101 protein-coding genes and 2 tRNA genes (1 of these 103 running past the window's edge) are annotated in these 115,343 nt (G+C 33.7%); 56 read left to right on the top strand and 47 right to left on the bottom strand.

The features are described from left to right. Nucleotides 1-634, bottom strand: partial view of an aminotransferase-like domain-containing protein gene (locus PW52_RS04780; protein ID WP_044631789.1) — the beginning only. 863 nt of this gene lie to the left of the window's left edge; only the first 634 of its 1,497 coding nucleotides appear in the window; it begins with the start codon at nt 632-634; the stop codon falls past the left edge of the window. A 71-nt stretch (nt 635-705) separates the two neighbouring features. On the opposite strand from PW52_RS04780, the gene PW52_RS04775 reads away from it, so the two are divergent. The 3 genes from PW52_RS04775 to PW52_RS04765 all read left to right on the top strand — a co-directional run bounded on the left by PW52_RS04775 (nt 706) and on the right by PW52_RS04765 (nt 4,186). Then, nucleotides 706-2,535 carry a TonB-dependent receptor plug domain-containing protein gene (locus tag PW52_RS04775; RefSeq protein WP_044631788.1) on the top strand — a complete coding sequence of 610 codons (1,830 nt, stop codon included), beginning with the start codon at nt 706-708 and terminating at the stop codon, nt 2,533-2,535. Nucleotides 2,536-2,763: 228 nt separating this feature from the next. Then, nucleotides 2,764-3,630: a cupin-like domain-containing protein gene (locus PW52_RS04770; RefSeq protein ID WP_044631787.1), complete on the top strand. Its 867-nt coding sequence runs from the start codon at nt 2,764-2,766 to the stop codon at nt 3,628-3,630. Nucleotides 3,631-3,685: 55 nt separating this feature from the next. Beyond that, nucleotides 3,686-4,186: a DUF6646 family protein gene (locus PW52_RS04765; RefSeq protein WP_044631786.1), complete on the top strand. Its 501-nt coding sequence runs from the start codon at nt 3,686-3,688 to the stop codon at nt 4,184-4,186. A gap of 81 nt (nt 4,187-4,267) precedes the next feature. On the opposite strand, the gene PW52_RS04760 is transcribed toward PW52_RS04765, so the two are convergent. Both PW52_RS04760 and PW52_RS04755 read right to left on the bottom strand, forming a co-directional pair. Beyond that, the gene (locus tag PW52_RS04760; RefSeq protein WP_044631785.1) at nt 4,268-4,927 is read right to left on the bottom strand and encodes a response regulator transcription factor; all 660 of its coding nucleotides are present in this window, start codon (nt 4,925-4,927) and stop codon (nt 4,268-4,270) included. Nucleotide 4,928: 1 nt separating this feature from the next. Further along, on the bottom strand, nt 4,929-6,944 hold the full coding sequence (locus PW52_RS04755; protein WP_044631784.1) for an ATP-binding protein: 2,016 nt from the start codon (nt 6,942-6,944) through the stop codon (nt 4,929-4,931). 221 nt (nt 6,945-7,165) lie between these two features. Here PW52_RS04755 and PW52_RS04750 point away from each other — a divergent pair, with 221 nt between their 5' ends. The 4 genes from PW52_RS04750 (at nt 7,166) to PW52_RS04735 (ending at nt 10,529) form a co-directional block, all read left to right on the top strand. Further along, on the top strand, nt 7,166-7,669 hold the full coding sequence (locus PW52_RS04750; RefSeq protein ID WP_044631783.1) for a hypothetical protein: 504 nt from the start codon (nt 7,166-7,168) through the stop codon (nt 7,667-7,669). Between the two features lie 150 nt (nt 7,670-7,819). Further along, nucleotides 7,820-8,260, top strand: coding sequence for a hypothetical protein (locus tag PW52_RS04745; protein ID WP_044631782.1), 441 nt, complete (start codon nt 7,820-7,822; stop codon nt 8,258-8,260). Between the two features lie 30 nt (nt 8,261-8,290). Then, nucleotides 8,291-9,319 carry a right-handed parallel beta-helix repeat-containing protein gene (locus PW52_RS04740; RefSeq protein ID WP_044631781.1) on the top strand — a complete coding sequence of 343 codons (1,029 nt, stop codon included), beginning with the start codon at nt 8,291-8,293 and terminating at the stop codon, nt 9,317-9,319. 1 nt (nt 9,320) lies between these two features. After that, nucleotides 9,321-10,529, top strand: coding sequence for a T9SS type A sorting domain-containing protein (locus tag PW52_RS04735; protein ID WP_044631780.1), 1,209 nt, complete (start codon nt 9,321-9,323; stop codon nt 10,527-10,529). 93 nt (nt 10,530-10,622) lie between these two features. Here the strand turns inward: PW52_RS04735 and fbp are convergent, their stop codons facing one another. Next, on the bottom strand, nt 10,623-11,627 hold the full coding sequence (gene fbp / locus PW52_RS04730; protein WP_044631830.1) for a class 1 fructose-bisphosphatase: 1,005 nt from the start codon (nt 11,625-11,627) through the stop codon (nt 10,623-10,625). Nucleotides 11,628-11,744: 117 nt separating this feature from the next. Between fbp and PW52_RS04725 the strand changes: the two genes are divergently transcribed. Further along, complete coding sequence (locus PW52_RS04725; RefSeq protein ID WP_044631779.1) at nt 11,745-12,224, top strand: GNAT family N-acetyltransferase; 480 nt, start codon at nt 11,745-11,747, stop codon at nt 12,222-12,224. A gap of 159 nt (nt 12,225-12,383) precedes the next feature. Next, nucleotides 12,384-14,213: a GNAT family N-acyltransferase gene (locus PW52_RS04720; RefSeq protein WP_044631778.1), complete on the top strand. Its 1,830-nt coding sequence runs from the start codon at nt 12,384-12,386 to the stop codon at nt 14,211-14,213. 202 nt (nt 14,214-14,415) lie between these two features. Here PW52_RS04720 and bglX read toward each other — a convergent pair whose 3' ends face one another. From bglX to PW52_RS04660, 12 genes are all read right to left on the bottom strand, one after another. Beyond that, on the bottom strand, nt 14,416-16,731 hold the full coding sequence (bglX, locus tag PW52_RS04715) for a beta-glucosidase BglX (RefSeq protein WP_044631777.1): 2,316 nt from the start codon (nt 16,729-16,731) through the stop codon (nt 14,416-14,418). Between the two features lie 55 nt (nt 16,732-16,786). Next, nucleotides 16,787-17,635 (bottom strand): endonuclease/exonuclease/phosphatase family protein, encoded by an 849-nt coding sequence (locus PW52_RS04710; protein WP_044631776.1) that lies wholly within the window; start codon nt 17,633-17,635, stop codon nt 16,787-16,789. Nucleotides 17,636-17,641: 6 nt separating this feature from the next. Continuing rightward, entirely contained in the window at nt 17,642-19,171 is a 1,530-nt protein-coding gene (locus tag PW52_RS04705; protein ID WP_240475148.1) for a glycerophosphodiester phosphodiesterase family protein, read from the bottom strand. A gap of 161 nt (nt 19,172-19,332) precedes the next feature. Continuing rightward, complete coding sequence (locus tag PW52_RS04700; RefSeq protein WP_044631774.1) at nt 19,333-20,940, bottom strand: RagB/SusD family nutrient uptake outer membrane protein; 1,608 nt, start codon at nt 20,938-20,940, stop codon at nt 19,333-19,335. A gap of 11 nt (nt 20,941-20,951) precedes the next feature. Further along, on the bottom strand, nt 20,952-24,029 hold the full coding sequence (locus PW52_RS04695) for a SusC/RagA family TonB-linked outer membrane protein (protein ID WP_052823382.1): 3,078 nt from the start codon (nt 24,027-24,029) through the stop codon (nt 20,952-20,954). A 297-nt stretch (nt 24,030-24,326) separates the two neighbouring features. Continuing rightward, a complete protein-coding gene (locus PW52_RS04690; RefSeq protein WP_165586755.1) occupies nt 24,327-27,071 on the bottom strand; it encodes a helix-turn-helix and ligand-binding sensor domain-containing protein in 2,745 nt (914 codons plus the stop codon). A gap of 417 nt (nt 27,072-27,488) precedes the next feature. Further along, nucleotides 27,489-28,373, bottom strand: a complete 885-nt coding sequence (locus PW52_RS04685) for a carbohydrate kinase family protein (protein WP_044631772.1) — start codon at nt 28,371-28,373, stop codon at nt 27,489-27,491. Nucleotides 28,374-28,473: 100 nt separating this feature from the next. Continuing rightward, complete coding sequence (locus PW52_RS04680; protein WP_044631828.1) at nt 28,474-30,225, bottom strand: RagB/SusD family nutrient uptake outer membrane protein; 1,752 nt, start codon at nt 30,223-30,225, stop codon at nt 28,474-28,476. Between the two features lie 11 nt (nt 30,226-30,236). Beyond that, entirely contained in the window at nt 30,237-33,398 is a 3,162-nt protein-coding gene (locus PW52_RS04675; RefSeq protein ID WP_044631771.1) for a SusC/RagA family TonB-linked outer membrane protein, read from the bottom strand. Nucleotides 33,399-33,410: 12 nt separating this feature from the next. Further along, nucleotides 33,411-35,018 carry a glycoside hydrolase family 32 protein gene (locus PW52_RS04670; protein WP_044631770.1) on the bottom strand — a complete coding sequence of 536 codons (1,608 nt, stop codon included), beginning with the start codon at nt 35,016-35,018 and terminating at the stop codon, nt 33,411-33,413. A 10-nt stretch (nt 35,019-35,028) separates the two neighbouring features. Continuing rightward, nucleotides 35,029-36,345 carry a sugar porter family MFS transporter gene (locus tag PW52_RS04665; protein ID WP_044631769.1) on the bottom strand — a complete coding sequence of 439 codons (1,317 nt, stop codon included), beginning with the start codon at nt 36,343-36,345 and terminating at the stop codon, nt 35,029-35,031. A 363-nt stretch (nt 36,346-36,708) separates the two neighbouring features. After that, nucleotides 36,709-39,444 (bottom strand): substrate-binding domain-containing protein, encoded by a 2,736-nt coding sequence (locus tag PW52_RS04660; RefSeq protein ID WP_044631768.1) that lies wholly within the window; start codon nt 39,442-39,444, stop codon nt 36,709-36,711. 652 nt (nt 39,445-40,096) lie between these two features. Between PW52_RS04660 and PW52_RS04655 the strand changes: the two genes are divergently transcribed. From PW52_RS04655 to PW52_RS04590, 13 genes are all read left to right on the top strand, one after another. Continuing rightward, a complete protein-coding gene (locus PW52_RS04655; RefSeq protein ID WP_044631767.1) occupies nt 40,097-41,308 on the top strand; it encodes a site-specific integrase in 1,212 nt (403 codons plus the stop codon). 23 nt (nt 41,309-41,331) lie between these two features. Continuing rightward, nucleotides 41,332-42,192, top strand: coding sequence for an AraC family transcriptional regulator (locus PW52_RS17050; protein ID WP_052823381.1), 861 nt, complete (start codon nt 41,332-41,334; stop codon nt 42,190-42,192). A 110-nt stretch (nt 42,193-42,302) separates the two neighbouring features. Then, nucleotides 42,303-42,896, top strand: a complete 594-nt coding sequence (locus PW52_RS04645) for an NADPH-dependent FMN reductase (RefSeq protein ID WP_205618118.1) — start codon at nt 42,303-42,305, stop codon at nt 42,894-42,896. 61 nt (nt 42,897-42,957) lie between these two features. Beyond that, nucleotides 42,958-43,380, top strand: coding sequence for a hypothetical protein (locus PW52_RS04640; RefSeq protein ID WP_044631766.1), 423 nt, complete (start codon nt 42,958-42,960; stop codon nt 43,378-43,380). A gap of 287 nt (nt 43,381-43,667) precedes the next feature. Then, on the top strand, nt 43,668-44,711 hold the full coding sequence (locus PW52_RS04635; RefSeq protein ID WP_165586754.1) for an aspartyl protease family protein: 1,044 nt from the start codon (nt 43,668-43,670) through the stop codon (nt 44,709-44,711). 34 nt (nt 44,712-44,745) lie between these two features. Next, nucleotides 44,746-45,732, top strand: coding sequence for a BtrH N-terminal domain-containing protein (locus tag PW52_RS04630; RefSeq protein ID WP_044631824.1), 987 nt, complete (start codon nt 44,746-44,748; stop codon nt 45,730-45,732). Between the two features lie 116 nt (nt 45,733-45,848). Then, complete coding sequence (locus PW52_RS04625) at nt 45,849-46,904, top strand: winged helix DNA-binding domain-containing protein (RefSeq protein WP_044631765.1); 1,056 nt, start codon at nt 45,849-45,851, stop codon at nt 46,902-46,904. A gap of 136 nt (nt 46,905-47,040) precedes the next feature. Continuing rightward, entirely contained in the window at nt 47,041-48,204 is a 1,164-nt protein-coding gene (locus tag PW52_RS04620; RefSeq protein WP_044631764.1) for an epoxide hydrolase family protein, read from the top strand. A 400-nt stretch (nt 48,205-48,604) separates the two neighbouring features. Continuing rightward, nucleotides 48,605-49,315, top strand: a complete 711-nt coding sequence (locus tag PW52_RS04610; protein WP_131453972.1) for a hypothetical protein — start codon at nt 48,605-48,607, stop codon at nt 49,313-49,315. Nucleotides 49,316-49,438: 123 nt separating this feature from the next. Next, nucleotides 49,439-50,290: an RteC domain-containing protein gene (locus PW52_RS04605; protein WP_044631761.1), complete on the top strand. Its 852-nt coding sequence runs from the start codon at nt 49,439-49,441 to the stop codon at nt 50,288-50,290. 288 nt (nt 50,291-50,578) lie between these two features. Further along, nucleotides 50,579-50,863, top strand: a complete 285-nt coding sequence (locus tag PW52_RS04600; protein ID WP_044631760.1) for a helix-turn-helix domain-containing protein — start codon at nt 50,579-50,581, stop codon at nt 50,861-50,863. Between the two features lie 3 nt (nt 50,864-50,866). Further along, complete coding sequence (locus tag PW52_RS04595) at nt 50,867-51,619, top strand: hypothetical protein (protein WP_044631759.1); 753 nt, start codon at nt 50,867-50,869, stop codon at nt 51,617-51,619. Next, the gene (locus PW52_RS04590) at nt 51,603-52,265 is read left to right on the top strand and encodes an ATPase (RefSeq protein WP_044631758.1); all 663 of its coding nucleotides are present in this window, start codon (nt 51,603-51,605) and stop codon (nt 52,263-52,265) included. Before PW52_RS04595 ends, PW52_RS04590 begins: the two co-directional genes overlap by 17 nt. A gap of 8 nt (nt 52,266-52,273) precedes the next feature. On the opposite strand, the gene PW52_RS04585 is transcribed toward PW52_RS04590, so the two are convergent. From PW52_RS04585 to PW52_RS04570, 4 genes are all read right to left on the bottom strand, one after another. Next, nucleotides 52,274-52,519, bottom strand: coding sequence for a DUF2188 domain-containing protein (locus tag PW52_RS04585; RefSeq protein ID WP_044631757.1), 246 nt, complete (start codon nt 52,517-52,519; stop codon nt 52,274-52,276). 18 nt (nt 52,520-52,537) lie between these two features. Further along, nucleotides 52,538-55,021, bottom strand: coding sequence for a S8 family peptidase (locus PW52_RS04580; RefSeq protein ID WP_044631756.1), 2,484 nt, complete (start codon nt 55,019-55,021; stop codon nt 52,538-52,540). A 3-nt stretch (nt 55,022-55,024) separates the two neighbouring features. Further along, nucleotides 55,025-56,212, bottom strand: coding sequence for an AAA family ATPase (locus tag PW52_RS04575; protein WP_044631755.1), 1,188 nt, complete (start codon nt 56,210-56,212; stop codon nt 55,025-55,027). Nucleotides 56,213-56,367: 155 nt separating this feature from the next. Beyond that, entirely contained in the window at nt 56,368-57,027 is a 660-nt protein-coding gene (locus PW52_RS04570) for an N-acetylmuramoyl-L-alanine amidase family protein (RefSeq protein WP_044631754.1), read from the bottom strand. 188 nt (nt 57,028-57,215) lie between these two features. Here PW52_RS04570 and PW52_RS04565 point away from each other — a divergent pair, with 188 nt between their 5' ends. The 9 genes from PW52_RS04565 (at nt 57,216) to PW52_RS04530 (ending at nt 64,447) form a co-directional block, all read left to right on the top strand. Further along, on the top strand, nt 57,216-57,503 hold the full coding sequence (locus tag PW52_RS04565) for a hypothetical protein (RefSeq protein ID WP_044631753.1): 288 nt from the start codon (nt 57,216-57,218) through the stop codon (nt 57,501-57,503). 36 nt (nt 57,504-57,539) lie between these two features. After that, nucleotides 57,540-57,818 carry a hypothetical protein gene (locus PW52_RS17685; protein WP_082050832.1) on the top strand — a complete coding sequence of 93 codons (279 nt, stop codon included), beginning with the start codon at nt 57,540-57,542 and terminating at the stop codon, nt 57,816-57,818. Next, on the top strand, nt 57,811-60,213 hold the full coding sequence (locus tag PW52_RS04560; protein ID WP_044631752.1) for a TraG family conjugative transposon ATPase: 2,403 nt from the start codon (nt 57,811-57,813) through the stop codon (nt 60,211-60,213). The genes PW52_RS17685 and PW52_RS04560 overlap by 8 nt, the downstream gene beginning before the upstream one ends. Nucleotides 60,214-60,284: 71 nt before the next feature. After that, the gene (locus PW52_RS04555) at nt 60,285-60,851 is read left to right on the top strand and encodes a conjugal transfer protein (protein WP_117584361.1); all 567 of its coding nucleotides are present in this window, start codon (nt 60,285-60,287) and stop codon (nt 60,849-60,851) included. Between the two features lie 2 nt (nt 60,852-60,853). Continuing rightward, entirely contained in the window at nt 60,854-61,696 is an 843-nt protein-coding gene (locus tag PW52_RS04550; RefSeq protein ID WP_044631751.1) for a hypothetical protein, read from the top strand. A gap of 11 nt (nt 61,697-61,707) precedes the next feature. Then, entirely contained in the window at nt 61,708-62,331 is a 624-nt protein-coding gene (locus PW52_RS04545; RefSeq protein ID WP_044631822.1) for a conjugal transfer protein TraK, read from the top strand. Next, nucleotides 62,312-63,241 carry a conjugative transposon protein TraM gene (gene traM, locus PW52_RS04540; RefSeq protein ID WP_044631750.1) on the top strand — a complete coding sequence of 310 codons (930 nt, stop codon included), beginning with the start codon at nt 62,312-62,314 and terminating at the stop codon, nt 63,239-63,241. Before PW52_RS04545 ends, traM begins: the two co-directional genes overlap by 20 nt. Beyond that, the gene (locus PW52_RS04535) at nt 63,238-64,077 is read left to right on the top strand and encodes a DUF4138 domain-containing protein (RefSeq protein ID WP_044631749.1); all 840 of its coding nucleotides are present in this window, start codon (nt 63,238-63,240) and stop codon (nt 64,075-64,077) included. The genes traM and PW52_RS04535 overlap by 4 nt, the downstream gene beginning before the upstream one ends. Before the next feature lie 7 nt (nt 64,078-64,084). Beyond that, nucleotides 64,085-64,447: a hypothetical protein gene (locus PW52_RS04530; protein ID WP_044631821.1), complete on the top strand. Its 363-nt coding sequence runs from the start codon at nt 64,085-64,087 to the stop codon at nt 64,445-64,447. 13 nt (nt 64,448-64,460) lie between these two features. Here PW52_RS04530 and PW52_RS04525 read toward each other — a convergent pair whose 3' ends face one another. The 4 genes from PW52_RS04525 to PW52_RS04510 are packed head-to-tail and all read right to left on the bottom strand — an operon-like array spanning nt 64,461 to nt 69,289. Beyond that, nucleotides 64,461-66,119, bottom strand: coding sequence for a hypothetical protein (locus tag PW52_RS04525; RefSeq protein WP_044631748.1), 1,659 nt, complete (start codon nt 66,117-66,119; stop codon nt 64,461-64,463). Beyond that, nucleotides 66,100-67,698 (bottom strand): hypothetical protein, encoded by a 1,599-nt coding sequence (locus PW52_RS04520; RefSeq protein ID WP_044631747.1) that lies wholly within the window; start codon nt 67,696-67,698, stop codon nt 66,100-66,102. Before PW52_RS04520 ends, PW52_RS04525 begins: the two co-directional genes overlap by 20 nt. Nucleotides 67,699-67,745: 47 nt before the next feature. Further along, entirely contained in the window at nt 67,746-68,996 is a 1,251-nt protein-coding gene (locus PW52_RS04515) for a type II toxin-antitoxin system HipA family toxin (protein WP_044631746.1), read from the bottom strand. Nucleotides 68,997-69,001: 5 nt separating this feature from the next. Continuing rightward, the gene (locus PW52_RS04510) at nt 69,002-69,289 is read right to left on the bottom strand and encodes a helix-turn-helix domain-containing protein (RefSeq protein WP_044631745.1); all 288 of its coding nucleotides are present in this window, start codon (nt 69,287-69,289) and stop codon (nt 69,002-69,004) included. 55 nt (nt 69,290-69,344) lie between these two features. Here PW52_RS04510 and PW52_RS04505 point away from each other — a divergent pair, with 55 nt between their 5' ends. Then, the gene (locus tag PW52_RS04505) at nt 69,345-70,745 is read left to right on the top strand and encodes a hypothetical protein (protein ID WP_044631744.1); all 1,401 of its coding nucleotides are present in this window, start codon (nt 69,345-69,347) and stop codon (nt 70,743-70,745) included. A 33-nt stretch (nt 70,746-70,778) separates the two neighbouring features. Beyond that, on the top strand, nt 70,779-71,309 hold the full coding sequence (locus tag PW52_RS04500) for a hypothetical protein (protein ID WP_131453971.1): 531 nt from the start codon (nt 70,779-70,781) through the stop codon (nt 71,307-71,309). On the opposite strand, the gene PW52_RS04495 is transcribed toward PW52_RS04500, so the two are convergent. From PW52_RS04495 to PW52_RS04460, 8 genes are all read right to left on the bottom strand, one after another. After that, nucleotides 71,306-72,886 (bottom strand): type IV secretory system conjugative DNA transfer family protein, encoded by a 1,581-nt coding sequence (locus PW52_RS04495; protein WP_044631742.1) that lies wholly within the window; start codon nt 72,884-72,886, stop codon nt 71,306-71,308. The genes PW52_RS04500 and PW52_RS04495 overlap by 4 nt on opposite strands. Nucleotides 72,887-72,891: 5 nt before the next feature. After that, nucleotides 72,892-73,923, bottom strand: coding sequence for a MobB family relaxase (gene mobB / locus PW52_RS04490; RefSeq protein WP_044631741.1), 1,032 nt, complete (start codon nt 73,921-73,923; stop codon nt 72,892-72,894). Nucleotides 73,924-73,934: 11 nt separating this feature from the next. After that, nucleotides 73,935-74,315 carry a BfmA/BtgA family mobilization protein gene (locus tag PW52_RS04485; RefSeq protein ID WP_044631740.1) on the bottom strand — a complete coding sequence of 127 codons (381 nt, stop codon included), beginning with the start codon at nt 74,313-74,315 and terminating at the stop codon, nt 73,935-73,937. 434 nt (nt 74,316-74,749) lie between these two features. Continuing rightward, nucleotides 74,750-74,947, bottom strand: a complete 198-nt coding sequence (locus PW52_RS17680) for a hypothetical protein (RefSeq protein WP_044631739.1) — start codon at nt 74,945-74,947, stop codon at nt 74,750-74,752. An 11-nt stretch (nt 74,948-74,958) separates the two neighbouring features. Further along, nucleotides 74,959-75,408 (bottom strand): JAB domain-containing protein, encoded by a 450-nt coding sequence (locus PW52_RS04475; protein ID WP_044631820.1) that lies wholly within the window; start codon nt 75,406-75,408, stop codon nt 74,959-74,961. Between the two features lie 76 nt (nt 75,409-75,484). Further along, the gene (locus PW52_RS04470; protein ID WP_044631738.1) at nt 75,485-75,829 is read right to left on the bottom strand and encodes a single-stranded DNA-binding protein; all 345 of its coding nucleotides are present in this window, start codon (nt 75,827-75,829) and stop codon (nt 75,485-75,487) included. Between the two features lie 864 nt (nt 75,830-76,693). Continuing rightward, a tRNA-Leu gene (locus PW52_RS04465) sits at nt 76,694-76,775 on the bottom strand. A gap of 68 nt (nt 76,776-76,843) precedes the next feature. Next, on the bottom strand, nt 76,844-77,089 hold the full coding sequence (locus PW52_RS04460) for a GIY-YIG nuclease family protein (protein ID WP_044631737.1): 246 nt from the start codon (nt 77,087-77,089) through the stop codon (nt 76,844-76,846). A 230-nt stretch (nt 77,090-77,319) separates the two neighbouring features. Between PW52_RS04460 and PW52_RS04455 the strand changes: the two genes are divergently transcribed. The 3 genes from PW52_RS04455 (at nt 77,320) to pth (ending at nt 79,617) form a co-directional block, all read left to right on the top strand. Next, the gene (locus PW52_RS04455) at nt 77,320-78,261 is read left to right on the top strand and encodes a ribose-phosphate pyrophosphokinase (RefSeq protein WP_044631736.1); all 942 of its coding nucleotides are present in this window, start codon (nt 77,320-77,322) and stop codon (nt 78,259-78,261) included. Between the two features lie 24 nt (nt 78,262-78,285). Further along, entirely contained in the window at nt 78,286-78,903 is a 618-nt protein-coding gene (locus PW52_RS04450) for a 50S ribosomal protein L25/general stress protein Ctc (protein ID WP_044631735.1), read from the top strand. Between the two features lie 87 nt (nt 78,904-78,990). Further along, nucleotides 78,991-79,617 (top strand): aminoacyl-tRNA hydrolase, encoded by a 627-nt coding sequence (gene pth, locus PW52_RS04445; RefSeq protein WP_044631734.1) that lies wholly within the window; start codon nt 78,991-78,993, stop codon nt 79,615-79,617. An 8-nt stretch (nt 79,618-79,625) separates the two neighbouring features. On the opposite strand, the gene PW52_RS04440 is transcribed toward pth, so the two are convergent. Beyond that, nucleotides 79,626-82,289 (bottom strand): zinc-dependent metalloprotease, encoded by a 2,664-nt coding sequence (locus PW52_RS04440; protein ID WP_052823379.1) that lies wholly within the window; start codon nt 82,287-82,289, stop codon nt 79,626-79,628. 61 nt (nt 82,290-82,350) lie between these two features. Here PW52_RS04440 and PW52_RS04435 point away from each other — a divergent pair, with 61 nt between their 5' ends. The 13 genes from PW52_RS04435 to PW52_RS04380 all read left to right on the top strand — a co-directional run bounded on the left by PW52_RS04435 (nt 82,351) and on the right by PW52_RS04380 (nt 92,675). Next, nucleotides 82,351-83,286: a bifunctional riboflavin kinase/FAD synthetase gene (locus PW52_RS04435; protein WP_044631733.1), complete on the top strand. Its 936-nt coding sequence runs from the start codon at nt 82,351-82,353 to the stop codon at nt 83,284-83,286. Next, a complete protein-coding gene (locus PW52_RS04430) occupies nt 83,279-84,595 on the top strand; it encodes an HTTM domain-containing protein (protein WP_044631732.1) in 1,317 nt (438 codons plus the stop codon). Before PW52_RS04435 ends, PW52_RS04430 begins: the two co-directional genes overlap by 8 nt. A 77-nt stretch (nt 84,596-84,672) precedes the next feature. Beyond that, nucleotides 84,673-85,944, top strand: a complete 1,272-nt coding sequence (gene serS, locus PW52_RS04425; protein WP_044631731.1) for a serine--tRNA ligase — start codon at nt 84,673-84,675, stop codon at nt 85,942-85,944. Between the two features lie 145 nt (nt 85,945-86,089). Beyond that, on the top strand, nt 86,090-86,212 hold the full coding sequence (locus PW52_RS17770; RefSeq protein ID WP_262509259.1) for a hypothetical protein: 123 nt from the start codon (nt 86,090-86,092) through the stop codon (nt 86,210-86,212). Between the two features lie 326 nt (nt 86,213-86,538). Further along, nucleotides 86,539-88,347 carry a tetratricopeptide repeat protein gene (locus PW52_RS04420; protein ID WP_044631730.1) on the top strand — a complete coding sequence of 603 codons (1,809 nt, stop codon included), beginning with the start codon at nt 86,539-86,541 and terminating at the stop codon, nt 88,345-88,347. Between the two features lie 2 nt (nt 88,348-88,349). Next, nucleotides 88,350-88,862 (top strand): GNAT family N-acetyltransferase, encoded by a 513-nt coding sequence (locus PW52_RS04415; protein ID WP_044631729.1) that lies wholly within the window; start codon nt 88,350-88,352, stop codon nt 88,860-88,862. Nucleotides 88,863-88,864: 2 nt separating this feature from the next. Continuing rightward, nucleotides 88,865-89,209: a DUF4286 family protein gene (locus PW52_RS04410; RefSeq protein WP_044631728.1), complete on the top strand. Its 345-nt coding sequence runs from the start codon at nt 88,865-88,867 to the stop codon at nt 89,207-89,209. A 24-nt stretch (nt 89,210-89,233) separates the two neighbouring features. Next, nucleotides 89,234-89,686: a GNAT family N-acetyltransferase gene (locus PW52_RS04405; protein ID WP_044631727.1), complete on the top strand. Its 453-nt coding sequence runs from the start codon at nt 89,234-89,236 to the stop codon at nt 89,684-89,686. Nucleotides 89,687-89,718: 32 nt separating this feature from the next. Beyond that, nucleotides 89,719-90,483, top strand: coding sequence for a sulfite exporter TauE/SafE family protein (locus tag PW52_RS04400; protein ID WP_082050831.1), 765 nt, complete (start codon nt 89,719-89,721; stop codon nt 90,481-90,483). 93 nt (nt 90,484-90,576) lie between these two features. After that, nucleotides 90,577-91,017, top strand: a complete 441-nt coding sequence (locus PW52_RS04395; RefSeq protein ID WP_044631726.1) for a TM2 domain-containing protein — start codon at nt 90,577-90,579, stop codon at nt 91,015-91,017. 97 nt (nt 91,018-91,114) lie between these two features. Beyond that, nucleotides 91,115-91,438 (top strand): ArsR/SmtB family transcription factor, encoded by a 324-nt coding sequence (locus PW52_RS04390; protein WP_044631725.1) that lies wholly within the window; start codon nt 91,115-91,117, stop codon nt 91,436-91,438. 72 nt (nt 91,439-91,510) lie between these two features. Then, nucleotides 91,511-92,011: a DUF6428 family protein gene (locus PW52_RS04385; protein ID WP_044631724.1), complete on the top strand. Its 501-nt coding sequence runs from the start codon at nt 91,511-91,513 to the stop codon at nt 92,009-92,011. Nucleotides 92,012-92,057: 46 nt separating this feature from the next. Continuing rightward, complete coding sequence (locus tag PW52_RS04380) at nt 92,058-92,675, top strand: arsenate-mycothiol transferase ArsC (protein WP_044631817.1); 618 nt, start codon at nt 92,058-92,060, stop codon at nt 92,673-92,675. Nucleotides 92,676-92,835: 160 nt separating this feature from the next. Here PW52_RS04380 and PW52_RS04375 read toward each other — a convergent pair whose 3' ends face one another. The 10 genes from PW52_RS04375 to gndA form a co-directional block, all read right to left on the bottom strand. Further along, nucleotides 92,836-93,195: a YraN family protein gene (locus PW52_RS04375; RefSeq protein ID WP_044631723.1), complete on the bottom strand. Its 360-nt coding sequence runs from the start codon at nt 93,193-93,195 to the stop codon at nt 92,836-92,838. Between the two features lie 120 nt (nt 93,196-93,315). Beyond that, the gene (locus PW52_RS04370; RefSeq protein ID WP_044631722.1) at nt 93,316-94,476 is read right to left on the bottom strand and encodes a metal ABC transporter permease; all 1,161 of its coding nucleotides are present in this window, start codon (nt 94,474-94,476) and stop codon (nt 93,316-93,318) included. Further along, nucleotides 94,469-95,596 carry a metal ABC transporter permease gene (locus tag PW52_RS04365; protein ID WP_044631721.1) on the bottom strand — a complete coding sequence of 376 codons (1,128 nt, stop codon included), beginning with the start codon at nt 95,594-95,596 and terminating at the stop codon, nt 94,469-94,471. The genes PW52_RS04370 and PW52_RS04365 overlap by 8 nt, the downstream gene beginning before the upstream one ends. 26 nt (nt 95,597-95,622) lie before the next feature. Beyond that, nucleotides 95,623-96,087, bottom strand: coding sequence for a GNAT family N-acetyltransferase (locus tag PW52_RS04360; protein WP_044631720.1), 465 nt, complete (start codon nt 96,085-96,087; stop codon nt 95,623-95,625). Between the two features lie 4 nt (nt 96,088-96,091). Next, nucleotides 96,092-96,847 (bottom strand): metal ABC transporter ATP-binding protein, encoded by a 756-nt coding sequence (locus tag PW52_RS04355; protein WP_044631816.1) that lies wholly within the window; start codon nt 96,845-96,847, stop codon nt 96,092-96,094. 126 nt (nt 96,848-96,973) lie between these two features. Beyond that, nucleotides 96,974-97,891: a metal ABC transporter solute-binding protein, Zn/Mn family gene (locus PW52_RS04350; RefSeq protein WP_044631719.1), complete on the bottom strand. Its 918-nt coding sequence runs from the start codon at nt 97,889-97,891 to the stop codon at nt 96,974-96,976. 22 nt (nt 97,892-97,913) lie between these two features. Then, nucleotides 97,914-100,169 carry a TonB-dependent receptor gene (locus tag PW52_RS04345; protein ID WP_044631718.1) on the bottom strand — a complete coding sequence of 752 codons (2,256 nt, stop codon included), beginning with the start codon at nt 100,167-100,169 and terminating at the stop codon, nt 97,914-97,916. Further along, the gene (locus tag PW52_RS04340; RefSeq protein ID WP_044631717.1) at nt 100,156-100,815 is read right to left on the bottom strand and encodes a metal-dependent transcriptional regulator; all 660 of its coding nucleotides are present in this window, start codon (nt 100,813-100,815) and stop codon (nt 100,156-100,158) included. The genes PW52_RS04345 and PW52_RS04340 overlap by 14 nt, the downstream gene beginning before the upstream one ends. Before the next feature lie 273 nt (nt 100,816-101,088). Next, nucleotides 101,089-101,967 carry a 3-keto-disaccharide hydrolase gene (locus tag PW52_RS04335; RefSeq protein WP_052823378.1) on the bottom strand — a complete coding sequence of 293 codons (879 nt, stop codon included), beginning with the start codon at nt 101,965-101,967 and terminating at the stop codon, nt 101,089-101,091. 102 nt (nt 101,968-102,069) lie between these two features. After that, entirely contained in the window at nt 102,070-103,485 is a 1,416-nt protein-coding gene (gene gndA / locus PW52_RS04330) for an NADP-dependent phosphogluconate dehydrogenase (RefSeq protein ID WP_044631716.1), read from the bottom strand. 170 nt (nt 103,486-103,655) lie between these two features. Here gndA and zwf point away from each other — a divergent pair, with 170 nt between their 5' ends. Further along, a complete protein-coding gene (gene zwf, locus PW52_RS04325) occupies nt 103,656-105,212 on the top strand; it encodes a glucose-6-phosphate dehydrogenase (protein ID WP_044631715.1) in 1,557 nt (518 codons plus the stop codon). Further along, nucleotides 105,193-105,903, top strand: coding sequence for a 6-phosphogluconolactonase (pgl, locus tag PW52_RS04320; RefSeq protein WP_044631714.1), 711 nt, complete (start codon nt 105,193-105,195; stop codon nt 105,901-105,903). Before zwf ends, pgl begins: the two co-directional genes overlap by 20 nt. A gap of 162 nt (nt 105,904-106,065) precedes the next feature. Here the strand turns inward: pgl and feoB are convergent, their stop codons facing one another. The 3 genes from feoB to PW52_RS04305 all read right to left on the bottom strand — a co-directional run bounded on the left by feoB (nt 106,066) and on the right by PW52_RS04305 (nt 109,269). Further along, on the bottom strand, nt 106,066-108,168 hold the full coding sequence (feoB, locus tag PW52_RS04315; protein WP_044631713.1) for a ferrous iron transport protein B: 2,103 nt from the start codon (nt 108,166-108,168) through the stop codon (nt 106,066-106,068). Then, nucleotides 108,165-108,398: a FeoA family protein gene (locus PW52_RS04310; RefSeq protein ID WP_044631712.1), complete on the bottom strand. Its 234-nt coding sequence runs from the start codon at nt 108,396-108,398 to the stop codon at nt 108,165-108,167. Before PW52_RS04310 ends, feoB begins: the two co-directional genes overlap by 4 nt. Nucleotides 108,399-108,594: 196 nt before the next feature. Next, nucleotides 108,595-109,269, bottom strand: a complete 675-nt coding sequence (locus PW52_RS04305; protein ID WP_044631711.1) for an SCO family protein — start codon at nt 109,267-109,269, stop codon at nt 108,595-108,597. A gap of 163 nt (nt 109,270-109,432) precedes the next feature. On the opposite strand from PW52_RS04305, the gene rseP reads away from it, so the two are divergent. From rseP to PW52_RS04280, 5 genes are all read left to right on the top strand, one after another. Further along, nucleotides 109,433-110,779 (top strand): RIP metalloprotease RseP, encoded by a 1,347-nt coding sequence (rseP, locus tag PW52_RS04300; RefSeq protein WP_044631710.1) that lies wholly within the window; start codon nt 109,433-109,435, stop codon nt 110,777-110,779. Between the two features lie 98 nt (nt 110,780-110,877). Next, nucleotides 110,878-110,951 (top strand) — tRNA-Asn (locus tag PW52_RS04295). 310 nt (nt 110,952-111,261) lie between these two features. Continuing rightward, the gene (locus tag PW52_RS04290; protein ID WP_044631709.1) at nt 111,262-111,996 is read left to right on the top strand and encodes a lysophospholipid acyltransferase family protein; all 735 of its coding nucleotides are present in this window, start codon (nt 111,262-111,264) and stop codon (nt 111,994-111,996) included. Between the two features lie 13 nt (nt 111,997-112,009). Next, complete coding sequence (locus PW52_RS04285) at nt 112,010-113,002, top strand: acyl-ACP desaturase (RefSeq protein WP_044631708.1); 993 nt, start codon at nt 112,010-112,012, stop codon at nt 113,000-113,002. 6 nt (nt 113,003-113,008) lie between these two features. Beyond that, nucleotides 113,009-113,665, top strand: a complete 657-nt coding sequence (locus PW52_RS04280; RefSeq protein WP_044631707.1) for an HD domain-containing protein — start codon at nt 113,009-113,011, stop codon at nt 113,663-113,665. On the opposite strand, the gene PW52_RS04275 is transcribed toward PW52_RS04280, so the two are convergent. Further along, the gene (locus PW52_RS04275; protein ID WP_044631706.1) at nt 113,662-114,555 is read right to left on the bottom strand and encodes an AraC family transcriptional regulator; all 894 of its coding nucleotides are present in this window, start codon (nt 114,553-114,555) and stop codon (nt 113,662-113,664) included. The genes PW52_RS04280 and PW52_RS04275 overlap by 4 nt on opposite strands. Between the last annotated feature and the right edge of the window lie 788 nt (nt 114,556-115,343).

Below are 115,343 nucleotides of genomic sequence, written 5' to 3'. Positions count from 1 at the left end.
TGTACAAACTCATTTCGGTGCTTCGTGTACTTACAATATTGCTAGGCTTAATATGAAACCCTCGCGTAGTATTTAAAAAATTACACAATTGGGTTTTAAACAATGTACTTTGCGATTCGTTGGATTTATTCCATTTTCCAACCAAAGTATTGCGCTTCATTGCGGCGCTATACCAGCGCGAAAATTGATGCACTGGGTGTAAACGTAAATCGGGTTTACCATCGTTAATGCTATATTTAGCTTCGGAAGATTGCGTAGTTGGCGATAAATGAAACGATTTCTGAAAAGAAAATCCCGTTGATTCAGAATATTGATAAGCTTTATTAATTGATGCTGCTGAAGCTTTTATTTTTGTAGCATTCTCTTCCGGAAACAATACAAAAGTGCCTTTATTAGCTATAATTTCTACCCAACCTTGCGATGCTAACTCGTCGTAAATAGCAACAGCCGTATTTCTGTGTACAAATAACAATTCGCTTAAAACACGTGTACCAGGTAGTTTATTACCTTTCGATAAATACCCACGCTGTATAGCATTTATAATTTGCTGAGACACTTGTATATATACAGGTTGCGATAAACTTTTATCGAAACTTATAAGTTGTTTTAACAAATCGCTAACCGGACTATTCATGGTTTTAAAACTGGACTAGTTTAATCGTCCGGAAAGTTACGATTTTTGCAGCATCAAATTAAAACAAACTAATGAAAACTAAATTTTCACTCTTTACATTTATATTATTTACTATTATCAACCTCGCTGCTCAAGAAGAAACCGTTAAAACCGATTCGTTGCAAGAAGTTGTTATTACTTCTACAAGAATTGATTTACCGTTTAAGGAAAACTCTCGAACCATAACGGTGGTTTCTTCTGAGGACATTAAAAAAAGTGCCGCGACCAACATGGCAGATTTATTACAGCAAGTGGCAGGTGTAGATATTAGAAGACGTGGTACAGGTGGTAGTCAAGCCGATTTATACATTCGTGGTGGCGGATTCGACCAAACACTTTTATTAATTGATGGCATAAAAATGGACGATGCGCAAACGGGCCATCACACCATGAATGCCGCTTTACCATTAGAAGTTATAGAGCGTATAGAAATAATTAAAGGTCCTGCAGCCCGTGTTTTTGGGCAAAATGCTTTTACTGGAGCTATTAATATTGTAACAAAATCTAACCTAAAAAACGCTATTTCTACAAATATTGAAACGGGTTCCTTCGGACAACTTAACGGCGCTGTAACCATTGGTTCGGATTTAGAAAACTCAACACATATTTTTCATGCCGGAAAAATGACCTCTGAAGGCTACCGAAATAACACTGATTATGAAAATTCTAATTATTTTTTAAAGAGTGTATTCAACAAAAAAGCACAACCTATTGAAATGATAGCAACATTTTTCGAAAAGCATTTTGGTGCCGAAAATTTCTACACACCAACCAGTTGGGGATTTAATGAATATGAAGAAACGCAAAATAGTTTAATTGCTTTTACTTCTAAATTTAAAACTAATAACTTTAAAATTCAACCTCGTGTGTATTGGAAACGAAACCAAGATATGTTTCTATTACAACGCGACGACCCTAATTTTTTTAGAAACTTTCATATTTCGAATAAAATTGGAACAGAAGCTAATGCATCTTACACCTCTAATTTAGGCGAAACTGGTTTTGGTATAGACCTTTCTAAAACCTATTTAAAAAGTAACAATTTAGGGCAACGTGAGCGTTTTATGGCTACCGCTTTTTTAGAACATAGATTTGAATTTGCAAATAACCGATTAGACTTTACTCCTGGTGTTGCCATAACATATTTTTCGGATTTTAAATTTAATGCTTTTCCAGGATTAGATGTTGGATTTGATATTTCAAACAACTTAAAAGCCTACGGAAACATTGGCTATACTTATAGAATTCCTACCTATACGGATTTATACTATAATGGTGGCGGAAGTATTGGAAACCCAGACTTAGAACCCGAAGAAGCCTTTGCTCAAGAGGTTGGACTAAAATATTTCACGCAAAAATTCTCTGTAACCTTGGCGGCTTTTAATAGAGATGCCAAGAACCTTATTGATTATGTGAGGCAAAATACAACTGAAGAATCTTTTACAGCAACCAATATTGCAGAAGTAAATACTAAAGGGTTTGAATTTGATGCCTCGTACAATTTTAAATTAAATAATTTTAACCAAACCTTAGCCATTGGTTATAGTTTTTTAGAAGATGATATAATAGACCAAAACGAAGCACTATCGCGTTACTCGCTAAATACATTGAAACACCATTTTACAACACGATTAAGCACAAAGTTGTTTAAAAATTTAAGTCAGAATATTATTTACAAACATGCCGAACGTACCACAGGCGACAGCTACAATGTTTGGGATGCATCGGTTGTTTTAAACCTTAAACGTTTAGTCTTTACTTTTACAGCAAGCAATATTTTTGATGCCGATTATATTGAATCTGGTTTTACACCAATGCCACCAAGCAACGTACTTTTTGGCTTACAATATAATTTTAAATAAACACTACATACTTTAACCATAAAAAGCCAGATAAACCTCTGGCTTTTATACTTTTATAAGCCATAGCAAATAAAAATCGCGTTAGGGATTGCAGCGGTTAGCTTTTGGCGAGGCGCGCATCGAGCCAAAACTATGAGCGTAAAGCCCGCCCCAAAGCTTTGGGAACGCCCAAATACTATTTTTACTTTAATAACGTTTTCTTAACTTTGCTCACTTAATTTTATAAAATTGTCGCTAAACTTACAAGGTATTCCTCGTGTAAAAACCATTACTAAACAGGAATTTTTAAAACGCTATTTTAAACCGCAAAAACCTGTGGTTGTTGAGCGATTTATTGAAGATTGGCCAGCATATAAAAAGTGGAATTTAAGTTATATAAAGTCGGTTGGAGGCGATTTAACCGTGCCATTATACGACGATAGGCCAGTAAACCATGAGGATGGATTTAACCAACCACATGCTAAAATGAAGCTTGCCGAATACATTGATTTACTTAAGCGCGAGCCTACAAAATTTCGTATTTTCCTTTGGAATGCTTTAAAAGAAATACCTCAATTACAAAAGGATTTTACCTTTCCCGATTTTGGATTGCGCCTTATGAAAGGCATCCCCATGCTATTTTTTGGCGGTACAAACTCGCATACTTTTATGCATTTTGATATTGATTTGGCAAATATTTTTCATTTTCATTTCGATGGGCAAAAAAAGTGTATCCTATTCGACCAAAACCAAAACGATGTTTTATACAAAATTCCGCATTCGTTGATTACGCGAGAAGACATTGATTTTAATAATCCCGATTTCGAAAAATGGCCGGCATTAAAAAAAGCTCAAGGTTGGGTTTGCGAGCTAAAACACGGTGAAATGTTATATATTCCGGAAGGATACTGGCACTATATGCGTTACCAAACACCTGGTTTCTCTATGAGTTTACGTGCTATTGCCCGAAACCCCAAAAACCTTGGTAAAGCAGTTTACAATGTATTTATAATGCGAAATCTTGATAATATTATGCGCCGTTTAAAAGGACAAAAATGGATAGATTGGAAAAATGAGCAAGCTATTATAAGAACCCATAAAAATACTCGTAGGTAAATTTTTATAGTATAAAATTTGGCTATATTTGCACCTCAAATCTATAAAAGATATTATGAAGAATTTATTTTTATTATTAGCACTAACAAGCACTCTATTTATTAATGCTCAAGCTTTTGAGGGTAAAGGCGACACTAAATTTCAAGTTGGCTTAAATGCTCAAGATAACGGTAGTGGTTTAAATTTAAGCTATGATTATGGTATTGGAGAAAATATCTCTATTGGTTTATCTACAACTTACCTTTTAGGTGTAAATGAAGATTTAGATAACTTATATGATGTAGATTTTGGAGATCGTTTTGACCTAAAGGCACGTTTCAATGCTAATTTAGGTAATGTTATTAATGTTAGTGATAATTTTGATTTATATCCTGGATTAAGCTTTAGTTTTAAAAACTTTGGTGGTCATGTTGGAGCGCGCTACTTTTTTACAGACGGGTTTGGTGTATATTCTGAACTTAATTTTCCTTTAGCTACTTATGATGAAAATCTTAATCCAGCTGAAAAATTAAACAACCAAGTGACTCTAAACATCGGGGCTTCGTTTAACTTATAAAAAACGGTTTCGTAATTATTTACAATAACATTTTTAGCCAATTATAAAAAGTTAACCGCTTTTTATAGTTGGTTTTTTAATTTAAAAAGTATAGCCATTTTCTCGATTTCCGTTTTTATATTGGCTGTAAATGGAAACTAAATGAGGTGTATTTCTTGCTTCCATTTTCTTAGTCAAGTTTTTTATATGGGTTTCCACAGTGCGATTGCTAATGTTTAAATTATATGCTATTTCTTTTTGAGTAAGCCCTTGTGAGAGCAAGTTTATAACATCTTTTTCTCGTCGTGAAATATTAAGCCATTTACCTATCTCTAGCATAGCTTTTATATTTTTATCAATATATTTTTTGTTATTCATTATGGCTGTTAAAGCGCCAAGGGTTTCTTCTATTCCTAATTGTTTGTCTAAATATCCATCAACATCTATTTCTTTAAATAAAACTTCGTAGTTATCTATTTTTGCCTCTTGCGTAAGAATTATTATTTTAATTTTCGGATATAGGCTTTTTACCTTTTTAGCAATTATAAATCCGTTGTAATCGTCCGATTCAAAATTTAAATCTAAAATTAATGTATTAATCATTGCTGTTGCCAAAATTTTAAGCGCTTGCTCGTAGTTATGTGCCACCTGAATACTGCTGACATAATCGGGGTATTGTTCGAGAAGCGACACCAAACCTTGTGAAAATATTACAGAATCGTCTACAATTAAAATATCTGCTTTATTAATTTTTAAATTCATTTTAACCGTTTTTACTTATTGGAAAATAAATATGAACACGCGTACCTATTTGAATATTTGTTATGCTGCAGGTGCCTTCTAGTATTTCGGCACGTTGTCTAATATTTAATAACCCTATACCTTCTTTATGATCTTTGGTAATACCTATACCATTATCTTCAAAAATAAAATGTAAATTATTGATATTATCTACACTATTCTTAATAGTTAGTTTTGTTGCAACGGCATGTTTTTCAATATTATTAAGTACTTCTAAAAAAATACCGTAAAAGTTATTTTGTACAGTTAAACTTTGCTTGTTTAACAGTTCTGGCAACTCATTTTCTAGTTCAACAAACACTTTGCCATAAAGTTGAAATTCGGTTAATCTAGACATTATAACGTCGTTAAATTTTTGTTTTCCCATGTACATTTCTAATGGATACAAACGATGCGAAACGGTACGAATTTGATTATTCATTTTTTTTAAATCAGTTGCAATCTCATCAACTTTTTCACTGATTTTATCTGACCGTTTTAACGCTAAAACTCGCAAACGTAAACCATCAAAATTTGTTGTAATTATGTCATGTAAATCTCTCGATATTCGTTTTTTAATGCTTTCTTGTCCTTTATAAATAGCTTCCAACTTTTCAATTTTAATTTTTTGCGTTATTGTTTTTTGCCTTTGTAAAAACAAATAATACACTACTACTAATAGTAATAGAATAACGGCTAAGACTATAAGAGTTAAGTTTTTTTCTCTAATATTTTTGGTCTTTTCCTTTAATAAATATTGATTTTCGTTATCTTTTAGTTTAAGTCTTAATATTTCATTTTCTTTTTTATTATAATCAAATTGCGCTTGTAATTTTTGAGTTATTTTGGCAGTTTCTAAATTATAAATTTTCTCATATAACACATTGTAATGTTTTTGGCTTTGTATTGCTTTTTGGTAATTTTTAGTTTTTTCGTAATAATTTGCTTTATTTCTGTAGTAACCAAGCTCCAAATTTTTATCGATAATAGTTGATAAAATTTTACTTGATTTGTTTAAATATTCGTTTGCCTTTTTTAAATTATTATGCTCTAAATACAAACTTGTAATACCATTAAAACTATACATTAAAGAAATAGTATCTTTTAAATTTTCATTTAATTTAATAGCCTCTAAATAATAATTTTTCGATGCATTAAAATCATTCAAACTAAAATATGCACTGCCTAAGTTATTTAAAAGCACGGCATATTGTGGCGCTGTTGGTTTAAATAATGCTAGAGCTTTTTCATAATTTAAAACCGTTGAATCCGTCTCTTTTAAATTACTATAAACATTACCAATATTTGTATAACAAACAGCCTTTCCATAATTATTATTTGCTATTGAATTAAGCTCTAAGGCTTCAAAATGATATTGTAACGACTGGTTATAATTTTTTAGATGGTTTTGAACACTCCCAATTACCGTACATGCATCGGCCAATTTTTGCTTATTATTAATACTATCGAAACCTTTATATGCTTTAATCGAATAGTTTAACGCTTGTTCATATATTTGCCTGTCTTTATATAAAATGCCTGCACGTAAAAAAGCTTTAAATGCTGCCTCGTTTAGTTTAAATTTTTCATATTTAGAAATACTATTTTCTAAATAAAAAAGCGCACTATCCTGTTGGTTTTTTATACTTTTTATTAAAGATATATTATAAAGCAAATCAGCCGATGTAATAGATAAGCTATCCAAAGCAATTCCTTTTTTATACAAATATTCGGCCATGATATATTCATGTTTTGTATGATAAATCACACCCGATTTTTTAAAAAGAATACTTGCTTGTTCAAGCAAATTATTATCTAAAGAAATAGCTAAAGCTTTGTTAAAAATTTTTAAAGCATCGTCTTTATTTATTTTTTTTAAGCTATCACCTTGTTTAATTAACCCTTCGACCGTAAGTAAATTTTGTTTGGTCTTTTGGTTTTGACCAAATGAAATTACAACATTTAATAAAATGAATAAAAGGTAAAGATGTGGATTCATTAAAAAATACAATTGCTCTACCAAATTACAGAATATTCGATTAAAAACACCTGATAATCTGAAAAATACGGGAATTTACGTATTGCCAAACATAGCCTCTTATTTTTATATTCGATGTATAAAAAGTACCTTTTTATTTTCACGTTCTTTTCCCCAGAACATCTAACTATTTACTTAATTAATTATGGTATAGCTATTAACCAATAATTAAATAAACAATCATGAAAAAATTAATTTTGTTAACCTGTGCATTATTTGCTTTTACTTTTTCAACCAAAACAAACGCCCAAATGCTAGACGGAGGCTCTATTGGTATTGGAGCACAATTTAACACGCTGTTTTACGGTATTAGTGCCAAATACAACATTACCGATGTACACAATGCGCAATTTATTGTAGGTGGCGCCAATTATGGTTATTCTAGCGACTATAGTTCGTTTACTGCAACTGGTCGTTACTTGTATAACTTTCTATTTTTAGATGGTATAAACCTAAAAACATATGGTTTCGGACAATTAGGTTACTGGTCGGTTAAATTCGATTATAGTGGTAACAAATACTCTTCGGTAGCTTTTGGTGTAGGCGGCGGAGGTGAATATTCGTTTGATGGCCTAGAGCAATTAGGATTAAATGCCGAAGTTGGTTATGGAACTGGTGGTTCTTTTGGCTATTACAGCAGTTATCGTAAAGCCTTCGTTGGTATAGGCGTACACTACTACTTTTAATTTTAAAAAATAAGTGTAGAAGGCGATTGCGTTTCTAAAATTATTGTAAAAGAAACCAACCCAAAAGGATCAACCGATAATTTATATTCGTTTAATTTTAGCGATGTTAATACCGAAAATATTGAAGACACTTTAACAGAAAAAGAAGCCTTGCAAACCATAACTAAAAATTGCGAAGATTACCAAGGCACACCCAACGTTACATCGGTTTCATCTGGATTAGAGGCATTAAATAAGGAAATTACTATTGTTAAAATTGGTGACGACAACTTCGATCAAACTTTCGAAATTGTTAGTACAAATCCTTATACCGTAAAACTAACCGAAGTGTTTTCTAACCTTAAAAAAAGTGTAGAAGGTATTTTTGAGTTTGGTTTAGCCGATATAAACCCAAAAAACATAAGTATTGCCACAGCAGGTAAATCGGCTTTGGTGGAACTAAACACCAATCATTTAGAAAAAATTATAAAAACCTACGAAGATGGCAACATAAAAAGCTATTCCTATAAACTTGCTATACAAGCAACCGATATTGAAAATGCTCGAAATATTGCGGCATTATTAAAACAGACTATTGAACAATTAAAATAACAGCTATTAATAAATAAAAACAAAAAAATTATGAAAACAAAATTCACTTTTTTAGTCACAGCCTTATTTGCAATTATTATTGTAAACGCTCAAAACGTTTTAACCGTCGACAACTCGGTTGGAGCCAATGCCCAATATAGCGATATTGCTAGCGCTCTATCATCCGCTACAGCAGGAGACACAATATATGTTCACCCTTCCATTACATCTTATGGAACTGTTTCTATTAACAAAAAAATCACATTAGTTGGGTTTGGCCACTTACATCCTGAGAAAAAAACTCAGGTTGAAGACATTATTTTAGCCGATGGTGCTTCTAATTCTAAAATCACTGGATTTTATGTATATGATGACATATACACAGCAAATAATTCTGAAACATTAACTAATATTACAATTGAAAACAACTACATTAGAGATCATCTTGTCTTCAATAGTGGTGCCGTTGATAATGTTATTGTTAGAGGTAATTTAATTTATAATATAGGGCAAGGTAGTAGCTCAACAAGCTACGATAATTTTACTAATACAATCATTACAAATAATATAATTACTGATGTTATTGGTTTTAAAAACTACGACTCAATAACTATAAAAAATAATATTTTTCTAGGAATAAATAGTGCAGACCCAATTGATAATGCTGGATCTGGAAATATTACTATTCAAAACTGTATTTTTTACTACAGTACAACCTCAACATACAATCCTAACAGCACTAATGTTGTTTTTGAAAATTGCTTGACTTATAATAGAGGATCGGGCAATGTCTCAACCTTGTTAGGCTCAAACAACTTAGATAATCAAAACCCGTTATTTATAGAAGATACCGATAATGCAGGCTTCAATTCGCAAACAGACGATTTTCACTTACAAACTGGTTCACCAGCCATTGGTAGTGGTGCTGGGGGCGTAGATATTGGGATTTACGACGGAACTTTTAATTTTAACAATTACGGATTTACAAACGGTATTCCTACAGTTAAAATTACAGATATTACAGACAGAATTGCTCCTGGAGCAAATTTAAGTGTTACTATAAATACAATTGCCAACTAATATGAAAAATAGCTTAATAGCTTACTTCGTTTTGTGTTGTGGTATTTTCGCGTCATCAGCACAAAGCATTGGGATAGCTGAATATTTTTTTAACAACGACCCTGGTATTGGCAATGGTAACACCTTAACGGTTAACAATAATTCTGGAATACTAACTCAAACTTTTAGTATCCCAACCTCAGAGTTGAACGAAGGACACAACAGTTTGTATATAAGAACCCAAAACTCCGAAAACAAATGGAGTCTTTACGACAGAAAGAATTTTTATTTGGTAAAAATATTAAATGCCAACATTGTTGAAGCTGAATATTTTTTTAACGAAGATCTCGGTATTGGTAATGGTTCTTCTTTAACTGTTAACTCCAATACAGGAGAATTAACACAAACGTTTAGCATACCTATTACAACTTTACCTGTAGGTTTTAATAGTCTTTACATTCGAACTAAAACCAGCGATAACCAATGGAGTTTATACGACCGAGAGAACTTTTACATTGTATCATTAAATAATTACACCGTTAAAGCGGCAGAATACTTCTTTAATACAGATCCTGGTGTTGGTAACGGTAATGCTATTAGCATTAACGATAATGATGGTAATTTAACACAGCTATTCACTATACCAACAGATGAATTATTAGATGGTTTTAATAGTTTTTATTTAAGAACTCAAGACAATGCCAATCATTGGAGTTTATATGATCGTAAATTAATTTACATTAAAAATTACAACTTAACACCCGATGAAGTTATTGCTGCTGAATATTTTATTGATGAGGATTTAGGTATTGGAAATGGCACCCCATTCAATTTCGTTAACCCTTCAGAAAGCACGCAAATGCTTTCCATTAATACTAATAATTTAGAAGAAGGTGAACACATGTTTTATATTCGTGTTCAAGACAGTAATGGAGATTGGTCTATTTATGACTCCGCTTTGTTCACAATTGATGCTTCCCTATCCACAAAAAATTCAATTCTTTCTAGTGTTTCATTATATCCAAATCCTGTAAAGAATGAATTAAACATTAAAATACCCAACCATATAAATATTAAGGAAACCAAAATTTATAATAACGTCGGACAAAAAGTTTACCAAAGCTTAAATAACAATTCAAAACTAAATTTAAAACACTTAGAAAGTGGCATGTATATCCTTATACTACACACAGATGCGGGAGATGCTGCTTTCAAAATACTAAAAAACTAGGTTAGTCACTTAGTTAAAAATTGCAAGTTAATTTTTAGGGACTGTAAAAGCGGGCTTTTGGCCCGCTTTTCTAATATAATTATGTAAAGTATTTTATGCGTTTTTCATAAACTCTTCCGCCTTATCAACCATATTTCGGCTACCACAAATTAATGGTGCTCTTTGGTGTAATTCGGTAGGTTCTAAATCTAAAATTCTTGTAAACCCGTCACTTGCTTTACCATTAGCTTGTTCGGCTAAAAAAGCCATCGGGTTACATTCGTATAACAAACGTAACTTTCCTTTTGGGTTTTTAGAGGTTTCAGGATACATATAAATACCTCCTTTAATCATGTTTCTATGAAAATCGGATACTAAAGAACCAATATATCTAGAAGTATATGGGCGATCGCCTTCCTCTTGTTGGCAATATTTAATATAATTTTTTACACCTTGTGGGAAATGCACATAATTCCCTTCGTTTACCGAGTAAATCGATCCGTCTTCGGGAAATTGCATATCTGGATGCGACAAATAAAACGACCCAATGGCTGGGTTTAATGTAAATCCATTTACACCATCACCAGTTGTATAAACAAGCATTGTAGATGTACCATAAACAACATAACCAGCTGCCACTTGTTGGTTTCCTTTTTGTAAAAAATCTTCAAGCTGTACAGGCGTACCAATTGGTGTTACGCGTCGGTAAATAGAAAAAATAGTTCCGACCGATACGTTTACGTCTATATTCGACGAACCATCTAAAGGATCTATCAAAACCACATACTTATTTCGGTGTTGTTCATCTTGACTATTAATTGTTATATAGTCATCTTCTTCTTCACTTGCAATACCACAAACAATATTACGTTTAGTTAAGGTTTGAATAAATTTTTCGTTAGCATAAACGTCTAGTTTTTGCTGATCTTCACCTTGAATATTTGTATCACCAGCGGCACCAATAATATCTACTAATCCAGCCTTATTAACTTCGTGATTTACTACTTTTGCGGCCAGTCTTATAGAGTTTAGTAAACTGGACAATTCTCCAGAAGAATATTTAAAAGATGATTGATTCTCAATAATAAATTCTCCTAAAGTTTGTTTTTTTAAAGACATAAAATTTAATTTGCGTGTATACAAATTAACGCCTTTTTTTAACAAACTACAACGTTTTCGCTTCAGATTAAGTAATTTTTTTACTTTAACTTATATTTGAAGTAATTTTTAAGAAATATGAATTATACTATAAGAAAATCTGTAAAAACCGACATGCCGCAGGTACTCGATTTAATTAACGAACTTGCCATTTACGAAAAAGAACCCGATGCCGTAGAGGTTACATTAAAAGACTTAGAAAACGACGGTTTTGGCGAAAATCCCGCCTTTTTATGCTTTGTTGCCGAAATTAATAATAGCATTGAAGGCATTGCGTTAATTTACAATCGCTATTCCACCTGGAAAGGCAAAATTATTCATCTAGAAGATTTAATTGTAAGCCAGAAAATGCGAGGTAAAGGCTTAGGTACTGCCCTTTTAAACCAAGTTGTAAAATATGGCCATAGCATTGGTGTAAAACGCATAAATTGGGAAGTTTTAGATTGGAACGAACCCGCTATTAAATTTTACGAAAGTAAAGGTGCCAACGTTATGCGCGATTGGGACGTGGTGCAACTTAGCGAAGCAGGAATTAAAAATTATCTTTCTAAAATTTAAGATTATTGAAATGACTTTTAACCTCTATTAAATTCAAAGATTTATTTAAATAAAACTGCTCGATTTAGGTTAAACTATTAAACATTGTACTTTTAAAACAATATATACAACAAACCGTTCTAGTAGTAACTAAATAGTTTATTTAGTACTTTTACAGTCATGATTAAACCACAAGACACAGGATTGGTAACCGCCAAAGAAGTCGCGAAAGCAATACAACTCGATAAATACGGTTTTATTGGCACTTTTATTGGTTGGATATTAATGAAAGTTTTAAAAATTTCGAAACTCAATCGTGTTTATAATAATAACAAACACCTTTCTGATCTTGATTTTTTAAATGCCATATTAAACGATTTTCAAATAAAATTCGAAATTCCAGAAAAAGACTTAAAACGTTTACCAAAAGATGGCGCTTATATTACCATTTCAAACCATCCGCTAGGAGGAATTGATGGCATTTTATTATTAAAATTAATGCTAGAACAGCGTAGTGATTTTAAAATTATTGCCAATTTTTTACTGCATCGTATTGAGCCATTAAAACCTTATATTATGCCGGTAAACCCCTTCGAGGATAGAAAAGATGCTAAATCTAGTCTTGCAGGTTTTAAAAATTCGATTTTACATTTAAAAGAAGGGCATCCTCTAGGTATTTTTCCAGCTGGAGAAGTATCAACTTATCGCGATGGGAAACTTGTTGTCGATAAACCATGGGAAGAAGCTGCCATGAAACTGGTAAAAAAAGCCGAAGTGCCTGTTGTTCCTATTTACTTTCATGCTAAGAATAGTAAATTGTTTTACAAGCTTTCCAAAATTAGCGATACGTTTAGAACCGCAAAACTACCTTCAGAATTACTAACCCAAAAACGCCGTGTAATTAAAGTAAGAATTGGTCGCCCTATTACCGTAGCAGACCAAAAAGAACATACCGACTTAAAAGATTTTACCGAATTTTTACGCCGTAAAACATATTTATTATCGAATTCTTTTGAAGAAAAACCCAAAATACTCGATAATATTTCATCGTCGTTAAAAACTCATAAAATACCTAAACGTATTGTAACTCCGGTTGATGCACAATTAATGGAAACCGAAGTTGAAACACTTTTTAAAGACGGTTTTAGGTTATTAAAAAGTAAAAATTACGAAGTATTTTTAGCACCAGCTCAACACATTCCAAATATTTTACGTGAAATAGGACGCTTACGAGAAATCACCTTTAGAGAAGTTGGAGAAGGCACCAACGAAGCTATAGATTTAGATACCTTCGACACCTACTACCACCATATGTTTTTATGGGATAGCGAACAAAAGCTTATCGCAGGTGCTTACCGTATGGGCTTAGGCGATAAAATTTTCGAAAATTACGGCATTAACGGCTTTTATTTACAAGATTTATTTCGTTTTGAACCCGAACTTTATAAAATGATGAGCGAATCTATTGAATTAGGAAGAGCCTTCATTATTAAAGAATACCAACAAAAACCAATGCCTTTATTTTTACTTTGGAAAGGTATTGTACACACGACGCTTCGTTACCCAGAACACAATTATTTAATTGGTGGTGTTAGCATAAGTAATCAGTTTTCAAACTTCTCAAAATCGTTAATGATTGAGTTTATGAAATCGCATTACTACGACCCCTACATTGCACAATACGTACGCCCTAAAAAAGAATTTAAAGTAAAACTTAAAGATGCCGATAAAGACTTTGTTTTCGATGAAACCGAAGCCGATTTAAATAAATTCGATAAGTTTATTGATGAAATAGAACCAGGTGCATTACGCTTACCCGTACTCTTAAAAAAATATATAAAACAAAATGCGAAACTAGTTGCATTTAATGTTGACCCGCTGTTTAACAACTCTGTTGATGGTTTAATGTATATTAAAATTGCCGATTTACCAGAAAGCACCGTACGCCCGGTAATGGAAGAATTTCAAGCCGAATTGGAACGCAAAATTCATGGTGAAAAAAGTGAATAAACATAAAGCCAATTATTTTTCTAAAAATTCATATAACTTTTAAAAAATATAAACAATTAGCGCTGTCTCGGTTTTAACAGAAACCTATTTCTATACTATTTAATTTGGTGATTTTTGGTTTTTAAAGATAGGCCTAACTACTCCCCCAACAATTTTGGTTAAATAAAGTTGATTTATGCTTTTTTTGAGCAGTATCTCATCTTTAATCCACAACCGTAAATAATGTTTTTAAGGTTGTTGAGGAGTCGCCACCTACCCATACATTAAAATCACCCGGTTCTACTTCCCACTTTTTATTACTAGTGTAAAACTGTAAAGTTTCTGCGTTAATAGTAAAATGAATTGTTTTGGTTTCACCAGATGCAATCATTATTTTTTTAAAACCTTTTAACTCCTTTATAGGTCGAGTTATACTACCAATTAGGTCTCTAATGTAAAGTTGAATAACCTCTTCGCCATCTCTATTTCCTGTATTGGTTACATCTACCGATACTTTTATTTCTCCATTAGTTGGCATTTCGGTTTTATCAAGTATAAGGTTTTTATACTCGAAAGTTGTATAGCTTAAACCATATCCAAAAGGATATAAAGCTGTTTTAGGAGCATCTTGATAACCCGAATATGTAACATGTTTTGGGCTTGATGGTCTTCCCGTCATTTTTTGGTTGTAATATAATGGTTCTTGACCAACGTTATGTGGGAAAGAAACCGGTAATTTCCCGGAAGGATTGTAATCTCCAAATATTACATCGGCAATGGCATTTCCAGATTCAGAACCTAAAAACCAGCATTCTAAAATGGAAGGTATGTGGTTTGCTGCCCAAGAAATATCCATTGGTCTACCATTCATTAAAACAATAACCACGTTTTTATTCACTTGGTATATTGCTTTTAATAATTCGTTTTGAAGCCCTAATAAACCAATATTAGATTGACTTCTACCTTCTCCAGTTTGGTAGGCATTTTCACCAATTGCTAATAATATAACGTCTGCTTTTTTTGCAGCTTCAACCGCAGCAGCAATTCCTGATTGGTCTGTATTGTTAAATTCTAGAGGATGTAAAAACTGATTGCTACCTGGTTTTATGTTGGGTACTGTTAAATCAACACCTTTTTCATAATATATTGTAGTGTTGTTTCCTACTGCGTTTTTAATACCTTCTAAAAAAGAAACGGCTGAGTTGTGCTCTCCTTTTCCTCTCCAATTTCCTAGTGGCGTGTCTTTATCGTTTGCTAACGGACCAATAACTGCAATACTTTTAATGTTTTTTGATAAAGGCAAAATATTAGTTTCATTTTTTAACAGTACAATAGATTTTTTTGCAGCATCGCGTGCAATAGCCAAATGGGATTTCGTAAATACATTGTTTTTTTCACGCTCCTCATTACAGTATTTATATGGGTCATCAAATAAGCCCAATTTGAATTTTACTCGTAACACTCTTTTTACGGCCTCATCTAACTGTGCTAAAGTTATTTTGTTTTCTTTTAGTAAGCTTTCTAAACTAGATTGATAGGCATACGATTCCATATCCATATCGCTACCAGCATTCATTGCAATTTCAGAGGCATGTTTTTTATCTTTAGCATAGCCATGATTTCTCATTTCTCCAATAGAACCCCAATCTGAAACTATAAATCCGTCCCAATTCCAGTCTCCTTTTAAAATATCGCGTTGTAGCACTTTGTGTCCGGTTGCAGGAATGCCATCAATTTCGTTAAATGCATTCATAAATGTTGCAACACCTGCTTTAGCAGCTGCTTTAAATGGCGGTAAAATGGTATTGTGTAATTCAAATTCGCCAACATTAACCGTGTTATAATCTCGTCCAGCTTCGGCGAAACCGTAACCTGCAAAATGCTTAGCACAGGCAGCTATGGTATTTGTGTCGGATAAATTGTTTCCTTGAAACCCTTTTATACGTGCTACTCCAACCACTTCGTTTAAGTAAACATCTTCTCCAGCACCTTCCATAATTCTTCCCCAACGGGCATCTCTAGAAACATCAATCATTGGTGCAAAAGTCCAGTGTATACCCGATGCAGCTGTTTCTTTAGCAGCAATTTCTGCTGTTTTTTTTATAATATTTAAATCCCAACTAGCAGTTTCTCCTAAAGGAATAGGGAAAATGGTTTTATAACCATGAATAACATCATACCCAAAAATTAAAGGAATTTTGAGTCGTGAATTATCCATAACAATTTTTTGAGTTTCGCGCGTAGTGGCCGCAGAAACAATATTTAACATAGACCCAACTTCACCTTTTTTTAGTTTTTCTAGTTTAAATTGGTCGTTATTTGAAGATGAAGGTCCGGTAGCATCCCATTTTCCGCTATATTGTACTAATTGACCAATTTTTTCATTTAGATGCATTAATGCTAAAACAGAATCTACTTTTTGTTCTATAATCTTATCATTGTTTGAGGTTGCTAAAGTCTCTTTTAAACTAGGGTTTTTAAGACTAGTTAGAAATATAACAAGCAAGACTATGGGAATATAGAATAAGATTTTTTTCATTTGAAATGTGTTAAATAGGTCTTTTAAAGCGTGTTTAATGGTTGTTTAACAGTATTTATTCTAAGCTAAGCTGAACATATACAGGGAAATGGTCTGAAGGGTATTTTAAATTAACGTTGCTAGATAAAACGCCATACTTTTCAACCTGAATTCCAGAATTTTTTGAAAGCATTATATAATCAATTCTTCGTGTAACAGGAGCTTCAAATTTAAACCCATTAAAAGTTCCGTTGGGACCAAAAGTTACTTTAGCAATGTTCTTAGAGTCCTGCATAGTAAGCTTTATATCTTTAATTAAATCGCTACTAGGTTCCACATTAAAATCTCCCATAATTATAACCGGATAATTTTGAGTATTAAGCTGTGCTACTTTAGTAAGAATTAATTGCATACCTTGTTTTTGAGCTTCTGCTCCTTTATGATCTAAATGCGTATTAAACACCCATATTTTTTGGTTATTACTAAGTATGGTAAACAGGCCGTAAGTGCAAATTCTAGGGTAGGCGGCATCCCAACCTTTTGATACTTTATTTGGTGTTTTAGACAACCAAAACGTGTTTTCGTGCTCTACTTTAACTTTTTTAGAGTTGTAAAAAACAGATGAAAACTCTCCTTTTTCTCCACCATCGCGACCAATTCCGAAGGCTTTATAATCTAAAAGCGAAGATTTTAAATCTGCCATTTGGTTAGGGCGAGCTTCTTGAACGCCTAAAATATCTGGGCTATAAAATAATACTTGCGAACTTAAAAATTGGCTTCTATTTTTCCATGCATTTTCACCATCGGAGGCAACATCTAAACGTATGTTATAGGTCATTACACTAAGGTTTTGACTTTTTATTGCAGTTTTACAGCTAGAAAAAGCTAAAACAGATATGCATAGTACTTTTAAATAATGTTTCATTTTACTCTATTTTTTTTGAAAAATCCTAACATAATCAATTAGCATTTGCTGCGGAAAAACGCTATCGTCAATGCCTTTTCTTCCGCCTAACATACCGCCTACTGAAACATTTAGAATTAAATAAAATTCTTGATCAAAAGGCCACTCTGCAGTTGTTTTATGTTCGTTTTCAATATGATTATATACCACACCATCCAAGATGAAATCGATTTTTTCGGGAGTCCATTCTATTGCAAATACATGGAATTTGTTATAAGGTTTATCAATAAAAATCTTTTTACCCCGCTGTGTGCCTTTTAAATGATTGAAGGCTTTGGTGTGTATAGTGCCAAATATAGAATCTGGGTTAAAACCAACATGTTCCATAATGTCTATTTCTCCGCATTCTGGCCAACCCACTTCTTTTCTGTTATTACCTAACATCCATATAGCGGGCCATAAGCCAACACCTTTTGGCAGTTTAGCTTTAACTTCTATTCTGCCATATTTCCATGAGGCTAATCCTTTGGTGTTTAATCGTGCCGAGGTGTATTGGGCAGTATCAATTTCTGTTATATATTTTATCCAACTTTTCTTTTTAATTTCGGGGTTGTTAAAGTCTTTGTTTGCTATTTTTTCTTTATGCGCTTCAATAATTAAATGCCCATTATCAACTCTAACATTTTTTAAGCTGTCTGTATAGTATTGTTTTTCTCTATTGCTTAAAAAACCATAATCATGAGCCCATTTGGTACTGTCTGGTTTGCCTTTATAATTAAACTCGTCGCTCCAAACTAATTGGTATCCTTTATTGGTTGGACTTTCTTTTATTTTTTTAAAAGTAAGTTCTGGCTCATCTGTTGTGATATAATCAAAATTATTAGCTAAAAGCCAATTTATATCATGGTCCTTATTGGCGACCCACGCATTTAGTTTTAAGTTATTTTCTTTAGCACTAGATATCCATTCTGGATGTATTTTGTATTTGTAAACTAAGTAGTCTAACCCTGAAATTCCATCTTCTTTTAATTGGCTAGGTGATTTAGACCCGTCTAAATACTGTGTTTTAGCATTAGGATCGAGTTCCTTTATTTTTTTTAATATGCTATAACTAAAGCTGATGTAGGATAGAATGTGGTTTTCGGCCTTAAGTTCTTTTACTAATTTTATAGTTTGTTCTGCTATAAGCAGATTTTTTTCTTTGGTTTTTGCTGGTTTTAATTCGCAAACTAAACCAGTAGAATCGTTATTTTTAATACCGGCAGAAATGTAGTTTTTTAATGTTGGTAAGGTTTCTCCATTTGAAAGTTTAAATTTTGATAATTCGGCATACGTAGATTCTTCAATAACTAAAGAATTATACTCTTTATCGTGAGTTACAACAAGCACGCTATCTTTAGTTATCCGAACATCAAATTCTGATCCTGTACAACCTAACTGAATGGCTTTTTTTAGTGCCGCAATAGAGTTTTGTGGTAGTTGATTAGTTTTCCATGCACCTCGGTGTGCAATTACAACATTATTAGCAAACGCTATATTTTTTTTTGAGCTCGACATACAAGCCATAAGACTTATAAAAATTAATGTTGAAATACATATGGTTTTGCAAATGCTCATAAAGAAATACAGAATTATAAGTTTAAAAAATATAAATAATTATAACACCTAAGGACAATTGTAGTTGTCCTTAGGTGTTTTAAATAGGGTGTTGTTAAGGTTTAATAGCCATCGTTTTGAGGGTAATTAGGACCTAATAAATCTAAATCTATTTGGGCAATTGGCCAATTAATATAGTGTGGTTGCCAATTTGTTCTTGGATCTTTAGAGCCTAAATTAGCAGGAAAGTATTCTCCGTCGCCTGCGTAATTTGTTATTTGAAAGTCTATAACCTCTTGTCCCATACGTTTTAAGGTAAACCAGCGCTGCCCTTCAAAGGCTAATTCTCTGGCGCGTTCATCTAAAATAGTTTGTTGATCTACAGATGATACTGGTTGGGCACCGGCACGAGTTCTAACTGCATTAATATAAGGTAAAGGATCTCCTGTAGATCTCATTATAGCTTCGGCTGCAATTAAGTATGTTTCTGCTAATCTATAAACTGTAATATTACTTCTATTTAAGTAAGAGTCTGGATTATCGTCATCCTGGGCAAATTTTATGCATGATGGATGCATTCTTTGGTAATAGGTTGTGTAATTACTGCTTGGGTTATCTAAGTCTGTTATTGGTGCATAGTCGTCTAATTCTTCGCCAATTCTGTCTCCAGAAGTATAATAATATTTAAGTCTGAAGTAAGTATCATCATCTCTAGTGTCATTAGGATCTTCAGCTAAAAGATTTAATAAATATAGGTTAGGTAAAATACGGGAAAAACCTCTGCCGCCTTGTTCTATATTTGCTTCAATACCAGAAATATGAAAGTATTGAGTTACGTAGTTAGCATTTATCATAGTTGTGTTACCACCACCCAATAAATCGTCTTCGGCTTGAATTACGAATAAAGATTCCGAGTTGTTTCTGTCGCCAGCAAAAACCTCCGATGTGCTAGATACTAAGCTGTGTGGTGAGTCTGGATCTTCAATAACATCTAAAGCTTGATTTTTGGCTTCAGTCCAATCTCCTTGCCACATGGCAACCTTTGCTTTCACATGTTTAGCGGTTCCTTTTGTAACGCGTCCAAAGGTATCTGTCCATTCTAAATGTTCTACTGCAAAATCCAAATCACTGTTAATAAGGGCAAAAATGTCTTCTTCAGAAGATTTGTCGTTTACAACATCAAATGCATTTTCAACAGTAACAGTTTCGGTATTAATATAAATATTATTAAACATTCTATATAAATAAAAATAAGAATGTGCTCTAAAATATTTAGCTTCGGCAAGTACTTGGTTTTTCACGTCTTCATCAATGTCTTCAATAATTTCTGCTGCATTTATAATAGCTGTAGCTTTATTAGTCATATTATAAAAGTGTTTCCAAAAAAGTGAAGAAACAAAGTTAGCACCTTGGTCTACTGGCGAAACACCTCTTTCGTATCTACCCATTAAACCCGTATAACCTGTTCTGCTAAACGCTAAATCACTTCTAGAAGACATAAGAACAGCACCCATAAAATCTTCTGTACTTGTTTGGTAACGATCTCGTTCGAATTTATATAAGCTTACAACTCCAGATTTTAAACCTTCTTCTGTAGTATAAATATAATCTGCATCAATTGATGTGCTTGGGTTTTCTTCTAAAAAGTCTTCGCAAGAAACTGCAAAAATTAATAGTATAAGAAGCAAACCTGATCCTTTTAATTTTTTATATAAATTTTCTGTATTCATTATTTCTTTTTTTAAAATTTAACTCTTACCCCAAATGTGAAACTTTTTGCATCTGGATACCCTGTATCTGCACTAGAAAAAGTTGGTCTTATATTTACCTCTGGGCTATAGCCAATATAATCTGTATTTGTAAATAAGTTTGTTCCTGTTACATAAAACCTAATCATGTTTAAGTTTAACTTGTTTGAGGCTATTTCTGGTACCGTATAACCTAAACTTAACGTTCTTAATCGTACGTAAGAAGCATCTTTAACAGCTAAAGCATTTAAGTATAATGGTGTAGAATCGAAATTTGCTCTAGGAAACGAATTAGAAGGGTTTTCTGGTGTGTAATAATCTACTTCAACACCATTAAGTTTACCAGATATTGTGCCTCCATTATTAAAATCAGATAAAAAAGGGTTTATTTTTGTAGCTCCTTCAACAACATAAAAATCTACTAACAAATCGAAACCTTTATACTCAAAAGTTGTTGAGAACGACCCGAACCAATCTGGGTTTGGATCTATAAACACACGGTCTTCTGGAGTAATTTTTCCATCTGGACCAGATATTATATTTCCTTCATCATCGACCCCGTTAACATCTTTAATTTTAATATCACCTGGACTTAAGTTATCTTGAGTAAGTGAGGATTCTGGATTAGCTTGTGCCGCATTTTCAAAATCGTCGCCTTCTTGCCAAATCCCATCGAATGCATATTGATAAATTACACCTACAGGCTGACCAACATAATAGTTGTACGTATCATCTTTAGTTATTTGATCGCCATTACCATCGGTATAGAGTTCAATAAGTTTATTTTTATTATTAGACCAGTTTGTAGAAACCGTCCATTTAAAATTGTTGTTATTTATAATATTAGCTGTTAAACCTAGCTCAATACCTGTGTTTTGTAGTTCTCCTGCATTAAAGTATGTAAAGGTATATCCTGTTGTAGAAGGCACAGCTCTTTTTAACAGAAGATTTTTGGTTCTTGCATCGTACCAGTTAATATTACCGGTTAACAATTTATTGAACATAGAAAAATCTAAACCAATATTTGCAGTTGTAATTCTTTCAAATTCTAAATCTGGATTAGGTAAAATTGTTGAAGGAGAAAAACCAGATGCAGACTCGCTATCAAAAATATAAGGTTCTGGATCGGCAGTGAAAAGCGATGTATAAGGAATTCCTAAATCGTTTACTAAGGACCCGTAACTTAATCTTAATTTTAATTCTTGTATAGCATTTACATTTTCTAAGAAGCTTTCATTATGCATTTTCCAAGCAAAAGAACCTGCAGGGTTATAGCTCCATTCTTTTCCTACACCGTTTAATGATGAGCCATCTGCTCTCATTGTTCCTGTAAATAAATATTTATCCATTAAAGTGTATCGTGCTCTGGCCATGTAGGATAGATAATTGATTTTATCTGAATCGCGCTCCACACTTATGTTTCCAATAGCACTTGCAATACCATTATAACCGTTATCTTCGTTTGTAAACCCTTGGCCTTCTGTAAAAGTTCTTCTTACATCATCTTCTTGTGCAGATTGAACAAGCGTAACATTAAGCTTATTATTTACATTTATCTCCTTGTCATAGGTTAAAATATTTTCTACTAAAAACGATTCTCTTAGTCGGCTATCTATTCGTGCAATGCCACCTACATCATCTCCGGCAGAACTTAAAGACGATTGGTACTGTCCTCTTTCTGAAGTACGCCTAGTCATGTTCGCTTTTAATTGGTAGGTTAAGTTGTTTGTGATTTTCCAGATAGGAGTAATGTTAATTACAAAGTCATTTCCTGTTTCTTCGTTAATTTGCTCATTTAAATTCCAAAGTGGATTTACTGCAGATAATTCCTCGCCACTTGGAAAACGCGTAATACTGCCGTCTTCGTTATAGGCGCTACCTAAAGGTGAAGTTGTAATAACGTTTACGTTTGCAGCTAGGTCTGTATTATCATTTAAAAGGTTTAAATCGAAATTAACAGATAGTTTATCACTTATTTTTTGATCTACGTTTAAGCGTAAAGTTTTTCTTGTATAACTAGATGTAGGTATTAATCCTTCTTCTTTAAAATAGTTAATACTACCAAATACTTTAGTTAATTCTGTACCGCCACTAACGCTTATAGCTTGACTGTTTACAAATCCGTTTCTCATTAATTCATCTTCCCAATCAACAAAATTGTCATTTGCTATGTTTTCTAATTCTATTTCAGAAAAAATATCTTCATCATTAGGGTAAGAGTCATCTGCTCTGTTTGTTCTAACGGCTTCTCGTCTTAATTGAGCAAATTCTTCACCGCTGTAAACATCAAAATTTCGCTCTATAGTTTTGGACGTAAGAAAACCGTGGTAGTTTACACTTACTTTACCTGCTTTACCACGTTTAGTAGTTATTAATACTACACCGTTAGCCCCTCTAGATCCGTAAATGGCTTGTGCAGATGCATCTTTAAGAAATTCTATAGACTCAATATCGTCTGAATCTATATCCTCAATACCATCGTCTCTTATTATACCATCAACAACATAAATGGCGCTTACATTACCTTCAATAGAACCTTGTCCTCTAAAAATTATGTCTGAAGTTCCACCTGGTCTTAATGTACCGCCGCCCACATTAACTTGAAGGCCGGCAATTCTACCTCTCAACATTTCATTCACGTCTGAGGTTGGAGAAAGTGTTGCTTTTTCTAAATCGGTTACTGCAACGGCATTTACTATATCGCTTTTTCTTTGAGTTCCGTAACCTACCACTACAACTTCGTCTAGAATGTTTTCATCTTGCTCTAATAGAATAGTTATTTGGTTGGAAGTTATTGGAGTTTCCTTTGTTTTATAACCAACATACGAAACAACTAATACCGTTGTGTTATTGTTTAAGGTTAATGAAAATTTTCCGTCGAAATCTGTGGATACGCCATTGCTAGTTCCTTTAATAAGCACTGTTGCTCCTGGTAAAGGCATGTTATCTGATGCCGATAGCACAGTACCTGTTATTGTTTGTTCCGATTGTGCAAAGGTTCCTAATGAAATAGAAAAACACAATATAAAGAACAGTACTTTAGTTTTTTGATAACAAATTTTAAATTTCATAAAATGGTTGTTTTAGTTTAGTGTCAAAATTATAGTTTGATAGAATTTTAAGAAGATATTTAAAATTAACTGTTTGTTAAAATTACCCGCAGACTCTGATAATTCAATAATTATTCTGCCGATAAAAAACGAACATTGTAATTTTAAAATGTATAAAATTTAAAAAAAACAGCCGAAATACCAGTAGACACTATATATGATAAAAAAAACATAAAATTTAGTTTAAGCCTTTAAAAACAAAGGGGTTTATGGGCTTGTAGTGGTAATGTCGTGGTAAATTATACTCCTGTAGTGTTACTAGAACTTTAAGATATAGTTAACAAGCCCATTGTCGTGCTCTAAACCAAGTTTTTTTCTTAAACGGTAACGTTTAGTTTCAACACTTTTAACCGAGATATTTAATAAAGGTGCCATTTCTTTTGAAGATAAATTGAGACGCAAGTAGGCACAAAAACGCAAATCGTTTGGTGTTAAATCTGGGTGTACCTGTTTAATTTTTTCTAAAAAGTCTTTATCTGCATTATTAAATGCTTGTTCAAAAAAGGACCAATCTTTGGAGTCGTTTAAATTGCTTTCTACAAGTTTTATAGCTTCGGCATTATTAGCGTTTTTACTTTTCTTTAATTCTTTTTTTATTTTGTTTAAAACCCTATTTTTTTTAATAATGCTCATGGTAGATATTGCTAATTCTCTGTTTTTATTCTCAATATCTTGGTTTAATTTTTCATTTTTCATTTGCATAATAATCTGCTTATTTTCTAATTCTTTGTTTTTAAGCATTTTATTATAATAATTTTTATAAATACTATGTGTTAGAATAGCAATAGCAATAAGTAGTAAAAAGTATAAACACCAAGCTAAATTAGATATAAACCAAGGCTTATTTATAGTAAATTTATAAGACGCTATATTGCTAGATAGCTGGTTGCCTACTTTTGCTTTTACTTCAAAATGGTAATCTCCATATGGTAGGTTTTCGAAACTTATTTCGGCTTTATTGGACCATTCACTCCATTCATTCATATTTCCATTTAATTTAAATTGGTATTTAACATCTAAATATTTTTCATATTCTGGCACCGAAAAATTGAATGTTAGTATACCATATTTATAATTAAAATCACCTGAATCCTTAAGCGATATCCTTGTTGTTGTATTTTGATTTAGATTGGTATTTGAAATTGAGTTTAAATGGACATAGTAATTATTTTTGTAAGACGTGTTATCAAGATTCAGTTTTAAATAGCCATTGGTGGTTCCTAAAATATAATTGTTATGAGCAATATTTTCTATGTTTTCAAATCCTAAAGCACCTCTTCTAAATTTAGAAGGTATCGGTAAATTGGTTATTTTAACATTATTTGTAAGATTATCGTTTTCTATAAAACTTAAACTCTCTTTATAAAACATCCATAGTTTTTTGTTTAAATCGACTACCATTTTTCCAGAAATGTATTGGTTTTCTACAGCCAGTTTACTTAGTGTTGAGTCTTTTTTAAAGGTCCCTAAACTATCGTTAAGTTTAAAAACACCACTGTTAGACATATATACAATAGTATCTCTGTACGATATTAAACTAGAATTTTTGCCTTTGGGTAATGTTTGTTCTTTAGTTACATTTACTACTTTGGTTAAGCTGTCATTTAACGTTAGTTTAAAGACGCCTTTGTATTCATGATTTACCCATATTTGATTGGAGTTGGTAATTTCAAAATACCTAGAAGAATTATTAAAGCCCTTTATTTTATTTCTTAATTTCCAGTTGTTGTTTGTATTTTCCAAAACATAAATACCGTCGTAATTACCCTGTAACAATAAATTCTCCTGGTTTGGAACCTTTTGGAAATTCCAGACTCCAAAATGCTTGCTTATTTGTTTAACCTCGTCTTTAGTTACTAAAAACCCACCAAGATGATGTCCACATAGTAAATATTCATCATTATAATTATATAGACTCCAAACTTGTCCAGCAGTACCTTTTATAAATTTAAAATCATCATTTAAAGCTCCTAATTTTCTATAAAACAACCCTTGGTTTGTACCTAAATACAAATAATCTTTAAATACTTTTGTTGTATAAACAGTTCCTAAAACACCGTCATAATCTATAAATGTTTTAATTGGCGATGTTACATTTATACAATCTAAACCATTGTCTAAACCAGCCCAAACATTATGGTTACTGTCTTCGAATAAAGATAATACCGTATTGTTGCTAAGTCCTTTTTTTTGATTTATTATATAATCAATGTGTCCATCTTTGGTTAAATGCAAAATACCTTTAGAAATAGTCCCAAGCATAAAGCTTTTATCGTGTAATTGTATAGCACTAAACACACTTGTATTTTTTAGGGTATCTAAAGCCGGAATACGCCAAGGAATTAATGAGTTAGCTTCTATTCTGTAAAAACCAGACTTTCTAGTTAAAAGAAATAGGCTTTTATTATTTTCAAAAACGTTAATAACCCTATCGCTTAATGTAATGGCATCATTAACTAATAGTTTTGGTTTGCCATCTTCAATGGTATATAAACCTTCATTAGCTACATGATAATAGATTCGATTATCAATTTTAAAAATTTTATAAATTAAATTTTTTGAGGTTATTGTTTTAAACGCTTTGGTAATTGTGTTGTAAAAATAGATGTGTTTTCTGGCTTGAAAAGTTACCCATTCATTAAATTCAATAATATCCCAAATTTGCTCATCAATTAACACTTTGTTGTCAAGTTTTGACGCTAATGACTTGTATTCTAATACTCCAAATTTATTTTTATACCAAAATCCAAAATCAGAATAACATCCCGTATAAACTTTGTCTTTAATAGCCTTAACCGATCTAAATATAGTATTGTTTGGAGATGGGTAAACAACCCAATTATGTCCGTTATATTCAAGCAATCCTTTATTATTAGCAGCATATATAAAATTGTTTGATGCTTGAGAAAGCATCCAGTTTTGGCTATCTGCATTGTAATCTACTGGCGAAAATTTTTGAATAGGTGGTAATTCCTGTGCAATTAACTTGGTATTAACTAGCAAAAAAATGAAAAAAGTAAATATTGTTTTTAAATGAATTTTCATAAAAGTGGCACTCAAAAAAAGCTGGTTGTTTATTACATAAATACAATTTAAGAAGTTTTAAAGTTAAGCTTAAATAATCTTGATAAATTTTTGAGCGTTAATCCTGTTTTTTTAATTATAGTATTACTTTATTGGCCAAAGTAAAGCATAAAAAAAGGCTTCAACAAACCTGTTAAAGCCTTAAGTACTCAAGGTATACCTAACCAAAAATAAGTAAACCACTGTTTTTAAAGAATTTTTTAAGCATATTAAATTTCACCAACACCTAATTATTCCTTTATTAACAATAGTTTAATTAATTTAGTAGAATTTCATATAGTTTATATTGTATTGGATCTTTTTATAACAATATTTAGCTCGAAACATGATTAGGGATTAACATGGATTTATAAAAGCATCTATTTCAGATTTCGATAAAACCGGATTTGCACCTTCGCTTTGTGCCACCAATGCCCCTATAGCACAAGCAAAATCTATTGCTTTTTGAGGGTTTATATTATTTAATAATTGACTGATTAAAGTGCCCAAGAATGAATCTCCTGCACCTACGGTATCAATAACTTTTACAAGAAAACCACTATTGTAATATAGTTTATTATCGTATAGCAAAACAGCTCCATGCGACCCTTTTGTTATACAGATGTGTTTTGTATTTGTTTTTTCAGAAATAAACATAAGATTCTGTTCCAGCGAATTAAATTTTGAACCCATGTATTTACATACCTCAAAAAGTTCATCATCATTAAACTTAATAAAATCGGCCTTATCCATTAAATGAAACAAAACGTCTTTTGTATAGTAAGGTGGTCTTAAATTTAAATCGAATATTTTGTATTTCGCTAACTCTATGAGGCTGTATAAGGTGTTTCTAGAACTATCATCTCTTGCCACTAAACTCCCAAAAACAAATGCATCCGAGCTTTTTACAGCTTTTTTATTCACTTCTGTTAATCTGATTTTGTCCCAAGCTCTTGGGTATTTGATGTCATAAGATGCCGAGCCTTTATCATTTAGCATCACTTTTACTTTTCCTGTTTTATATTCATCATGTACCTGAACACAACTTGTATTAATACCACAATCTTTAAGATATTGCATAATTTTCACTCCATTTTCTCCTTTTCCAACAGCACTAATCATAGTCACGTTTTGATTGAATGATTGTAATCTACTCGCCACATTTAAAGGAGCTCCTCCAATTTTTTTATGAGTGGGAAACACATCCCATAATATTTCTCCAAAACAAGTAATTTTTACCATTATTTTATTTTTAAATAACTCCAGAAGCACTTAACAAAATTTAAATACTCCTGGAGTTTATCAACAAACTAAAAAAACAAACTTAATTTTTTTATTAAAACTAGTACCCAGGGTTTTGCTCATACAATCCTCCTGTAAAATCAATTTCTCTTTGTGGAATTGGATAATATTCATCTCTCCCTGCTGTAAACTGAGCATTAGAAAGAAAATCTTTTCTTGTTTTCTCTACAGCTAAATAAGCATTAAGCACTTGCTCTGCTATGCCCCATCGTACTAAATCAAAAAACCTAGGCCCTTCCATACCAAACTCCAAACGTCTTTCAAACATTAGGGCTTTTATACCCTCTTCTTTAGACATTCCCATAGGATACATACCCACGTTATATAAGTCTGACGCGCCAGCATCCAACTGTCTTTGTGTACTAGCCGCTGCGCGAGCTCTAATTTCGTTAATTATAGTTACACCTGCATCCACTTGCCCCATTTGTATTAAAGCTTCTGCTTTAAATAAAAGCACATCGGCATATCTAATAAATTCTATATTTTTAGATGTTCCTACAAACGGTCCTTCTTTTACATAACATGAACAATCTGGTGCTTGTTGTTCTTTCATATTTCCAAAATAACCATAAACACCTGGGTCTCTTGCCCAACTAAAGTTATAAATCATATCACCAGCTTCATTCACAGTATTACGATATTTAAAAGGACGACCAGGGATTCCAACAGTATGGTCAATTCTAGGATCTAAAGTAATACCCGGAGCTAGAGATGTTTCTCCATTAGCATCAACTACGTCAAATATATTAGTATCATTAAATGTATCTAATAATGGTAAACCAGTAACAACATCTGTTTTAAACGCATTTACCATATTGTGACTTGCTAAGTGGAAGCCACAACAACCATATAAACCTGTTCCGTGAGGAGAATTTAACCCAGTAACAAAGCTAACTCTACCAACTGTTGTTCCATCATTTATTGAAAATTGAGCTGCCCAAATAGACTCTACACCATTATCAAAATCAACTAAAAAATTATTTCCGTAATCTGATTCTAATGTTCCTGTTACTTCATCTGCATAATCTATCACTTCCTGTAAACGAGTAGCGTTAATGTTAGTTACTTGATGCGTATCGTTTTGCTCGTAGGCTTGATATAAACGTAATTTTGCTAAATAAGCTGCTGCTGCATTTCTATCAGCTCTACCAACTTGATCTTGTGCCTGTGGTAAATTATTAAAAGCAAATAAGAAATCATCTGCAATTTTATCCCATAAAGCATTATTGTCTATAACATTTGAAATCTGTAAAATTTCATCTTGAGTTAAACCTTCGGTGATGTAAGGAATCTTTTTAAATAATAGTTTTAATACAAAATGAGAATGCGCTCTTAAAAATCTAAGTTCTGCTTGTCTTGTTGTTTTATCTGCGTAATCTGCATCTGGAATTTGATTGATAACATCTAAAGCAAAGTTTGCCCTAGAAATAGCCGCATAATAATTTGTCCATGTTCTTGGTGCCATCCAATCTAATGGGTCATCAGCAATAGTTAAGTTATATTGCTCATATCTATCTACAACATCAACATCTCCACGTCCACCGCCGCCTTTATAGGCATCATCAGAACGTACACTACCATATACCCACATACTGGTTAAAGGCCCTACCATATCATCATTGGCAATTCCAGCATAAGCTGCAACTACTAAGGCTTCAGCATTTTCTGCAGTTGCTACGTTTTCGTTAGATAATACGCCTTCCGGTTCGTAATCTAAAAAGTCTTTGGAACAAGCAAACAATACAGATGCTGCCATAATTCCTGTTAATACTGTTTTTATATATTTTTTCATGTTTACCATTTTTAAAAGTTAATGTTAAGACCTAAAGACAGCGTTGTAGGAACCGGAATTCTATTTACATCTGTACGCTCAGGATCTGCACCTATGTAATCGCTTGGAGTAAACCAGAATAGATTTTCTCCTTGAAAATAAATTCTACAGCTGGACATACCTGCCCAATTTTCTATTAAGTCTTCTGAAAGTGAATATCCTAATTGAAGGTTTCTTAATTTAAAATAAGAGTTATTTCTAAACAAATAATCTGAAACCCTATTATCATTATTCGCAAGTGTCAATGCTGGAACATCGGTATTTGTATTGGTTGGTGTCCATGCATCTAGTACACCAAGTCCGGCATTTTCCCTGCCTTGTACAAAATTATTCCAAAATATATACGGGTCTTGCCCTATTCTTCCAGTTACCCCAGATCCAAATAACGACAAGTCGAAATTTTTGTACGCTAAATCAATTCTAATACCATACTCAAGGTCTGGTAGAGTTGTTCCAAGGAAATCTCTATCTTCAACACCCACACTTCCGTTACCGTCTAAATCTTTAAATTTAATTCCTCCTGGTCGTCCTGCAGGAACTTGTGTTGGACTTGAATCTACATCGGCTTGACTTTGAAACAAACCATCTGATTTATAGCCAAATATTGAAAACTGTGAATGACCAATAATAGAATTATCTACAGTTCCTGGAAAAGCAGATACAACTTCAGCAGGTAATTCGGTAATTTCATCTTTAAAAGAACCAAAATTGGTTGCTACGGTAAGCGATAAACCGTTATCAAATGTTTTTGAATAACCTAATGCTAGCTCCCAACCCTTCACTTCGGTTGTAGCTCCATTTAATGTTCGCAGTTGGCCTTCACCGATTGCTGATGCAATTGGTGGTATTGTTAAAATATCTGATGTTTCTCTTGTAAAATAGTCAAAAGACCCAACTACATTATTAAACAACGTAAAATCAATACCAAGGTTAATTTCTTTAGTAGTCTCCCATTTTAAGCCAGAATTTGCTGCTTGAATAGACACAAATCCGGAGGGTAAATTACCTGTGTTATTTCCGTTTAAGTCGTAAGCTGTACCAACATTATAAAATGTATTAAAGAAGAATGTATCTCCGGTAGCTTGTAATTGATTTGCACCATATCTAGATTCAAACAATCCGAAACGCGCTACGTCGCCTATGGTTTGGTTACCTACTTCACCATAACCGGCTCTAAATTTTAATGAGTTTACAATATCATTATCTTTCCAAAATTCTTCGTTACTAATTCTCCAACCAACAGTAGCTGCTGGAAAAACACCATATCTGTTATCTGGTCCAAATCTGGAAGACCCATCGCGACGCAATGTAAAAGAAGCCAAATATCTGTCTTCATAACCATAATTAATTTTACCAAATTGCGACAATAAACGACTTCCTGTTGATGAGCCTGAATTGGTTCTAGCGCCAGTGGCTGCATCTAACTGAAAGAATGATTCAGTCTCAACCGCAAAACCATCTGCTTGCGCACTAACACTCTGAAAATCATCTTGTATAGATTCTGTTCCTAGTAATACACCAATTTTATGTTTGTCATTAATATCCAGTTGATAGTTTAGTGTATTTGTAAAAACTAAACTGGTAAATTTACTAGTATCATGTATCAGCCTATTGTTACTTCTTGTAATGAATCCATTACTAACTTTTGTTTCAATATCTTTTCTATGGTAGTCGTTATAATCTAAACCTAAACTTGTTCTAAAAGTTAAATTTTCAATTATATCAAATTCACCCCATATATTTCCAAAAAAGGTTGTTCTATCGGTGTTATCCCAACGGTTTATATACTGCATTAAAACAGAATTATTTCTATCAGAATAGCCCGAACCTAAAGGGCCTGCAAAATTACCATCAGCATCATAAACTGGTAAGGTTGGTGCTAAAGAAATTGCTAAACCAGGTGTAGGTGCACTACCAACATCTGGAGAGGCCAAAGTTTCGTCGGATGTGAACATTTGCGTATTAACCCCAACCCTTAATCTATTATTAAATAAATTAAAATTAGAATTTAATTTTGCAGAAATTCTCTCATACCCTGTGTATTTTAAAATACCTGTATTTCTTAAATGTCCAACGTTTAGCAAATGGAAAGAATTATCTGTACCTCCAGAAACAGATATTTCGTTGTTATATACATAACCTGTTTGATAAGTTTCATCTTGCCAATCTGTATCACCTGCAGGAACATTAGTATCTCCTCCAACAAATGGCTGTACGGTAACACTGTTTAAAACAGGGTTATTAAAATCTCCGTTCCAGTCAAAATTATATATTTCACCATATCCTGAATTAGGATCTGAATTGTCGTTTACCGAAGCTTGCCATAACACTTCCCCTCTTTGTTGAGCATTAAGCATATCATAACGTTGTTGCTTCTCAGAAAGTACCGATATATTAGAATTTATACTTACTTTGAATTTTTCGCCACCAGCAGCCTTTGCACTATTTTTAGTAGTAACAATAATTACCCCGTTACCTGCACGAGCACCATAAAGAGAAGAAGCCGATGCATCTTTAAGTACTTGAACCGACTCTATAGTACTGGGATTAATACTTGAGAATACATCTTGTCTTACTGTTGGAACACCGTCTATAACAAACAACGGATCATTATTTCCTAATGTGGTAGCTCCGCGAATTAAAATATTGCTACTAGCTCCTGTAGGATCTCCAGATTTTTCGATAAAAACACCTGGCACACGCCCTTGCAACCCTTGAATAGCACTACCAGAACTCATACTAACACCCTCAGTGGGTCCAAGTTCTACCACGGTAATAGCCCCAGTAACATCTACTTTACGCTCTCTAGAATATCCTGTTACAACTATTTCTTCAAGTTGTGCTGCATCAGCAACCAAAGATATATCTATAACAGAACGGTTATTCACTTGTATTTCTTGAGTTTTATAGCCTATATAACTAAACACTAAAGTGGCATTACCACTTACATTTTCTAGTGTATAATTTCCGTCAAAATCTGTTGCTGTACCTTGGGTGGTTCCAGATACTAAAATGGACACTCCAGGTAGTGGCATACCATCGGCTTGGTCTGTAACGGTACCACTAATTTGAGCTTGAACAACAATGCTCAATAGCGCAAACAGCGTTAATAAAAAGAGTTTTTTACATTTCATAATAATTTAGTTTTAGTTAAAATTTAGTTTATTTGCTTCAATATTATCAAGAACGAATTCTTGATGGTTTGGTTTAATACTTAGTTTATTAAAAGGTGCATTTGGAAAAAATATTTCTGTCATTACGGTTTCTCCGTTATCAAAAAATATTTCTATAGAGGTTTTATCAAGAATGATTGTGCCTTTTAAGTCCGCACTAATCGAAGTTCTTTTGGCAATGGAAACATGATTAGCAAACTTCTCTGAAAAATCTCGTTTTCCGGATTTTCTTCTGTCTATAAAAAAGTTTTTATCTGTATGGTTATATCCAAAGGACAATGTATCTCCTTGTTTATTGGTAAGGTTAAAAGTGAATCCTTCTTCTTTTAAATTTGAAATATTAAATTGAATTTCAGCGCTAGCCAAATCAATGGTTTTAGAATCTATAATTTTTGTATCGTTTTTAACAACTATATTTTCCTTTTTATACTTTGTGCTACGATAATTTGTTAATTCTTCTACGGGGTTAATTAACAACCTATAACCATTATCATTTTTTTGCAGCTGTACTTTTCTAGCTATGGTCATGGCACTTCGCCAAGTTTCGGTAGGAACAACTTGAGCATAATCCCAATTTGACATCCAGCCTAGTATAAGTTTGCTACCATCTTTTCTAGTGGCATTGGACCATGACACCCCTGCATAATTATCTCTACCAAAATCTATCCAATAATTATGTTCTTTGTTTAGTGCGGTTTCAAATTCTTTATCCATAGTAAACTTTGTTCCATCAAAATCTCCAATAAAATATTGGGTAGCACTACCTCCATTAGGGCCTCCAGGATTTATACTTACAAAAAGTACCCATTTAGATTCTTCTGTTCCCAGAACAGGTAATTTGAATAAATCCGGACATTCCCAAACGCCACCGTGCCCGCCAATTCCTTGTCCGAAATCAGACAGCAAATTCCAGTTTTTTAAATCTTTAGAATCGTAAAACATAATTTTATCTCCAGCAGCAAGAACCATTACCCATTTATTGCGTTCTTCATCCCACATTACTTTTGGATCTCTAAAATCTTTGATATTAGAATTATCTATAACCGGGTTGTTATCATATTTAGTAAAGGTTTTGCCTTCATCATGACTATAGGCTATGCTTTGGGTTTGTTTCCAGTTATCATTGCCTTCCAATTTTTTTGAGCTTGTATAAATGGCTACAATTGGTGCAGCTTTGCTTACTTTACCAAAACCGGAGGTATTGCCTATATCAACTACCGCACTTCCTGAAAAAATAGTCCCTAATTCATCTGGGTAAATGGCTATAGGTTGCTCATTCCAAGTAATCATATCGGTACTAGTTGCATGTCCCCAATGCATAGGCCCCCAAACGCTACTTTCTGGATGGTATTGAAAGTATAAATGATAGTAACCGTTATAATAAAACATACCGTTTGGGTCATTCATCCACGCTTTTTTTGGAGTGAAATGAAAGTTTGGACGGTATAGTTCTTCTTCCGAATATGATACCTGCTCTACTTTATCAATATTTTGATTCTTTTCTGCTTTACCTTTACATCCTATAAGAAAGGATACAACCATAAGCATTACAACTAAATTGGATTTGATTAAGGTTTTCATTTTATATATCTTATTTAATTAGTTTTTTACTTAATTCTTCTAAAGTAATCCCTTTCGTTTCTGGCATCATAAATATTACAAAGAGTAACTGGAATCCCATCATGATGGCAAAAAAGAGAAAAACCATACCTGCCCCTATTGTAGAAAATAGTACAGGGACTAAAGAAGGTACAACCGCTGCCAATACCCAATGTACCGAACTGCCAAAGGATTGCCCCGAGCCTCTTAAATGATTGGGGAAAATTTCTGAAATAAACACCCATATCACTGTACCTTGACCTATAGCATGTGCGGCTATAAACATGAACAGAAATATGGGCATTAAGCTACCTTCCCAACTAAAAAAGAAAGCAGCGGAAACTAAACTCAATGAGATTATATAACCAAATGAACAAATGTACATAAGCTGTTTTCTTCCTAATCTATCAATTAGAAAAATCCCTAAGAGTGTGAAAATTAAGTTCGTAACACCTACACCTATGCTGCTTAAAAGTGCTGAACTTTCGGCAAGACCTGCTTCTGTTAAAATTCTAGGAGCATAATAAAGTAATGCATTGATTCCTGATAATTGATTAAAAAAAGCAATTAAAAATGCAAGCACTAAAGGAAACCTATACTTCTTTAAAAATATATTTTCATTAGGTATGGTGTTTTCCATCTCGTCCTTAATCTCTAACATGAGTTTTTCTGGATCTTGATCGGGATTTATAATTTTTAATACACCTATGGCTTCACTATTTCTAAATTTAGTTAACAACCATCTTGGACTTTTAGGTATTGTACAAGCAAAGACTGTATAGATTGCCGCAGGAACGGCTTCAATACCAACCATCCATCGCCATGCATTTTCACCTATATTGTTTAATAAGTAATTCGATAAAAAAGCAATAAGGATACCAAATACAATATTGAACTGGTATAAACCAACTAATTTGCCTCGGTCTTTTGCGGGCGCTATTTCTGAGATATAAGCCGGAGCTGCAATGGTTGACGCTCCAACCCCCAAGCCGCCTATAAATCTGAATACTGCAAAAGTTATGGGATCATTAGAAAGAGCAGATCCTATTGCGGAAATGGTATATAAAACACCAATCCATATTAAAGTATTTTTACGTCCTAATTTATTAGTAGGTATACCTCCAAAAAAAGCACCAATTACCGTACCCCATAATGCCATACCTATTACAACTACACCATGGAACATATCTGAAGACCCCCATAATAATTGTAACTTCTTTTCTGCACCCGAGATGACTACAGTATCAAATCCAAAAAGAAAACCAGCCAAAGCTGCAGTAATGGACCATATTAGTATTTTTTTGTTCATGTGGTGGTGGTATTTAGTTTAGCTAGTTGCAATTTAGATTGAAAGCACAGATATGGCTTTTAGATATGTATCAAATGAATTCAAAATTGTTAAGTAATCATCTAAATTAACATAATATACTCGTTATCAGTTATTTAAGTATTTTTTAAGTTTTAACAAATAATTAAGAGATTCAAAATTGTTACATACTATGTTCAAAAATGTTACCTATAATTAACTAAAAAAGTTGTGAATTTCATAAAAAACACCCATAATAATCAACAATAAGACTATTAATTGACTATAAAAATGATAAAATCACAAAAATATATATGTGTTTTTTATTATTATGCACTGTAATAATAAGATAAAAGCTGCCTCTAGTTATCCTCTAAAAGCTTTAGGCGATTTATTGAATTTGTTTTTGAAGCTTGTGGAAAAGTAATTTGGAGAAGAAAATCCGGTAGCATAGGCTATTTCCGATATTGTTAATGGCGTATTGATTAGCATGTTTTTTGCTTTTTCCAATCGAATATTTTGAATATAGTCGCTAATGTTTACACCCATTATGGCTTTCATTTTTCTGTAAAGCTGAATTCGAGATATATTTAGATCGTTTGCTAAATTTTCAACAGAAAATTTAGAATTGTCTATGTTCTTATTTATTATTTTATTCAAATCAGAAACAAATTGTTGTTCCATAGATCCAAAACTGCTTGAATCGTCTATACTATGAACGTTATTTACAAAGTAGTATCTAAGTTTTTCTCGATTATAAATAAGCGTTTTTATAGACTGTGCTAAAATGGCAAAGCTAAATGGTTTGGTTAGGAATAAATCTGCTCCAGATTCCAAACCTTTAATATAAGATTCTTTATTATTTAAAGCTGTTAAAATGATTGTGGGAATGTGGGACGTTCTTAAATCTTTCTTCAAAATCTCACAAATATCAAAGCCACTTTTTTCGGGTAAGTTTATATCGCATAAAATAATGTCGGGTATAATTTCAAGCGCCTTTTCAATAGCGTTTGTGCCATCTGAAAAGTGCACCGTATACTCTGCCGATAACTTTGTTCTCAAAAATTTCACTAAATCGAGGTTATCTTCAATTACTAAAACCGAATAGTTATCTTCATCATTCACAACTAATGGTTCGGTAAAACTGTCGTCTTCATAATCTAAATTAGAATTTAAAAGTGAACTATCGACCATATCGGCCTCATAAATAATTTCATCGGAACTCAAATGGGCTTTATCCTTATATAGGGAAATTATAAATTCTGCTCCATGTTTTGAGATAACCTCAATTGAACCTTTATGCATTTCGATAAATTCTTTCGATAAATGCAAACCTATTCCAGAGCTTGCTTTATTATTGTTTGAACCTTGAAAAAAAGCAAGAAACACATTATCCATTTCCTTCTTAGGAATGCCAATTCCAGAATCCTTAAAATGAATTTTGACAAAATTACTATCTGGTTTATCTTGAATTTCTATTGAGATTTCCCCATTATTAGGGGTGAATTTAAAAGCATTGGACAGTAAATTAAAATACACCTTATCCATTAAATTTCTATCTATATAAACCGATAAATCTTCATTATTGGTGCTTAGTGTGAAATTAATGTTACGCCTTTGTGCTTCGCGTTCAAAATCTTTGAAAATGATATTTGAAAATTGATACAAATTTGTTTTTGACGCTCTTAATATAAACTTACGATCTTCAACCTTTCTAAAATCAAGCAGTTGGTTAATCAATCGCAACAATCGTTTAGAGTTATTAAATATTAACCCCACTTCGCTTAAAAGCTTACTATCCTTTATTGCTTTGTTTTCTGCTAATGATTCTATTGAAGATAAAATTAATGTAATAGGTGTTTTAAACTCATGGGACAATCCTGTAAAAAAATTAACTCTGGCGTCGTTACTAATTTTAACCTCTTTTGCTATTTTCTTAATTTGGTTACGTTGAACCGTTATTTTTTTATTACGGATTTCCAACTCACGTTTTTTCTTTTTTATATTATATGCTGAATAAATACTAAATGCTGCCAAAAGCACACTAATAATTAATAACCCCAAGAGTACTTTTAAAATATTACTTTGAGTTGAATAGGTTTGTTCCTGTTTTTTAATTCTATCTTGTTGTATTTCTATGTCATTCTGATGTTTATTGATTCTATCATACTGGTTTTTCATTATTTCGGCATTTCTATAATCAATGATCGTGGTATTTAACTTATTGTTTTTTGGAACATTTTCATTTCGCAAAATTTTCATTGCAATTTTTATGGCTTCATGACCACCTGTTGGATATAGTATGGTTGCCGATAACACTCCATTTTGCACTAAATCTATACCATTATTTGAGCCGTTTAAGCCATCTACGCCAATAAATTTAATGGTTTTTTCTAGCCCTTTAGATTTTGCTATTTTCCAAGCATTGTAGGCAATATCGTCATTAAATGCAAACACAAAATTTATTGGTTTCACACTTAACGAATCTAAGATTTGAGGCATTCGTTGTTCAATTTCTTCATCTTTAACACTACGAACAACAGATAAACTTGCTTCGCTTTTTACAATTTTATGAAACCCTAAATGGCGTTCAATAACTGGCGAAGAATTATCACTTCCCTTAATTTCTAAAATATTGGCTTTTTTTTCGTTTAGAGAAGCAATATAATTTGCAGCATTTCGACCAACATCTATGTTATTTGCCCCAACAAAAGCAGTAAATTTTTCTGAATTAATTTTACGATCAACAATAATAACAGGAATCCCTTTATCATAAGCTTTTTCTACTAAAGGAACCAATGGCTCTGGACGTAATGGCGAAATTACAATAACGTCAAATCCATTATTTATCATGAATTCAATATGTTTTTTTTGAAGCTCTATATTTTCATTCGCCTGAAAAACAGTTAAATTTATATCCGTATGCAATGATGCTTCAACTTGCATTTCATGATCCATTGCTTTTCTCCAATCATCTTTACTAATGCATTGCGAAAAACCTATCTTATATAATTTCGTTTCATTATCATTACACCCAAATAAGACAAAAAATATTAATAAAATGAAGTAATTATATGTGGTATATTTTTTTATTCTAGACATTTTTCGAAGATATTAATATTAATTTATCTGACGGTTTAGTAATTGGAATCAACTTAAATTTAATAATAAAAACGGCACAGAAATTATATATCACTGCCATTTTATATCTTTATTTTAACTGTAAATCATATACCACAGAAATATCATCTTAGTTTAAATTTAACTGTTTATTTAATTTTGTTTCTATTGTGAATAGCACTTTAATCTATTCTCAATTATTATAAATTTAAGCATAAAAGGTAACTATAAAAATTAGTTATTTTCAAAAGGATTCGTTTTTATCTTTTAATTTATAACACTTTAAAGCTTCACCCCAATTTATTATGGGCTTTTAACATAGTCTATTAGTAAGGTTTTTAACAAATGTAGTACACTTTGTTGGCACAAATAAAAACCCTACTCTCAAAATCCTTGAAAATAGGGTGTTTTAATAAAAAATATGTACTCAAGGTGGGAATCGAACCCACACTTCCGAAGAAACTGGATTTTGAATCCAGCGTATTTGACTATACATTTTATCATATTCATTCATAATCAATTGTTTAATAGATGTTTAATATTATATTATTATATCTGATATGATTTAAAATCAATAAATGTTGTACCTATGTTGTACCAAAAATGATTATCTTTATAATCTAAATTTAAAGGTATGGCCTCAAATGCAAAAGTTGTTATAAGAAAAAAAGCTAATAAAGAAGGCCTTTATCCTTTGGCAATCCGTATTACAAAAAACCGTCGGTCAACATATCATTATGTTGGTCATTATATCGATTTAAAAGATTGGGATGAGAAGAACCTACGAGTTAGAAAATCCCATAATAATGCAGACAGATTAAATAATTTGATTTCTACAAAGCTTTTAGAGGCTAATAAAGCTCTTGTAGATTTACAGTCTGACAAAAAGGACTTTTCCGCAAATCAGATTAAAGAAGTTCTTTACACGGATACTAAAGCAAACACCTTTTACGAAGTTGCAAACGATATTCTTTCCGAGCTTGAATCAAATAAAAAACTATCTCAACTGTCAGCAGATAAGGCTCGTGTTAATCACGTTATAAACTTTTACAAATCCAAGCAGTTGACCTTTCAAGAAATAGACGAAGCCTTTTTGAGAAAATTCAAAATTTATCTCAAGAAATTAAATCTTTCAGAAAGGTCTATAGTTAATAATCTTGTAGTCATAAGAACAATTTACAACAGGGCCATAAAAACGGGAATTGTTGATAGAAAGCTTTATCCCTTTGGATCTGGTAAGATTAGAATAAAATTTCCCGAAACAGAAAAAATTGGTTTGACAAAAAAGGAAATTAAGTCATTCGAGTCTACAACAAATCTTACTAAAAACGAAATTCACGCCCGAAACGTTTGGCTTTTCAGTTTCTATTTTGCTGGAATAAGAGCTGCTGATATTCTTAAAATTAGGTGGTCGGATATTTATGACGGAAGGCTTCATTACCGTATGAACAAGAATTCCAAATTACTTTCCCTCAAAATACCGGAAAAAGTTTTCTCTATTTTGGAAAATTACAAATCAGAAAAGCAGAACAATGATGATTTTATTTTTCCCGAAATGAAAAAAGCGGATATCAACGATGCAAAAGATGTTTATGCAAAAACCAAAACAGCTACAAAAAAATTCAACAAATATTTGATAGAGGTCGCGAAAAAAGCAAAAATTACTAAAAAAGTAACTATGCATATTGCAAGGCACAGCTTCGGTCACATTTCAGAAGATAAGATTCCGATTAAAATGCTTCAAAAGCTTTATAGACACTCATCCGTCACTACCACAATAAAATACCAAGCTAATTTCATCCACAAAGATGCTGATGATGCTTTGGATAGTGTTATTGATTTTTGATCATACAACAACTTTTTTAATAAATGAAAAATCAAAATTTAAATAAATTCAATATTTATGAGCATTTAAAGGAATTAAGAGCCCATTCTTTGAGTACACCTTATTTTCTTGCCAATCAAGACACTTATAAGCAAGCATCTATAAACTTTCCATTTAGAACCTTTGCGTATGGAATTGGCATCACATACTCTGGCAAAAGAAGACCATTTCAAATTGGCAGTATGAAATATTATACTGATACTGGCAGTCTAGTTACTATTGGACCCGGTATAGTATGCCAATGGAAGGGAGAATATCAGGCAGTCCACGATACGATTTATTTTACAGAAGAACTTTTTAAAGATGGTTTAAAACCTTCATTCTTAAAAGAGATGTCGTGTTTCAATGCTGGAGGAAATCACGTAATAAATATATCAAACCAAAACGTTGAAAATTTTAAAGTATTATTTCAGTCCCTTAAGGATTTGAGTGATAACGATGACTTGGTGCCAGGCATTATTTATTCAATTTTAATGTTGGTAAAACGCTGTCATCGGATTGATGACAGCCAATTTCGAAATACGTCCCAAAAAGAAAAGCTGACCTCTGATTTCAAAAAATTAATCCCTGTTTACTTTCAAGAAAATAAAGAGGTAGCCTTTTACGCAGATAAATTGAACATAAGTCCAAAATATTTAAGTGAAGTATTACTTTCTGAAACGGGAAATACTGCAAAGTCTCTCATCCTCCAACATATTTTTTTAGAAGCAAAGAGTCTATTGCGCCAAACGAGTATGACAGTACAAGAAATTTGTTTTTGGCTAGGGTACGATGATACTTCCTATTTTACCAAAGCTTTCAAAAAGCACGAAGGAATGACCCCACTTTCATATAGAAAATTGTGATTTTAGAGAACCGCAAAAATTACCATTTTTACGGAGTTAACCACATAACGAGTTTCTTTAAATAAATGTTCTTTTGTATTTGTAATTGGCAATGCTATGCTTTTAAAAGAATGCCAGCCAGAACAAAGGAACAGATGAATATAACCATAATACTCGGTAGCGTGCGCCAAGAGAGACAATCTCACAGGCTTGCATATTTTTTAAGGAATAAGCTTAATGAACTAGGGCAAGACACGAAGATTGTTGATTTAACTTTGACCCCGTTACCTATTTACGGTCAGGTAGGAACCGATATTTCGAATGTTGAAAATATAGGTTCTGTCATATCCAAAGCAGAAGCTCTCATTTTTGTGACGCCTGAGTATCACGGCAGTTATTCTGGTGCTTTAAAAAATTTATTAGATTATTACTGGCGTGAATTTCATAAAAAACCAATAGGGGTAGCAACTGCTTCTGCTGGTAAAATGGCAGGCATCAACGCGTCCACACATTTACAGCAACTAATATTGAGTTTGGGCGCTTACCCTATGCCTTTAAAATTACTGGTGCCAGAAATACAGAGCGCATTTTCTGACGATTATAGTTCCTTGAACTCTTCTGTCACGAAGGATGCAAAGAAATTCATCGATGAATTCCTGTGGTTTTCAGAAGCCATTGTAACCAAAAAAGAAGCTACACTTCTTTTGGAGAAAACAAAGAAATAGAAAGCCGACTCTTAAAATTAACCTTTGTAGACAATTACTAATCTGAATAAATAAACGAGCTATGAACACAGCACAAAAATCTATTGGAGCTTGGGTAAAAATAACGAATGATGTATTTACAAACCTAACAAGAACCACAAAAGACTATGGTTCTTTCAACAGACTTGAATGGCAATTTCTAAATTATTTGAAAGAAAACGAAATAACCACCGAAACAGCAATCACTGATTTTTTAAGCTTTTTCACTAAAGAAAATGAAATCAAAACTTTAATTGAACATTTTGAAAATGAGGGGCTAATCTCTTCAGTAAACAGCGGTTATCAAATTACCCGAAAAGGGAAAATGGCCTATTCCGAGGTTTTAAAAATTCAAGAAGAAATTAAGGTTGCAGCAATGAAAGGCATTAATGATGAAGCTTATGAGACTACGATTTCAACATTGAGCCAGATGATTGAAAATTTAAAACCTTATTCACCCAACTAAAGAACACCTTTTAGATTCATTCTCAGGTTCAAAAACCGATTATATAATAAAAAAATCAAATCAAAATTTATATGTATAAATTTTATTTCAGTATCGCGGTTTTGCTCTTATTGTGCTGCAATAGCGAAGTACATAATTCAGAGTTACTTTTGCTATTTAAAAAGAAACAGTATCAGAGACTAGAATCTGAAAACAACGACCCAAACTCTTCGCTTTATTATTTTTATAAAGCTGTATTCTCAAACGTGACCAACAAACCTAGAGAATCCAATCAGTATCTCGACAGCTTGCAATTAGAAGAAAATCAAATTCCAGATAGTTTGTCCTACGAAATAGTGAAGTTACGAAATGATAATTATATCAAACTATTCGATTATCAAAACGCTTACAGTACCGCAACCGAATTAACCTCAAAATACCGCTCATTTATAAAATCTGAGGATGTAGATGATGAAGCAAATGCAGCAAAAATATGGAAAACCTTAAAAGCGCAAAAACCTCAAAAAGTTCATCAATTTAACAGAACAAGCATACCTGTTACTCGCGATTTGGCACAACTACCCAATGTCGAAATTGAATCAAACGGAAAAAAAATGAATTTTGTTTTTGATACCGGAGCTGGTATCTCGAGTATTCAGGAAAGTGTCGCTATAGAATTGGAAATGATTTTTATGGATGATTTAGGAATAAAAATAAAAGGATTTAACGGCATTGACAATGACATTAAAATTGCATTGGCAAAAGAGTTAATCATAAATGGAATCCTAATTGAAAATGTGCCTTTTCTGGTTTTTAAAAATGAAGCCCTCACATTTGCGAATGGTGCGTACAAAATAAACGGCATTATCGGATTTCCCATTGCAAAAGAACTTGGCACCATTGAGATTTTTTCTGATAGACTTGTTGTTTCAAAAGGAGCGGAAAATAAAAGTGAACTTAGAAAAAACCTATTCGTAGAATCACTACACCCTATCATTCTAATGAATTACCAACAAAAAACAATTCCTTTTATTTTAGATACAGGTGCTCAACAATCACAATTTTCAAAGCAATTTTATGAGACATTTAAAACCACCTTAAGAAATGAAAAATCAGAAAATAGGAAGCTAGAGAGCGCAGGCGGAAGTAGAGAATACAAAGCAATTGTGTTGGAAAACATCGTATTGAACCTCGGTGATAAGGATGTAAAGTTTAATAATGTCGAAGTAGATATAGAAAATGACCACATATTAGGAAAAGAATTTTATGGGAATATTGGTCAAGATTTACTTAAAAATTATGAAAGTGTGACTATAAGTTTTGAACATAATTATCTACTACTTAAAAATTAGTTATGCAATTGCTAAAAAAAATATCAAAACAAGGATGAAAGTTGAGGATTTTAAACATTTTAAAGGGCAACATTGCGAGACAACCGCAACCGGAACGCTATTAAAGCAAATGGGAGTAGAGTTTTCCGAACCTATGCTTTTTGGATTGGGCGAAGGTCTTGGATTCATCTTTTGGAATATGAAAACGTTGGATTTTCCCTTTATTGGCGGTCGTATTAAAACGGATCTAGTGACAGAAAATATCTGCAAGAACTTAAACCTACATTTGGAGGTTGAAGAAACTTCCTCGAAAACGAAAGCCTGGGAAAATGTTAAAAAACATATCGACCAAGGCAATACTGTCGGACTAAAATTGGACTGTTACCATTTAGAATATTTCACAAGCAAATTTCATTTTGCAGGTCATTATGTTGCGTTTTACGGCTATGATAAAGAATTTGCCTATTTGATTGACACTAACCAACAAGGCGGAAAAGTCAAAACGACTTTAAAAAGCCTTCAATTGGCGAGAAATGAAAAAGGCCCAATGTCCTCAAAAAACAGAAGCTATACAATTCAAAAAAAAGAGCCGATGACCGACTTGAAAAAAGCCGTAAAACAAGCGATAAAAAATAATGCTACTGAATTTCTCAATCCACCAATCAAAAATATCGGTTACAAAGGAATTCTGAAAACAAGTTCGGAAATCAAAAAATGGTTTCAAAACAGTAATAATGTGAAGGATGAATTTCAAATGTCTGCAAGCCTAATGGAAAACGCTGGAACTGGAGGTTCATTATTCAGAAATCTATATCGGGATTTCTTAAAAGAAAGTGCCGAATTATTGAAATCAGCTGAAATTGAAGAGGCCTATCTGGAATATTCAAAAATTGCAGAACAATGGAAAACTGTTTCAGACTTATTTTATCAGGCAGGAACAACAAAGAACATTAAATATGTGAATGAAGCGTCCAACATTTTATCAAAATTATCTGAAAATGAAAGGATGCAGATGGTGAAGCTGGAAAAAGCCTGTATGTAGCAAAGAATTAAAGAAAATGCAAACAATTTATTCAAGTAAGTGAGAAATAATAGAATCCTAAGAAAATAGTAAAGCATAGCACTTAATATACGGTTGAATGAATAACGTATAAAAGAATGACACAGCAAGAATTACTAGAATATCGATTCAAAAACCATTTGTTGTGCCCCAATAACAAAGGGCAAAGTACACAAGAAATTGTGCGGTATTTCGGGGCCATACAGGCTCAAAACTACACAATGGCAAAATGGGCTATAGGTTCTAGGCTGGTTAACGCTACCTATTTAAAAATTGAAGAAGATTTTAATTCTAACAAAATCCTAAGAACACACATATTAAGACCTACTTGGCATTTTGTTGCACCCCAAGATATTCGATGGATGTTGGCTTTGACTGCTGTTAGAATAAAAGCTGGAAACAAAAATCATCATCAAAGATTGGGAATAGATTACGAAATATTGAAAAGAAGTAAGAAATCAATTCAAAGAGCTCTGTCTGGAAAACGGTTCCAAACTCGCTCTGAATTAAAAAAGAATTTTGAGAAAGACCATATCAATTGTGATGATGAAAGACTAGGTTTTTTATTAATGGATGCCGAATTAGATGGGCTTATCTGTAGTGCCGGTAATAAAGGAAAGGAAATGCTATATGGTCTTTTGGATGAGATTGTGCCAAAAACCAAATCTTTGTCTAGAGACGAGTCTTTGATGACTTTGGCTCAAATCTATTTTAATAGTCGAGGTCCTGCTACTGTGTATGATTTTGCGTGGTGGTCCGGATTGACAATTAAAGATGCAAGAAAGGGCATTGAGTTGAGTAAAGAGCTAACTTTCGTTTATTTAGAAGCTCAAAAATATTGGTTCAATAGAAGCTTGCTTCATAAGCATATTGTAAAAAGAGAAACTATCCATTTGTTGCCTGCTTTTGATGAATATTTAATCAGTTATAAAGACAGGTCATTGATGGTCGAAAATGAGGACAAAGGAAAAATTTTTACCCGCAACGGAATTTTCAAGCCAACATTGATTGCTAATGGAAAAGTTATAGGAATATGGAGAAAAAGTATAAAAAATAAAGAAATAATAATTGATTATTTCGGTTCTAAAAATAAATTGAACCTTCCCTTAATAAAAGAAATTGAAGATAGATATTCTTACTTTATCAATCATTAATCTTCAGTAAAGCGTCTCGCAACTCAACTATCACACAAACGGAAAAAAGTACCATTTATACAGAATTGTTGCCCTAGAATAGAATTTCAGATATGTGCATATTTGAACTATACTTTAATAATAAACAATTCCAAAAATGAAATCAAACCTTACACCTTTCAAAATCCAAATTTCCGATAAAGTCCTGAATGATTTACAGACCAGACTATCATTGACCAGATGGCCCGATGAACCTGAAAATGCAAATTGGAGCTATGGAACCAACCTTGAATACTTAAAGGAACTGGTACACTTCTGGCAGAACCAATATGATTGGAGAGCCAATGAAAAACACCTTAACCAATACCCTCAGTTTAAAGAGACTGTTGATGGAGTTGGAATTCATTTTGTTTACATAAAAGGGAAAGGGAAAAACTCAAAACCCCTTATTTTGACACACGGATGGCCAGATAGCTTTTATAGATTCTACAAAGCAATCCCTATGTTGACAGAATCCAAAGAAAGCAACAATCCATCTGACTTTAGCTTCGATGTTATCATTCCATCCATTCCAGGGTTTGGGTTTTCGGATAAAACTGCTTTGGATGATGACCGAACCGCTAAAATATGGAACTCCCTAATGACAGATATTTTAGGATATAAAGAATATTTTGCCGCTGGAGGGGATATGGGAGCAAATATCACAAAGTCGCTTGCAAATCAATTTCCTGATGCCGTAAAGGCCATCCATCTTACTGATGTTGGCTACCCGAACGGTAGTGAGGACTGGTCACAAATGTCAGAAGCTGAACAAAAGTTTGGACAACATATTCAACAATGGTTTTACACCGAAGGAGCATTTAATATGGTTCAATCCACAAAGCCGCAAACATTAGCTTATGGGCTTAATGATTCACCGGTGGGCTTGGCAGCTTGGATTATAGAAAAATTCAATTCTTGGAGCGATAGTAATGGAAACATTGAGAATTGTTTTACCAAAAATGAACTGTTGACCAACATAATGATTTATTGGGTTACAGAGACCATAAATAGTTCTATAAGAACTTACAAGAACGTTGCAATGGCAAGTTATTCAGGAGGCTTAAAATCTTCTGAATATGTTGAAGTTCCAACTGGTGTTTCTGGCTTTCCTGGCGAAGCGCCAGTTCCTAAAGAATGGATGGAAAGAAAAGTAAATTTGAAAAAATTAAGTTATCCATCCAAAGGTGGCCATTTTGCAGCAATGGAAGTTCCAGAGTTCTGGACAAAAGAAATTACATCGTTCTTTTTCGGACTCAAAGTAATCACATTATTAAATTAATCAGATTTCTCTAAACCCTTTAGTGAACGAGCTTTGATACAAATATGGTTGAAATTTTTAAAACAGACATATCAACGGAAAAAGAAGCGAAAAAGGTCAAAAGGAAATTAGAGAATTTATTTCCCGATTACAAAATAAACTTTGATTTGGAAGATTGTGACAATATTCTAAGATTAGAAAATAACTACATCGATATATCCTTAGTAATAAGTGTTTTAACAGAACATAAAATCGAATGGTTAGGTGATTAATAAAAGTAATGAACTTAATTATTAGTTAATACATACAACATTGATTCTTAAACTGTGGACAAAAACACATAATAAATGATTACAAATAATAGTCAGATAGTTTCATCGGTAAACAAAAATTTATTCAACTATAATTTTAAATGACAATTATGCCTACTAATAGTTTCATCCTAAAACTCTACGCAATATCATTGACCTTTATTTTGGGTTACATCATTTTATCTGGATTTACCTCCGATGTAACTTCTAATGAATTCAAAGAGATTACTGTGGAACGAATAAATGTGGTGGAACCTGACGGTACATTGGTTATGGTTATAAGCAATTCAAAAAAGCAACATCCGGGAATGTTTGATGGTGAGGTATTAGAAGAACGTGTGAGACCTCCTGGGGTTATCTTCTTTAATGAAGAACAAGATGAAGTTGGAGGATTGATCTATTACGGGAACGAAAAAGAAGGTGCTGGTATGGCCTTATCACTTGATCAATATAAAAATGACCAGGTAGTACAGATACAGTATCAACGAAACGCAGAGGGCAAACAACAATATGGTTTAAATGTATGGGATCGATCGCACACCTATACACTCCCTCACCTAATAACCACTCTTGATTCATTAAAAAAACAAGGAGTTCCTAGGAAGTCCATAATCGATACTTTAAAACGAATGAACGGCGGCAAACCAATTTCAGCACAAAGACTATTTACAGGCAAGAATTATGACGAGGAAGTTGGTGTGTTTATAAAAGATGAATTGGGTAATCCACGGATTAAAATTTTCATCGATAAAAACAATGAGCCCAGATTTCAAATTTTAAATCAAAGCGGAGAATTGGTCAAGGAATTGACTTCAGAATGAAAATTTTGTCCCGTGAATTAAATATGAACAGTCGTAAGACCATAATAACTGAGCTAAAATTTTATTAAAAAGCAAAAACAAGAGACTTGAATATAGAGGTGTATAATAAAATATTAAATAGAATTGCAACATTTAATAACCGACATATTAAATTCGTACAGAAGTGACATTTTGGAGGTTGAGAGAGCAAACGTTAATGATTTCAATAATGTTGAGAAAGGAATCTCAATTTCGCGGAAATGCCTTCAAAAACTACGCGTATGCCTAAGGGAAAATAAGTTTGAGAATCAAGCACAGGAAATCAAATTCTTTAAAGAACAAAAACCTTGCATTTATGCTCGATTAAAATTCTACGCAAAATGGTATCATTACCTTATTCAAAAACCTGAAGGAAGTATAAAAATTCAACGTAAATTTATAGATTCTAAAATAAAAAAGCTTCAAAAAAAGAATCTACGTAATCTTGATTTTGTTAAGTACTATAGAGAAAATGCTACCGTTTTAGATGAATTCTATTTTTTAAGAGGCAAGGACAATATTGGTTTGGTTTCTGACACATCACACTTTTATACCGATGCTGAATTTTCTACTAGCCACGACAATTCCGTAGCCAAAATTATTGCTTATGACCTCTTAATAAACCAATATTCTATTGAACTAATCCGACTCAGAAAACTATCTCTAGGTAAATCAAAAAAAGTTAACCTATTACCCAATGATGAACGACTTAGTTGGACAGCCTCAAAAACAGACCTAATTGAATTGATATATGCTTTACAGGCTTCGGGAGCTATAAAAAGTGGTACTGCAGGAATTAAGGAGATGGCTTCTGCTTGTGAATACATTTTTGAACTTAATCTTGGCAATGTTTACAGAACTTTCCTCGAAATAAGAGAGCGGAAAATCGACCAGACAAAGTTTATCGATAGATTGAAAACAAATCTTTTAAGAAGAATGGAAGAAACGGACGGTTAACGCTTTTAGTTTCAAAAACTGTTAAATTTTTTCCCAAGTTGGGTATTACTTGGGAAAAAATAAAATTAATTTTAGTTAATATAATTTAGTGTTGGTATATTATAGCGCACGCCCTAATCTAACCCATTTTAAACCATTGGAAATGAGGTAATAAAAACACCCAACTTGGGTTAAGCTTGTGAATAAAAACCAACAATCCTATTCATATTTGTAGAACGAAAGTCAAATCAGGTAAAGGACTATCAATTTAAAATTTCTGACAGTCCTTTTCTTTAAAACCGTTCTATTATGCCGACAAGTATTATCACCATAGACGACCTTCGGGAATTCAAAATGGAATTGCTCGATGACATTAAAAAACTACTTACCAATCAGTCAAAAGGAAAACTAAAAAAGTACCTCAAATCTTCAGAGGTTATGGATTTACTTCAAGTAAGTCCGGGCACTTTGCAAAATCTTCGCATCAATGGAACATTACCATACACAAAGGTTGGTGGCATTATCTATTACGATGCAGAAGAAATTCAAAATGTGATGACAGCCAACCGTGTAGACCACGGTGTAAACTCTTAAGCGATGAACTATATAAAGCTACTTAATGCGGCTTTTGAAAGGTTCTATTTTGATGACCGCCTAAATCCTACCCATATCAGTTTATATATGGCGCTGTTTCAAGAATGGAACAGCTCTCGGTTTATGAACGAATTCTATGTAAACCGACGGGAACTGATGCGCGTTGCCAAGATTGGTTCAAAATCAACATACCATAGATGCATTGTGGAATTAGATTCCTGGCAGTACCTATCTTACTTCCCATCTAAGAACCCTTACAAAGGCAGTAAAATCAAGATGGTCATTATTGGAACAAGTGATGGACCAGTTGTGGGACATTACAATCCCATTTTAGAACAGCTTGCGGAACAGTACCATTCCAGAGGTGTACCGCTTGAGGGACACCACCATCCTAAAAATGGACAGGCTTTGTACCAACACCGTCCCATAGATGGACAAGCATTGGTATCTAATACAAACAATATAAAACAAGAAAACAATATAAAACAACCAAAGGGCAGGCAGGCCGTTGTTTTATTTTTTGAAGAAAAAGGTTTTGATGCTGATGAAGGAAAAAAATTCTACGAGCATTATGCCGACCGAGAATGGCAAACGAGCGACAAAAAGCCGATACGGGATTGGCGCGCCTTGGCTACAAACTGGATGGACAGGACGGAACTTTTCGAAGAAGAAAACAAATCAAACAAAAAAGAAGTGTCCCAAATCAAGGACAACTTACGGACCACTAAAAACAAGGACTATGGACAACCCCTCTAAAATTATCGAAGGTGGCGTAGAATATTCGCTGGGAAAATTTGATGGGAAAAGCGTTCTGTACGACTTCCCAAAAATTTTGATTTATCTGAATGCCAAAGGCAAATTGCTCTTTGGAAAGAAATTCAGGATTTATGAAGAGGATAAGGATATCCTATTAGGACTATGTTCATACTTCATTCGGGACAAAGAAAATTGTGAACGCTATGAAATTGATGTTGAAAAGGGCATCCTGCTTTCCGGACCAGTAGGCTGTGGCAAGACAAGTTTAATGAAATTGCTTCGGCATATCGTACCAATGCAACGACCTTACGAAATGATTCCTTGCCGGAATGTAACCTTCAGCTTTAACCATTTAGGCTTCAAAACCGTTGAAGAATACGGCAACACCAAATTTTATTGCTTTGATGATTTAGGTGTTGAACCAGCAGGTCGTTTCTACGGCAAAGATTTGAATGTAATGGGCGAAGTGCTCTTATCACGATACGAGCTCTACCTAAATACTAAACGTAAAATAAAAACTCACGCTACCACAAATCTCAATGCTGAAGAATTAGAGGAACGTTATGGCAATCGTGTTCGAAGCAGAATGCGAGAGTTATTTAATCTTATTGCTTTTGATAAAGGTGCTGGAGATAAGAGGAAATGATTTTAGAATTAATACTTCTTATCCTTAATGGACCTCGGGTCATTTCCAGGTTTTACTGTATCACTATCTCTAATAGGCCCTCCATTTGGTTTATGAATTCTTACCTCACCACCACCGCTGTTAGAGGAAAATTGTTTCGCTATCTTCTCTGCCTCTTTTTGAGTCCGTGCTGTTGCCGAAGCATTTTGGCCTCCAGCTTTTTTTACATTCCAGTTTTTTTGTCCTTTTTTTTGCGTTACGTGATAATTTGCCATAAGATATTATTTTTAATTTTAAACTCTAGGTATGATTCTAGTTGCTGTTTTGATATCCACTGTATTAACTCCTAATGATTGTAATGTCTGTCTCATATCATTAAATACGGGTTCTTCTTTTTTAGGGTCTGAGATAGTTAAAATCGCGGTAAAAGGAACACCCTTTTTCGGGAGTTTAGCACCATCTCTAGCCAAATATTCCACATCTAATGACCAATCAGTAGTTGGACCCACTCCTTTAGGGAAAGTCTTTTCATAAACTTTTACTGGACTCCATTTGAAGGAATGTTGTATTTGGTCTTTTTCGTACAAACTACTCTCTCCATCATCTGGAGTGTATATTGACTTAAGACGTCCAACATATTTACCATCTCGATTTTGTTGTCGTAAATAGGCATCTATATTAATTCTCACAAACTCACTCCCATATTTATAATCAAAATCCGGAGTACTAACTATGGTCAATTTAGCCTTACCCGTACATTTTCCATTTTTCACAAGGGTCGAAGGCCAGCTGAATTTAAAACTCATCTTATGCCTATTGATTATTCTATTCGCAAAAACTAAAGTAATTGAAGATGGGTCTCCCTCAAGTATTTCCTCTGAACCATTTGGAATACCAAAGCCTATTAAGTCCTTTGCGACACTCGATAAATCTTTATTATCTAAAGAATTTGGTAACGTTGCATTATGAACGCCTAAGGCAATTAGTGTCTCTCTTGAGACAGCCCCTTCAATTGACGCATCTAAACTGGCCAAAGTTTTTGCTACATTGGGAGCTGCATAACTGGTGCCACACCCATCAATAATTTTACTAGTCCCATCTAATGAATATAACCCGTGACCGAATTTAGCACTTTTAGTTCCAGAACCTCCAATATGGGCAAAATCAGGTTTCAATCCAGCTCTTAAACCAGGGCCTCTGCAACTATAATTACTCAATGCATAAGGAATAGTCCCGTCGACATCTGGTGGGTTTAGGGCAGTAACGCTTATGTTTCTAGAGCTTTCTGCGGGAGTCTTGATTGTATCATTTCTAGATTTAGCTAATATTTTTAACGCCTCTAGATTATCATCTGGCCACTCTTTTCTAATCCAAGGTGCATTCGTGTTACCTGCTGATATGACAAAAATAACATCATTTTTCTCTGCTATTCCATCTAGTATTTGAGCTGGTAGACTGTAACCAGAAGTACTAGCGTGCTCATCAATATTTAAGCTGAAATTAAAAATTCTTACACCAGTTTCTATTGTTAGCTGTTGTACTGCTTCTTCAAGTTCATTGAAAAACTCAAGTGGTTTGGAATAATATGTAGAGTGTTTTTCTTGCTTTGGTAATATATCTAAATCGATGATTTTGCAACCGTCAAGTTCTTTACATATTTGTTGACCATTTAAACTTTGTCCTAGAATGGTTAATCCAGCAATGAAAGTTCCGTGAGCCTCATCTTTATCCGATGGACTTAATAAACCCCACCTCCTTTCAATCCAATCGGAATAAATGTCCGAAACCCCTCCGTCGACTATACAAATTTTTGGATATTGCTGATTCTCCTTAAACTTTGGAATCTTAAAATTTTCACCTGTAATAGAGGGTTTTCTTGAATAACTTTGCGTAATAATTGGCGGTAGGTTAATTTTCTTCACTAAAGGATGACTTTCCAAGAAATCTATTAACTTTGAATGTTTATCTATATTCAAATCAACTTCAATCGGCTTTTCATTTCTACCAGCGGAAGATGGGGACAGTGTCAGATTTACTTTTGCTGCATCAGAGCCTTTTTCAATTCTAATTCCAAAAATTGTTCCTGTACCAATTCTATCAACTAACTTCAAAGCAGTTACCCCTAATCCTAATTCTCTAAGTCCACTTATAAAGGTGCTGAACAGTTTCAACTTATCTTGTGGCAGCATATCCCAATCTTTTCTCGGAGGTGGAGAATCAAATAATTCTACAATATATGCTCCACCAGTACGGTGATTGGCAAGCCATTCAACTCCTTCTTTTAAGGAAAACTTTCGCTTATCACTTGCAGAATAAGGTAAAATTTCTTCAATCGCTCCAAGCTCACTCCTGTAAGTAGAAGGGTTTGCCACCAGTTTTCCATTCTTTTCTTTATATTTTGTCTTTAGTTCGGCACGTTCTATTCTTGAGGTTACATAATTGACGCTATCCGGATTTAACTCAACAAATAATTCTCCTAAGTCACCAGCACCAACAACTGGAGCGACATCAGGTTTGAACAGCTGTGAAGTTGGCCTATGGGATTTAGCTAATGCTGTTTGCTTTAGAATAACTTTTGCATAGGAAACAGGAGCATAACTACTGACAATTTGTAAAGACTTAATTTGATTCAACTGCTCCTGAATATTTTGCTTGTGAGCAATGAATTCCAAATCATTATCTTCAAAAAAGTCTTTATTTGAACCTCCTGGATTTCTTTCCCAAGACTCGATAAAATCGTTGGTGTTTAAAATTACTTGTACTGGACTATTTGACATACTTTAAATATTTTCTACTTCTTTTTGTTTTGAAAGTAATTTGCTTAATGATGATTGTGTCATGCCAAATAATGAGGCAATATCTTTTTGTTTAAAGGCATAATTTTCATCTTTTATGAGTGTCGAAATTAAATTTTCATCGTTACCAATAAACAGGTTTCTCTTATCATCCTTAACTCTCCCAGTATTTAATAATGCAAACTTTCTCATTGTATCTACCATTGGTGTTTTATCGCTAAGAATAGAAGACTTTTTAATCCAATTAGCCAATACTTTTGCATCAGCTCCAGAAGCACCTTCAATACACCACGTTAAAAATTTCATTTCGCTATCAGCTAAATCTATAGGCTTTAAAAACTCTTTCAACAGCTCCATCATTACTTTTTGTGTGGGTCTTGGAATTTCAATTTGAACATCAAACCTTCTCCAAATTGCAGGGTCTAGTAATCCTTCGTGATTGGTAACTCCTATAGTAAAACCAATTCCCCTCCTTGAATCTAGATTCTGTAATAAAGTATTTACTACTCGCTTAACTTCCCCTACTTCGTGAGGGTCATTTCGCAATTTCGCGATAGCATCAAATTCATCGAGTAGCAATACGCAGTTATATCTATTGGCAAATTTGAATAGATTGCCAATATTTCTGGAGGTAGTCCCTAAAAACGATGACATTAATCCATCTAATTTTGCAAGAACAATTGGGATATTAATTTCTTTTGAAATCCATTTAGCCAAATGGGTTTTACCAGTACCAGGAACTCCATAAATTAAACAAGAGTTCGCAGGCGATGCGTCTATCTCTAATAATCTATCATATTTCATCCACTCATTAATTATTGAAATTATAACCTCTTCCATTTTTATATCAAACACAGGCATCTCGGTAGGTAAATCCTCAGCAAAAAAAACTTCAGCAAGAGGAGTAGCTGTTTCTTTGTCTACAGGAATTACAGTATTGTTCGTTAAACTTTCACCTCTATTATGTAGAAATGATTTTTCAATTCTGCTAGGAGACATATGGACATCTTTTTTTCCAGACGCTAATAAAGCGCTAAGCGATTTAGCTTCCTTTTTCTTTCCTTCCTTTTCAAGGTTCTTGATTAATCTTTCAACTTGATGAATAAGTGCATCGCTTGGGTTTGTTAACGCCGTCCTACAAAGTGCTCTTATTATGTTAAAGTTATCTGCCATACTATATTTTCTATATATAAATATCTAATTTTTACAAATATACAAATATATTTCCATTTTAGTACATTTAATTTCCACTATTTAATATTTTTTTCATTATTTTGATAATATATTCCAATTTTAAAATAATTATTTGCTTCATAATGTTGTAAACCTCAATACCTAACTCTTTCATAATCACCCAATTTTTCAGTTAAACTTCTCAAAATAAAAAGAGCTAAAATCTTAGAAGATTCTGTCTTTTGGTAATACTTACTCTCATCCCCATTACTCAAAAACCCCAATTCCAAAAGCACAGCCGAACAATAATCAACAGTTTCCCTTAATACCTGAAAATTAGCAAACTTAACGCCTCTACTCTCAAAACCCAGTTCAATGTTAAATGCAGCTTGTAACTGAAAAGCAAACCAAGTAGATACTTTAGAATATGTCGATTGCTTTTTTGACACATAAACTTCAACACCTCTCGCATTAGGATTATCCGAATGATTACAATGCAAGGACACAAATAAATCAGCTTTTAGGGCTTTGGCGAGCTGCGACCTATCCAATGAAGAAATGAGTGTGTCGGTGTACCTGGTTAAGTAAATATCCAAAGGGGTATCTAATTCTTTATTTAGCTTCAGAATGGAATTTGCAATATTGAGTACAACATCCTTTTCTTGAATTCCATTTATGCCTATTGCACCAGCATCTTTTCCACCGTGTCCAACATCAATTACAATTCGTTTTTGAGTACTCGATTCTTGTCCAAAAATGATGCACATTTTTAGAAGCAAAAAGACAAAACTGACGTTTTTGAGCACTTTTTTCATTTTTAATTTTCAGGTTATCAACAACTTCACTTCAAAAATCCATAGCATTTGATACCAAATAACAGCAATTAAATTCAATTGATTTCAAATAATATTTTATTCACAAATATTTGATTTTCAGTTATTTATAATCAAATATATGTAAATTTCTCATAACGAAATAACTCGAAAATTTAATCCGTTACGTTATGAAAAAATCACATTATTTAGCAACCATTCTTTCGCTTTTATCCACTTCGCTTTTTGCTCAAATTGGTGGCATTGAAGATTCAGTTAATGATGTAGGCGATACCATCCGAACCATATTTCCCATTTTATTAGGTGTCATCTTTCTGGTTGGTTTCCTATTTAATGCAGGACACTTCTTTGGGGAAAACGCAGACCTTAAAAAAGGGATTACGAGAGTACTAGTGTTTGTTTTGATTGCTGGAGCTGTAGTCGGAATCTTCACATATCTCATTGGAATCGTAGTCTAAGTCGCTAAGCGACATTTGGCAATAATGCATTGACTTATGAAAAAGTATGAGGTCTATAAAAACATTAGAAAAAGGGCAGTCATTTTTGGGCTGCCCATTTCCCTGTTCGCCCTAATGATGGTGTCCATTTTGGCTTCGTTGCTCATTATCATTTTCTCTTTCAGTTTCGGGATAATAATTGGCGTTCTCGTTTTTAATACTGCTTTATATGTAGCCCTCACGAGAATAACACATAACCCACAGCTATTTCAAATGGCAAAGGTCTTCCCAAGAATACTAAGTAACAAAAGAAACTCTGGTTTCAATTATGAATAAGATTAACCTATCAGAATATAGACCCATTACAGATATTCAGGACAATATCATTTTTGCCAATAATGGCAATGTAGTCTTATGCTATGAAGGTACACTTCCAGAAATCTATTCTTTATCCGAAAAGGATTTTGAGGATATGCACGGTGCTTGGTTTCAGGCTTTGAAATCCCTGCCTGTTGGGACTGTGGTTCATAAACAGGATATCTACCTAAAGAAATCCTATACTTCAAATCAACTTCCAAACACAACCTTTCTGGAAAAAGCCACGCACGAGCATTTCAAAGGCCGTGGACATATAGTACATAAATGCTATTTGTTCTTCATCCTGACCAAGAACAAAGCACTTAACAATTCAAAATATGTCAATCCGTTCCGGAAGGCTTCCAAGGGAATTGTTCAAGAATTGGATGACAACGTAAAAAGTTTTGCTAGCTCGGTAAGCGATTCAATTTCCTTTATAAACAACAGCCGAAAGATGGAATTTATTTCGCTTAGAGCGGAAGAGATTCAGCAACTCACGAATAGCTATTTCAATGGTTTTAATGAAGGATTTGATACGGACATCATATTAGAAAAGAAAAGCGTCAATATTGGCGAAAACCATTTTGATGCCCTAGCCATCAATAGCGAACTGTGCTTTGGCGAAAGTGTACAAAGTAGCAAGACCAATGAGAAATTCACTTCTGACGATTTTGTGTTTCACCAAGGGTTTATTGATGGCTTAGGGCTTACGCTTAATGAGAACCATATCGTCAACCAAATTCTGTATCTGGATGACAAACAGAAATGGCGCAAGCAGCTTGACAAGAAAGTAGAAGAACTCAATAAAAGTTCAAATTTCGGTTCACAAAACAAAGTAGTACTTGGTAAAATTCAACACATTTTGGACCAAATTAATGCCGATGATAATGCACGAATTATTCGTGGACATTTAAATATTGTGTATTGGGATAAAAACCCTGAAAATTTGAGCCGAATCGGTTCAAAAATAAAAACCGAGTTTAAGGAACTGGATATCATCCCATACTATCCAAGAGGCGAAGAACGGAAGAACTACATCCTAAATAGTTACTGCTGTTTTTCATCCAACTTCTCAAATAATGATTTATATGTTACTGATTTAAAACATGCTTTATGCTTATTTATCAATAACACGAATTACAATTCAGATGCTACCGGAATCATCTTTAATGATAGAGAACATAACGTTCCTGTTCTAAAAGATGTTTGGGACGAACGTAAGAAGCGTATCAAGGCACGCAACTTCGCCATTTTCGCCCCTACGGGCGAAGGCAAGTCTTTTTTAGCAAATAACATTCTACGCCAATATTTTGAGAGCGGTGTCCGTCTAGTCATAATAGATTTGGGTGGTTCTTATACCAAGTTTGCCAAACTCTATCCTGAGAAATACACCGTGCTTCGTTATGAAAGTGGAAAGAATCTAGGCATTAATCCTTTTTATATAAGTGATGTAAACGATCTCACACCTGAACGTTTGGAAGACTTATCTGTATTCTTATTTGAACTGTTCGCCTCTGATTTAAAAGTGACCAAAGCACAATCGGTTTCGGTTAAAAAGATACTGCGCCATTACTACAACAATACTTCAGAAAATCATTCGCTGGATGGTTTTTACAATTTTATAGAGCGAAATCAGAAAGACCTTCTGAACACCCTAAAAATCCATCCCGACTATTTCAATATTACCAGCTTCTTGCACGTAATGTCCGAATATGTCGGCGATGGTCTATATAGATTCCTCTTTGAAGTTAGCGAAGACCAGACCTATAAAATTGAGGACAAACGTTTGATTGTTTTTGAACTGGATGAAGTAAAGGATAACAAGGAAATCCTGTCCGTAATGCTGAAGCTGATTAAGTCGGCTATCCAAAGAACTATTTGGAAGAATCGTGCTGAAAAAGGCATTATCCTATTTGATGAATTTGCCAAACAACTGAAGTTTGACAACGTACTGGAAAGTGTGGAATTCTATTACCAAGCCATTCGTAAACAAAATGGTGCGATTGGGATTATTTTGCAATCCATCAATCAGCTTCCGAATAATTCGACTTCTGCGAGCATACTTGAAAATACACAAGTCATCTACAGCTTGAACAACGAAAAAGGCTATGACGAATTGGTCAAACGACTCAACCTATCTAGCCACGATTTAAACCAATTAAAGTCCATCAAAAACAACCTTTCCGGACCACGGAAATACACCGAAATGTTCATCAAGATTGGTAGAGAAAGTAACATTTTCCGTCTTGAAGTTCCCAAAGAAGTGTATGCCGCCTATCTGACCGACGGTAAAGAAAACGAGGAAATAATGAAGCTCTATAACGAGTATCAGGATATGCAAAAAGCAATAATTGAATTCACATCTAAAACATAAAAATTATGAAATCGAAGATTCACGAATACCAAAACAAATATTCCGCTATGAGTAAAACAAAAATCAAAACAATGTTGTTCGGGTTAATCTTAGCGTTTGCCCTTTTATTCCCTAAAGGTGCTTCCGCTCAGGGAATGCCCGTTTATGACAACACCAATTTTATCAGCTTGGTAAAATCGCTCGTAGAATCGGCTAAACAAACGAGCCAGCTCATTAAATCTGTAAAGTTTTTGAAAGATGCCAAGGAAGCTATAGAAAAAGTATCTAGTGTTGTTCAACAACTTAGAGCGGTAGAGGAAATTGCGCAGAATAATCAGCGGCTTATCCAAGTAATGCAAAATGATTTACAGGATATTCTGAACTCGCCCTACATCAAGCCAGAAGAAGTAACTCGGGTAACAGAATCATTCAATATCATAGTCCAGCACTCTTTAGATACGGTTGACTTTATCGATGAAGTATTATCCAGCGATTATTTGAAAATGACCGATGCTGAACGTGCTGAAGTATTGAAGCAAAAAGAAAAGGAATCTAAAGAAATGGTTTCCAACATTACCACCAAAACTAAGCGCTATCGCGACATTATATCCTTCAGAAAAATGCAGGATAAGGTCAATAACCGAGATACCGAATATTAGAGATGACTGCGACCATACTTTTAGGGATTGGACTGGAATACATTGATACGGTGTACCAAACCATACAGGCCAGCGACTTTTCGCAATACACCATTGCCGGAATGAAAACGCTTGCTGTCTTGTTCTTTCTAGTAAATATTCTTAAAAAATACAATGAAGGTATTGCAGATAAGGACGGTTACACTTGGGGATTGAGTCCTGGCGAACTTGCAAGGAATTTTGCAATCGTTATTCTGGTCATTTTCTCTACACAAGTACTTGGTTTCTTTGATGGCATACTTGTTTCCATAGAAGCACAATATCGTGGTACCGCACCAGCCTTATTGCCTTTGCAGATGCAGGACATCCCAATTGAAGAAGATGTTAGTATCATCGCAGTGGCTCAGGCTGCGATGACGTTGTTGTACGAAGCCTTGGTAACACCACTTTACGGTTTCAAAATATTTGCTTTTATCATCAGTCTTTTTCTTTGGATATTGGATTTGTTCATTTATCCATTGTTCTTGGCAGAACGATTCTTCCTATTGGGAATAATGCAGGCATTCTTTCCGTTGGTCATTAGTTTGGCAGTATTTGAAAAGTTCCGTTCGCTTGCTTACACGTTTTTCAAATTGTACGCTGCGGTCTATATGCTTGTTCCAGCTTTTTTTCTTGTCAATGTATTTATAAATGCCCTTTATACTGAAATCAATACCAACTTCTGGACTAACCTTTTTGGGACCGATGTGGGCCAGGGCTTTTTTGCACCAGTCGTTCAATTAGGTTCAGTAGGATTTATTGTCTTTCTAAAATTCAAATTATACAAACGCGCTACTTCGTTTACCCTGAGATTGTTTACCAGTTAATTCTAATGAAAATGAAAACACCTTATAAAAACATTTATAACATCTTAAAGTTAAACAGGTTTATCGTGTTGGCAGTTGTCATTTTTGCAATGCTCTCTAGCACTTTTTCCCTTTGGATGGCTTTTAAAACGAATAAAGCGGCCCTTAACAGCGCCTTTGCCATCAATACTGATGGCAGTATTATTCCGCTGAAACTTGTGACCCAAAAGGAAAATTTTAGAGTGGAAGCTTTGGCGCATTTAGAGTTGTTCCACAACTACTTCTATAACATTGATGCCAGTAACTATGAGCGGAATTTGGAAAAAGCCCTTTGGTTGGGCAATAGTGCTGTGGACAATCTGTACCGTCAGAAAAAAGCTGATGGTGTCTATAACCGATTATTACAGTATTCATTGGTGCAGAAAGTATTGAGTATCGATTCGAGAATTTCAGAAAGCAATGGTACTTACAGTTTCACGACCACAACCATTTTTGAAATCAACAGAGGCTCAATCATCGATACCTATGAATTGGTTTCCAGCGGAAACCTCATAACGGTTGACAGAAACTTTCCAAACAATCCACACGGATTGTTGATTACAAACTATTTCGAGAACACCTTAAAAAAATTAAACGATGAAGGTAGAAAAAAATAAAATCGTCTTTTCAGCAGTCTTAGCTGTGATTTTTATTTTCCTGATTTCCTATTCCGTTCTAGTGATGGGCGATGATGAGAGTGAAAATGAAAATCTTGAACAGACCTTAGTTCCAGAATTGGAAGAAAATCAGCAAGAGTACGAGTCTAAGCTAGATGCTATTAACGACCTAAAGGAAGTGCGTGAAACCAATGCACCAAGTATCTATAATGAAAAACTAATTGATTCCCTGGGCTTTTACGACCCAGACCTTCCAGAACGAGAGAAAGAACGCATTGTAGATAGTATTTACGATGCCGGTAAAATTCAGTATTCGGAAAAAACATACAGAAACATAGGGCAGAGAAAAATCGCAAACAAGAATACGACGGAAGTTGATTCTGCCGAAGTCAAAAGAGAACAAAAAATCCAAGCGAAAGAACTGGGTTTGGAACACCAACTGTTTTTTGCCGCTACACCTAAACCGAATGAAGTTTCAATTCTCGGTTCTACAGATAACACCATTTACGTGGTCGTCGATGGCGACCAAGTCGTTAAGGCAAATACCAGGTTACGGATGCGCCTGACCAAAGAGGCTACAATAAACGGAAAGCTGATGCCCAAAAACACACCCATTTTCGGATTTATCAGCTTTCAGCCCAACCGTGCTTTGATTGAAATTGAAAACATAAATCACCATCCCACAAAGCTCAAGGCCTTCGATTTGTCTGATGGTAGTGAGGGCATATACGTAGAAAACAACTTCAGGGCAGAAGTTTCTACCGAAGTCTTGGATGATATTATAGACGATATCAATATCCCTACCGTTCCGCAAGTAGGCGGAATTACACAGGTGTTTAGACGACGAAATAGAAGTGTAAAAGTAACTGTGTTAAATAATTACAGATTAATTCTAAAACCAAAGCTATGAGACGATATAATTATATATTCATAATGATATTTGTTTTCGCTTTCGCGAAAGCGAACGCACAAACGCCTCACGTACTTGATACCATTTATGCCAACGATACTAAAAATGTTGCGCTATTCTTTCCAGAACCTATTCGGCAAGGCATAACCGGTTCAGATAATTTTGTCTTTACCTACAATCGTGAAAAAGAACAATATTTTGGACTACTTCAGGCAAAGCCCGGGAAAGAAAGTAATCTACTGGTAGTCAATAGAAATGGTTCAATTTTTTCGTATATTGTAAGGTATAAAAAACAGCTTTCAAAGCTCAATTATTTCATCCCATTGTCGAATAGTATTGGGAATGAAAGACCAATCGTAACCGATTCGATTCAGGCTGAAACTTCTGAAAAAAGTATAGACAACAGAACGTATTATTATCAAAAATTCTGCACTTATCTTCTTAACAGAAACCAGCGTATAGGTCGAATTAAAAAACGAAACGAAAGCATTGTTTTGAGTGTTGAGAATATTGTTTTTGATAAAGAAGAACTCTACTTCGTTATCCAGATTGAGAATAATTCCACCTTGGATTACGACCTTAATTTCTTGAACCTTTGCATCGAAACTCGACAAAAAGGAAAAAAGAAATCTTTACAGCGTTTGTATCAAGAACCTATTTACAGACATCGCCTTCCTTCAAAAATTGTAGAAGGTGAAATGGTAAGGTTCGTTTATGTATTGCCCAAATTTTCATTATCCAATGACCGCAGGGCAATTTTGGAATTGAACGAGAAAGATGGCGAACGAAATATTAAACTGAAAATAGCACATAGGTATGTCAATAACCCAAATTAATAATATTATGAAAAGATTAGTCATTTGCTCACTCGTACTTCTGTTTGTTTCCTGCGCAGAGAATAACAATATGTCTCACACCGAAACAGCGCAAGTTGTTGCTGAAAGCTTTTTTTCAAAAGATGAGTCAGCTTTAAAAAAGCATACTACAGCAGAAGGATATGCCAGTTTGATTACGGTACAAAATATGCTTCCAGATTCTGACAAAGAAATCGAAGTAGAAATTTTGGATGAGGCTATTGAAGGTGAAATTGCCTGGGTGAAATATAAAACCTCTTTTGATGGAAAGTCTGGTGTCTTTAAGCTCATCAAAGAGGATAACCAATGGAAGGTGACTAGTAAAGGACCGAGAGAGAAAGGGCCTTTTTGATTTCTATACTTTATTATTTTACGAAACGATGATATAAATATGGTAATGGAAGCTGTTTATGATGAAATGATGCAATGTGATGTAAAACTTCCATACCCAAATTGTAGGGCTTGAATTCTTTAGCCTCAACAAACTTTTCTCGTAATTCAATTATGTTGTTTTTATACTCCTTGAATGACGGTATATTCTTAAATGAAAAAACGTTACCGGACTTAGAACAATACCCCTCAGCTAAACAGATATCTACCGTATCTTCTGTTGGATACCAAGTCTGAATACTTATTTTTTGGTCAAAAAGCTTGACAAGCTCTACAACCTTGTTGTATGTTTCCTCTGAATCTAAAATAACACACCAATCAAGTATACTCGCTAACAACATTGAAGATTCTAATTTTTGTTTTGATTTACCAAAATATATGTCAACTAACTTTTCATAGTCTGGTCTAAAGAGCGGAAATAATTGTTTTATGCGATATTGATTATGAAGCGATATCAGGATTTTCTCAATCCAATTTAAACAAAAATCATCTTTTTGGTACATCCGTAGAAACTGCATTGCTAAGTTAAATTCTATCAAATGGTCGTCATATAAAGGGTAATTTAAAGATGAATTTTTTGAAATAAAGGATGTCAAGGATTTGTTCACATCTGTAAGCGAACGCAAGAATATTTCTTGCCCGGCTTTATTTTTAGTCTGAAGATATACCCAATATTGTTGCAACTCAAAATGACCAAGAATAGAAATTAGCCCCAATTCTTCCCAAGTTCTTAAGCCATACTCCAAATGGTTTTTTGAGTAGCGCTGTACGCTCTGTTCCACAAAATAATGGTCATTGACTTTATTATAATAATCTACAGCAATTAGGCGACTCAAGCTGTAAATTTTGAAATATTCTTCTTGAATGTATTTAAGCTTTAGTTTGTTACTCTTTGTTAAAAAGTTATACGTTTTCAACAGCGTTATATGGCTAAGTGTAACTGCAGATTTTAGGTTACCAACTTCATCGCTCCACTTAAACATTAAATCCAATAATAATTTTATTAAACGTATTAATTTTTGAAGTTCACGTTTTCTCAGGATTGCCTTATCAAAAAGAGCATCTAATAGCTGAATATAATGATGATATTGATAATCAGTTAAGTCCATAAATGCCAAAGTCTTTCGAAATAATGCCTGATTCTCTTTATCAAGTAATGTATCAAATAGAAAATCATCTTTTACTTGATTTGTAATATCATCAATACCTAAAAAGTCAATAACAATATTATCCTTACTATGTTTTTCCTTAAATGAAGTCCAATCTAAATCTAAGTTTTGTGAAATGACACCATTCGTTGCTAGTGTGATTCTTATAGGAAGTTTTTGTTCTTGTTGTGTAAGATGTTTATTTAAATAAACTTCAAGAATTTCTTCAAGAGATTGTTTGGCTGCATTAACACTACCGTTCCAAGCACTTCTCGTGATATTATCTCGTTTTACGGTTAAAATTCTAATTTCAACAACTTTTTGCTTTTCTTTTTTAAATGCTAATATGTCAACACCGTATTGCCTACCCTTTTCTGGTTTGTATTTAATAGTATATCCTTGCTCAAAAAGTAGGTCTGCCAACAAAGAATCTAACTCTCCGTCTTCCTTAAGAATTGATATGTATTCACGAATTATAAAGTTCATCTTTTGAAATGTATCTGAAATGTAGTCTTTTTGCCTGTTGCCCAATTGGGTCAATAAATTCTAATCTTGGCATTTCCATTGAATGAGAAATACTTTTTGGTTCCATTACCTCTGTGAAACCTTGTTCAGTTTTTGAAAAGAAACCTTTACCCACTCTTAATTGTGTTTTGTCTGCGAAATCTAAAAATGATGGTTTCCTATTTTCAATTGCTTCATTACCTAGACCACTAAATTGGACTTTATTATAGTAAGACAATCTCTTTTCAGATGGATTAAATTCATCGTGAATTGGAAGATTGCTTAGTCGGTTAAAAAAATCGTCCGCTTTACCCGTAATTTGTTTAATTATAGCTTTGTGTTTTTTATCAGAGACTTTTTCCTTACTAAGTTTTTCTATCAATGACGGGTAATTTAAAAGCAATTCAGAATAAATTAAACTTGCGGTATGATTTATTATTTCCTGTGATTCAAGATTCTCTGCCAATATTTGAAAGAGCATTCTATAGGCAACATCTTTATCCCAAGCAAAACCGATTACTCTCAAAGCCAATAGAATAGTTTCCTCTTCATTCAATTCTTTTATCCAAGCACTATCTAATTGCAAGGAATCTCTTGTGCTTCTAATTTCACTAATCACATATTGAACTGCAAGACCATAATTATGTGATTTTAATAGCCAAGTTGATATTAGCTTATGAAAATACTTTGAATTTTTATCGTTGAAATTGTTCAAAAGATGCTCTAAAACTTGCATACCATTTGCACTTGGCAAATGAAAATCAATCCAATTTTCAAGAAATATTTTGATAATCTCAGGATTGGAGTCTAAAAATTTATCAAGCGAAAAATTTAAAGAATTGTAAATGCCAGAATATTGAAGCGGAACTTTTGCAAGATGCTTAATTGACAGATGAAATAGCTCCTCATTCTTCTCTAATTCAATAAAAGAATTTAAAGCTCTAACTAGTGCAGAATAGATATACGATGATTCAATTTTAAAGAGCTCTTGTATTCTACTATTAAATTTTGGAAAATCCTCTAGATGACGAGTATAAAAATTCATCAAGTATGCCCAATCAATGTCTTCAAGAATTTCTTTAAACTTATTGATGTCTATTAGCTTGTTAATTCTATCGCAAAAGGAGTGTTTTTCTTCAAGGTTTATTATTGTTGCTGCGCGAAACCCGGCAGAGATTCTGAAACTGACATCGGATTCTATATTATTGATTATTTCGTCTACAAAGTCTTCACCGACCTTATTCAATCCGTAAACAATACTTGCCCAAAACTCATAAGTATCCCTTGAGAGGTTCTTCTCAATTTCTTCTTTTATTTGTTTAGCAATTTCTGGGTTGGTCTCAGAGTACTTCTCAAGCCAAGTGTAAAATTGACCACTTGAAAAATCAGATTTAAAAAACTCGTTTATACTAGCAAAACAGCTTACGAAAAGCTCAACATCTTCTACATTATTATGTTGGTAAAATTGCTGAATATCCCTCCAGAATTGGAACTTTTCAATACTACGCGTATTGACTTTTTTTAAAAATATTAAAGAAGAAAAATCACCTTTGGTGTTCATTGTACCATTTTAATTAATTATAATTTTTAACAATATTCATCCTGCCTTTACCATCTAAAAGCCCCTTCCATCAATTCCACCTCACTTCTTTTTATTCCCATTTCCTCTGCAATATGTTTCCACTCTTTTACAACAGATAGGACTTCATCCAAAATAGTTTCCATTTCACTTTCGCTCAATCGAAAATATTCACCAACACTTTTAGCCAAATCAAAGTTTAAAGCATTATCATCCATATCGATATTTAGCGATAAACCATCTTTTTCTATGGATGGATTCAAATCATAGGCTGGCGATAAAACCCAACCTTTATCGGTTAATATAAATCCGTGATTTCGCAAATGGTCATCGGTGTTTGAAATAGTAATATTGAAAACGATGCGTCGCCAAAGCTGATGCAAATTGGCTTCTACATCTGCACCATAATTTTCTATAAATTCTACGATTTCGAGATAACTAGGTGCAGACTCTTTTATGATATCTTCGGTATTTCCTGTCATCGTCATAGCGGACGCAAAGTGAATGCGTTTTCCATTGTCCCTATCAAACCGTCTTGTTAAGAATGTGTGATACTGACCGCTAATCTTCTCTATTTTAGAATCTGCCATTTCTATACCCGCTGCAGTAGCTAATTGATAGGCTAAAAATTCCCAAGCAGCTTTGTCAACTGTATCTGTTTTTGACGGAAATTTGGCAATCCATAGATTTCCTTGGATATCAAAAATGTTAGCTTTTGGTCTGGCACCACCTAATGAAGAACCTGGCGCAATCAGCACTGCAATCCATTTTCGTATATCATCATTTTGTTCGTCACTTTCTAACTGTTTGACGGCTTCTTGTAAATCGCCCAATGATGACCAAGGTGGTGTTGGCGTTCTATCATCATTATCTAAAAAAGGACCTTCTAAATCTGTTTTGAAACGCAACGCACCCATTCTACTTTCATCAAAAACCCCAAGTAAATAATCTATTTCATAGAGTGTACGAGCCTTTTCATTATTTGCTCTAGTATCTTGGGCAGCCCTACGTTTCATTAAAGTCTTCCCCCAAGTGTCTGGCATACTATCTAAAAAGATTCCGAAATTCTCTTTGTTGGTTGGATATTGCGGACCAGAATAAAAATCGATGTCCGGGTCTAACAATCGTTGTGCATCAGTTTTTAACCAATCTTTATCATACTCAAAACTGAATGCTTTTTTTCCCTTGGCAAAATGTGCCGATAAAGTTCCTATTAGTGTTGGCTCTTTAAGACCTACCCAATCAGCAAAAACATATATGTCAAATTTTCCTGTTGCCATCTTTCTTATAATAAATCAAGGTCTTGAAGTTTTCTGCCAAATTCATCATCTACTGCTAGCTTTTTAAAATCATCTTCCAAGTTGAGAACTCTGAAAACATTAAAATAAGAACCTATGGCAACCGCTGGGTCGCCTTTTTCTATTCTATACAATGTAGTCCGATTAATACCCGCACGTTCGGAAACCTGCTCAGCTGTGAGCTTTCTTCGCTTTCGTGCAAGCTTTATATTCTCGCCCAAATGCTCAAATACTTTCTGATATTTTGGTAACAGAACTGTTTTCTTAGAATTCATTTTGTTGCATATTTACCACAAATTTACTATTTTTGTTGATAATATACAACAATATATGAATTTTCCAATTTTTGATAGCGACCTACTTTTTAGTGCAGATAGACCAGAGTTCAAACTTTATATAGACAAAGTCTTAACTGAAAATTTGAAAACATTAGACGCACCAGTTAAAATATCTGCCAATGTAGTTTCAGTAGATGATAAAGAAATTGAAGACAGAGACTGGATTTACAATGCATCACTTTTTGATATATATGCCTCTGTTCCTTTTATTGAAAACAAGGTGATTCAAGCATCGAAGGCATATACCGATTTTCTTGAAAAATTTGATTCCTTCTTAGATATTTTCAAAAGTATGTCACAAATAGAAGGTATGACCTTAGCGCCTTTTGCTCTCTATTTTAACTTTGAAGGCAAGTATGTCTTAAAATTTCTATTTCATCCAAAACCTAAGGATATTGATTACGTATCAATGCTTTCATCAGCTTTTGAGACAATAGCTCACCTACATCAAGAAAAAGAGAGCGAGTTGAAAAATACGATTCACAATTCATACTCAAGAAGAAACAATAGAAAGTATTTAACCTTTTCAGAAGGTAGCTGGAAAGTTCTCAATCCTTTACTAGAGGTGGGAAAGGAATTTACTAATAACTACAGAAAAGATAGGGATTGGCGTGTTAAGAAACCTCATATAATGCTCAATCAGGATAACTTTACTCATCGCTTCATCTTTGATTCTAATTGGGTACTTATTTTTGACCATTTAGAAACAATGTTGATTCAGCCAAATGACGTCGCCCTATATTCTAATATATCTGAAAGATGCTTAAATCAGGCTCGCGAATTCTATGACAAAGTAATTCTTCCACGTCATAAGCAATGGTCCGGTAGCTTCCCATCTTTAGAAATCCAAAAAGAATATTATGATTATTTTGAGATAATAATTGAGGCGGTAATCTTTGCCTATACCGCTTTGGAAGCTTTCGCTAACATCTGTATCCCATCTGGATGGGAATACCAAACAGAAGCAAATGGCGTAAAGACCATATACTCTAAAGAAGCCATAGAGCGCAAATTTCCACTTCGTGATAAATTCAAAAAAATAATACGCCCTATATTAAATACACCGGATCCAAGTCAAGAAAATTGGTGGATGTCTTTTACAGAGCTTGAAAACCTACGAAACGAAATCATCCACACCAAACAGTCCAAGTCTGAGGAACGTTATGCTAAATTACTTTCCCAATCCATTTTTGATATCGTAAAAAATCATCGAGATATTATTCAGTTTTACGGTGAACACATTTCTAAATATAAAACTGAGCTCTTAGAAGAGTATCCTTATGAGTTTGGCCATGACGATGTTATTCCAGGATTGATGACTAATAAAAATTATTGGAAATCGTACAAATCTATTCGTAACATTAATTTCGATAAGTCTGGCGAAGAAGAATAAGTTAACAGAGTAAATAAAAAATAATTCGACCGTATGGCAAAACGCTACAAAGAATATACAGACACCGAAAAAGAATTCTATTTCTACATAGGGTTGCTTTCCGATAGGTTTGCCAAAATGGAAGTACTTGTCCGTGATATGCTCGGTGCATTTATATCGGATGATGATGTACTCAATGCCTATCTTTTTGAAAAGAATGGCCTTAATGAGAACATTCAAATCATTAAGACAATCAATAAGAAGCACAATTACGAACCCCAGGTTCTTGCAGGAATTTTGAATGAAGTCAGCTACATAAAATCCGAAAGGAATTCATTTATTCACGGTATATGGTCAGAGCCAAAAGCCAAAGACAACGACATTATTATTTATTGTAGTAGTCCTAAAATGAAATTTGAAGAAGAGCCTAACGGGAAAAAGTGGATTTTTGGTCACGGTAAGTCTGTCAGACTATCTTATATCAAGAAGCTTGTTAGCAGAGTAGATGATGTAATGATTTCTCAACAAGCCTTTGTCGAGAGACTCAAAAATTTTGATTTGGAATTTTGGATGGCGAAAGGTTAACTAAATATCGACCGCACATCATCATAAACCCTTTCAAAATTGGTTGTCAATTCAGCTTGTGAAAACTGCTTTGTTTCTTCTGGCAACTGTCTTTTAATATTAGCTAATTTAAACTGTACTTTCTTATCCTTTCCATCAGCATAGATTATAAATTCACCTTGTTTCAATCTAAAGAAAACATCAGCTCTTATTTTTGGGATTTCCTTTTCGCCAGTAGTAATGCGTGTATCGAAATCCAGATTATGCCCTCGACTTACACTCTTGGTCGGATTCTTTACAATTTCAAAAAAGCGTTCATAATATTTAGCAGTATCTGGGTCATTTACCTTACCGAAAAACTGGTAGGACAAATTGCTCAAAATAGCTTTGCTCGCCTTATCTCCATACATCATATCGTTCTGGATTTTATCCTGCATCACGTAAATAGTAGCGATGTCGTAACTACGCAACGTTGCCGGAATTCGGTGCATATTCAACAAGCGGATGGTCGGCGCTTCTTCCATCAACAAAAATGAAGGTTTTGAATTTCGCACACTCATTTGTTTGGTAATCGTGTGAATAATAGTTGCGATTACAGGCGAGTAAGAGGTCTCAAATTTCGGATTGTTCACTACAGCAATTATTGCAGGATTATCTTCGCTATTTACATTTAACGGCACTTCATCTGCGGATAATACCATAAAAATCCGTTGTGTACTAATTCGTTTCAACGCATTGGCCAGGGTGCTTTTTACACCTGCGGTCTGCCTATCCGAATCTTTACCGCTTATAAAAGCATCTGCCATTGCTCGTGATGTGGTATTGGTTTCCAAAAATTGAATTAGGCTGTCGGTATCGAGCATCTGATAAATGGCTATTAGATGTGGCAGCGTACAGTATTTAGGATAGTCAGTTTTTAGTTTCCAAATCAATCCACCAATCAATCCTTCCGCAGCATCGTTGAAGAATTTTGTCGTGCCAGTTGTTCCGCTTTCTCTTTGCTCTAAAAGGTTTTCAATTAACACCCGTGAAACTTCGTTTACGCTTTCCTCATTCTCTAAATAGCGTGGCGCAATAGGATTTACCCGATGGATAATTTTATCAAAGGAAATGACCTTAAACGGAATATCGCTATCCTTGAAAAGCGGATACGCCATTTCGGTCAATTCAAAATCTTTATAGTCGTGGATAATACCGCAGAAATTATTTTCACGAAAGTGCCTTAGAAATCCATACACTACACTTTCCGTTTTTCCGCTTCCAGCGGATCCGATGACGGATGCCCCACGTTTAATATTATCCAGTTTGAAATTACCTTTAGTAGTAGCGAAGTTGACCTTGTATTTACCGTCGCCATTTATCAGCTCGTCCGTTTTATGAAGAAACACATATAGTCCTATGTTAATTAATATGAGAGGGCAAGCCAGATAGAGAGAAATCAGAATCAGTCGGTTTTCCTCGGTCAAATAGAACACCATCGCACCAAGCACAAGAAAATTAATGATGAATGCGTATCTACTTATCCGAAATATCACATAGAAAACAATACCGGCCATACCAATAATTGAAAGTGTCGTTATAAGGTTATCTATTTGCATAACGATTAGATTCCGATGGAACTTGATTTAATTGCTATTTCAGCGCCACGTCTTAATCTTTTGAAAACACGAAGCGCAATTTGCGCCTGACTTACTGGAATACTCGGCACAACAGGCAATCCTGATTTGCTTATGATTTTAAAAGCCAAAGCCTTTTCATTGGCTGGCAGTTTCATCAAAGCAGAAAAGTAGAGATTTGGGTTTTTGACGAATGTCTTTTTGGCTTTATAGCTCTCTGCGTAGTTGCGCTTATAATCAAAAGCCTTGTCAAAGGTTTGTTCCGCTTTCGCGAAAAATGTGTCACGGTCAAAACCTCGTTTTACAGTCTTGCCGTGCATCTCAACTTCTGAAGCTTTGTGCTTGCTACCTGGGGAAAGGCTGAACGTATTGGATGCATCCTTCCGGCTCACAATGATATGGATGTGGCTTTGCTCGCCGTCTTTTTTCATTCCCTGAGTTATCCGTTTTCCGTTTTGTTGGTGCGGTGCTTGTTTTTCAAGTTTAGCAATTTCTCTTTTCATACTCTTAATATTTCCCTCAGCTCGTCCCTCTTGAATATTACGGATATCCGTTTTGAGCTGAAGTATTTTAGTTGCATACGGTTGGTTTTCTTTAATCTGAAAATCTGTTCCTTTAAAAGTTCTCTGATGCTCGATTTTCGCAAAGTATTTTATATCATCAACCGTAACAGGTCGTCCGTTGATTTCCCGATTGAAGGATGCAGCATAATCCTTCATCAGCTCTCTGGTGTATCGTTTTAAATCTTGACTATTGTCCTGAAGTTTTCTTAATTCATACTTTGAAGGACTGACCGTAATCGAATAAAACTTGGGTTCTTTCTTTTTCAGTTTTGCTGTGTTTCCATCAATTTCCTTGACCACCTCTTTAGCAGAAATCTCATCGCCATATTGATTGAAAAAATGTTCCATATCCTGCTGTTCCAAACCTTGATTTTCTTTCTCTAAATACCCTACGAAATCCGCCGAACTCTGTGAGTAATTTGTTCCTAATTTTTGAGGTGTGATGGTGATATACATAGCTCAAAAAATTAGAGTTCGTTTTTTAGATCCCGCTTTTCACGAAAGCGTACTTCCTTCTTTTCTTCGGCATATTTCTTTTCAACTATCAAAGGTTTTTTGCTTGGCTCCTCGTTCTCAAAAAGGGATTGAATCATCGCTACGGTAGGTTTGGTTTGGGTCTTTTCTACGTCACGCATTATAGCAATGACCGCATTGATTCTTTTGAGTAATTTGGCTTCAATTGTTCGTCCAGTTGGACCTAATTTTTCCTTTGGCGAAATTTCATTGTAGAAGAAAAAATCGAGCATCGTGGACATTGCCTCGGTATGCGATTTAAAGTAAGTACGTGAGAATGTTTGAAAACGTTTTGCTGTTTCCTTTTTGAATCTGATGCCAATAAATGAGTCCATATTTCGCCGATTTGTCGCAAAATCTTCCCAAAAAATGGGTGTTTCCAGCCCGTTTGTCGCAAATCGTTGATTGTCAGGAAATTAAAATGTTTTCAAATTACTGATAATCAGTTATTTAAAAATGAAAAGAAATTTTTAACATCGCGTAGCGTGTTACCCTCTTGCTATTCCTTTTCGTCACGCGCAAGCGTGACAAAAATCCATACAATCCGGCTAAAAAGCCAATTGCCATTTTCAAGGAAAAATGATTTTCCGATATGTTATTTTTCGATATGTAAGGGTATCGGCGAAAGTCGAAAAGTGGATAACCTTACTTTAATTTGAATGCTGAATTTCAGCGAAATAAAGATACGTTTTTTTATTGACGTAGGATAGATTACATACAAAAAACACCTCTAAAATTTTAGAGGTGTCTGTTTAATTTCTATTGAATACTATGGATTGAAAACGTAGGTGTAGGAATATAAATTCCGAAGTGCCTCTTCTTCAATCATTGTTTCAAAACAGCCATAATTTTCTGTTACGTATTTGCGAATACTATCCCCAAATTTTCGTTTCACATCTTCTTTGGAAGTTTCCAAAAGTCGGTTTTGAGCCTCTTTGCTCAAGTCTGTAAAATTGAGATATACCATAGCCTTTTATTTTACAAAATTCCGTTATCAGAAAAACTATAGTAATCGCCATCAGGCGCAAATATCAAATGGTCGAGAATGGTAATATCGAATAATTTGGATGCCTTTTTAATCTTGTTCGTTAAGCTCCTGTCTGCATCACTAGGTTGTAATTTTCCGCTTGGGTGGTTGTGCGTTAAAATTATAGCTACTGATAAAGATTTTAGTATAACCGCAAACAATATCCGAAGGTCTATTTGAGTGCTTGTAATTCCACCCTGCGAAAGTTGATATACCCCTTTTACCTTATTGCTATTGTTCAAAAGAACGACTTTAAAGGTTTCTTGTATGCCTATTGTGTCTTTATCCCAATCCTCATACAGTAGTTCAGCTGCATCCTTTGAACTACTAATTTTATGCCACATAGAAGATTTTAACCCGCCTTTGTAACTGATTTTTATTTCATTAACTTGTGCTTTCATTGTTTTGGATTTTTCAAATTTGAATAATGAAAAGAGGGCGCAACTTTCCAGAGGAACGCCCTCTTTAATTTTAGGTTTACTTATCGCCTTTACTTCCAAGCAAAAGGATTTCATCCGCTACCACTTCGGTAACATAGCGTTGGTTTCCGTCGTCCGTTGTGTAGGTTCGGGTTTTTAATTTTCCTGCGATTCCTACTTCTTTGCCTTTTTCGACAAACTTCTCAACGATTTCAGCAGTCTTGCCCCAGGCTACAATTGTATGCCAATTCGTATCCGTTTGTTTTTCGTCTTTACTGTCTTTGTAATACTCATTTGTGGCTAGTGAAAAACGGGCTACTTTCTTTCCGCTTTCAAGGTTCGTAATGGTTGGTTCTTGTCCAACGTTTCCAATTAACTGTACGTGATTTTTAATAGTACTCATAATGAAATATTTAAGTGATTTATATTTCCCCTATTGATTTAAAACAGATATAATTTTAAGGGGTGTTTGTTCTTTTCTTTCGTGCACCGCACAATGGATAGAGTGGGTTTTGTCAAGACTTTTAGGGCAAAATCAGGTGTGTTTGCGACGTAGTAAAATCCTTTGATTTTCAAGGAAGTAGAAACCTTATTTTACACTAAAACTCGTATAGTCTTGACAAGTTCCATAAGGGCATTAGCAATTCTTATAAATCCGGTTACGATTTGAGCGTACCGACAGTTAAGCGAAATGAGTGGCTGGGTTTATTTTAGAATTGGTTATGTCGTGCCTGTTTTTCGACGCCCCGAAAAACAACAAAGGCTTTATCCATTATAAACCCCTTAAAATGTGTAAGACAGCGGTTCGGTTTTTAAGGATTTTCGAGTAAGGGCTCAAGAAGACCATGCCGAAAATCCTGTTAAGAAAACCGAAGTGATGACTTTCCGATGAGAAAGCGGACTTCGTACCCTATTTCGGATTGGGAATGTAGTGTCCCGTTCCAGCTTAGCGGATCGGGTTAGCGAAATGGAAAGTAGAAATCGGGTACGGTGTCCAAGACCTTTGTAGTGAAGCTCTTTTCCCGAAATGAAGTGGTTGCCTACTTTTTAAGCAGGCAGGCTTGGAATGTAGGGGAATGTGCTGAGTGGGAATAAAAACAATTACGGCATATTAAAAACTATTAACCAGACACCCAAATAATACGATTCAATAGTATTAATAGTCAAAAGCGTACAATTCAAATGAGATAAATCAAAAACTCCAAATGTTGTACCTATGTTGTACCTGAGCATAAAAAAAGCCTAGATTTTCATCTAAGCTTTTTCGTACCTCGGGTGGGAATCGAACCCACACACCTTGCAGTACCGGATTTTGAATCCGGCGCGTCTACCAATTCCGCCACCGAGGCATTAAATTTCAAATCTGGATTTTGAATCCAGCGCGTCTACCAATTCCGCCACTTGAGCAAAATGAGGTTTAATTGTCTCTCTTTTTTCGAAGCTTTTCTTTTCCAATACTAGATTTCCAGTATTTTTCTCTTTTCCTTGCTTCATTTCTATCTAAACCAACTGGCTCGATATAAATAAGCTTAAATGTTCTATAAGCTTTAGTTGTTTTCTCCCAACCAGAATTATGTCTTTTTAATCTGTTTTTCAGATTTTTGGTCATTCCTACATAAATGTAGTTTCTTTCAACACTTGCAATGGCATAAATATAATACATTAATAAAATATTTAACTTAGCGCGCCTGCCTGTCGGCAGACAGGTCTACCAATCCCGCCACTTGAGCGTTTTAACAACCAATTTGGTTATTAGTCTGCAAAAATAAATATAATTTTAATATTTAAGCCAAAATTAACCACTAAATACTTTTTAGGTTAAAATAAATGTATAAATTTGCAGCTCGTTAAAAATAACGCAGTGTTTGCTCACTCTAAAACAACAAGTTACCTATGCCTATTGTTATTACCGAAGCCAAAATTTTTGCATGTAAGCAAAGTAAAGTCTTAGGCGAAAAAATAGCTAAGGCATTTGGTGCCGAATTAGGAAATGTAATTACATCAACCTACAGCGATGGCGAATTTCAACCTTCGTACGAAGAATCTATTCGTGGCACTCGTATTTTCATTATTGGTTCTACCAACCCAGGGCCAGAAAACTTAATGGAAATGTTATTGATGATTGATGCTGCTAAACGCGCTTCAGCAAGACATATAACCGCCGTTTTACCTTACTTTGGTTGGGCAAGACAAGACCGAAAAGATAAACCAAGAGTGCCTATTGCAGCAAAATTGGTTGCTAAAATGTTGGAAGCTGCAGGCGCAACGCGTATTATAACGATGGATTTACACGCGGACCAAATTCAAGGTTTTTTCGAAAAACCAGTCGATCATTTATTTGCATCTACTATTTTTCTACCATATTTAGAAAGCTTAAATCTAAAAAATTTAACCATTGCTTCTCCAGATATGGGAGGTTCGAAAAGAGCATATTCGTATGCAAAAGCCTTAAAAAGCGATGTGGTTATTTGTTACAAGCAACGTGCTAAAGCCAATGTTATTTCTCATATGGAATTAATTGGTGATGTTACTGGAAAAAATGTGGTTTTAGTAGACGATATGGTAGACACCGCAGGAACCTTAACAAAAGCAGCCGATTTGATGATGGAACGTGGTGCATTAAGTGTTAGAGCTATTTGTTCTCACCCACTATTATCGGGCGATGCATACGATAAAATAAACAACTCTAAATTAGAAGAGTTAATAGTAACAGATTCGATACCAGTAAAGCCTTTAAGCGACAAAGTTAGAGTTTTAAGCTGTGCCGATTTGTTTGCCGAAGTAATGGACAAAGTGCATAACAACCAATCTATTGCTTCAAAATTTTTAATGTAATTTAATAATTAATATAAATAGAAAATGAAATCAATTACAATCAATGGATCTCAAAGAGAAAGCGTGGGCAAAAAAGCAACAAAAGCCTTACGTAATGCTGGTCAGGTTCCTTGCGTATTATACGGAGGAGATAAGCCAGTACATTTCTCTGCGGCAGAATTGGCTTTCTCTAAACTTGTATACACACCAAATGCGCATACAGTTGTGATTGAGCTAGACAACGGTACAACTTTAAATGCTGTACTTCAAGACATTCAATTTCACCCAGTAACCGACAGAATTTTACATGTTGACTTCTATCAATTATTTGATGATAAAGAAATCGCACTTGATATTCCTGTACAATTAGTAGGTAACTCTCGTGGTGTTAAAAACGGTGGTGTTTTAAGAAGAAACTTAAGAAAGCTTCGTATTAAAGCTTTACCAGCTAACTTACCAGATTTTATCGAAATAGACATTACACCTTTAAAAATTGGTGATAAAGTTTATGTTGGTTCGTTACCTGCTGAAGATTACACGTTCTTACATTCTGATAACACTGTAGTTACACAAATTAAAACGTCTAGAACAGCTGTTGCTGATGATGACGAAGATGAAGCTGAAGGCGAAGGTACTGAAGCTGAAGCTACTGCTGCAGAATAAGCTCAGATTTAAATTAAAATATAAAGCATTCCGAATCGAAATTATTAAGATTCGGAATGCTTTTTTATTTTTACAAAAACACTATTTATGTTTCAGTTTTTGTACAAATTATTCCGAAGAAAAAGTGACATAGAAGAACAAAATCCTATGAAAAAATTTTTAATAGTTGGTTTAGGAAATATTGGTGAGAAATACGAAAACACGCGCCATAATATTGGTTTTAAAGTTTTAGATTTCTTTGCCAAACAAGAAGGCCTAACATTTGAAACAAAAAAACTTGGAGACCTTACAACCTTTAAACTAAAAGGCAGAACCTTTATTTTTTTAAAGCCAAACACCTTTATGAATTTAAGCGGAAAAGCCGTTTTGTATTGGCAAACTCAAGAAAAAATTCCGTTAGAAAACATTTTAGTAATTACCGACGATTTAAATTTACCCTTTGGTAGTATTCGAGTAAAAACTAAAGGAAGCGACGGCGGACATAACGGTTTAAAAGACATTCAAGCTAAACTAAATACCACAAAATACAACCGCTTTAGGTTTGGAATTAGCGATGCTTTTAGCAAAGGCCGACAAGTAGATTATGTTTTAGGTGATTGGACCACCGAAGAAGAAAATCAACTTACAGAGCGCTTAGAAAAATCGGTAGAACTTATAAAATCCTTTGCTTTAGCTGGTGTAAATAATACTATGAACACCTTTAATGGTAAATAAAAAAACTATTATTTTACAATAAGTTTTTTTATCGATTGGTTTTTACCATCGTCAATACTTAAAAAATACACACCTGTTTGAGCTGTATTTAATTGTATATTTTCTTTAAAATAACCTCGATTTTCAAAGGTGTTTTTATAAATAACCCGACCTCTAACATCAACAACTTTAAGGTTTAAAAAATCCGATTCAGAATTACCTAATTGCACGGTAAATTCACCTTTATTAGGGTTGGGGTAAACTTTTAAGCCCGATATTTCAAAATCTTCAACATCTAATCCGGTTTCTGTAGTTTCACACACCTCTACATACCAAGAATTTAAAGTCCCAACATCTCCATTACCAAAATCGCCTAAAGAAAGCGTCCAGTTTCCACTTAAATTTTCACCATTAAAACTCGATAGTAAGCTTCTTATAGATTCATATGATCTGTTACTTGCCGCATCGCTACAATCTAACGGTTGCGCATTATCATCAAAAACCATTAACATATCGTCTTCACTAAAACAGTCATCAAACGACTTTAACAACTTTGTAGTGCCATCTGGACTAGTTAAAGCTATTACCAAATCGCCAATGAATGCATGGCTAATATCAATACCAATGTTTAAATCTTCAATAACGCCTGTATCTCCAATAAAAATAGAACTACTTTGGCTAAAAGAATCTGTATTATCTGTAATTGTTAAATTTAAATTTGGAGAAGAGTTGTAAGTGGTACAATTAGTGTTTACGTTGTAATCTATGGCAAAATCTTCGGTATTTATTGCAAAAAAATTGTTGTTTGTTGGTTCAATCATTATTCTACAATATGGCGAAGGCGTATTAGGAACCGTTAGTGTATAACTCCCGTTGTTTGGTACATTATTCACTATTTCGTTATAAGATATACCGCCATCGGTCGACAATAATATGTTTACATTCGAGGCACCTGATAAACTATTTGTGTTGTTTACATCCCAGGTAATGGTTTCGGTACTACCCCCAGACCAAACAATTCCTGAAGTGTTTTGAGATGTAATTTCGAAAGGCCCATAACTTGCACTAAAAGTTACTACCATATCGTCGTGTGTATTATTGGCTCCACCTGGTTTGTTATCTCTAACCGTTAATCTAAAATCAACCGTTCTATTTACATTTGGTACTTTTTCCCATTTATTAGCATCTATGCCAAACTTCAAATCGGTTAAATTAGGAAAATACCTAACATTACTAATAGTTGGAGCAAAGGACCTTAACAACACCGAGTTTGAGTTGGTAGAGTTTGAATTTGGAAATGTAGTTGATGCATTATTTTCGTTAAACTGCTCCCAACAATATGTTATCGTATCGCCATCGGCATCACTACCCGAACCAATTAGCTTAAATGCTGTACCAATAGGTAATATTAAATCTGGGCCTGCATTTGCTGTAGGCGTTGTATTTCCAGTATTTGTAACGGTTGCGCAACTTGTGCCTTTTATGGTTGTTGCTACTTGTTCTATTGAAATGGCATGAAAATAAGCATCACTATTCCCTTGCACGTTGTAAGAACCTGCTATTCCAGCATATCCCATAATAGTAGAACCACTTCCTGGTTCCATATGCGAATTATAGCCTTCATTACTCCCATATGTAAACGTATGCGATGCACCAAATTGATGTCCTAATTCGTGTGCAAACAAATCAATATCAAAAGTAATTCCTCCCGGCTCTAAACCTGCCGTAAACCCAGTTCCTTTATGATTTACTCCTACGGTACCACCATTATTACAAACACAACCTATACAACCGGCATCACCCTCGTAACCAGTAGATGTAGCCAATAAATGTCCTACATCGTAGTTAGCTTCTAATATTTTGGAATCAAGCTCATTAGCTAACTCACTATAATAATTGCCAGTATTTGAATAAGGATCTGTATTCTCATCGAAATAAATAATATCGTCGTTATTAGCAATTAGCTGCAACGACACATTAAATTCGTTTTCAAAAACAGCATTTACATTGGTTAAACTTGCCGCTAAGGCAGCATTTACTCCAGCTAAAGTACCTCTGTGATATGCCGCATATTCACCAGTAACCGAAATAGCAATTCGGTAGGTACGTTTTTGACTATCGTCGGCATCTTTAAGCTCGCCAACTTTTTGTGTTGCTTGATTTTTAAGGTTATCTAATGTTTTACATAAAAAACTATTTTCCTTTAATAAATCAGGTTTAGTTTTAACCGAAATTAAGTTAGAATTAGCTTCGTCTGGCGATATGGTTAACGTACTTTCAGCACCTAAAACCACTCCAGTAAACCCTTTGTTTGGAGATAAACTAAAGCGCACAACAACCGAAGGATTATTGGTTTGATACCCAACGTACGATCTAATATCAGGATATTTAGCTTGCAAATCGGGATGCATTACAGAGGCTTCTGTAACCATGTATTCCACTAAATTATCATCGCTATCTGGTAACATTAAGGCAAGCTCAGTGTCCTTATTTAAGCTAGTATGTTGTTTTTGTAAATATTGAGAAAGCGCCATATTATCAAACTGATATACACTACCACTTGTAACCGATTTTAAATTATTAGAAAATTTACTTTGCGAAGACTCTTTTTTGAAAAAAAATGCTTGACCTGAAGCCGAAAAAATCGTCAAAAACATTGCTATTGATAAAACATAACGTAGATTTGTTTTCATGGTTGGGGCTATTAATTACTCCAAATATAATAAATCTTAATATAATTGACTTTTAAACCAAGTGAGTCAAACTAAAAATATAGAAAAATATTCAATTAATCAACCTTCGGTGGTTACCATTGGCACTTTTGATGGCGTACATATTGGGCATCAAAAAATTATAAAGCAACTTGTAAACACCTCAAAATTGGAAGGTTTAAAATCGGTAGTACTTACCTTTTTCCCGCATCCCAGAATGGTATTGCAAAAAGAATCGAATATTAAATTAATAAACACCATAAACGAGCGTTATACTATTTTAAATAGTTTAGGCTTAGACTTTTTATTAATTAAAACCTTTACTAAAGAATTCTCACGTTTATCGGCCGAAGAGTTTGTAAAACAAATTTTAGTTGATAAATTAAATGCTAAAAAAGTAATTATTGGTTACGATCATCGCTTTGGTCGCAACCGAAATGCCGATATTAATAACTTAAAAGTATTTGGAGAAACTTACGGATTTGCAGTGGAAGAAATAGCAGCACAAGATATTGACGATGTTTCGGTAAGTTCTACAAAAATTAGAAAAGCACTTATTGAAGGTGATATTACTACGGCAAATAATTATTTAGGTTATAATTTTATGCTTAACGGCACAGTAACAAAAGGAAAAGGATTGGGAAAAACCATAAATTTCCCAACCGCGAATATTTTAATTTCTGAAGACTATAAAATTATACCAAAACAAGGTTCGTATGTTGTAAAATCTGTCATTGAAAATACTACAGTTTATGGTATGATGAATATTGGAGTAAACCCAACTGTAAACGGAAACACCCAAACTATTGAAGTACATTTTTTTAATTTCAACAACGATATTTACAACAAAAACCTACAAATTGAACTGTTAAAGCGCATTCGCGATGAACAAAAATTTGAATCGGTTGAAGCCTTAACACAGCAATTAAAAAAAGATAAAGAAACCTCGTTACAATTTATAGCAGCTCAAAATGCTTAAATCGTTTTTATTTAAACACATCGATAATTCGGCTTTAGTTATTTTCCGAATGTGTTTTGGTTTACTGTGTTTTTTAGAGTCGGTTGGTGCCATTTTTACCGGTTGGGTAAAAATAAATTTGGTAACGCCTAAGTTTACATTTTCATTTATTGGTTTCGAATGGTTACAGCCACTTCCCGGAAACGGCATGTATTTTTACTACGCCTTAATGGGCATTTTTGGCTTGCTAGTAATGTTAGGCTACAAATACCGTTTAGCCATAATTAGCTTTACACTTATGTGGACGGCGAGTTATTTAATGCAAAAAACCTCGTACAACAACCATTACTATTTGTTAATTTTAATTAGCAGTATTATGGTGTTTATGCCAGCACATAAATATGCCTCGATAGACGCGAAAATAAACCCTAAAATAAAAAGCAATGCCATGCCACAATGGTGCAAATGGGTTATTGTTTTGCAATTATTTATTGTTTACACCTATGCTTCGGTAGCTAAGTTTTACCCCGATTGGTTAAACACCACTTTTATTGCCAATTTAATGAGCGGAAAAGCAGATTACCCGTTGGTTGGCCCTTTGCTTCAACAAAAGTGGTTTCATTATTTTTTAACTTATGGTGGTATTTTATTTGATGGCTTAGTGGTTCCTTTATTGCTATTTAAACCCACGAGAAAATTCATTTTTATAGTTTCAATTATATTTCATTTGTTCAACTCGTTTGTGCTTCAAATTGGCATATTTCCGTATTTAGCTTTAGCATTTACCTTGTTTTTCTTTGAAGCAGAAACCATTCAAAAGTTATTTTTAAAGAAAAAATCGCTTTACAATTCAAATGAGATTATTATTCCAAAAAGCAATAATTTTTTTATAGCACTATTTTCAATTTATTTTATTGTACAAATTGGGTTACCATTACGCCATCACTTTTTTAAAGACGATGTGCTCTGGACCGAAGAAGGCCATCGCCTATCGTGGCGCATGATGCTACGTTCTAAAAGCGGTATAATTTCTTATCAAATAGAAAATAAAACCACTGGCGAGCGCATAAGAATTAATTTAAACCAATATTTAACCAAAAAACAAAAGCGAAAATTAGCCATAAATCCAGATGTTATTTGGCAATTCGCCCAACACTTAAAACAGGACTTTAAAGCAAAAAATCAAGAAATTGAAGTATATGTTACTTGCCGCGTTAGTGTAAACCGCAAACCCTACAAATTGTTTATAAACCCTAAGGTAGATTTAGCAAATGTTGAGTGGCAAGCTTTAAAACATAGCGATTGGATTTTACCATCGAAACCCAAATAATTTTACTTTATAAACTAAAGCATAAATATTTCGTTACTTGGGGTATTTCATTAAATTTGTCACTTAAAATTTAACCCATGTTACAAGTTCCTTTTATTAGAGAGAATAAAGATTTAATTATTGAGCGTTTAAAAAAGCGTAACATTGATGCTGCGCAAATGATAGCTGATGTTTTAACATTTGATGAAGAACGCCGAAGTATTCAAGCACAATTAGATAATACTTTAGCCGAATCGAACTCTTTATCGAAAGAAATAGGAAACTTATACAAATCGGGGAAAGCGCAAGAAGCTAATACTTTAAAAGAAAAAACTTCGGAGCTTAAAGAAGCCTCTAAAACCTTAACTGAAGCTTTAAACACTAAAGCCGAAGCATTAAACGAATTGTTGTACAAAATACCAAATGTACCCAACGAGATTGTGCCTAGTGGAAACTCAGATGAAGATAACGAAGTTGTTTTTGAAGCTGGCGATATTCCAAAATTATACGATAAAGCAGAGCCACATTGGGAACTTGCTAAAAAGTACGATATTATAGATTTTGAGCTTGGTAATAAAATTACAGGCGCTGGCTTTCCTGTTTACAAAGGAAAAGGCGCACGATTACAACGTGCTTTAATTGCTTATTTTTTAGATAAAAATACAGAAGCGGGCTACACCGAATATCAATTACCACATTTGGTAAACGAAGCTTCAGGTTTTGGCACTGGTCAATTACCCGATAAAGAAGGGCAAATGTATCACGTTGCTGGCGACAATTTATATTTAATTCCAACAGGAGAAGTTCCAGGAACCAATATGTTTCGCGATGTTGTTTTAAACGAAACCGATTTACCAATTGGTATTACCGGTTACACACCATGTTTTCGTCGTGAAGCCGGAAGTTATGGTGCGCACGTTCGTGGTTTAAACCGTTTACATCAATTCGATAAAGTTGAAATTATTCGTGTAGAACATCCAAATAATTCATACAATGCTTTAACAGGTATGGTAGAACATGTAAAAGGTATTTTAAACGAATTAAAGTTACCATATCGCATTTTACGTTTATGTGGTGGCGATTTAGGGTTTACCTCTGCCCTTACTTACGATTTTGAAGTGTTCTCGACAGCGCAAGACCGTTGGTTAGAAATTTCATCGGTTTCAAATTTCGAAACTTTTCAAGCTAATCGCTTAAAGTTACGTTTTAAAAATAGCGATGGTAAAAACGAATTAGCACATACTTTAAACGGTAGTTCGTTGGCATTACCAAGAGTACTAGCTGGTATTTTAGAAAACTATCAAACCGAAAATGGTATAGAAATTCCAGAAGTTTTACAACCTTACACTGGCTTTAAAATAATCGATTAGTTCTAGTATCTTAAGACAAAATCAATTTTTTATCGATGAAACGCACAAAATAATCGTTGTTTAACGATTTTATTGTGTGTTTCTTTGTGTTTTTTAAAATTTTTATCAAGTTAGCTTAACCAAAAACTGTTAACCTACTTAACCCATGAAAAATTTAAAACGCATAATACTTTTAGTTGCTCTCGCTGTAGTAGCAAGTAAAGTGTTGTTTTCAGATTTCGAAATTGTAAAATCTGAAGATAATAAAACCGCTATAGTAAGTAAATAAGGCTTACTTCATTTTTATTATATCTTGTTTAAACGTTTTTACCCAAAACGCATTATCATATTTTATGCTGCTTCATTTTAGTTTTAAAATAGATCCATCATTTTATTTAGTTTAAACATAGACTTAAAACAAAATCACAAGTTTTTTTCAAAATAGTCATTTCTTAATCCATAGAAATTTAAGACTGTCCCCAATCGATTATCAATTAATGAAACGTTAATAGAAAATTATTTTTGGTTGGTAAGTGCCCGATATCATATCGGGCACTTTTTATTAAAAGTGTAAATTAAACGGTATGTAAAACCAACAATTGTTATCTTTACCTTATGAGATTATTAGTTTTCTTATTTCTTTTAATTACAACATTAGGTTTTGCTCAAAACGATGTTATTGCCAAAGCCTACTTTAAAAATGGTGAATACGAAAAAGCTTTAGTTGAGTATAAAAAACTATACAAAGAGTCACCATCAAACATCACAATTGTTAACCAAATAGTATCTACACACCAACAATTAGAACAGTACAACGAAGCCGAAGCCTTTTTAACCCAATTAATGACACGCATTAAATACGCTGCTTTTATTGTTGAACTTGGTTATAATTTTCAATTAAAAAACGATACTATTTCTGCACAAAAACATTATAAAGAAGCTTTAAGCGCCATAGATAAACGTGCCAGTAATGTTTATGCTGTAGCCCGAAGTTTTCAAAGTCATAGTTTATTAAAAGAAGCCATTGAAGCCTACGAAAAGGCTATGATTATTAATCCAGAATATAATTTTAGCCTGCAATTAGCCCAAATTTATGGCGAACAAGGTAATATTGAAAAAATGTTTGCTAGCTATTTAAGTTATGTCGAAAAACGCCCAGCTTTAGCACGCGATGTAAAACGAGCCATAAACGATTTTATTAGCGAAGACCCTTTTAATGATAATAATATTTTATTAAGAAAAATGCTGCTAAAAAACATGCAGCAACAGCCCCAATTAGTTTGGAACGAGTTTTTAAGTTGGTTATTTATTAAACAAAAACAATTTGAAAAAGCTTTTATACAAGAAAAGGCAATTTATAAACGAGAACCAATTGGAACCGACAGAATTAAAGAATTAGCTGAAATTGCCATTAGAGAAAATAATACTGAAATCGCTAAAGATATTTACAAATACCTTATTGAGATATCCCAATTTAATGAAGACAAATTACAAGCACACCACGAACTTCTTCAATTAGAAATTAAAGAAGCACAACCTAAAGCATATCCTGCAATAAAAGCTAAATATTTAGAATTATTATCTCAAAATAACAACAGCACAATGATTGCTGAAACAGATGTAATTCAAGAAAAAGAAGTTTTAAGTTTAAAAATAGCCTATGCGCATTTTTTGGCTTTTTATTTACAAGACACGAATGAAGCTTCACGTCTATTAAAAACCACGCTCGAATTGCCTTTGTCTAAATTTCAATCGGCTAGAGTTAAGTTAGAACTCGCCGATATTTTGGTGTTGCAAGAAAAATTTAATCAAGCCTTAATTTATTATACGCAAATTCAGCGCAACTTAAAAAACAGTACTTTATCGCAAGAAGCGCGGTTTAAAGTCGCTAAAACAAGTTATTACAAAGGCGACTTTAAATGGGCAGAATCTCAGCTTAAAATTTTAAAATCGTCCACCTCGCAGTTAATTGCAAACGATGCCTTAAATTTAAAATTACTTATTACCGATAATAAATATGAAGATTCGCTACAAACCGCATTAAAAATTTATGCCAAAGCCGATTTGTTAGCGTTTCAAAACCGAAACGACGAAGCCATACAGCTACTCGATAACATTTTAGAAGCCCATAAAACCGAACCTATAATTGCTCAAACTTTATTTAAACAAGCCCAACTATTTGAGCTTAAAAAAGAATTTAATAAGGCCAAAGTAAATTACGAAGTGTTAATTGAAAACTATCGCGACGGCATTTTGGTAGACGATGCTTATTTTTATTTAGCCAAGATTTACGAAACCGAACTAAACTTACCAGAAAAAGCAAAACAACTATACGAGCAAATTATATTTAATCATGCCGATAGTATTTATTTTGTCGATGCCCGAAAACGCTTTAGGGCTTTGCGTGGCGATGCTATAAATTAAAGATGAAAGTAGCCGAAACAGAACGATTAATACTAGAAAAATTTACTTTAAACGACGCGCCATTTTTTCTAGAATTAGTAAATTCCCCAAATTGGATAAAATATATTGGAGACAGAAACACTAAAACCATAAAAGATGCCGAAATTCGCATAAAAAATGGGCATTTACAAAGTTATAACAACCACGGTTTTGGGTTTTATAAGGTGCTTTTAAAATCTGAAAACCATAAACCCATTGGTACTTGCGGACTAATAAAACGAGAAGAATTACCAGAAGTAGATTTAGGTTTTGCCTTTTTACCAGAATATGAAGGCAAAGGTTTTGGTTTTGAAGCTTCAGAGCAAGTCATAAAACTTGCTAAAAACAAACATGGTTTAAAAGCGCTGTTAGCCATTGTACAAGCAGAAAACAAAAATTCAATTAAGCTATTAAGTAAATTAGGATTTGTATTTAAAAAAATAATTATTCCGTTTAACGACGGAAAAGAACTTGAGTTATTTACAAAAAAATTATAATTATGTACATATATAATGTAACCTCAAACATAGACGAAAGCATTCACGAAGAGTGGTTAAACTGGATGAAACAGGAACATATTCCACAAGTTTTAGCTACTGGAAAATTTACTAACGCAACACTAACCAAAGTATTAGTAACAGAAGACATGGGTGGTGTTACCTACTCGGTGCAATACCGTACCAATTCGCGCGAAGACCTAGAGGATTATTACAACTCACATGCCGATACATTGCGTAGTGAAGGGTTAAGAAAGTTCGCCGATAAAATGCTTGCCTTCCGTACCGAATTGGAAATAATAGACGAATTTACCGTGAATTTCACCAATAAATTTTCTCAAAATTAAATATAAGAATCAATCATAAAAGCTATGATTTTTAGAAAAGCTACTTTAGAAGATTTACCTTCAATAATTGCTATGTTTGCCGATGACAAATTGGGAAAAACTCGCGAACGTTTCGAAAATCCTTTACCCAAAGTTTATACCGACGCTTTTAAAAGGATAGACGAAGACAAAAACCAAGAACTTATGGTTGTAGTTAACGAGTTAAACGAAATAATAGGAACACTTCAACTTACCTTTTTGCAATATTTGAATCGCTTAGGAAGCTTGCGCGTGCAAATAGAATCGGTGCATATAAAACAAGAATATCGCGGTAAAGGTTATGGAAAAACCATGTTCAAATGGGCCATAAATCGCGCTAAAGAACAAGGCGCTGTTTTAATACAACTCACCTCCGATAAAAAACGTCCCGAAGCCATAAAATTTTACGAAAAATTAGGTTTTACGGCATCACATGAAGGTTTAAAGCTTCAACTTTAAACAATATTAATTTTTTTCTTAAACAACATATATTGACTTACATCGAAATTTTAGAATCGTATAATTTATCGACTTTACAATGGCTAGCAATTAGTTTTGCCGTGTTTATTTTAGGCGTTTCAAAAGCAGGATTAAAAGGCATTAGCATATTTATTGTAATAATTATGGCCTTTGTTTTTGGCGAAAAAGCCTCGACAGGAGTTTTACTTCCTATGTTAATTGTCGCAGATATTTTAGCCGTAACCTATTATAACCAACATGCCAATTGGAGTATTATAAAAAAGTTAATCCCCTGGATGATTGTTGGCGTTTTAGTTGGTGTTTGGGTTGGTAACGATATTTCCGAAATCGTTTTTAAACGGCTCATGGCAATCATCGTTTTAATATCTGTTGGTATCATGCTTTTTACAGAGCGGCTACAAAACAACAATATGCCAAACAATAAATTTTTCTCTGGCATCATGGGGTTTTTAACAGGTTTTACTACAATGGTTGGTAATTTGGCAGGCCCCATTTCTAATGTGTATTTTTTAGCTATTCGATTTAAAAAAAATGAATTTATTGGTACCGCAGCTTGGTTATTTTTTATAATAAATCTGTTTAAACTACCCTTTCACATTTTTGTTTGGAAAACCGTTACTGTTGAAACATTGGTTTTAAATTCGGTACTTATTCCCGCCGCCATTATAGGTTTTTTTACAGGAGCCTATATTGTTAAACTTATTTCGAATGTAAACTACAGAAAGTTTATTTTAATAATTACAGCCATTGCTGGTATACTGTTATTTATTCGATAAGCTGTAACAAAATTAAAAGAACAACTACAAACTAGTATAACTAATTTTTTCACTAAATTTAAACATTAATCAATTACAAAATATACACTAATCATGTCTGATGAAAAAAATTTAAGCGATGACCTAAACGAAATGTTAGGTGATGCCAAAGACGGCGCAAAAAAAGCTGCCGGTAAAGCCGAAGAATTTGCAGAAGAGGCCAAAGAAAAAGCAAAAGAATTTGCAGATGATGCTAAAGAAACAGCCACAGAATTTGCAAATAACGCCAAAGAAACCTTTAACGAAGTTACTGGAGAAAACAAAAAAGTATTAGCAGGAGTTTTGGCTATAATTTTTGGCTCTCTGGGTGTACATAAATTTATTTTAGGCTACAGTAAAGAAGGTATTATTATGCTTGCTATAACAGTTATTACCTGTGGTATTGGTGCATCCATTATTGGACTTATTGGTTTAATTGAAGGTATTATTTACTTAACCAAATCTGATGAAGAGTTTTATGCTACGTACCAAATAGGTAAAAAAGGCTGGTTTTAAGCGTTAAAATATATTTAAAAAGTCAAAATTTAAGGGTTTAGGCTTTTTTTATTACTTTTATCATCGTAATATTGCAATATATAATTATAATGAAATTATGGGTATCACAAAATCAGATATTTTTACAACCAACCAAAACGACTTAGCACAGTTTTTTAAAGTGCTTGGACACCCGGCAAGAGTTGCTATTCTTCAATATATAGGTAACCAAAACTCTTGTATTTGTAATGATTTAGTAGAAGAAATTGGCTTAGCACAAGCTACTATTTCTCAACATTTAAAAGAGCTTAAAAGTATAGGCTTGTTAAAAGGAGAAATTGAAGGTAAAAGTATCTGCTATTGTATAAACGTAGAACGTTGGAATGAAATTCAACAACATTTAAACCAGTTTTTTAACAACACAAAATCTAATTGTTGTTAAATCAAACCTATTTAACTGCATAGTTTTATGCTTTTCAATTAAAATTCAACATAACTATTAAATTTTAAAACCATGAAAACACAAGAATTATTAAACGTTTTAAATCAAAATAAAAATAAAAATTTACTATTTGAATATGCTCCAAATTTATTGGTTGGCGCTAATTATCATATCACCGAAGTTAAACACGTTACCATCGAATCTGTAGACTGTGGTGCACAAACTGATGCTTGGAAAGAAACCGTAATTCAGCTTTGGGAAAGCCCAAGTGAATTAGGAAAAACAGAATATATGACTGTTTTAAAAGCTTTAGGCATTTTAAATAAAGTTGGAAAACTAAAGTCTTATGAAGCCAATGCGGAAGTAAAATTTGAATATAGCAACGCTAATTTTCATACAGCACAACTATTTGTTAACGATTTTGAAATACGTAATAACAATATCATTTTTAAGTTAGCTGTAGAAAAAACCGATTGTAAAGCAAAAGGTATTTGCGGAGTGCCAGAAGAAGCTCCTGTTTTAGAAAACTCAAGCAGCGAACCTTGTTGTTCTCCAGATGGAAACTGCTGTTAAGCATAAATTTATCATTCAAAAAAAAGATATATTTAATTCAAACTCTATGAAAACACCTCTTTTTGAAACTATTAACCAAACCATAGTTTCATTAAACACCAATACAATTTCTGAAGAAAGAAAAGCCGTTTTAAATCCGTTAACCGAATATATTAAGGCTAAAATTGAAGCTAAAGCGCCAATTAACATCAATTTTATTTGTACACATAATTCTCGCCGAAGCCATTTAACCCAAATTTGGGCACAAACTATGGCTACCTTTTTTAATATTGATAATGTGACTTGTTATTCTGGCGGAACCGAAGCCACGGCAATGTTCCCGAAAGTTGGCGAAACATTACAAAATCAAGGTTTTCAAATTTTAAAATTATCCGATAGTAACAATCCTGTTTATGCCATAAAATACACTAAAAACAATCCTGCTATTATTGCTTTTTCTAAAATTTATAGTGATCCTTTTAATCCTGACAGTGACTTTGCAGCAATAATGACTTGTTCGTCGGCCGATGGTGGTTGCCCATTTGTAGCAGGTTGCGATAAACGTATTGCTATTACTTACGAAGACCCAAAAGCATCAGACGGTACACCAGAACAAAGTAAAGTTTATGCTGAACGTAGCTTGCAAATCGCAACCGAAATGAAATATATTTTTGCTAATATTTAGCAATTCAATGTAAATAAGAATCTATCGAAGCATCTAATTTTAAAACATAATTTTAATGTTTTTTAGGTTCTTCGATGTTTTTTTAAATGCTAAGTTTAATTAGGTTACAAAACCTGAACAAGGCCGTGAAAATTCGGCAATTAATTTATAGATATCATTATTAAAAATGATAAAAAGCATCTTCCAAATGCTCTAATTTAAATTGTTTGCCATCTTTCACAATCGCTATTATATCAAAACGAACTTCTACATCTAATTCGTTTATTGTAACGTATTCGTCAACTGCTTTAACCAGATTATTTATTTGTTTAGGTTTTACAAAATCTTGCGGATTCCCAAAATCGGTAGTAGAGCGCGTTTTAACTTCAATTATGGCGAGAATATCTTCTTTTTGGGCAATAATATCGACTTCAGCTTTATTAAAACGGTAATTGCGTTCTAGAATAGCGTAGTTGTTTTCAATTAAAAAATCTACCGCCATTTGCTCGCCTTTATTCCCTAATTCGTTGTGTTTTGCCATATCACTAAATTAAGGTTTATTTTTTAGTCATATAACTTAAAAAAATCTAGTTAAAAACTTTTATTTATTTAATATTCTTCGCTACACTGTAAGTAATATAAACACAACCTCTTTGCCCTACTATCCCCTAAACAAAAAGAAATCATCTTTCATATCTTCAATTTGAGCATCTTCGTTGGTAATGATATAATCGATGGCTTGCGAAGTAAAAGCATCGCCTTTTTCGGTTAACGACACAATGTTTTTATTAAACTTAATCATATTGTTTTTTAAGGCTAAATCTAACACGGTTTTGCTTCTTACTTTTTGCCAATTTATATGTTCGTTTAAGTGGTTTACATGGCGTTCTCTTTCATCGGTATGATTTTTTAAATGCAATAAAAACGTTAGTAAAAGTACTTCGGTGCGTTGTTGCTTTTCGCGGTATAAAACAGCAATAACACCTTTGTTTGGAGCAAATAAATACACTAATAAAAAGATGATGCCTAACATGGTGGTTATGGAACCAGATATGGAAGCATCTAAACCATGTGCTAACCAATAGCCAGAAATAGCGGAGAACACACCAAAACAAACCGAGTATAAAAGCATCTTTTTTAAATCGGTAGTTAATAAGTAGGCTGTTGCGGGTGGCGCAATCATTAAAGCAACTACTAAAATGGCTCCAACGGCATCAAAAGCTCCAACGGTTGTAATAGACGAGACCGTCATGAGTCCGTAATGAATTACAGCCGGCGAAAACCCAAGCGAAGCTGCTAAACCAGCATCAAAAGTGCTTACTTTAAGTTCTTTAAAAAAGGCAAAAAGCAGTGCGATGGTAATGAGTAGAATGCTGCCGATAATCCATAAGGATTTTGGACCAACATCTGCACCAGAAATTATCATTCTATCGAAAGGCGCAAAGGCGAGTTCGCCAAGTAAAACAGCATCGACATCTAAATGGACATCGTTAGCATTTTTAGCAATTAAAATAACACCAATACTAAATAAGGTTGGGAATACTAAACCAATAGCCGTATCTTCTTTTACTAAACCCGTTTTTTGAATGTATTCTACTAAAACAACCGTTATAATTCCGGTTAATGCAGCCAATAAAATAAGTAATGGCGAATTTAAATCTTGGGTAATAAAAAAACCGATGACTATGCCTGGTAAAATAGAATGACTAATAGCATCGCTTATCATGGCCATTTTACGAAGCACCAAAAATGTACCCGGAATAGCGCAAGCAATTGCAACAATACTTGCAATAAGTTGTATTTCTAATTGTGCGTTACTCATTGGTTTTGTTTTGCTGATTGTATAAATTTGATGCCGTTTTGTAACCTTCTTCGGTTAAGCTCCACATGTTTCCATCTAACTTTACAAAATTCTTTTTTTCTAGTTTTTGAAGTGTTCCGCGGGTGTATCCATGGAAATTATTTAAAATTTTAATAGCATGCGGATGCGAAATGTTATCGTGATCTTCGGCTATATGAAACATAAATGTTAGGGTTTTATGAAGCTGTAAATCGCGACGGTTTTTTATAAATCGTATTTGCTTAAATAGTAATCCGCGACTTGGTGAGAAAACAAACGAAAATAGCACAAAAATACCTGCAATAATAACGATTACCGGACCAGTAGATAAATTGTTTTGTGTGGCGCTAATGGCTGTTCCAAATACACCAGAAAACGCGCCAAATAGTGCTGCTAAAAACACCATAGTGCTTAGTTTGTTTGTCCATTGGCGAGCTGCTGCAGCTGGTGCCAGTAACATAGCACTCATTAAAACTACACCAACAGTTTGCAAGCCTAAAACAATGGCTAAAACTATAAACGAGGTTATTAAAACATCTATGAATTTGGTGTTAAAGCCGAGGGTTTTGGTGTAATCGGCATCAAATAAAAGTATTTTAAACTCTTTCCAGAAAAACAATAATACCAGTAAACAGATACCTGAAATTAAAGCCATAAGCCATACATCGCTTTCTACAAGTGTTGCGGCTTGACCAAATAAATATTTATCTAATCCTGCTTGATTGGCATTGGGTTGTTTTTGAATAAACGTGAGTAATAACATACCGAAACCAAAAAATAAGGATAGAATTAAACCTAAAGCAGTATCGGATTTTAAATGCGTCTTTTTAACAATGCCTCGAATCCAGAATGTGCCAATTAAGCCACTAACCAAAGCACCAATTAATAAAATGTTTGAATCTTTTGTTCCGGTTAATAAAAAAGCAATGGCAATACCTGGTAATGCAGCATGAGATATAGCATCGCCCAACAAACTTTGTTTTCGTAATACTGCAAAACTGCCTAACATACCTGTTACTGCACCTAAAATGGCTGTGCCCAAGGTTATGGTGCGCAGTGTGTAGTCTGTAAAAAGAAGTTCTATGTATTCTTTAATATTCATTGTTATATTTCCGCGAAAGCGAAAAATTAATTTTTAGTTAGTTTTTTATGCATTTCAAATTCATCATAATCAACACGATCTAAAGTTACAATTACGGGTTTTGTAATGCTGTAATTTTTAGATTTATAAAAGGCTACAGCCGATGGTGTTGCAATTAAAAATAATTCTTTTTGGTTTTGCTCTAAGGCATAATTTTCTATAAAACGAATTAATTCTGAACCTAAGCCTTTACCGCGCATATGATGGCTAACGTAAAATCCAACAATCCAATTATCTTTTAATCCAATAGTACCAACAAGTTTGTTATTTAAAAAGGCGCAAAAAACAGTGCGTTCTTGCAATTGCGCTTTTATGCGTGCTGGCGTATTGTATTTTTGCCAAGTTGTGGCTTGAATGGTATTGTAATTATTCGGGTTATGTGTTGCCGATGTGTTAATTACTAAATAGCTAATTTTATTTGCATCTTCGAGTTTTGCTCGTCTTATTTCCATAACGTTACTTATGAATACTTACTTTGTAATTTATGCCGTAGGTTTTTGTTAAATAATCGTCGTTAAATATATCTTTTACTGGGCCTGTGGCTATTTTTTTTACGTTTAAAAAGGTTACCCAATCGAAATATTCTGGAACAGTTTGTAAATCGTGATGTACTACAATTACTGTTTTTCCAGCTTTTCGTAAGGCTTTTAAAATGTTTATAATGGCAATTTCGGTGGTGGCATCTACACCTTGAAACGGCTCGTCCATAAAATAAATTGAGGCATTTTGCACCAAGGCTCTGGCTAAAAATATACGTTGTTGCTGGCCGCCGGATAACTGACTTATTTGTCGGTTTTTAAAAGGAAGCATGCCTACTTTTTCTAAAGCTTCAAGCGCTTCTTTTTTTTGTTTTTGCCCTGGGCGTTTTATCCAACCCAAATTGCCGTAAGTTCCCATCATAACAACATCGAGTGCTGTGGTAGGAAAATCCCAATCTACACTACCTTTTTGTGGCACGTAGGCTACTAGTTTTCGTTGCTTATCGTATGGCTTTCCGTAAATGGAAACACTTCCAGCAATAGGTTTTAAAATACCTAAAATAGATTTTATGAGTGTCGATTTTCCAGCACCGTTAGGCCCAACAATAGCCATAAGAACGCCTTCGGGAATTTCTAAATCGATATCCCAAAGCACCGGTTTGTAATTGTAGGCTACGGTAAGGTCGTCTACTTTTACAGCGATTGGTGTTGTTTTATTTTTATTATCAATCATAACCTTTGTTGTTCTGTTGACTGTTTGTTTATTTTCTTTCATTTATTTTTGCTTGTCCCAAAAACCCTTCGATTATGCTCAGGATAACCCAAGTCAAAAAAGGACATTCAATAATGCTAAATTATTCTAATCGTTCGAGGCTTTCAATGCTTCAACAATAGTTTTTACATTGTATTTAAACATGCCTATATAAGTGCCTTCTACTGTTCCTGCTGTTCCTAATGCATCGGAATATAAAGTTCCGCCAATAGCGACATCGTGATTTTTCGATTTTACTGCGGCTTGCAAAGCTTCAATGGTACGTTTTGGTACCGAGCTTTCTACAAAAATGGCTCGTACTTTATGTTCTATAATAAATGCGGCTAATTTTTGCACATCTTGCACGCCTGCTTCTGTTGCTGTTGAAATACCTTGTAAACCAACAACTTCGAAATTAAAAGATTTTCCAAAATAATTAAACGCATCGTGTGCTGTTACTAAAATGCGTTGTTCTTTTGGTAAAGCTTCAATGGTTTTAGTTATTTCAGCTTTTAAAGTTATTAATTGCGCTTTGTAATTTTCCCAATTTTTTCTGAAAGTTTCTGCTTGTTCAGGTAATTCCGCTTCAAGAGTTTGCGATACAAAAGCTCCGGCTTGTAACCAATAATCTATATTAAACCAAATGTGCGGATCGAAGTTTGACGCAAAATACTCAGAGCCAATTAATGTGTTTTTATCTAAAGCATCGGCAATAGCAATGGTTTTTTTGTTTTTCATTTTTTCGAAAACTTCAACCAACTTACCTTCTAAATGTAAACCGTTATAAAAAATAATATCGGCATTGGCTAACTTGGTAACATCGCCTTCGCTTGCTTTGTAAAGGTGCGGATCGACACCGCTTCCCATTAAACCTTTTATATCTACAACATCGCCACCAATGTTTTTAACCAAATCGGTTATCATGGTTGTTGTGGTTACTATTTGTAGTTTTCCTGATGCTTTTTTTTCGTTTTTACAGCCAAAAATAAGACTGAAAAACGCTATAATTAATATTGATTTTTTCATTTTTATGTATTGTCTATTTCATTTAGTTAATCATAAATCGTAAACCTAAAAACAAACGGCGTCCTTGGTTGGGTGCATAAACATAGGACGGATCGAATGTTAATGCATACGGGTTATCGTCTGTAACTGTTGCATTTCCATCGTTATCAAATTCTACATTTTTATCAAAAGGATCGTCGCTTCTAGCAATAATAAACGGGTTGCCCTTGTTTGGTGTCCAGTTTAAAATGTTTTTAACACCGCCGTAAATTTCAAAATGTTTTAGTCCGTTAAAGGTAAGCTGAATATTTTGAATACTCCAAGTTGGTGAGTATTCGCTTCTAGGATCTAAATCGCCTAATAATGGTAATCGCATGGGGCCGTAAATGGTTCCTGTGTAATCTACAGATAAGTTAGTTTTATAATTTTTATAGGAAACCGACCAAACACCATTAAATTTTTCGGTTAGTATTTGTTGTGTTTTTACATTGTTTTCTGTTTGAGAAACGTCTTGAAATGTGGCACCAACTGAAGCTCTTAAATTAGTGTTTAAAATAGCATCAATATTAAAGCTTGCGCCTTTTGATGTTGAATAACCATCTAAATTTGCGTAAATAATTTGATTTGGATTGGTGTCGTAATCTGGTATAATCGCATTGGTAAAATGGGTGTACCACAACGAGGCATCAAACGTAAACAATTCGCCAGAATTTGTAGTTAATGTTTTTAAATAGTTTAAAGTAACGTTGTACGATTGCTCTGGTTTTAATTCTTCTTCAATAATAACATCTCTTGAGCCTGTTAAAGCAGCGTGGTCTTCTGTAAAGAGGTTTACAACCCTAAAACCTGTACCTGCATTTAGGCGAATAATATCGTTTTTTGTTGGCTTAAAACGGTAGGCTAAACGCGGTGTAAAAATAGATCCGTGGCGTTGGTCGTAATCATAGCGAGCACCTAATAAAATGTGTTGTTTTTCGGTTATAGAAAATTCATCTTGAGCAAAAATAGAAGGTATTGTAACTTCATCTGCATGTACTGTTGCAGTGGTGTTATCGTTATAAAAATTATATCGTGCTGCAACGCCAAAAAGTAAATCGTGATTGTTTACAGATTTATCCCAAAGTAATTGTCCGAAACCTATTTTTTGCTGTGCAATATAGGGTGTATCGCCGTAAACGGAATTTTGGTCGTGATCGGAATATGAAAACTGAAAATTCATATGTTCTGAAACCGGTAATTCGTAATTACCAATAATTTCGTAGCGCGAGGTATAAATGCTTTCTCCGTAAATGTCGTTGCCACCTCTATAAGATGAATTCCATTGCATTTCGCCACCCCATCTATCTTCATAAAAATAACGACCGGCTAAGGAAAAAGCTTTTCCGCTGTTGCGTTCAAAATTCCATTTTTGAAACACCGAAATACGGTCTTGAAGCGTAACATCGGTAAAATTATCGTTGTTATTATCTATGGGGTTTGAGTAATTAAAATAGTTTGCGCCAACTAAAACATTGGCTTTTTTACCAACGTTGGTTTTAAAACCTAAATCGAAATTGGTTTCTCCCCAACTGTTAGAAAACACATCGGTAAATACTAGTGGTGCTTTAAAAAATTGTTTGGTTCTAATATTTATTAAACCACCAACAGCTTCGCTACCGTAAAGTGAAGATGCAGGACCTTTTACAATTTCTATTTGCTCGATTAATGAATTTGGAATACCCGATAAGCCATAAACCGTTGATAAACCACTTACAATAGGCATACCATCTATTAATACCAGAGTATACGGGCCTTCTAAACCGTTAATATGAATATCGCCCGTGTTACACACATTACAATTAAGTTGTGGGCGCACGCCATTAACGTTTTGAAGTGCTTCAAACACATTTGATATTGGGTTTTGTTTTAAAAATGTAGCGGAATACACTTCAACAGGAATTGGGCTTTCTAATCTTGATACCGGTTTTAAGGTTCCGGTAACTGTAACTTCGTCTAACAGTGCAGATTCTTTTAAATTAAAATGCACCGTTAGTACCTCGTTGTTTTTTATGAAAATTTGTTTTTCAACCGATTTATAACCCGTAAACGAAGCTACAATAGTATAATTACCTTCTTTAATATTTTTTATTTGATAATCGCCAAACTCATTTGATGCGTTACCTTTTGTAGTGCCTTTTAAATACACGTTTACATAAGGAAGGGCTTCGTTTTTTGAGGTGATTTTACCTTTTACTTCTTGAGCATTTAGTGGTAAAACCGTAATTAATATAATTGAGAGAAGGAGTTTAATTGTTTTCATTAACGTAGATAATGTTGGTGAAATCGCTGTTAAGCACAATGGTGTTATTGTTAATTGAAATTTGAGTCATTTTACTCGAAATGAATTGCTTCGAGATTGTAACCGTGTTCCCGTATTTTAATCCGTTAGCCGAACAAAAATCGAAAAACTCTTTATCGGAGCTAATTAATCTTGAGATGATATAACTTTTGCCTTCTTGGGCTTTTGATAATGGAATAGAAGTATCTATAGTTGTAATTTCTCCATCGGCATTTGGAATTGGGTCGCCATGCGGATCGAATTTTGGGTTGCCTAAATATTCGCTAATTTTTTCAGCAAGCAAATCGGAAGTTTGATGCTCTAATAATTCGGCTTCTTTATGAATATCGTGTAGCGATAAATCGAATAATTTAAATAATAAGCTTTCCCATAAACGATGCTTTCGCACAATGCTTAAAGCCATTTTATTACCTTTTTCAGTTAATTTTAAGGGTTGATATTTTTCGTAAATAACCACATTTTTAGCAGCTAATTTTTGCGCCATATCGGTTGCCGCAGCACTAGATATGTTTAGAACTTTAGCAATATTACCTGGTTTGGTGTTGTTGGTTTTGCTTTTTCCGTTTTTGTAAATGGCTTTTACAAAATTTTCAATGGCTACAGACATTTAATTTGCTTTAAATTATTTTTAAGTAAGCTTAAAAATTTATTCAAATGTAGTTAAAAATTAAATATATGCAACAAAACACCCTTTAAATTTTGAGTATTAAAGGGTTGGGGTTTTATTTTTGTCTGTATTCTAATATAGAATATCATTATTTTTGTTATACTGAACGCGTTTCAGCATATCAAAATGTTTTTAAAACTGAATTTTTAAATGAAACCCCGAAAACTAGTTCGGGGTAATATGAAATTTTTTAAAGTTTATAGAAGAGTTTCTTTATTCTTTAAAGCGAACATTTTTAGAAATAAATTTTGGAAACTTTTTTATTGGTGTTAACGTGAGTTGTTTGTAATAACATTCGGCAGCTTCAGACTGTATTTGTATTTCGCCTTCGTTTAAAATAGTGCCATCGTGTTTTCTAGCATTTTCTACCACCATTACAATTTCGCCGTTTACTAAATGTACCGCATTGTTGCCAATAACATAAATTTCTAAAAGGTTCCATTCGCCATGTGGTTTATCGTGTTCTGAAGCCGCATGAATGTAGCCTTTGCCTTCTGAGTAAACTTCAGAGTTTGGATCGAATCGTTTTTCTTCTTTAAAACCGCCTCTAATATCGGTAATTGGCGAACCTACTTTTGGTTTTGCTGAGTTTCCGCCTAACGGAATAAAATCACCTAAATCACTTTCTTGTACTTGGTATTCTAAACAGGTTTTCCAGGTATTCCAAAAACGCCCATGCGGCCCGTAGCAATGGTATAAAATACCGCTATCGCGTTTTTTGTCTAGTCGTGGTTCCCACTTTTTGTCGCCCCATTTAAATAACACACTTAAGTGATAATTTGAGTAAGATGCTTTTGATGATATACAACCAAAAATTTCGCCTGTAATTTTTAAAACAGGTTCGCCATTTTCTTCAATAATAGAAAACACATTTTTTAAGTTGTTGTTTAAACCTATGGGTTCGCCTGAATTCATTTTATCCGATTGATAGGTGCCTTCTGGTAAATCTGTAACCGAGGAATGCGGAATGCTTAGCCAGATATCAAAATTGCTTAAATCTTTATCTAATAAAGCAATAGATTGTCCTTTTTTTTGAGAAAAAGCTGCCATACCAATGCAGGCAAACAGCAAAAATAATTGTTTGGTTTTCATATATTTAGTTTGGTTTTTTTCAAATATATGAATTAATACAAAACATAAAAGCCTACATAACTTAAAATATTATGCAGACTTTTATAGTAAGGTTTTAATAGGCTATTCCTTTTCCCATTCGGTATGGAAAATGCCTTCTATGTCTAATCTTTCGTAGGTATGCGAACCAAAATAATCGCGTTGCGCTTGTATTAAATTTAATGGCAAACGACTAGAGGTGTAAGCATCGAAATAGGTTAACGAATTTGATAAACCTGGTACAGGAATTCCGCTTTTAGCAGCATAACTTACCAATGTTCTTGCCGAAGCTACGGTAGACTGTATTTTTTCAACAAATTTTGGTGCTAAAAGTAAATTTTTAAGTTCTGGGTTATCGTTGTAAGCTTCAGTAATATCGGCTAACAAAGCAGCTCTAATAATACAACCTGCTCTCCAAATTTTGGCAATAACAGCTAAATCGCAGCCATAACCATATTCTTTCGATGCATCTGTTAATTGGTGTAACCCTTGTGCGTAGGTAATAATAAATGCAAAATACAAGGCTTCTTCGGCTAGCTTGGTTAACTCGGCTTTATCAATAGCTTCAGGTGTTGGTCTGCCGTATAATTCATCAGCTAAAATACGTTCGTCTTTTAAGGCCGAAATTTCACGCATACTCACCGCAATATCTATACTTGGTACAGGAATTCCTAAATCCATGGCGTTTTGCGATGTCCATTTTCCGGTTCCTTTTTGTTTGGCTTTATCTAGAATTTTATCAACTAAATCGCCATCACCTTTATCATCTTTTTCAGTAAAAATATCGGCAGTAATTTCAACTAAAAACGATTGTAATCTTCCAGAATTCCACTCAGAATACGTTTTATGAAGCTCGCTGTTAGTTAAGTCACCTGCTTTTTTAAGTAAATCGTAAATTTCGCTGGTAAGTTGCATTAAGCCATACTCAATACCATTGTGAACCATTTTTACATAATTTCCGGCCGATTTTTTACCCATGTAGGCCACACAAGGTTCGCCTTTGTATTTTGCAGAAACCGCTTCAAAAATGGGTTGCACCACTTTATAAGCTTCGGCATCGCCACCAGGCATAATACTTGGGCCTTTTCTGGCGCCTTTTGCGCCACCAGAAACACCGGCTCCAAAAAAGTGAATGCCTTTTTCTTCTAAATAGGCATCTCTACGATCGGTATCTGTATAAAACGAATTTCCGCCGTCAACAATAATATCACCTTTATCTAAATGAGGGATTAAGCTATCTATTACAATATCAACTACTTTTCCAGCAGGCACTAAAAGCATAATTTTTCGTGGTGTGCTAAGTGCATCAATAAATGTTTTTAAATCGGACGATGCGTTTACTTTTTCTGTATTTCCGCCTTCTTCTATTAAAGCATCTACCTTTTCTTGATCTAAATCGTGGCCAAAAGCCGAAAAGTTATTGTCTGCTACATTTAATATAAAGTTGCGGCCCATAACACCAAGACCAACCAATCCGAAATCGTATTTTTTATCGCTCATAATTTGTAGTTAAATTTAAGTGAAATCGACTAAAATCCTTTAAACACCTAGAAAATAAAGCGTATATTGAATGCCGAAAAACACAGTGTTTCAAAAGTAAAATAAATTATTTAGTTATTAATGAAATAGGTTTTAAAAAAGCTTACTTTTCAATAAATTAACAAAACAATATGAAGTCTATGGACGAGCAGATGCTTATCATTTTTGGGGCATCGGGCGATTTAACAAAACGAAAATTAATTCCTGCATTATACGATTTACATAAAGGTAATTTTTTACCCGAAAATTTCGTGGTTTTAGGAACCAGTCGCAGCGACTTATCTGACGACGATTTTAGAAACCGTGTGGTTTTTAATAGTGAGTTTTTAAAAGATGATGCTGAAAATAGCGACGCTACAAAAGCCGAATTTGCCAAAAAACTTTTTTACAAAGATTTAGGCGATGGCTACGACACAGATTTTACACCGCTAAAAGAAAGAATACACGAACTTAATAGCAAGTTTAAAATAAACCACAATTTTGTGTTTTATTTTTCATTGCCACCAAGTATTTACGAAACCGTTGCTAAAAATTTAGCAGCTGTAGATTTAAGTGTGGAAGGTGTTGGCTGGAAACGTTTAATTGTTGAAAAACCCTTTGGTTATAGCTTAGAAACAGCGAAAGAATTAAACATTGGCTTACAAAAGTATTTTAAAGAATCACAAATTTACCGAATAGACCACTATTTAGGTAAAGAAACAGTACAAAACTTATTGGTAACCCGTTTTTCTAATACCATTTTTGAACCACTTTGGAATCGAAACTACATTCGTCACGTAGAAATTACTAATGCCGAAAGTGTTGGGGTTGGTAATCGTGGTGGTTATTACGACAAATCTGGTGCATTACGCGATATGTTTCAAAATCACTTAATGCAAATTGTATCGATAGTTGCTATGGAACCGCCAATTAGCGACGATCCTGAAGAAATTAGAAACGAAAAGGTTAAGGCGTTAAAATCGTTACGAATAATGGACGACGAAGAAACCCTTTTTAATCATACCATTCGTGGGCAATATACAAGCGCCATAATAAATGGTGAAACCGTAAAAGGTTACCGTGAAGAAGAAGGTGTAGATCCAGAATCGACCACAGAAACCTTTGCAGCTATTAAATTTTATATAGATAATTGGCGTTGGAAAGATGTGCCTTTTTATGTGCGTACTGCTAAGCGAATGCCAACAAAAGTTACCGAAATTGTAATACATTTTAAACCGTCGCATCATCACATTTTTAAAGATCAAGATTTTGATACCGATAATAAACTTATTATACGCATTCAACCAGACGAAGGAATTTTAATGAAGTTTGGTGTAAAAGTACCAGGGCAAGGCTTTAATGTTGAGCGTGCTAATATGGATTTTTATTATTCTGATTTAGATGAAGGCAACAATATTATGGAAGCTTACGAACGCTTGTTGCTCGATGCCATGCAAGGCGATGCTACGCTTTATGCACGTGCCGATGAGGTTGAAGCAGCTTGGGCTTTTGTAGATCCAATTTTAAAATATTGGAACGAAAGCAAATCGGCCATTGTACATGGTTATTCTGCTGGTGTTTGGGGGCCTTTACATGCCGACGATTTAATTGAAGGACGTGGTTTTTGGAGAAATCCTTGTAAAAACTTAGCCGATGAGCCTTCGTATTGCGTATTAAATATTAAAAATAATGGAACTGAAAATTTATAAAGACAAAGCCGAAGTTGCCAAATACTTCGCGATATATTTAAAAGAATTAATTAGAACTAACGATAAATTAACCATTGCCTTATCTGGCGGAAGTACACCAAAAGTGATTTTTGATTATATCGCCGAAAACTTTAACGATTTAGATTGGAGCAAAGTATTTTTGTATTGGGGCGACGAGCGTTGCGTACCACCAACAAACGAGCAGAGCAATTACTTAATGACGGTTGAGCATTTAATATCTAAAATTGATATACCTCAAGAAAATATTTTTAGAGTTTTAGGTGAAGAGTGCCCAAATGAAGAAGCCAAACGCTATGCTATGGTTTTAAATGAAACTTTAGAAATAGAACATGATATTCCGCAATTCGATTTAGTTATTCTTGGAATGGGTGATGATGGGCATACTGCTTCTATTTTTCCTCACGAAATAAACCTTTGGGATGCAGCCGAAAGTTGCGTTGTGGCAACACATCCAGAATCGGCACAAAAGCGTGTGTCTATTACCGGCAAAATTATTAATAATGCGAAGCAAGTAGCCTTTTTAGTAACCGGAGCGAGTAAAGCAGAAAAAGTTGACGAAATTATTAATACTGCCGAAGTTTCTAAAAACTATCCTGCAAGTTTAGTAAACCCAGCAAGTGATAATTTATATTGGTTTTTAGATGAAGATGCAGCTGTTAAAATAAAATAATTTAACAACCGCAATCACCATTACCACACGATTTTTTTGAAGATTTTTTGCCTTTAAAAACAAATTTCTTCAATAAAAATACCACCGCAATTACTAACGTAGATATAACGAGTATGTTTTGTATCAAGTTATTCATGTGGTATTAGTCGTTTTATTTTCAAATTATTTCAAAAACTGAAAAGCAATTAGGGCGGTAACATAAGCTAAACCACTCATAAAAACCAGTTGAAGCATTGGCCATTTCCAGCTGTTGGTTTCGCGTTTTACAATGGCTAGCGTACTCATACATTGCATAGCAAAAGCGTAAAATAATAACAACGAAATACCACTTGCTAGAGTAAAAACTTTGGTGCCGTTACTATACGTTTCGGCAGCCATTTTACTTTTTATGGTGTCTTCATCTTCATTATCGTTGGCACTACCAACACTATAAATAGTTGCTAAAGTACCCACAAAAACCTCGCGAGCTGCAAACGATGTTACAAGTCCGATACCTATTTTCCAATCGTAACCTAACGGTCGAATAGCAGGCTCAATGGCTCTTCCAACAATACCAATATAACTGTATTCTAGCTTGTGTGCTGCAATTTTATCGTCTAATTCGGTTTCAGAAAGTGTCGGATTTTCAGTTTTTACAATCGTTTCAGCATTATTAAAATTATCACCAGGGCCGTACGATGCAAGTACCCAAAGCACAATGGAAATAGCTAAAATTATTTTACCAGCTTCTAAAATAAAAGTTCGCGTTTTTTCGTAAACACTTAAAGCTACATTTTTAAATAACGGAATTTTATAACTTGGCATTTCCATTACAAAGTAACTTTTACTCTTTATTTTTAAGACTTTATTTAAAGCATAAGCCGAAACTATTGCTGTTAAAAAACCAATAATATAAAGACTCATTAAGGTTAAAGCTTTGTAACTCATTCCTAAAAATGTGCCTTCAGGAATTACTAGTGCAATAATTATAACGTAAACAGGCAACCTTGCCGAACAGGTAGTAAACGGTGTAACTAAAATGGTAATAAGGCGTTCTTTCCAATTTTCAATATTTCTAGCGGCCATAACAGCAGGAACAGCACAAGCGTTTCCAGAAATTAAGGGCACAACGCTTTTTCCACTAAGGCCAAAACGCTTCATAATATTGTCCATTAAAAATACAACACGACTCATATAACCACTTTCTTCAAGCAGGGCAATAAATAAAAATAAGAATGCAATTGGCGGAATAAAAACCATGACACCACCAATACCAGCAATAATACCTTCGGCTAATAAGTTGGTAAATACGCCTGGTGGCAAGGTGTTTTTAACCCAGTCTGCAAGCGCTGCAAAGCTTTCGTCTATAAAATCGGTTGGTGGTCCTGCCCAATCGTAAACGGCTTGAAACATTAAAAACAATATCACAAAAAAGATGAGGTAACCCCATACTTTATGCGTTAAAATTCTATCTAGTTTAATGCGTAAATCGGTAGCTGCGGCTAAATCAACCTTAAGGCCATCTTTTAAAACAGTATTTATAAACTGGTAGCGTTTTATGGTTTCTTTTTGTTGTAATCGTTTTAAATCGGCAGTATCCTTTGTTTTAAAATCGTTAATGTCGTTAAAATCGTTTCGTTGAATTTTTCCAAAATTTACATCTTGCGTAATAACTAACCAAAGTTTATAAAGCAGCTGGTTCGGGAAAGCTTTCTTTAAATTTTTAAAGTAGGCATCATCAATAGTACTTATGTCTAAACATGGTTTAGTACTAAGCACACCGTAGTTTGTAATAAACTCTTTCAATTCAATTATTCCTTCGTTTTTACGCGTACTAATAACGGCAATTTTGGTATGAAGCTGTTTTTCAAGATGAGCAATATCAAGAGAAATACCTTTTTTTACCATTCTATCGGCCATGTTTATAACCAAAAGTGTAGGTATCTCTAAATCCTTAATTTGAGTATACAGTAATAAATTACGCTTTAGATTTTCAACATCGGTAACAACTACAGCTATATCAGGAAAATCTTTGTCATTTTTATTTAAAAGTAGCTCGATAACTACGCTTTCATCAAGCGACGATGCGTTTAAACTATAAGTTCCTGGCAAATCTAAAATATGTGCTTTAAGTCCGCGAGGTAGTTTGCAAATACCTTCTTTTTTATCAACAGTAATACCAGGATAATTACCAACCTTTTGGTTTAAACCCGTTAAGGCGTTAAAAACCGAAGTTTTACCTGTGTTAGGGTTTCCTATTAAAGCAACGTTTATTTGTTTACTCATTTAGCAGTTTTTTCAATTAAAATAAGCGCAGCCGTTTCTTTTCTTATCGCTAAATGCGAACCGTTTATATTTAAATAAATAGGATCTGCTAGTGGTGCAATCTGTAATAACTCTACAGTATTACCGGGTAAACACCCCATTTCTAAGAGTTTTAAAGGAATTTCGCGAGACGACACATCTGTAATTACAGCAGTTTCTCCTTTTTTTAGATGAGCTAATGTATGTTGCAAACTTATTTAGATTGATTTTAAAGAAGCAAAAATAATGTAAAAAAGTTTCAGGTTCAAAGTTTCAGGTTTAAAGTTTTCTAAATACCACAGTGTTTTAGGGCATTCCCCTAAAGGGTCGGGCTTTTCGTTACTAGTTTTGGCTCGATGCGCACCTCGCCAAAAGCTATCCACTGCAATCCCTAATGCGGTAGGCTAACTACTGTTTGTCTTCTTCCTTTAAAATATCGATATCGTTAAGTAAACGCTCAATATCGTCTTTATTTGTGCCATCGTAAAACCCACGAATTTGTCGTTTTTTATCAATAAGCATAAAGTTTTCAGTGTGTATCATATCAAAAGGGCCTCCATCACCAAAGTCTTTTACCGCTAAATAACTTTTTCTAGCGAGTTCATAAATTTGTTTTTTATCGCCAGTAACTAAATTCCATTTACTATCAATAACACCTTTTTCTTTGGCATAACGCTTAAGTTGAGCAACAGTGTCAATTTCTGGAGTTACGCTGTGCGATAATAGCATAACTTCATCATCATCTTTAATTTCTTTTTGTATATCGGCCATGTTTTTTGTCATAATAGGGCAAATGGTTTGGCAAGTGGTGAAAAAGAAATCGGCTACATAAATTTTATCTTTATAATCATCTTGTGTAATGGTTTTACCATTTTGGTTTACAAGACTAAAATTGGCTATTTTATGATATTTACGTTGGTGTTGTATGGTGCTGTCTACCAATTGTTCATCAACCATAGCAGGTTGGTAAATGTTTAGCGGTTGGTAAACATTAAGTGTATTGTAAATTAACGCAAGAATAACTACCGATATAATTGCAAAAACTACAGCAAACTTTTTGTAATCTTTAAAAAAGGATAACATAAAATCTAAAAATTTAAACAAAAATACATTGAAAATTAGAGCTTAAAAATTAATATCAGGTATAAATTATTGTTAAATACCTGTACAAATGGCTTTGCCCTTTTTAAAGTTGGTTTAAAAGCTTACTTTTGTGCGATTATAAAAAATTGACTGAAAACACAATATGGATTTTGTTATAAAAATATCTCAGTTTTTACTGAGTCTTTCCTTACTAATTATTTTACACGAATTAGGGCATTTTATTCCTGCAAAAGCTTTTAAAACTAGAGTTGAAAAATTCTATTTGTTTTTCGATGTGAAATTTTCATTATTTAAAAAGAAAATAGGTGATACTGTTTATGGTATTGGTTGGTTACCACTTGGTGGCTATGTAAAAATTTCTGGAATGATTGATGAAAGTATGGACACCGAGCAAATGGCTCAAGAACCACAACCATGGGAATTCCGATCTAAACCCGCATGGCAACGTTTAATAATTATGCTTGGTGGTGTAACCGTTAATTTTTTATTAGCGATTCTTATTTATATTGGAATGAGTTATTATTATGGCGATAGATTTTTACCAAACGATAACATAAAAGATGGTGTTTTAATCGAAAACACAGTAGCTAACAAAGCTGGTTTATTAACTGGCGATAAAATTTTAGCAGTCGATGGATCAAAAATTACGAACTTCTCCGAAATTTCTGAAAAAGTTTTATTTGGTAAAGAAATAAGTATAGAAAGAGACGGCGTAGAGTCGACCGTTATAATGCCAGAAGACTTCTTAGCTCAATTAATAGACTCAAAAGAAAAGGATTTTATCGATTTACGCGAGCCTTTCATTATTGTTGAGGTTCCAGATTCTTCAAGAAACATTAATAGTGGGTTACAAAAAGGAGATATTGTAGTAGGTTTAAATGATATACAAACAAAATACGCCGATCAAGTTAAAACGGCTTTACAAACCTTTAAAGGACAACAGGTTACAGCAAAAGTAAAACGTGATGACACTGAAATTACATTACCATTAAAAATTAGCAACGAAGGTAAATTAGGTTTGATTTATGCTTCTGGATCTACTCCAAAAACATTAGAAGCCTTAGGTTATTACACTTTCGAAACTAAAAAATACGGTTTTTTTGAATCTTTTCCAGTTGGTTTAACCAAAACTAAAGAAAAATTAGTGTCGTATTGGGGGCAATTAAAAGCTATTTTTACGCCAAGTACAGGAGCGTACAAAGGTGTTGGTGGATTTAAAGCTATTTACGATATATTTCCAGAATTTTGGAGTTGGCAAGTGTTTTGGGGCATCACTGCATTTTTATCTATAATGCTAGGTGTTTTAAATTTATTACCTATTCCAGCTTTAGATGGTGGACATGTTATGTTTTTGCTTTACGAAATGATTTCGGGTAGAAAACCAGGAGATAAGTTTATGGAATACGCGCAAATGGTTGGTTTCTTTATACTTATTGCTTTAGTACTATTCGCTAACGGAAACGATATTTATAAAGCTATTTTTAATTAATAAAATCGCAGAGAAAAAAAACAAATATTTTTTGTTTTTGTTTTTGCAGAATATAAAATAATATATATATTTGCGCTCGCTAAGACAAAGCACAACCTTCCTCAGTAGCTCAGTTGGTTAGAGCATCTGACTGTTAATCAGAGGGTCGCTGGTTCGAGCCCAGCCTGAGGAGCAAAAAGCCTAACAGAAATGTTGGGCTTTTTTTATGCATTAAACTTTCCTTGTTTTTACTACGTTTACGTTATTTAAGCTTCAAAATTAAATCTATTAGTGTTATAGCTTTTTGGTAAAATAGGGTGCGAAAAAGGTACCTATTAATATAACAAGGTTGTCGTTTGGTTTTTGTATAATAAATGAAGCTGTATTAACTTCTTTTAAATGCCAATTAAAAAGCTTTATTAAGTCATTATTTCAATTATAATTCATAAAAATATAGCTTAAGTTTCGCTATATAAAAATGTAGTTTTCGTTATTTTTGCTGTATGCAAAAAATACTAGCTTATCCTTTAACGGTAATATATTTTATTCTTTTTGGGTTAACATTACTAATTTTTCATCCCATTCAGTGGTTTTGTAATAATGTTTTTGGTTATAAAGCATTAAAAATTAGTGTCGATTGGCTTCAGTTTTTTATTATGCGTTGTTTAAACGTTTTAGGTACTCGTTTTACCTACGTAAATCCGTATAAAATTCCAGAAAAAACGCCATTAATAATTATTGCGAATCACCAGAGTATGTACGATATTCCACCATTAATTTGGTATTTACGCAAGCATCATGTAAAGTTTATTAGCAAAAAAGAACTTGGTAAAGGCATACCTAGCGTATCTTATAATTTACGTCATGGCGGCTCGGTTTTAATAGAACGCAAAAATCCAAGACAAGCCTTACCTGCAATTATGAAATTTGGTGAATACATAGAAACAACAAAACGTGCTGCTGCCATTTTTCCTGAAGGTACTAGAAGTAAAAATGGGAAACCAAGAGTATTTCAAACAAAAGGACTGGAAATACTGTTTAAAAAAATACCATCGGCTTTAATTGTTCCAGTTACCATTAATAACTCATGGAAATTGGTTAAATTTGGTAAATTTCCTATGGGTATAGGTGCTCATTTAAAAATTCAAGTTCATAAACCCTTGAAACTTTCCGATTTCGAAGATAAACAAGCACTTATTAACACCATTGAATCAACAATAAAAGAAGCTATTCATTAAAAAACTAAATAAAATGTCATTAAAAAATGTAAGACTAGAAGTTATGCAATTTCTAGAAAAAGATGTAGAGACATTAATAGAAAAATATTTAATTCCGATCGATACTATCTGGCAACCAACCGATTTTTTACCAAATTCTGAAGGCGATACTTTTTTCGACGAAATTGAAGAAATTAGAGAGCTATCAAAAGAATTGCCTTACGACTTTTGGGTAGTATTAGTAGGTGATATGATTACCGAAGAAGCTTTACCAACTTATGAATCGTGGTTAATGGATGTTGAAGGTGTAGATCAAGTAGGACAACCAAATGGGTGGTCAAAATGGGTTAAGCACTGGACTGCAGAAGAAAACCGCCATGGCGACGTACTTAATAAGTATTTATACTTATCGGGAAGAGTAAATATGCGAGAGATTGAAAAAACTACGCAATATTTGATTTCAGATGGATTTGATATTGGAACCGACAGAGACCCTTACAAAAACTTTGTTTACACCAGTTTTCAAGAATTAGCAACTTATATTTCACATAACCGTGTGGCAAAAATTGCAAAAAAAGCTGGTAATAAGCGACTAGGTAAAATGTGTCAAATAATTTCGGGCGACGAAATGCGTCATCATAATGCTTACGCTGAATTTGTAGATCGTATTTTTAAAGTAGATCCAAGCCAAATGATGATGGCTTTTTACTACATGATGAAGCAAAAAATAACTATGCCAGCACATTTTTTACGCGAGTCTGGAGATAAAATAAGTACAGCTTTTGAAGAGTTCTCAAACACAGCACAGCGCATTGGTGTTTATACCTCAACTGATTATGTAGATATTCTTCAAAAACTAATTAATCGTTGGGAAATTGATAAGGTAACTAACTTAACAGACGAAGCTGAAAAAGCTAGAGATTACCTAATGAAACTCCCTAACCGTATGTATAGATTAGCCGATCGTATTAAAATTCCAGAAAACTCATATCAATTTAAATGGGTAGAACCCGCAGCAAATAAATAGTTTGTAATGACACAAGAACAAATTATTAATGAAACAAAGCTGTTTGTAAAAAAAACTTTGACAAATGCCGAAGGCGGCCACGATTGGTTTCATACATTAAGGGTTTACAACAATGCTTTATTGATTGCAAAAAGTGAAACTGTAGATTTACTAATAGTTTCAATAGGCGCTCTCCTTCACGATATTGCTGATAGTAAATTTTATGATGGAGATGAATCTGTTGGACCTCATATGGCGCGCGAATTTTTGTTTAAATTAAATATTGACTCTACTATAATAGAGCATGTTATAAACATAATTAAACATATTTCCTTTAAAAATTCACTCTCAGGAAAAGTAACTTTTACATCAAAAGAATTAAAGGTTATTCAAGATGCTGATAGGCTAGATGCAATTGGCGCTATAGGTATTGCCAGATGCTTTAATTATGGAGGATTTAAAAACAGACCCATGTTTGACCCAGCCATAAAGCCAAATTTAAACATGACTAAAGCTGAATACAAAACATCAACAGCACCTACAATTAATCATTTTTATGAAAAGTTATTACTTTTAAAAAATAAAATGAATACTGAAACTGCTAAAAAACTTGCAAGCAAAAGACATAAATATATGCTTGAATTTTTAAATCAATTTTATAACGAATGGGATGGTAAGTCTTAAACCGCTTTTTGTGCTGAATCTTGGATAATTAACTTAATTTCTTTGCGATAGTTTGACGCCGTTTTTCCTGTAATTTCGGTAAACTGTTTGTTAAAATGCGAAAAATTATTAAATCCGCATTCGTAACAAATATCGGCTATACTCATTTGGCTTTCATTAAGTAATTTTGTTGCATGAACAACCCTGTATTCATTAACCAATTGCGTAAAAGTCTTTCCTGTAGCTTTTTTGAAATATCTACAAAATGCCGGAACTGTCATACTTACTTTATCCGCTATTTCATCTAATGAAATATGATTTTGGAAATTTTGATTTACATATTTAAATACAACATCAATTTTTGAACTATCTTGAGCTTCAGCTTCAAAAGCGAAACCATCGGCATTTAATAATTCATAATCGTCGGTTGTTGCTAAATATTCTAAAATTTCCAAAAACTTAATAACTTTCATCAAGCCTTCATAATCATTTAATTCTTCAATTTTAGGACCTAATTTTTGTTTTGTATTCACTTTAAAGCGTATACCCTTTTTAGCTCTATCAAATAGTGCAGCTAGATTTGCGCTTTCAGGAACGTTTAAAAATTCTTCACCTAAAAAATCAGCTTTAAACTGAATGGTTGTTTCTGTACCAGTAGCTGTTAATCTATCTGTAAATCCATTATGAGGCAAATTAGAACCCATTAAGATTAATTGACTATTATTGAAATATGATAAATGATTACCAATATGCGTTTTACCCTGACCTTTATTTACATAAATAAGCTCTAACTCTGGATGAAAATGCCAATAAGCAGCATTCTTATCAAGAGTATCAACGTGTTGTTTTATTAGAATTGAACTACCAAAACTGGGCGTAAGTTTTCTAAAAGTAGGTTTTTTATTAATCATAATAATTAGTATTTAAGGACAACGATACTATTACAGTACAAAATTAACATTTATTATGCATACATTGTACATATATTTCTCAAAAATATATGTTATTTTAACATTATCATCAATTAACAATTTATTAACTGTTAATTTAGCATATAAACTAGATAAAAAAATTGTTTTTATCGATGAAATACGTTTTTATATTTGTAATGTTAAACATTATAAAATATATCAATGCTTAACTAAATAAAAAAACCTTAATAAAAACAATTTAGTGTTTTATTAAGGTGTGTTTAGATAATCGTTGACAATATATACTCTTATTAGAGTAACAAAATTCATTAATAATTAGTTTAATGTCTTATTTAGTTTAGTTGGTAAAAGTGAGCTGTGGTGGCTCACTTTTTTTATTGCCTTATTTAGTTTAGTTAATATTTTGTGAAAATAACACAAAAAAACAATTCTACAAAACAATTTTTAACTTTTTTACCTTTTAACTATGCTATATTAACTTTAATATGAAATCTTAGTTAATATAGCATACAAACTCATCAATTTCATTTATTTTTTTAATAAAATTCTATTTTAAATTTGCATTGTTAAACATTATTAAAATAATTATCGAAATCATTTTTATTTTAATAGACTTAAAAAATTGGTGGTAGATTTTTTTAAGTCTATTAAAATAAAAATCGATAAAATATATACTCTAACAGAGTGACAAAATTCATTAATAATTAGTTTAATGTCTTATTTAGTTTAGTTGGTAAAAGTGAGCTGTGGTGGCTCACTTTTTTTTT

This window comes from Neotamlana sedimentorum (assembly GCF_000943565.1).
GTDB lineage: Bacteria > Bacteroidota > Bacteroidia > Flavobacteriales > Flavobacteriaceae > Neotamlana > Neotamlana sedimentorum.
This window is presented reverse-complemented; position numbering and strand designations above follow the sequence as displayed.

Excerpts from the sequence above, each read along its gene's own strand:
- PW52_RS04355 (WP_044631816.1), bottom strand. The coding sequence starts at position 96,847 with ATGATTGATAATAAAAATAAAACAACACCAATCGCTGTAAAAGTAGAC.
- PW52_RS04340 (WP_044631717.1), bottom strand. The coding sequence starts at position 100,815 with ATGTCTGTAGCCATTGAAAATTTTGTAAAAGCCATTTACAAAAACGGA.
- PW52_RS04750 (WP_044631783.1), top strand. The coding sequence starts at position 7,166 with ATGAAAAAATTAATTTTGTTAACCTGTGCATTATTTGCTTTTACTTTT.
- PW52_RS04545 (WP_044631822.1), top strand. The coding sequence starts at position 61,708 with ATGAAAACACCTTATAAAAACATTTATAACATCTTAAAGTTAAACAGG.
- PW52_RS04285 (WP_044631708.1), top strand. The coding sequence starts at position 112,010 with ATGTCATTAAAAAATGTAAGACTAGAAGTTATGCAATTTCTAGAAAAA.
- PW52_RS04560 (WP_044631752.1), top strand. The coding sequence starts at position 57,811 with ATGAATAAGATTAACCTATCAGAATATAGACCCATTACAGATATTCAG.
- PW52_RS04760 (WP_044631785.1), bottom strand. The coding sequence starts at position 4,927 with ATGAATTTAAAAATTAATAAAGCAGATATTTTAATTGTAGACGATTCT.
- traM (WP_044631750.1), top strand. The coding sequence starts at position 62,312 with ATGAAGGTAGAAAAAAATAAAATCGTCTTTTCAGCAGTCTTAGCTGTG.
- PW52_RS04495 (WP_044631742.1), bottom strand. The coding sequence starts at position 72,886 with ATGCAAATAGATAACCTTATAACGACACTTTCAATTATTGGTATGGCC.
- pth (WP_044631734.1), top strand. The coding sequence starts at position 78,991 with ATGTTTCAGTTTTTGTACAAATTATTCCGAAGAAAAAGTGACATAGAA.
- PW52_RS04280 (WP_044631707.1), top strand. The coding sequence starts at position 113,009 with ATGACACAAGAACAAATTATTAATGAAACAAAGCTGTTTGTAAAAAAA.
- PW52_RS04520 (WP_044631747.1), bottom strand. The coding sequence starts at position 67,698 with ATGAACACCAAAGGTGATTTTTCTTCTTTAATATTTTTAAAAAAAGTC.
- PW52_RS04630 (WP_044631824.1), top strand. The coding sequence starts at position 44,746 with ATGAAAGTTGAGGATTTTAAACATTTTAAAGGGCAACATTGCGAGACA.
- zwf (WP_044631715.1), top strand. The coding sequence starts at position 103,656 with ATGAAGTCTATGGACGAGCAGATGCTTATCATTTTTGGGGCATCGGGC.
- bglX (WP_044631777.1), bottom strand. The coding sequence starts at position 16,731 with ATGAAAAAAATCTTATTCTATATTCCCATAGTCTTGCTTGTTATATTT.
- PW52_RS04700 (WP_044631774.1), bottom strand. The coding sequence starts at position 20,940 with ATGAATACAGAAAATTTATATAAAAAATTAAAAGGATCAGGTTTGCTT.
- PW52_RS04610 (WP_131453972.1), top strand. The coding sequence starts at position 48,605 with ATGCCTACTAATAGTTTCATCCTAAAACTCTACGCAATATCATTGACC.
- PW52_RS04765 (WP_044631786.1), top strand. The coding sequence starts at position 3,686 with ATGAAGAATTTATTTTTATTATTAGCACTAACAAGCACTCTATTTATT.
- feoB (WP_044631713.1), bottom strand. The coding sequence starts at position 108,168 with ATGAGTAAACAAATAAACGTTGCTTTAATAGGAAACCCTAACACAGGT.
- PW52_RS04755 (WP_044631784.1), bottom strand. The coding sequence starts at position 6,944 with ATGAATCCACATCTTTACCTTTTATTCATTTTATTAAATGTTGTAATT.
- gndA (WP_044631716.1), bottom strand. The coding sequence starts at position 103,485 with ATGAGCGATAAAAAATACGATTTCGGATTGGTTGGTCTTGGTGTTATG.
- PW52_RS04415 (WP_044631729.1), top strand. The coding sequence starts at position 88,350 with ATGAAAGTAGCCGAAACAGAACGATTAATACTAGAAAAATTTACTTTA.
- PW52_RS04360 (WP_044631720.1), bottom strand. The coding sequence starts at position 96,087 with ATGGAAATAAGACGAGCAAAACTCGAAGATGCAAATAAAATTAGCTAT.
- PW52_RS04600 (WP_044631760.1), top strand. The coding sequence starts at position 50,579 with ATGCCGACAAGTATTATCACCATAGACGACCTTCGGGAATTCAAAATG.
- PW52_RS04420 (WP_044631730.1), top strand. The coding sequence starts at position 86,539 with ATGAGATTATTAGTTTTCTTATTTCTTTTAATTACAACATTAGGTTTT.
- PW52_RS04660 (WP_044631768.1), bottom strand. The coding sequence starts at position 39,444 with ATGTCTAGAATAAAAAAATATACCACATATAATTACTTCATTTTATTA.
- PW52_RS04625 (WP_044631765.1), top strand. The coding sequence starts at position 45,849 with ATGACACAGCAAGAATTACTAGAATATCGATTCAAAAACCATTTGTTG.
- PW52_RS04365 (WP_044631721.1), bottom strand. The coding sequence starts at position 95,596 with ATGAATATTAAAGAATACATAGAACTTCTTTTTACAGACTACACACTG.
- PW52_RS04510 (WP_044631745.1), bottom strand. The coding sequence starts at position 69,289 with ATGAATTCTAAGAAAACAGTTCTGTTACCAAAATATCAGAAAGTATTT.
- PW52_RS04675 (WP_044631771.1), bottom strand. The coding sequence starts at position 33,398 with ATGAAATGTAAAAAACTCTTTTTATTAACGCTGTTTGCGCTATTGAGC.
- PW52_RS04440 (WP_052823379.1), bottom strand. The coding sequence starts at position 82,289 with ATGAAAACAAATCTACGTTATGTTTTATCAATAGCAATGTTTTTGACG.
- PW52_RS04695 (WP_052823382.1), bottom strand. The coding sequence starts at position 24,029 with ATGAAATTTAAAATTTGTTATCAAAAAACTAAAGTACTGTTCTTTATA.
- PW52_RS04515 (WP_044631746.1), bottom strand. The coding sequence starts at position 68,996 with ATGGCAACAGGAAAATTTGACATATATGTTTTTGCTGATTGGGTAGGT.
- PW52_RS04525 (WP_044631748.1), bottom strand. The coding sequence starts at position 66,119 with ATGAACTTTATAATTCGTGAATACATATCAATTCTTAAGGAAGACGGA.
- PW52_RS04410 (WP_044631728.1), top strand. The coding sequence starts at position 88,865 with ATGTACATATATAATGTAACCTCAAACATAGACGAAAGCATTCACGAA.
- PW52_RS04720 (WP_044631778.1), top strand. The coding sequence starts at position 12,384 with ATGATTAAACCACAAGACACAGGATTGGTAACCGCCAAAGAAGTCGCG.
- PW52_RS04670 (WP_044631770.1), bottom strand. The coding sequence starts at position 35,018 with ATGAAAACCTTAATCAAATCCAATTTAGTTGTAATGCTTATGGTTGTA.
- PW52_RS04580 (WP_044631756.1), bottom strand. The coding sequence starts at position 55,021 with ATGTCAAATAGTCCAGTACAAGTAATTTTAAACACCAACGATTTTATC.
- PW52_RS04430 (WP_044631732.1), top strand. The coding sequence starts at position 83,279 with ATGCTTAAATCGTTTTTATTTAAACACATCGATAATTCGGCTTTAGTT.
- PW52_RS04735 (WP_044631780.1), top strand. The coding sequence starts at position 9,321 with ATGAAAAATAGCTTAATAGCTTACTTCGTTTTGTGTTGTGGTATTTTC.
- PW52_RS04370 (WP_044631722.1), bottom strand. The coding sequence starts at position 94,476 with ATGAGTAACGCACAATTAGAAATACAACTTATTGCAAGTATTGTTGCA.
- PW52_RS04775 (WP_044631788.1), top strand. The coding sequence starts at position 706 with ATGAAAACTAAATTTTCACTCTTTACATTTATATTATTTACTATTATC.
- PW52_RS04460 (WP_044631737.1), bottom strand. The coding sequence starts at position 77,089 with ATGTATTATATTTATGCCATTGCAAGTGTTGAAAGAAACTACATTTAT.
- PW52_RS04725 (WP_044631779.1), top strand. The coding sequence starts at position 11,745 with ATGAATTATACTATAAGAAAATCTGTAAAAACCGACATGCCGCAGGTA.
- PW52_RS04405 (WP_044631727.1), top strand. The coding sequence starts at position 89,234 with ATGATTTTTAGAAAAGCTACTTTAGAAGATTTACCTTCAATAATTGCT.
- PW52_RS04535 (WP_044631749.1), top strand. The coding sequence starts at position 63,238 with ATGAGACGATATAATTATATATTCATAATGATATTTGTTTTCGCTTTC.
- PW52_RS04550 (WP_044631751.1), top strand. The coding sequence starts at position 60,854 with ATGACTGCGACCATACTTTTAGGGATTGGACTGGAATACATTGATACG.
- PW52_RS04470 (WP_044631738.1), bottom strand. The coding sequence starts at position 75,829 with ATGAGTACTATTAAAAATCACGTACAGTTAATTGGAAACGTTGGACAA.
- PW52_RS04385 (WP_044631724.1), top strand. The coding sequence starts at position 91,511 with ATGAAAACACAAGAATTATTAAACGTTTTAAATCAAAATAAAAATAAA.
- PW52_RS04710 (WP_044631776.1), bottom strand. The coding sequence starts at position 17,635 with ATGAAACATTATTTAAAAGTACTATGCATATCTGTTTTAGCTTTTTCT.
- serS (WP_044631731.1), top strand. The coding sequence starts at position 84,673 with ATGTTACAAGTTCCTTTTATTAGAGAGAATAAAGATTTAATTATTGAG.
- PW52_RS04555 (WP_117584361.1), top strand. The coding sequence starts at position 60,285 with ATGTTGTTCGGGTTAATCTTAGCGTTTGCCCTTTTATTCCCTAAAGGT.
- PW52_RS04290 (WP_044631709.1), top strand. The coding sequence starts at position 111,262 with ATGCAAAAAATACTAGCTTATCCTTTAACGGTAATATATTTTATTCTT.
- PW52_RS04350 (WP_044631719.1), bottom strand. The coding sequence starts at position 97,891 with ATGAAAAAATCAATATTAATTATAGCGTTTTTCAGTCTTATTTTTGGC.
- mobB (WP_044631741.1), bottom strand. The coding sequence starts at position 73,923 with ATGTATATCACCATCACACCTCAAAAATTAGGAACAAATTACTCACAG.
- PW52_RS04685 (WP_044631772.1), bottom strand. The coding sequence starts at position 28,373 with ATGGTAAAAATTACTTGTTTTGGAGAAATATTATGGGATGTGTTTCCC.
- PW52_RS17685 (WP_082050832.1), top strand. The coding sequence starts at position 57,540 with ATGAAAAAGTATGAGGTCTATAAAAACATTAGAAAAAGGGCAGTCATT.
- PW52_RS04590 (WP_044631758.1), top strand. The coding sequence starts at position 51,603 with ATGGACAACCCCTCTAAAATTATCGAAGGTGGCGTAGAATATTCGCTG.
- PW52_RS17050 (WP_052823381.1), top strand. The coding sequence starts at position 41,332 with ATGAAAAATCAAAATTTAAATAAATTCAATATTTATGAGCATTTAAAG.
- PW52_RS04585 (WP_044631757.1), bottom strand. The coding sequence starts at position 52,519 with ATGGCAAATTATCACGTAACGCAAAAAAAAGGACAAAAAAACTGGAAT.
- PW52_RS04620 (WP_044631764.1), top strand. The coding sequence starts at position 47,041 with ATGAAATCAAACCTTACACCTTTCAAAATCCAAATTTCCGATAAAGTC.
- PW52_RS04335 (WP_052823378.1), bottom strand. The coding sequence starts at position 101,967 with ATGAAAACCAAACAATTATTTTTGCTGTTTGCCTGCATTGGTATGGCA.
- PW52_RS04705 (WP_240475148.1), bottom strand. The coding sequence starts at position 19,171 with ATGTCGAGCTCAAAAAAAAATATAGCGTTTGCTAATAATGTTGTAATT.
- fbp (WP_044631830.1), bottom strand. The coding sequence starts at position 11,627 with ATGTCTTTAAAAAAACAAACTTTAGGAGAATTTATTATTGAGAATCAA.
- PW52_RS04655 (WP_044631767.1), top strand. The coding sequence starts at position 40,097 with ATGGCCTCAAATGCAAAAGTTGTTATAAGAAAAAAAGCTAATAAAGAA.
- PW52_RS04640 (WP_044631766.1), top strand. The coding sequence starts at position 42,958 with ATGAACACAGCACAAAAATCTATTGGAGCTTGGGTAAAAATAACGAAT.
- PW52_RS04680 (WP_044631828.1), bottom strand. The coding sequence starts at position 30,225 with ATGAAAAAATATATAAAAACAGTATTAACAGGAATTATGGCAGCATCT.
- pgl (WP_044631714.1), top strand. The coding sequence starts at position 105,193 with ATGGAACTGAAAATTTATAAAGACAAAGCCGAAGTTGCCAAATACTTC.
- PW52_RS04450 (WP_044631735.1), top strand. The coding sequence starts at position 78,286 with ATGAAATCAATTACAATCAATGGATCTCAAAGAGAAAGCGTGGGCAAA.
- PW52_RS04665 (WP_044631769.1), bottom strand. The coding sequence starts at position 36,345 with ATGAACAAAAAAATACTAATATGGTCCATTACTGCAGCTTTGGCTGGT.
- PW52_RS04345 (WP_044631718.1), bottom strand. The coding sequence starts at position 100,169 with ATGAAAACAATTAAACTCCTTCTCTCAATTATATTAATTACGGTTTTA.
- PW52_RS04275 (WP_044631706.1), bottom strand. The coding sequence starts at position 114,555 with ATGATTAATAAAAAACCTACTTTTAGAAAACTTACGCCCAGTTTTGGT.
- PW52_RS04380 (WP_044631817.1), top strand. The coding sequence starts at position 92,058 with ATGAAAACACCTCTTTTTGAAACTATTAACCAAACCATAGTTTCATTA.
- PW52_RS04375 (WP_044631723.1), bottom strand. The coding sequence starts at position 93,195 with ATGGCAAAACACAACGAATTAGGGAATAAAGGCGAGCAAATGGCGGTA.
- rseP (WP_044631710.1), top strand. The coding sequence starts at position 109,433 with ATGGATTTTGTTATAAAAATATCTCAGTTTTTACTGAGTCTTTCCTTA.
- PW52_RS04475 (WP_044631820.1), bottom strand. The coding sequence starts at position 75,408 with ATGAAAGCACAAGTTAATGAAATAAAAATCAGTTACAAAGGCGGGTTA.
- PW52_RS04595 (WP_044631759.1), top strand. The coding sequence starts at position 50,867 with ATGAACTATATAAAGCTACTTAATGCGGCTTTTGAAAGGTTCTATTTT.
- PW52_RS04455 (WP_044631736.1), top strand. The coding sequence starts at position 77,320 with ATGCCTATTGTTATTACCGAAGCCAAAATTTTTGCATGTAAGCAAAGT.
- PW52_RS04575 (WP_044631755.1), bottom strand. The coding sequence starts at position 56,212 with ATGGCAGATAACTTTAACATAATAAGAGCACTTTGTAGGACGGCGTTA.
- PW52_RS04740 (WP_044631781.1), top strand. The coding sequence starts at position 8,291 with ATGAAAACAAAATTCACTTTTTTAGTCACAGCCTTATTTGCAATTATT.
- PW52_RS04645 (WP_205618118.1), top strand. The coding sequence starts at position 42,303 with ATGCCAGCCAGAACAAAGGAACAGATGAATATAACCATAATACTCGGT.
- PW52_RS04390 (WP_044631725.1), top strand. The coding sequence starts at position 91,115 with ATGGGTATCACAAAATCAGATATTTTTACAACCAACCAAAACGACTTA.
- PW52_RS04530 (WP_044631821.1), top strand. The coding sequence starts at position 64,085 with ATGAAAAGATTAGTCATTTGCTCACTCGTACTTCTGTTTGTTTCCTGC.
- PW52_RS17680 (WP_044631739.1), bottom strand. The coding sequence starts at position 74,947 with ATGGTATATCTCAATTTTACAGACTTGAGCAAAGAGGCTCAAAACCGA.
- PW52_RS04485 (WP_044631740.1), bottom strand. The coding sequence starts at position 74,315 with ATGGACTCATTTATTGGCATCAGATTCAAAAAGGAAACAGCAAAACGT.
- PW52_RS04500 (WP_131453971.1), top strand. The coding sequence starts at position 70,779 with ATGGCAAAACGCTACAAAGAATATACAGACACCGAAAAAGAATTCTAT.
- PW52_RS04505 (WP_044631744.1), top strand. The coding sequence starts at position 69,345 with ATGAATTTTCCAATTTTTGATAGCGACCTACTTTTTAGTGCAGATAGA.
- PW52_RS04570 (WP_044631754.1), bottom strand. The coding sequence starts at position 57,027 with ATGAAAAAAGTGCTCAAAAACGTCAGTTTTGTCTTTTTGCTTCTAAAA.
- PW52_RS04565 (WP_044631753.1), top strand. The coding sequence starts at position 57,216 with ATGAAAAAATCACATTATTTAGCAACCATTCTTTCGCTTTTATCCACT.
- PW52_RS17770 (WP_262509259.1), top strand. The coding sequence starts at position 86,090 with ATGAAAAATTTAAAACGCATAATACTTTTAGTTGCTCTCGCTGTAGTA.
- PW52_RS04395 (WP_044631726.1), top strand. The coding sequence starts at position 90,577 with ATGTCTGATGAAAAAAATTTAAGCGATGACCTAAACGAAATGTTAGGT.
- PW52_RS04305 (WP_044631711.1), bottom strand. The coding sequence starts at position 109,269 with ATGTTATCCTTTTTTAAAGATTACAAAAAGTTTGCTGTAGTTTTTGCA.